Source organism: Micromonospora sp. NPDC000663, assembly GCF_042898105.1.
Lineage (GTDB): Bacteria > Actinomycetota > Actinomycetes > Mycobacteriales > Micromonosporaceae > Micromonospora.
This window is the reverse complement of record NZ_JBIAYR010000004.1, coordinates 547757-652922: the sequence shown is the minus strand read 5'-3', so window position 1 is coordinate 652922 and position 105166 is coordinate 547757. Positions and strand designations below refer to the sequence as shown.

The 105166-nt window shown below is 72.7% G+C and carries 114 protein-coding genes and 1 riboswitch; of the genes, 53 read left to right on the top strand and 61 right to left on the bottom strand.

Translation table 11 applies throughout. The features are described from left to right. Positions 1 to 107: 107 nt before the first annotated feature. On the bottom strand, positions 108 to 1514 hold the full coding sequence (locus ACFY1S_RS18530; RefSeq protein ID WP_387119297.1) for a KamA family radical SAM protein: 1407 nt from the start codon (positions 1512 to 1514) through the stop codon (positions 108 to 110). Positions 1515 to 1666: 152 nt separating this feature from the next. Here ACFY1S_RS18530 and ACFY1S_RS18525 point away from each other — a divergent pair, with 152 nt between their 5' ends. From ACFY1S_RS18525 to ACFY1S_RS18485, 9 genes are all read left to right on the top strand, one after another. Continuing rightward, on the top strand, positions 1667 to 2716 hold the full coding sequence (locus ACFY1S_RS18525) for a zinc-binding alcohol dehydrogenase (RefSeq protein WP_387119344.1): 1050 nt from the start codon (positions 1667 to 1669) through the stop codon (positions 2714 to 2716). Between the two features lie 4 nt (positions 2717 to 2720). After that, entirely contained in the window at positions 2721 to 4286 is a 1566-nt protein-coding gene (locus ACFY1S_RS18520) for an amidohydrolase (protein WP_387119294.1), read from the top strand. A 34-nt stretch (positions 4287 to 4320) separates the two neighbouring features. Next, a complete protein-coding gene (locus ACFY1S_RS18515) occupies positions 4321 to 5880 on the top strand; it encodes a lysine 5,6-aminomutase subunit alpha (protein ID WP_387119292.1) in 1560 nt (519 codons plus the stop codon). Continuing rightward, entirely contained in the window at positions 5877 to 6626 is a 750-nt protein-coding gene (locus ACFY1S_RS18510) for an OAM dimerization domain-containing protein (RefSeq protein ID WP_387119289.1), read from the top strand. The genes ACFY1S_RS18515 and ACFY1S_RS18510 overlap by 4 nt, the downstream gene beginning before the upstream one ends. Then, on the top strand, positions 6623 to 7015 hold the full coding sequence (locus tag ACFY1S_RS18505; RefSeq protein ID WP_387119286.1) for a hotdog domain-containing protein: 393 nt from the start codon (positions 6623 to 6625) through the stop codon (positions 7013 to 7015). Before ACFY1S_RS18510 ends, ACFY1S_RS18505 begins: the two co-directional genes overlap by 4 nt. A gap of 34 nt (positions 7016 to 7049) precedes the next feature. Continuing rightward, complete coding sequence (locus ACFY1S_RS18500) at positions 7050 to 8387, top strand: glutamate mutase L (protein WP_387119283.1); 1338 nt, start codon at positions 7050 to 7052, stop codon at positions 8385 to 8387. Positions 8388 to 8868: 481 nt separating this feature from the next. Next, entirely contained in the window at positions 8869 to 10488 is a 1620-nt protein-coding gene (gene lnt, locus ACFY1S_RS18495) for an apolipoprotein N-acyltransferase (protein WP_387119280.1), read from the top strand. 34 nt (positions 10489 to 10522) lie between these two features. Beyond that, positions 10523 to 11332 (top strand): polyprenol monophosphomannose synthase, encoded by an 810-nt coding sequence (locus tag ACFY1S_RS18490; RefSeq protein ID WP_387119276.1) that lies wholly within the window; start codon positions 10523 to 10525, stop codon positions 11330 to 11332. A 65-nt stretch (positions 11333 to 11397) separates the two neighbouring features. Beyond that, positions 11398 to 11916: an FxsA family protein gene (locus ACFY1S_RS18485; protein ID WP_387119273.1), complete on the top strand. Its 519-nt coding sequence runs from the start codon at positions 11398 to 11400 to the stop codon at positions 11914 to 11916. A 67-nt stretch (positions 11917 to 11983) separates the two neighbouring features. Here ACFY1S_RS18485 and ACFY1S_RS18480 read toward each other — a convergent pair whose 3' ends face one another. Continuing rightward, positions 11984 to 12325, bottom strand: coding sequence for an RNA polymerase-binding protein RbpA (locus ACFY1S_RS18480; protein ID WP_046564157.1), 342 nt, complete (start codon positions 12323 to 12325; stop codon positions 11984 to 11986). Between the two features lie 222 nt (positions 12326 to 12547). Here ACFY1S_RS18480 and ACFY1S_RS18475 point away from each other — a divergent pair, with 222 nt between their 5' ends. Beyond that, complete coding sequence (locus ACFY1S_RS18475; RefSeq protein ID WP_387119270.1) at positions 12548 to 14029, top strand: peptide MFS transporter; 1482 nt, start codon at positions 12548 to 12550, stop codon at positions 14027 to 14029. Positions 14030 to 14041: 12 nt separating this feature from the next. Here the strand turns inward: ACFY1S_RS18475 and ACFY1S_RS18470 are convergent, their stop codons facing one another. Together ACFY1S_RS18470 and ACFY1S_RS18465 are read right to left on the bottom strand one after the other, a co-directional pair. Then, positions 14042 to 15199, bottom strand: coding sequence for a hypothetical protein (locus ACFY1S_RS18470; RefSeq protein ID WP_387119267.1), 1158 nt, complete (start codon positions 15197 to 15199; stop codon positions 14042 to 14044). Positions 15200 to 15225: 26 nt separating this feature from the next. Then, on the bottom strand, positions 15226 to 16581 hold the full coding sequence (locus ACFY1S_RS18465; protein WP_387119264.1) for an MFS transporter: 1356 nt from the start codon (positions 16579 to 16581) through the stop codon (positions 15226 to 15228). Between the two features lie 56 nt (positions 16582 to 16637). Here ACFY1S_RS18465 and ACFY1S_RS18460 point away from each other — a divergent pair, with 56 nt between their 5' ends. Genes ACFY1S_RS18460 through ACFY1S_RS18450 form a run of 3 tightly spaced genes read left to right on the top strand, consistent with a single transcriptional unit; the run spans position 16638 to position 19492 of the window. Then, positions 16638 to 17285 carry a TetR/AcrR family transcriptional regulator gene (locus tag ACFY1S_RS18460; RefSeq protein ID WP_387119261.1) on the top strand — a complete coding sequence of 216 codons (648 nt, stop codon included), beginning with the start codon at positions 16638 to 16640 and terminating at the stop codon, positions 17283 to 17285. Between the two features lie 57 nt (positions 17286 to 17342). Beyond that, positions 17343 to 18677, top strand: coding sequence for a flavin-containing monooxygenase (locus ACFY1S_RS18455; RefSeq protein WP_387119258.1), 1335 nt, complete (start codon positions 17343 to 17345; stop codon positions 18675 to 18677). 20 nt (positions 18678 to 18697) lie between these two features. Then, positions 18698 to 19492 carry an SDR family NAD(P)-dependent oxidoreductase gene (locus tag ACFY1S_RS18450; protein WP_387119341.1) on the top strand — a complete coding sequence of 265 codons (795 nt, stop codon included), beginning with the start codon at positions 18698 to 18700 and terminating at the stop codon, positions 19490 to 19492. A 10-nt stretch (positions 19493 to 19502) separates the two neighbouring features. Here ACFY1S_RS18450 and ACFY1S_RS18445 read toward each other — a convergent pair whose 3' ends face one another. After that, a complete protein-coding gene (locus tag ACFY1S_RS18445; protein WP_364365173.1) occupies positions 19503 to 20153 on the bottom strand; it encodes a LysE family translocator in 651 nt (216 codons plus the stop codon). Positions 20154 to 20364: 211 nt separating this feature from the next. On the opposite strand from ACFY1S_RS18445, the gene ACFY1S_RS18440 reads away from it, so the two are divergent. Continuing rightward, positions 20365 to 20853, top strand: coding sequence for a DUF1992 domain-containing protein (locus ACFY1S_RS18440; protein ID WP_387119254.1), 489 nt, complete (start codon positions 20365 to 20367; stop codon positions 20851 to 20853). A 51-nt stretch (positions 20854 to 20904) separates the two neighbouring features. Then, positions 20905 to 21447, top strand: a complete 543-nt coding sequence (locus ACFY1S_RS18435; RefSeq protein WP_387119251.1) for a GNAT family N-acetyltransferase — start codon at positions 20905 to 20907, stop codon at positions 21445 to 21447. Here ACFY1S_RS18435 and ACFY1S_RS18430 read toward each other — a convergent pair. Genes ACFY1S_RS18430 through ACFY1S_RS18420 form a run of 3 tightly spaced genes read right to left on the bottom strand, consistent with a single transcriptional unit; the run spans position 21444 to position 23312 of the window. After that, positions 21444 to 22019: a maleylpyruvate isomerase N-terminal domain-containing protein gene (locus tag ACFY1S_RS18430; protein WP_387119248.1), complete on the bottom strand. Its 576-nt coding sequence runs from the start codon at positions 22017 to 22019 to the stop codon at positions 21444 to 21446. The genes ACFY1S_RS18435 and ACFY1S_RS18430 overlap by 4 nt on opposite strands. 44 nt (positions 22020 to 22063) lie before the next feature. Then, complete coding sequence (locus tag ACFY1S_RS18425) at positions 22064 to 22561, bottom strand: hypothetical protein (protein WP_387119245.1); 498 nt, start codon at positions 22559 to 22561, stop codon at positions 22064 to 22066. A 34-nt stretch (positions 22562 to 22595) separates the two neighbouring features. After that, complete coding sequence (locus tag ACFY1S_RS18420) at positions 22596 to 23312, bottom strand: TetR/AcrR family transcriptional regulator (protein ID WP_387119242.1); 717 nt, start codon at positions 23310 to 23312, stop codon at positions 22596 to 22598. 112 nt (positions 23313 to 23424) lie between these two features. On the opposite strand from ACFY1S_RS18420, the gene ACFY1S_RS18415 reads away from it, so the two are divergent. Continuing rightward, positions 23425 to 24429 (top strand): NAD(P)-dependent alcohol dehydrogenase, encoded by a 1005-nt coding sequence (locus ACFY1S_RS18415; protein WP_387119239.1) that lies wholly within the window; start codon positions 23425 to 23427, stop codon positions 24427 to 24429. 310 nt (positions 24430 to 24739) lie between these two features. Here the strand turns inward: ACFY1S_RS18415 and ACFY1S_RS18410 are convergent, their stop codons facing one another. Together ACFY1S_RS18410 and ACFY1S_RS18405 are read right to left on the bottom strand one after the other, a co-directional pair. Continuing rightward, on the bottom strand, positions 24740 to 26404 hold the full coding sequence (locus ACFY1S_RS18410; RefSeq protein WP_387119237.1) for a DUF885 domain-containing protein: 1665 nt from the start codon (positions 26402 to 26404) through the stop codon (positions 24740 to 24742). A gap of 41 nt (positions 26405 to 26445) precedes the next feature. Next, positions 26446 to 26907: an HNH endonuclease gene (locus tag ACFY1S_RS18405; protein WP_387119234.1), complete on the bottom strand. Its 462-nt coding sequence runs from the start codon at positions 26905 to 26907 to the stop codon at positions 26446 to 26448. A 66-nt stretch (positions 26908 to 26973) separates the two neighbouring features. On the opposite strand from ACFY1S_RS18405, the gene ACFY1S_RS18400 reads away from it, so the two are divergent. Continuing rightward, complete coding sequence (locus tag ACFY1S_RS18400; RefSeq protein ID WP_387119231.1) at positions 26974 to 27546, top strand: GNAT family N-acetyltransferase; 573 nt, start codon at positions 26974 to 26976, stop codon at positions 27544 to 27546. Between the two features lie 66 nt (positions 27547 to 27612). On the opposite strand, the gene ACFY1S_RS18395 is transcribed toward ACFY1S_RS18400, so the two are convergent. Next, positions 27613 to 28353 (bottom strand): SDR family oxidoreductase, encoded by a 741-nt coding sequence (locus ACFY1S_RS18395; protein WP_387119228.1) that lies wholly within the window; start codon positions 28351 to 28353, stop codon positions 27613 to 27615. Between the two features lie 125 nt (positions 28354 to 28478). Here ACFY1S_RS18395 and ACFY1S_RS18390 point away from each other — a divergent pair, with 125 nt between their 5' ends. Next, positions 28479 to 28964 (top strand): RrF2 family transcriptional regulator, encoded by a 486-nt coding sequence (locus ACFY1S_RS18390; RefSeq protein WP_387119225.1) that lies wholly within the window; start codon positions 28479 to 28481, stop codon positions 28962 to 28964. Positions 28965 to 28973: 9 nt separating this feature from the next. On the opposite strand, the gene ACFY1S_RS18385 is transcribed toward ACFY1S_RS18390, so the two are convergent. Then, positions 28974 to 30518: a glycosyltransferase family 39 protein gene (locus ACFY1S_RS18385; RefSeq protein WP_387119222.1), complete on the bottom strand. Its 1545-nt coding sequence runs from the start codon at positions 30516 to 30518 to the stop codon at positions 28974 to 28976. A gap of 160 nt (positions 30519 to 30678) precedes the next feature. On the opposite strand from ACFY1S_RS18385, the gene ACFY1S_RS18380 reads away from it, so the two are divergent. The 5 genes from ACFY1S_RS18380 to ACFY1S_RS18360 all read left to right on the top strand — a co-directional run bounded on the left by ACFY1S_RS18380 (position 30679) and on the right by ACFY1S_RS18360 (position 34197). Further along, complete coding sequence (locus ACFY1S_RS18380; protein WP_387119338.1) at positions 30679 to 31191, top strand: SigE family RNA polymerase sigma factor; 513 nt, start codon at positions 30679 to 30681, stop codon at positions 31189 to 31191. Then, the gene (locus ACFY1S_RS18375; RefSeq protein ID WP_387119219.1) at positions 31184 to 32002 is read left to right on the top strand and encodes a DUF4232 domain-containing protein; all 819 of its coding nucleotides are present in this window, start codon (positions 31184 to 31186) and stop codon (positions 32000 to 32002) included. Before ACFY1S_RS18380 ends, ACFY1S_RS18375 begins: the two co-directional genes overlap by 8 nt. 63 nt (positions 32003 to 32065) lie before the next feature. Next, positions 32066 to 33097: an aldo/keto reductase gene (locus tag ACFY1S_RS18370; protein ID WP_387119216.1), complete on the top strand. Its 1032-nt coding sequence runs from the start codon at positions 32066 to 32068 to the stop codon at positions 33095 to 33097. Further along, positions 33094 to 33600 (top strand): DUF664 domain-containing protein, encoded by a 507-nt coding sequence (locus ACFY1S_RS18365; RefSeq protein WP_387119213.1) that lies wholly within the window; start codon positions 33094 to 33096, stop codon positions 33598 to 33600. Before ACFY1S_RS18370 ends, ACFY1S_RS18365 begins: the two co-directional genes overlap by 4 nt. Positions 33601 to 33624: 24 nt before the next feature. Continuing rightward, positions 33625 to 34197 carry a GNAT family N-acetyltransferase gene (locus ACFY1S_RS18360; RefSeq protein WP_387119210.1) on the top strand — a complete coding sequence of 191 codons (573 nt, stop codon included), beginning with the start codon at positions 33625 to 33627 and terminating at the stop codon, positions 34195 to 34197. Here the strand turns inward: ACFY1S_RS18360 and ACFY1S_RS18355 are convergent. Then, entirely contained in the window at positions 34194 to 35426 is a 1233-nt protein-coding gene (locus ACFY1S_RS18355) for an MFS transporter (RefSeq protein WP_387119207.1), read from the bottom strand. The two genes, ACFY1S_RS18360 and ACFY1S_RS18355, sit on opposite strands and share 4 nt — an antisense overlap. Before the next feature lie 68 nt (positions 35427 to 35494). Here ACFY1S_RS18355 and ACFY1S_RS18350 point away from each other — a divergent pair, with 68 nt between their 5' ends. From ACFY1S_RS18350 to ACFY1S_RS18325, 6 genes are all read left to right on the top strand, one after another. After that, positions 35495 to 36007: a MarR family winged helix-turn-helix transcriptional regulator gene (locus tag ACFY1S_RS18350; RefSeq protein WP_387119204.1), complete on the top strand. Its 513-nt coding sequence runs from the start codon at positions 35495 to 35497 to the stop codon at positions 36005 to 36007. A 54-nt stretch (positions 36008 to 36061) separates the two neighbouring features. Further along, on the top strand, positions 36062 to 36577 hold the full coding sequence (locus ACFY1S_RS18345; protein ID WP_387119201.1) for a DUF2087 domain-containing protein: 516 nt from the start codon (positions 36062 to 36064) through the stop codon (positions 36575 to 36577). A gap of 52 nt (positions 36578 to 36629) precedes the next feature. After that, positions 36630 to 37106 (top strand): MarR family winged helix-turn-helix transcriptional regulator, encoded by a 477-nt coding sequence (locus ACFY1S_RS18340; protein ID WP_387119198.1) that lies wholly within the window; start codon positions 36630 to 36632, stop codon positions 37104 to 37106. A gap of 77 nt (positions 37107 to 37183) precedes the next feature. Further along, entirely contained in the window at positions 37184 to 37594 is a 411-nt protein-coding gene (locus tag ACFY1S_RS18335) for a DUF6069 family protein (protein WP_387119195.1), read from the top strand. Positions 37595 to 37639: 45 nt separating this feature from the next. After that, entirely contained in the window at positions 37640 to 38152 is a 513-nt protein-coding gene (locus tag ACFY1S_RS18330) for a GNAT family N-acetyltransferase (RefSeq protein WP_387119192.1), read from the top strand. Between the two features lie 68 nt (positions 38153 to 38220). Then, positions 38221 to 38646 carry an Hsp20/alpha crystallin family protein gene (locus tag ACFY1S_RS18325; protein ID WP_387119189.1) on the top strand — a complete coding sequence of 142 codons (426 nt, stop codon included), beginning with the start codon at positions 38221 to 38223 and terminating at the stop codon, positions 38644 to 38646. Positions 38647 to 38676: 30 nt separating this feature from the next. Here the strand turns inward: ACFY1S_RS18325 and ACFY1S_RS18320 are convergent, their stop codons facing one another. Further along, on the bottom strand, positions 38677 to 39690 hold the full coding sequence (locus ACFY1S_RS18320; RefSeq protein WP_387119186.1) for a helix-turn-helix transcriptional regulator: 1014 nt from the start codon (positions 39688 to 39690) through the stop codon (positions 38677 to 38679). 95 nt (positions 39691 to 39785) lie between these two features. On the opposite strand from ACFY1S_RS18320, the gene ACFY1S_RS18315 reads away from it, so the two are divergent. Both ACFY1S_RS18315 and ACFY1S_RS18310 read left to right on the top strand, forming a co-directional pair. Further along, positions 39786 to 40784, top strand: a complete 999-nt coding sequence (locus ACFY1S_RS18315; RefSeq protein ID WP_387119183.1) for a tyrosine-type recombinase/integrase — start codon at positions 39786 to 39788, stop codon at positions 40782 to 40784. 29 nt (positions 40785 to 40813) lie between these two features. Further along, positions 40814 to 41659 carry an LLM class flavin-dependent oxidoreductase gene (locus ACFY1S_RS18310; protein WP_387119180.1) on the top strand — a complete coding sequence of 282 codons (846 nt, stop codon included), beginning with the start codon at positions 40814 to 40816 and terminating at the stop codon, positions 41657 to 41659. A 17-nt stretch (positions 41660 to 41676) separates the two neighbouring features. On the opposite strand, the gene ACFY1S_RS18305 is transcribed toward ACFY1S_RS18310, so the two are convergent. Then, positions 41677 to 42048 carry a VOC family protein gene (locus ACFY1S_RS18305; RefSeq protein WP_364365077.1) on the bottom strand — a complete coding sequence of 124 codons (372 nt, stop codon included), beginning with the start codon at positions 42046 to 42048 and terminating at the stop codon, positions 41677 to 41679. Positions 42049 to 42117: 69 nt separating this feature from the next. Continuing rightward, entirely contained in the window at positions 42118 to 43821 is a 1704-nt protein-coding gene (locus tag ACFY1S_RS18300) for an acyl-CoA dehydrogenase family protein (protein ID WP_387119176.1), read from the bottom strand. 137 nt (positions 43822 to 43958) lie between these two features. Here ACFY1S_RS18300 and ACFY1S_RS18295 point away from each other — a divergent pair, with 137 nt between their 5' ends. Next, on the top strand, positions 43959 to 44417 hold the full coding sequence (locus tag ACFY1S_RS18295; protein ID WP_387119173.1) for a hypothetical protein: 459 nt from the start codon (positions 43959 to 43961) through the stop codon (positions 44415 to 44417). Positions 44418 to 44514: 97 nt separating this feature from the next. Here the strand turns inward: ACFY1S_RS18295 and ACFY1S_RS18290 are convergent, their stop codons facing one another. From ACFY1S_RS18290 to ACFY1S_RS18270, 5 genes are all read right to left on the bottom strand, one after another. Next, positions 44515 to 45231: a thymidine kinase gene (locus ACFY1S_RS18290; protein ID WP_387119170.1), complete on the bottom strand. Its 717-nt coding sequence runs from the start codon at positions 45229 to 45231 to the stop codon at positions 44515 to 44517. A 56-nt stretch (positions 45232 to 45287) separates the two neighbouring features. Further along, the gene (locus ACFY1S_RS18285; RefSeq protein WP_387119167.1) at positions 45288 to 46679 is read right to left on the bottom strand and encodes an MFS transporter; all 1392 of its coding nucleotides are present in this window, start codon (positions 46677 to 46679) and stop codon (positions 45288 to 45290) included. A gap of 17 nt (positions 46680 to 46696) precedes the next feature. Continuing rightward, positions 46697 to 47464, bottom strand: coding sequence for a glycerophosphodiester phosphodiesterase (locus ACFY1S_RS18280; protein WP_387119164.1), 768 nt, complete (start codon positions 47462 to 47464; stop codon positions 46697 to 46699). Positions 47465 to 47584: 120 nt separating this feature from the next. Next, positions 47585 to 48169, bottom strand: a complete 585-nt coding sequence (locus tag ACFY1S_RS18275) for a TetR/AcrR family transcriptional regulator (RefSeq protein WP_387119161.1) — start codon at positions 48167 to 48169, stop codon at positions 47585 to 47587. Between the two features lie 67 nt (positions 48170 to 48236). Further along, positions 48237 to 49010 (bottom strand): lysophospholipid acyltransferase family protein, encoded by a 774-nt coding sequence (locus ACFY1S_RS18270; protein ID WP_387119157.1) that lies wholly within the window; start codon positions 49008 to 49010, stop codon positions 48237 to 48239. A gap of 177 nt (positions 49011 to 49187) precedes the next feature. On the opposite strand from ACFY1S_RS18270, the gene ACFY1S_RS18265 reads away from it, so the two are divergent. The 3 genes from ACFY1S_RS18265 to eis all read left to right on the top strand — a co-directional run bounded on the left by ACFY1S_RS18265 (position 49188) and on the right by eis (position 52874). After that, the gene (locus ACFY1S_RS18265; protein ID WP_387119154.1) at positions 49188 to 50603 is read left to right on the top strand and encodes a cytochrome ubiquinol oxidase subunit I; all 1416 of its coding nucleotides are present in this window, start codon (positions 49188 to 49190) and stop codon (positions 50601 to 50603) included. 13 nt (positions 50604 to 50616) lie between these two features. Next, a complete protein-coding gene (gene cydB, locus ACFY1S_RS18260) occupies positions 50617 to 51615 on the top strand; it encodes a cytochrome d ubiquinol oxidase subunit II (protein WP_387119151.1) in 999 nt (332 codons plus the stop codon). Positions 51616 to 51695: 80 nt separating this feature from the next. Continuing rightward, the gene (gene eis, locus ACFY1S_RS18255; RefSeq protein WP_387119148.1) at positions 51696 to 52874 is read left to right on the top strand and encodes an enhanced intracellular survival protein Eis; all 1179 of its coding nucleotides are present in this window, start codon (positions 51696 to 51698) and stop codon (positions 52872 to 52874) included. A gap of 53 nt (positions 52875 to 52927) precedes the next feature. Here the strand turns inward: eis and ACFY1S_RS18250 are convergent, their stop codons facing one another. Beyond that, positions 52928 to 53356 carry a hypothetical protein gene (locus ACFY1S_RS18250; protein ID WP_387119145.1) on the bottom strand — a complete coding sequence of 143 codons (429 nt, stop codon included), beginning with the start codon at positions 53354 to 53356 and terminating at the stop codon, positions 52928 to 52930. A gap of 96 nt (positions 53357 to 53452) precedes the next feature. Between ACFY1S_RS18250 and ACFY1S_RS18245 the strand changes: the two genes are divergently transcribed. Further along, on the top strand, positions 53453 to 53905 hold the full coding sequence (locus tag ACFY1S_RS18245; RefSeq protein ID WP_387119142.1) for a MarR family winged helix-turn-helix transcriptional regulator: 453 nt from the start codon (positions 53453 to 53455) through the stop codon (positions 53903 to 53905). A 6-nt stretch (positions 53906 to 53911) separates the two neighbouring features. On the opposite strand, the gene ACFY1S_RS18240 is transcribed toward ACFY1S_RS18245, so the two are convergent. The 3 genes from ACFY1S_RS18240 to ACFY1S_RS18230 form a co-directional block, all read right to left on the bottom strand. After that, complete coding sequence (locus ACFY1S_RS18240) at positions 53912 to 54595, bottom strand: hypothetical protein (RefSeq protein WP_387119139.1); 684 nt, start codon at positions 54593 to 54595, stop codon at positions 53912 to 53914. Positions 54596 to 54668: 73 nt separating this feature from the next. Further along, positions 54669 to 55130: a peroxiredoxin gene (locus tag ACFY1S_RS18235; protein WP_387119135.1), complete on the bottom strand. Its 462-nt coding sequence runs from the start codon at positions 55128 to 55130 to the stop codon at positions 54669 to 54671. A 45-nt stretch (positions 55131 to 55175) separates the two neighbouring features. Then, entirely contained in the window at positions 55176 to 56009 is an 834-nt protein-coding gene (locus tag ACFY1S_RS18230; RefSeq protein ID WP_387119132.1) for a patatin-like phospholipase family protein, read from the bottom strand. Between the two features lie 78 nt (positions 56010 to 56087). On the opposite strand from ACFY1S_RS18230, the gene ACFY1S_RS18225 reads away from it, so the two are divergent. Beyond that, positions 56088 to 56816 carry an SDR family NAD(P)-dependent oxidoreductase gene (locus ACFY1S_RS18225; RefSeq protein ID WP_387119129.1) on the top strand — a complete coding sequence of 243 codons (729 nt, stop codon included), beginning with the start codon at positions 56088 to 56090 and terminating at the stop codon, positions 56814 to 56816. A gap of 33 nt (positions 56817 to 56849) precedes the next feature. Here ACFY1S_RS18225 and ACFY1S_RS18220 read toward each other — a convergent pair whose 3' ends face one another. The 4 genes from ACFY1S_RS18220 to zwf all read right to left on the bottom strand — a co-directional run bounded on the left by ACFY1S_RS18220 (position 56850) and on the right by zwf (position 60819). Next, positions 56850 to 56975, bottom strand: a complete 126-nt coding sequence (locus tag ACFY1S_RS18220) for a hypothetical protein (RefSeq protein ID WP_387119126.1) — start codon at positions 56973 to 56975, stop codon at positions 56850 to 56852. Further along, positions 56972 to 58384 carry an OFA family MFS transporter gene (locus ACFY1S_RS18215; RefSeq protein ID WP_387119123.1) on the bottom strand — a complete coding sequence of 471 codons (1413 nt, stop codon included), beginning with the start codon at positions 58382 to 58384 and terminating at the stop codon, positions 56972 to 56974. Before ACFY1S_RS18215 ends, ACFY1S_RS18220 begins: the two co-directional genes overlap by 4 nt. Before the next feature lie 160 nt (positions 58385 to 58544). Further along, positions 58545 to 59384, bottom strand: coding sequence for a hypothetical protein (locus ACFY1S_RS18210; RefSeq protein WP_387119120.1), 840 nt, complete (start codon positions 59382 to 59384; stop codon positions 58545 to 58547). A gap of 61 nt (positions 59385 to 59445) precedes the next feature. Continuing rightward, entirely contained in the window at positions 59446 to 60819 is a 1374-nt protein-coding gene (gene zwf, locus ACFY1S_RS18205; RefSeq protein ID WP_387119117.1) for a glucose-6-phosphate dehydrogenase, read from the bottom strand. Between the two features lie 177 nt (positions 60820 to 60996). On the opposite strand from zwf, the gene ACFY1S_RS18200 reads away from it, so the two are divergent. Beyond that, complete coding sequence (locus ACFY1S_RS18200) at positions 60997 to 62628, top strand: beta-N-acetylhexosaminidase (RefSeq protein ID WP_387119114.1); 1632 nt, start codon at positions 60997 to 60999, stop codon at positions 62626 to 62628. A gap of 46 nt (positions 62629 to 62674) precedes the next feature. Here the strand turns inward: ACFY1S_RS18200 and ACFY1S_RS18195 are convergent, their stop codons facing one another. Continuing rightward, entirely contained in the window at positions 62675 to 63124 is a 450-nt protein-coding gene (locus tag ACFY1S_RS18195; protein ID WP_387119111.1) for a hypothetical protein, read from the bottom strand. 124 nt (positions 63125 to 63248) lie between these two features. Here ACFY1S_RS18195 and ACFY1S_RS18190 point away from each other — a divergent pair, with 124 nt between their 5' ends. The 5 genes from ACFY1S_RS18190 (at position 63249) to ACFY1S_RS18170 (ending at position 70450) form a co-directional block, all read left to right on the top strand. Continuing rightward, the gene (locus tag ACFY1S_RS18190) at positions 63249 to 64028 is read left to right on the top strand and encodes an alpha/beta fold hydrolase (RefSeq protein WP_387119108.1); all 780 of its coding nucleotides are present in this window, start codon (positions 63249 to 63251) and stop codon (positions 64026 to 64028) included. Between the two features lie 150 nt (positions 64029 to 64178). Then, the gene (lanKC, locus tag ACFY1S_RS18185) at positions 64179 to 66776 is read left to right on the top strand and encodes a class III lanthionine synthetase LanKC (RefSeq protein ID WP_387119106.1); all 2598 of its coding nucleotides are present in this window, start codon (positions 64179 to 64181) and stop codon (positions 66774 to 66776) included. Positions 66777 to 66781: 5 nt separating this feature from the next. Continuing rightward, complete coding sequence (locus ACFY1S_RS18180; RefSeq protein WP_013734295.1) at positions 66782 to 66901, top strand: SapB/AmfS family lanthipeptide; 120 nt, start codon at positions 66782 to 66784, stop codon at positions 66899 to 66901. Positions 66902 to 66974: 73 nt separating this feature from the next. Continuing rightward, a complete protein-coding gene (locus ACFY1S_RS18175; RefSeq protein WP_387119101.1) occupies positions 66975 to 68702 on the top strand; it encodes an ABC transporter ATP-binding protein in 1728 nt (575 codons plus the stop codon). After that, positions 68699 to 70450: an ATP-binding cassette domain-containing protein gene (locus ACFY1S_RS18170; protein ID WP_387119097.1), complete on the top strand. Its 1752-nt coding sequence runs from the start codon at positions 68699 to 68701 to the stop codon at positions 70448 to 70450. Before ACFY1S_RS18175 ends, ACFY1S_RS18170 begins: the two co-directional genes overlap by 4 nt. A gap of 21 nt (positions 70451 to 70471) precedes the next feature. Here ACFY1S_RS18170 and ACFY1S_RS18165 read toward each other — a convergent pair whose 3' ends face one another. The 3 genes from ACFY1S_RS18165 to ACFY1S_RS18155 form a co-directional block, all read right to left on the bottom strand. Continuing rightward, positions 70472 to 71056 (bottom strand): response regulator transcription factor, encoded by a 585-nt coding sequence (locus tag ACFY1S_RS18165; RefSeq protein WP_387119094.1) that lies wholly within the window; start codon positions 71054 to 71056, stop codon positions 70472 to 70474. 123 nt (positions 71057 to 71179) lie between these two features. Next, on the bottom strand, positions 71180 to 71785 hold the full coding sequence (locus ACFY1S_RS18160; protein ID WP_364364987.1) for a response regulator transcription factor: 606 nt from the start codon (positions 71783 to 71785) through the stop codon (positions 71180 to 71182). A 195-nt stretch (positions 71786 to 71980) separates the two neighbouring features. Further along, complete coding sequence (locus tag ACFY1S_RS18155; RefSeq protein ID WP_387119091.1) at positions 71981 to 72631, bottom strand: hypothetical protein; 651 nt, start codon at positions 72629 to 72631, stop codon at positions 71981 to 71983. Between the two features lie 258 nt (positions 72632 to 72889). On the opposite strand from ACFY1S_RS18155, the gene ACFY1S_RS18150 reads away from it, so the two are divergent. Then, positions 72890 to 73207, top strand: a complete 318-nt coding sequence (locus ACFY1S_RS18150; RefSeq protein ID WP_387119088.1) for a hypothetical protein — start codon at positions 72890 to 72892, stop codon at positions 73205 to 73207. Between the two features lie 162 nt (positions 73208 to 73369). Here ACFY1S_RS18150 and ACFY1S_RS18145 read toward each other — a convergent pair whose 3' ends face one another. Next, a complete protein-coding gene (locus tag ACFY1S_RS18145) occupies positions 73370 to 73945 on the bottom strand; it encodes a hypothetical protein (RefSeq protein WP_387119085.1) in 576 nt (191 codons plus the stop codon). A 259-nt stretch (positions 73946 to 74204) separates the two neighbouring features. Here ACFY1S_RS18145 and ACFY1S_RS18140 point away from each other — a divergent pair, with 259 nt between their 5' ends. Beyond that, a complete protein-coding gene (locus ACFY1S_RS18140; RefSeq protein WP_387119083.1) occupies positions 74205 to 75206 on the top strand; it encodes a tyrosine-type recombinase/integrase in 1002 nt (333 codons plus the stop codon). 6 nt (positions 75207 to 75212) lie between these two features. Here the strand turns inward: ACFY1S_RS18140 and ACFY1S_RS18135 are convergent, their stop codons facing one another. The 3 genes from ACFY1S_RS18135 to ACFY1S_RS18125 all read right to left on the bottom strand — a co-directional run bounded on the left by ACFY1S_RS18135 (position 75213) and on the right by ACFY1S_RS18125 (position 78928). After that, positions 75213 to 75857 carry a fasciclin domain-containing protein gene (locus ACFY1S_RS18135; RefSeq protein ID WP_387119080.1) on the bottom strand — a complete coding sequence of 215 codons (645 nt, stop codon included), beginning with the start codon at positions 75855 to 75857 and terminating at the stop codon, positions 75213 to 75215. 73 nt (positions 75858 to 75930) lie between these two features. Continuing rightward, a complete protein-coding gene (locus ACFY1S_RS18130; protein WP_387119077.1) occupies positions 75931 to 78039 on the bottom strand; it encodes a M14 family zinc carboxypeptidase in 2109 nt (702 codons plus the stop codon). A 109-nt stretch (positions 78040 to 78148) separates the two neighbouring features. Then, positions 78149 to 78928: an endonuclease/exonuclease/phosphatase family protein gene (locus tag ACFY1S_RS18125; protein ID WP_387119074.1), complete on the bottom strand. Its 780-nt coding sequence runs from the start codon at positions 78926 to 78928 to the stop codon at positions 78149 to 78151. Between the two features lie 182 nt (positions 78929 to 79110). On the opposite strand from ACFY1S_RS18125, the gene ACFY1S_RS18120 reads away from it, so the two are divergent. After that, positions 79111 to 79884: a sulfite exporter TauE/SafE family protein gene (locus tag ACFY1S_RS18120; protein ID WP_387119071.1), complete on the top strand. Its 774-nt coding sequence runs from the start codon at positions 79111 to 79113 to the stop codon at positions 79882 to 79884. Then, positions 79884 to 80654, top strand: coding sequence for a GNAT family N-acetyltransferase (locus tag ACFY1S_RS18115; RefSeq protein WP_387119068.1), 771 nt, complete (start codon positions 79884 to 79886; stop codon positions 80652 to 80654). The genes ACFY1S_RS18120 and ACFY1S_RS18115 overlap by 1 nt, the downstream gene beginning before the upstream one ends. Positions 80655 to 80658: 4 nt before the next feature. Here ACFY1S_RS18115 and def read toward each other — a convergent pair whose 3' ends face one another. After that, positions 80659 to 81168, bottom strand: a complete 510-nt coding sequence (gene def, locus ACFY1S_RS18110; protein ID WP_364364959.1) for a peptide deformylase — start codon at positions 81166 to 81168, stop codon at positions 80659 to 80661. 31 nt (positions 81169 to 81199) lie between these two features. Next, positions 81200 to 82387 (bottom strand): chorismate-binding protein, encoded by a 1188-nt coding sequence (locus tag ACFY1S_RS18105; protein WP_387119064.1) that lies wholly within the window; start codon positions 82385 to 82387, stop codon positions 81200 to 81202. A 123-nt stretch (positions 82388 to 82510) separates the two neighbouring features. Here ACFY1S_RS18105 and ACFY1S_RS18100 point away from each other — a divergent pair, with 123 nt between their 5' ends. Continuing rightward, on the top strand, positions 82511 to 82711 hold the full coding sequence (locus ACFY1S_RS18100; protein ID WP_387119062.1) for a DUF5999 family protein: 201 nt from the start codon (positions 82511 to 82513) through the stop codon (positions 82709 to 82711). Between the two features lie 104 nt (positions 82712 to 82815). Here ACFY1S_RS18100 and gcvP read toward each other — a convergent pair whose 3' ends face one another. From gcvP to ACFY1S_RS18085, 3 genes are all read right to left on the bottom strand, one after another. Then, positions 82816 to 85638 carry an aminomethyl-transferring glycine dehydrogenase gene (gene gcvP, locus ACFY1S_RS18095; protein ID WP_387119059.1) on the bottom strand — a complete coding sequence of 941 codons (2823 nt, stop codon included), beginning with the start codon at positions 85636 to 85638 and terminating at the stop codon, positions 82816 to 82818. 72 nt (positions 85639 to 85710) lie between these two features. After that, positions 85711 to 85809: riboswitch (glycine riboswitch) on the bottom strand. Between the two features lie 63 nt (positions 85810 to 85872). Further along, positions 85873 to 86718, bottom strand: a complete 846-nt coding sequence (locus ACFY1S_RS18090; RefSeq protein WP_387119056.1) for an NAD-dependent protein deacetylase — start codon at positions 86716 to 86718, stop codon at positions 85873 to 85875. A 40-nt stretch (positions 86719 to 86758) separates the two neighbouring features. After that, on the bottom strand, positions 86759 to 87826 hold the full coding sequence (locus ACFY1S_RS18085; protein WP_387119053.1) for a MerR family transcriptional regulator: 1068 nt from the start codon (positions 87824 to 87826) through the stop codon (positions 86759 to 86761). 108 nt (positions 87827 to 87934) lie between these two features. On the opposite strand from ACFY1S_RS18085, the gene ACFY1S_RS18080 reads away from it, so the two are divergent. After that, positions 87935 to 88591: an SDR family oxidoreductase gene (locus ACFY1S_RS18080; protein ID WP_387119050.1), complete on the top strand. Its 657-nt coding sequence runs from the start codon at positions 87935 to 87937 to the stop codon at positions 88589 to 88591. Positions 88592 to 88756: 165 nt separating this feature from the next. Here the strand turns inward: ACFY1S_RS18080 and ACFY1S_RS18075 are convergent, their stop codons facing one another. The 15 genes from ACFY1S_RS18075 to ACFY1S_RS18005 all read right to left on the bottom strand — a co-directional run bounded on the left by ACFY1S_RS18075 (position 88757) and on the right by ACFY1S_RS18005 (position 100424). Continuing rightward, entirely contained in the window at positions 88757 to 89446 is a 690-nt protein-coding gene (locus ACFY1S_RS18075; protein ID WP_387119047.1) for a DivIVA domain-containing protein, read from the bottom strand. After that, the gene (locus ACFY1S_RS18070; protein ID WP_387119044.1) at positions 89443 to 90624 is read right to left on the bottom strand and encodes a globin domain-containing protein; all 1182 of its coding nucleotides are present in this window, start codon (positions 90622 to 90624) and stop codon (positions 89443 to 89445) included. The genes ACFY1S_RS18075 and ACFY1S_RS18070 overlap by 4 nt, the downstream gene beginning before the upstream one ends. 2 nt (positions 90625 to 90626) lie before the next feature. After that, complete coding sequence (locus tag ACFY1S_RS18065; RefSeq protein ID WP_387119041.1) at positions 90627 to 91025, bottom strand: group 1 truncated hemoglobin; 399 nt, start codon at positions 91023 to 91025, stop codon at positions 90627 to 90629. A 356-nt stretch (positions 91026 to 91381) separates the two neighbouring features. Next, positions 91382 to 91978, bottom strand: a complete 597-nt coding sequence (locus ACFY1S_RS18060; protein WP_387119038.1) for a MerR family transcriptional regulator — start codon at positions 91976 to 91978, stop codon at positions 91382 to 91384. A 180-nt stretch (positions 91979 to 92158) separates the two neighbouring features. Beyond that, positions 92159 to 92623: a bifunctional nuclease family protein gene (locus ACFY1S_RS18055; RefSeq protein ID WP_007460347.1), complete on the bottom strand. Its 465-nt coding sequence runs from the start codon at positions 92621 to 92623 to the stop codon at positions 92159 to 92161. Positions 92624 to 92807: 184 nt separating this feature from the next. Then, positions 92808 to 93506 (bottom strand): MerR family transcriptional regulator, encoded by a 699-nt coding sequence (locus ACFY1S_RS18050; RefSeq protein WP_364366137.1) that lies wholly within the window; start codon positions 93504 to 93506, stop codon positions 92808 to 92810. 50 nt (positions 93507 to 93556) lie between these two features. Next, on the bottom strand, positions 93557 to 94009 hold the full coding sequence (locus ACFY1S_RS18045; protein ID WP_007071101.1) for an FHA domain-containing protein: 453 nt from the start codon (positions 94007 to 94009) through the stop codon (positions 93557 to 93559). 214 nt (positions 94010 to 94223) lie between these two features. Continuing rightward, the gene (gene gcvH / locus ACFY1S_RS18040; protein WP_139582086.1) at positions 94224 to 94604 is read right to left on the bottom strand and encodes a glycine cleavage system protein GcvH; all 381 of its coding nucleotides are present in this window, start codon (positions 94602 to 94604) and stop codon (positions 94224 to 94226) included. Positions 94605 to 94663: 59 nt separating this feature from the next. Beyond that, a complete protein-coding gene (locus ACFY1S_RS18035) occupies positions 94664 to 95710 on the bottom strand; it encodes a DUF881 domain-containing protein (RefSeq protein ID WP_387119034.1) in 1047 nt (348 codons plus the stop codon). Positions 95711 to 95721: 11 nt separating this feature from the next. Next, the gene (locus ACFY1S_RS18030; RefSeq protein WP_007460356.1) at positions 95722 to 96054 is read right to left on the bottom strand and encodes a small basic family protein; all 333 of its coding nucleotides are present in this window, start codon (positions 96052 to 96054) and stop codon (positions 95722 to 95724) included. Beyond that, positions 96051 to 96995 (bottom strand): DUF881 domain-containing protein, encoded by a 945-nt coding sequence (locus tag ACFY1S_RS18025; protein ID WP_387119030.1) that lies wholly within the window; start codon positions 96993 to 96995, stop codon positions 96051 to 96053. Before ACFY1S_RS18025 ends, ACFY1S_RS18030 begins: the two co-directional genes overlap by 4 nt. Continuing rightward, a complete protein-coding gene (locus ACFY1S_RS18020; RefSeq protein ID WP_387119027.1) occupies positions 96992 to 97624 on the bottom strand; it encodes a CDP-alcohol phosphatidyltransferase family protein in 633 nt (210 codons plus the stop codon). The genes ACFY1S_RS18025 and ACFY1S_RS18020 overlap by 4 nt, the downstream gene beginning before the upstream one ends. Before the next feature lie 286 nt (positions 97625 to 97910). Beyond that, on the bottom strand, positions 97911 to 98375 hold the full coding sequence (locus ACFY1S_RS18015) for a MarR family winged helix-turn-helix transcriptional regulator (protein ID WP_387119024.1): 465 nt from the start codon (positions 98373 to 98375) through the stop codon (positions 97911 to 97913). A gap of 56 nt (positions 98376 to 98431) precedes the next feature. After that, a complete protein-coding gene (locus ACFY1S_RS18010) occupies positions 98432 to 99610 on the bottom strand; it encodes a PP2C family protein-serine/threonine phosphatase (protein WP_387119021.1) in 1179 nt (392 codons plus the stop codon). Between the two features lie 67 nt (positions 99611 to 99677). Next, positions 99678 to 100424, bottom strand: a complete 747-nt coding sequence (locus ACFY1S_RS18005) for an SAM-dependent methyltransferase (protein ID WP_387119017.1) — start codon at positions 100422 to 100424, stop codon at positions 99678 to 99680. 113 nt (positions 100425 to 100537) lie between these two features. Between ACFY1S_RS18005 and ACFY1S_RS18000 the strand changes: the two genes are divergently transcribed. From ACFY1S_RS18000 to ACFY1S_RS17990, 3 genes are all read left to right on the top strand, one after another. Continuing rightward, positions 100538 to 101419, top strand: coding sequence for a universal stress protein (locus ACFY1S_RS18000; RefSeq protein ID WP_387119014.1), 882 nt, complete (start codon positions 100538 to 100540; stop codon positions 101417 to 101419). Between the two features lie 71 nt (positions 101420 to 101490). Then, a complete protein-coding gene (locus tag ACFY1S_RS17995) occupies positions 101491 to 101703 on the top strand; it encodes a hypothetical protein (RefSeq protein ID WP_007460364.1) in 213 nt (70 codons plus the stop codon). Further along, positions 101700 to 102176, top strand: coding sequence for a hypothetical protein (locus ACFY1S_RS17990; RefSeq protein WP_387119011.1), 477 nt, complete (start codon positions 101700 to 101702; stop codon positions 102174 to 102176). Before ACFY1S_RS17995 ends, ACFY1S_RS17990 begins: the two co-directional genes overlap by 4 nt. On the opposite strand, the gene ACFY1S_RS17985 is transcribed toward ACFY1S_RS17990, so the two are convergent. Further along, positions 102173 to 102424 (bottom strand): hypothetical protein, encoded by a 252-nt coding sequence (locus tag ACFY1S_RS17985; RefSeq protein ID WP_387119008.1) that lies wholly within the window; start codon positions 102422 to 102424, stop codon positions 102173 to 102175. The two genes, ACFY1S_RS17990 and ACFY1S_RS17985, sit on opposite strands and share 4 nt — an antisense overlap. A gap of 86 nt (positions 102425 to 102510) precedes the next feature. Between ACFY1S_RS17985 and ACFY1S_RS17980 the strand changes: the two genes are divergently transcribed. Then, positions 102511 to 103161 (top strand): hypothetical protein, encoded by a 651-nt coding sequence (locus ACFY1S_RS17980; RefSeq protein WP_364364901.1) that lies wholly within the window; start codon positions 102511 to 102513, stop codon positions 103159 to 103161. 3 nt (positions 103162 to 103164) lie between these two features. Here ACFY1S_RS17980 and ACFY1S_RS17975 read toward each other — a convergent pair whose 3' ends face one another. The 3 genes from ACFY1S_RS17975 to ACFY1S_RS17965 all read right to left on the bottom strand — a co-directional run bounded on the left by ACFY1S_RS17975 (position 103165) and on the right by ACFY1S_RS17965 (position 104976). Continuing rightward, on the bottom strand, positions 103165 to 103350 hold the full coding sequence (locus tag ACFY1S_RS17975; RefSeq protein ID WP_387119005.1) for a hypothetical protein: 186 nt from the start codon (positions 103348 to 103350) through the stop codon (positions 103165 to 103167). Positions 103351 to 103422: 72 nt separating this feature from the next. Then, on the bottom strand, positions 103423 to 104700 hold the full coding sequence (locus ACFY1S_RS17970) for a hemolysin family protein (RefSeq protein ID WP_387119002.1): 1278 nt from the start codon (positions 104698 to 104700) through the stop codon (positions 103423 to 103425). 78 nt (positions 104701 to 104778) lie between these two features. Beyond that, positions 104779 to 104976 carry a hypothetical protein gene (locus ACFY1S_RS17965; RefSeq protein ID WP_364364895.1) on the bottom strand — a complete coding sequence of 66 codons (198 nt, stop codon included), beginning with the start codon at positions 104974 to 104976 and terminating at the stop codon, positions 104779 to 104781. Positions 104977 to 105166: the final 190 nt, after the last annotated feature.

Below are 105166 nucleotides of genomic sequence, written 5' to 3'. Positions count from 1 at the left end.
GGCGGGCCCGGCCCCCGCCCCCCCCCCCCCCCCCGCCCCCCGCCCCCCCGCCCCCCCCCCCCCGCCGCGCGCGCGGGGCGGGGGGGGGGGGGGGGGGGGGGGGGGGGTCAGTCGTCGCGGTGGTCGGCCCACCACTGCTGGCCGTCCTCGGGCAGGGTGTCGATCGGGTCGTAGTAGGCGTAGCGCTTGTTGAGCGCCTCCAGGTCGGTGGACTCGATGGAGGTGCGGTAGTTCTTGGTCCAGTAGGAGATGCCGCGTTCGCGGTCGTAGTCGGTGAGCATGTGCACCCAGCGCTTCCCGACGAACGGTACGTCGCACACGATGCGGGGGGTGGCGTACCCGGGCAGGTAGCCCATGATGTCGTGCTGGAGTTGCTGGGCGTGCCAGACCGGGACGCGCCAGTGTTCGGCGTTGGGGATCATGTCGCACATGTAGAAGTAGTACGGCAGGATTCCGGCTTCGCCCTGCAGCGCGAAGCAGAGGTCGAGCAGCTCGGGTGTGGTGGCGTTGACGCCCCGCATGAGGACGCCCTGGTTGCGGACGTCGCGGACGCCGACGTCGAGGGCGGTCTGGGCGGCCTTGGCGACCAGTGGGGTGAGCGACTGGGCGTGGTTGACGTGGGTGTGGATGGCGAGGTTGACGCCGCGGCGGGCGGCGGTGCGGGCGACGCGTTCCAGGCCTTCGACGACGTCGGGTTGCAGCCAGTGCTGGGGCAGGCCCATGAGGGCCTTGGTGGCGAGGCGGATGTCGCGGACCGTCTCCAGTTCCAGCAGGCGCATGAGGTACGACTCGAGGTTGCGCCAGGGGACGTTTGCCACGTCGCCACCGGAGACGACGACGTCGCGGACGCCGGGGTGGGCCTTGAGGTAGGCGATGTGGGCGTCGTAGCGGTCGACGGGCTTGAGGGTGAGTTTGAGTTTGTCGACGGCGGGGGTGGAGTTGCCGACGAGGTCCATGCGGGTGCAGTGCCCGCAGTACTGCGGGCAGGTGGAGAGCAGTTCGGCGAGGACCTTGGTGGGGTAGCGGTGGGTGAGGCCTTCGGCGACCCACATGTCGTGCTCGTGGAGGCTGTCGCGGCTGGCGTAGGGGTGTGACGGCCAGTCGGTGCGCCGGTCGGAGGCGACGGGGATCATGTAGCGGCGGATGGGGTCGGCGAGCAGCGCCTCGGTGGTGAGGGGCGCGAACGGCACCATCGTGTTGATCATCTGTGGTGGCACCAGCATGGACATGGTGGCCATGGCCTTCTGGTCGGCCTCGAGGTCGGCGTAGAAGCTCTCGTCGACGAGGTCGCCGAGGACGACGCGGAGCTGCTTGATGTTCTTGACGCAGTTGACGCGCTGCCACTGGGCGGATTCCCACTGCTCGCGGGTGACGTGGCGCCAGCCGGGGAAGCGGGTCCAGTCGGGTTCGACCAGGGGGCGGCGGTGGTATTCGTACGGTTGCCCGGCGGTCGGTGCGGCGACCGGGGCGTGACGGGGTTGAGGGATGGTCTCAACCGGTTGGGTCTGGGTCACGGCCCCTCCTCGGTGCTGCGGCTGATCAACGGGCCCGAAGGCTACTGGAAAATATTCGGTACAGAAACTAGTCTGCCGTAAGTTTTCCCGTTACGCGAGCCTTGACGGTGGCTTCGGACGGCTGGACAGGGGAGGTCGGCGTGACGTCACCGGTGGGACTGCACCGCGTCGTGGAACCGGCGGGGGTGCTGCCGCAGGCGGCCTGGCGGCTGGACGCGTCCGCCGCCATCGCGCCCAACGAGGTGCGGATCCGGGTGCAGCGGCTCAACCTCGACGCGGCGAGCTTCCGGCAGTTGTCCGAGAAGCACGGCGGCGACGGTGACGCGGTTCGTGCCGAGGTGCTGGAGATCATATCGACGCGGGGCAAGATGCAGAACCCGGTGACCGGCTCCGGCGGCATGCTGATCGGCACCGTCGAGGAGGCCGGTCGGCGTTCCCCGCTCGGGCTCAAGCCCGGTGAGCGGGTCGCCACGCTCGTGTCGTTGACGCTGACGCCGCTTGTCGTGACCGACGGGCTGGCCCGCTGGGACGGCCGCAGCGAGCAGGTGCCGTGCGACGGGTGGGCGATCCTGTTCGCGCGGTCCATCGCCGCGGTGCTGCCCGACGACGAGGACCCCCAGCTGTCCCTCGCCGTGCTGGACGTGTGCGGGGCGCCCGCGCTGACCGCCCGGGTGGTGTCGCGGTACGTCGAGGATCGTCAGCGTGCCGGTGACCCGACGCCGGTGCGGGTCGCGGTGATCGGTGGGGCGGGCAAGAGCGGCTCGCTGTCCCTCGCGGCGGCGCGGCGGGCGGGCGCCGCCCGTACCGTGGGAGTGGTTCCGGTGGCGGCGGAGCGCGACGCGCTGACGGCCGCCGGTCTGGCCTCGGCGGTGGCGTTGGCCGACGCGCGGGACCCGGTCGGGTTGTCCACGGCGGTGACCACGGCGCTGGGCACCCCGGCGGACGTGACTGTGGTGTGCGTGGACGTGCCGGGGTGTGAGCACGGGGCGGTGCTGGCCACCGCTGACGGCGGCACCGTGATCTTCTTCTCGATGGCGACGAGTTTCTCGGCGGCGGCGTTGGGCGCCGAAGGGCTGGCGGCGGACGTGACGATGCTTGTGGGCAACGGGTACGTGCCGGGGCACGCGGAGCTGGCGCTGGGGTTGTTGCGCGCCGAGCCGGGGGTGCGTCAGATGTTCACGGCGCGGATCGCGGCAGACTGAGGTCATGACGAACCCCTCGACGTTGTACCGCGCCGGCGTGCTGCACTGTCCCGCCGATCCGAGCGCCACGGCGCTGCTGGTGTCCGCTGGGCGGATCGCCTGGTTGGGGACCGACGGTGACGCGCCGCCGGCCGACCGGGTGGTGGACCTGGGTGGGGCGCTGGTGACGCCGGCGTTCGTGGACGCGCACGTGCACGCCACCGACACCGGGTTGGCGTTGTCCGGGCTGGAGTTGTCCGGGGTGCGCTCGGCGGGGCAGTTGCTGGACGCGGTGGCGGCGTTCGCGGCGGGTCTGCCGGCCGACGCGGTGGTGCTGGGGCACGGTTGGGACGAGTCGGGCTGGTCGGATCCGGCGTTGCCGGACGCGTCGGCGCTGGACCGGGCGGCCGGGGGCCGGCGGGTGTACCTGTCGCAGGCGTCGATCCATTCGGCGCTTGTGTCGTCGTCGTTGCTGGCGGCGTGCCCGCAGGCGGCGACCGAGGCCGGGTACGACGCGTCGGGCTGGTTGCGGCGCGACGCGCACCATGTGGTGCGGGCGGCGGCGCAGGGGTCGGTGAGTCGGGCGCAGCGGGTCGCCGCGCAGCGGGTGGCGTTGGCGCACGCGGCGTCGCTGGGTATCGCGGCGGTGCACGAGTGCGGTGGTCCGGGCATCTCCGACGAGGAGGACTTCACGGGCCTGCTGGGCATCTCCGGTGCGGCTCTGCCCGAGGTGTACGGGTACTGGGGCGAGTTGGGTGGCGCCGCGCGGGCCCGGGAGCTGGGCGCGGTGGGTGCCGGTGGTGACCTGTTCGCCGACGGGGCGTTGGGTTCGCGTACGGCGCACGTGTCGCAGCCGTACGGCGACGGTGACGGCTGCGGGCACGGGTACCTGTCGGCGCAGCAGGTGCGTGATCACCTGGTGGACTGCGCGGCGCACGGCATGCAGGGCGGGTTCCACGCGATCGGTGACGCGGCGATCGGCACGGTGCTTGAGGGCTTCGCGGCGGCGGCTTCGACGCTCGGCGTGGAGCGGCTGCGCGCGGCGCGGCACCGCGTCGAGCACGCGGAGATCATGAACAAGCGGATGATCGCCCAGTTCGTGGAGTACGGGGTCGTGGCGAGCATGCAGCCGGCGTTCGACAGGTTGTGGGGCGGCGCGGGTCGGATGTACGAGGCGCGGTTGGGGTTGGACCGGTCGTTGGAGTCGAACCCGATGGGTGCGATGCACTCGGTGGGTGTGGCGTTGGCGTTCGGGTCGGATTCGCCAGTGACGCCGCTGGACCCGTGGGGGTCGGTGCGGGCGGCGGCGGCGCACCACAACCCGGCGCAGCGGATGAGTGTGCGGTCGGCGTTCGCGGCGCACAGCCGGGGTGGGTGGCGGGCGGTGCACCTGGACGCCGAGGGCGTTCTCGCGCTCGGCGCGCCGGCGACGTTCGCGGTGTGGTCGACGCCGGCCGGGGTGGAGCGGGGCCTGCCGGTGCTGCTGGCCGAGGACCCGGAGCTGCGGGGTCCGGACGATCCGACGCCGCTGCCGGTCTGCCGGCGCCTGGTGCTGCGCGGTGAGGTCATCTACGAGGAAGGGTCGTCGTGAACGAGCGGACGAGCGGTGTGGCGGGGGCGGCGGCGTGACCGGCAAGCTTGATCTTGATCCGGTGCTTGTGGCGCGGGCGCGGGAGTTGGCGCGTCGGGCTGGGCAGCCGGTGGTCGACCTGGCCCGCAGCCACACCACGGTGTCGGTGGAGCGGGCCGTGCTGCGCCTGGCCGGGGTGAGTGGCGCAGACCCGGACGGAATCCCCTGGGTGAACCGGCTGGTCGACGCGGTCGTCGCGGACGTGGGGTTGGGCCACGGGGTGGCGCTGCCGGTGTTCGACGCCCTCGCCCGCGAGGGCATCACTGACGTGACGTTGCTGGCGCAGAAGGCCGCGGCCGGGTCGGTGCGCTTCGCACTGCCCACGGGGCGGGCCGCCACGGCGGCCCGGTCGGCGGCGCGCAGGGCCGTCGGGGCGGGCATCCGGCGCATCGACAGGCGCCGCGCCGAGCGGGACCGGCTCATCAAGCGCCACGGCGACCCGAAGCAGCGGCCGTGGATCTACCTGATCGTGGCGACCGGGGACATCTACGAGGACATCCCGCAGGCGCAGGCGGCGGCGCGGGCCGGCGCGGACGTGATCGCGGTGATCCGCTCCACGGGTCAGTCGCTGCTGGACTACGTGCCCGAGGGCGCGACCCGGGAGGGTTTCGCCGGCACGTACGCCACGCAGGAAAACTTCCGGCTGATGCGCGCGGCGCTGGACGAGTCGTCGAAGGAGTTGGGCCGCTACGTGCGGTTGACGAACTACGCGTCGGGCCTGTGCATGCCGGAGATGGCGACCCTGGCCGGGTTGGAACGCCTCGACATGATGCTCAACGACTCGATGTACGGGATCCTGTTCCGCGACATCAACCCGGTGCGCACGTTCGTCGACCAGCGGTTCTCCCGGCAGGTGCACGCCCGCGCCGGGATCATCATCAACACCGGTGAGGACAACTACCTGACCACCGCCGACGCGGTCGACGAGGCGCACACGGTGACGGTGTCGCAGCTGCTCAACGAGTTCTTCGCGCACGAGGCGGGCCTCGCGGACTGGCAGTTGGGGCTGGGGCACGCGTTCGAGATCAACCCGGAGGTGCCGGAGTCGTTCCGGTTGGAGTTGGCGCACGCGCTGCTGGCTCGGGAGTTGTTCCCGGACGCGCCGCTCAAGTGGATGCCGCCGACCAAGCACATGACCGGTGACGTGTTCCGGGGCAATCTGCTCGACGGGTTCTTCAACCTGGCCGGTGCGCTGACCGGTCAGGGCATCCTGCTGGTGGGGATGATGACCGAGGCCGTGGTGACGCCGTGGCTGTCCGACCGGGACATCGCCCTGCAGAACGTGCGGTACGTCCTGGGCGCGGCCGGCGGGCTGCACGAGGACTTCGTGCCGGCGCCCGGCGGGTTCATCCGCCGCCGCGCCAACCAGGTCCTCGGTGAGGCCCTGGACTTGCTGGAGCGCATCGGGGAGCAGACGCTGCTCACCGCCATCGCCGAGGGCACCTTCGGGATCATGAAACGGCCCGCGGACCGCGGTAAGGGCCTGGCCGGGGTCGCCGCCCACGAGGCGGACTACTGCAACCCGGCCACCGACATCCTGGAGGCGGCGGCGTGAGTAGGCAGATCGTGCGCCCGTACGGGGACACCACAGGTGACGGGATGGTGCAGGTGTCGTTCACCCTGCCGGTGGCCCACGACAAGCGGGCCGAGGGCGCGGCGGTGCAGCTGGCCAACAAGATGGGCATCGACCCGGCGATGCTGGTGCACGCCAAACCGATGGGTGACGGGTTCACCTTCTTCGTCGTCTACGGGCGGGTCAACCACCTCGTCGACGTCGACGCGGTGCAGGTGGTGGAACGGGACTTCCCGCTGCTGTCGGCCAAGGAGGTCAACACGGTGGTCAAGCAGCGGCTGCGCCGCAAGCTGTCGGTGGTCGGTGCGTGCATCGGCACCGACGCGCACACAGTGGGCATCGACGCGATCCTCAACGTCAAGGGCATCGCGGGGGAGAAGGGCCTGGAGTACTACCGGGAGCTGAAGGTCACCAACATGGGCGCGCAGGTAAGCGTGCCGGAGCTGGTGGAGGCGGCCCGGGCGGAGAAGGCCGACGCGGTGCTCGTGTCGCAGGTCGTCACGCAACGCGACGCGCACCTGCACAACACCCGGGAGATGTCCGCCGCGTTCCGCGAGGCCATGCCGGCGGGCAAGCGACCCCTGCTGATCGTCGGCGGTCCCCGGTTCGACGAGACGATGACCGCCGAGTTGGGCGTGGACCGGATCTTCGGCCGGGGCACCACGCCCGGCGAGGTGGCCAGCTACCTCGTGCACGCCCTGATCACGCAGCGGAAGGCGACCACATGACCGACGCAAGGCTCGGGTTGACGGTGACGCACCGGCGGTACGTGCCGTACTCGCACGCGCACTACGCCGGCAACCTCGTCGACGGGGCGTACGCCCTGGGACTGTTCGGGGACGTCGCCACGGAGGTGTGCATCCGCACCGACGGTGACGAGGGACTGTTCGCCGGGTACACCGACGTGCGGTTCACCGCTCCGATCCGCGCCGGTGACGTGGTGGAGGTGACCGCGCAGGTGTCCCGGGTGGGCTCGCGCAGCCGCACCCTGGAGCTGAGCTGCGCGGTGGTGTGCCGGGGCCGCCCGGACCGTTCCGAGTCCGCCGCCGAGGTCCTGGACCCGCCGATCGTGGCGGTCACCGCGACCGGCACCGTGGTCGTCCCCGCGGCACAGTGAGCCGCGAGCGCCGCAGTCGCGAACGGGGAGGCCTGTGACCCTGGCGGTCTGCGCGGACGTCGGTTCGACGTACACCAAGGCGGCGGTGGTGGACCTGGCCGCCGGTGTCCTCGTGGGCGCGGCGGCCGCGCCCACGACGGTCGGTAGCGACGTGCTGCACGGCCTGGATGCCGCGGTCGCGGCGGCCACCGCCGGGCTCGGGGCGCGCGACGTGCAGTGGTACGTGTGCTCGTCGGCCGGCGGTGGGCTGCGCCTGGCGGTGATCGGCTACGAGCCGTTGGTCACCGCGCAGGCCGGCCGGCGGGTCGGGTTGTCCGCAGGCGCGCACGTGGTGCACGTGGCGGCCGGGCGGCTCGGCGCGGCGGACCTGACGGCGCTGCGGGCGGCCCGCTGCGACGTGGTGCTGCTGGTCGGCGGCACCGACGGCGGTGACGCCGACACGATCGCCCACAACGCGACCCGGCTGGCCCGCGCCCGCTGGCGCAGACCTGTGGTGTACGCGGGCAACGCCGACGTGCGCGCGGAGCTGACCGGGCTGCTCCAGGCCGCCGGTGTGCCGGTGACAGGCGCGGACAACGTGCTGCCACGCATCGGGGTGCTCGCCCCGGAGTCGGCGCGCGCGGCGATCCGGGCGGTGTTCCTGCGTCACGTCATCGGCGGTAAGAGGCTGTCGCGGGGCAACCGGTTCGCGCGGCTGGTCCGCGCGGCCACCCCGGACGCGGTGCTCACCGGCGTGGAGGTGCTCGCCGACACCATCGGAGGCGACCTGGCCGTCGTCGACGTGGGAGGCGCCACCACCGACGTGTACTCGGTGCTCACGCCCGATGAGCGGGCCACCGGGCCCGGTCGGGAGGTCGCCGGCAGCCTGTGGCGGGCCCGCACCGTCGAGGGTGACCTGGGGATGCGGTGGAGCGCGCCGGGCGTGGTGCGGGCCGCCGCCGAGGAGCGGCTGCTCGCCGCCGACGAGGCCGACGCGTTGACGGCCGCCGCCGCCCGGCGTGCCGCCGACCCCGGGTTCCTGGCCGTCGACGACACCGAGCGGGCCGCGGACGCCCGCATCGCCGCCCTCGCGGCGACCGTGGCGCTGCGCCGGCACGCCCGCGGGGCGGCCACCGGGGAACGCGCCGGGCGGGACCTGCGCGACGTGCGGCTGATGGTGGGCTCGGGCGGGGTGCTGCGGCACGCCCCGGCGCCGGTGGCGGTGCAGGTGTTGTCGGCGGTCCTGGGCGACCACGCCGGCGGGTGGCCGCTGCCCCGCGCCGCGACCCCCGTGGTCGACGTCGACTACGTGCTGGCCGCCGGTGGGCTCCTCGCCGAGGAGCACCGGACGGCCGCGGGGGCACTGCTGCGTCACCACCTGCGGACGCAGTGAGACGCGCCGACCCGACACGCCGTGTCGCAACACACGACAGGCCCGGGTGGGTTGACAGGAGGCGGGGTGCAGCACGTACCGTCTTTGAGTCCTACCACGGGAAGCGGCTGTTGTTCGCTTCGTCCCTTCGTCCGCTGGCCGAGCGACATGTTTCAGCGTCATCGTCGCGGCGGCCAGGTCCAGCGGGCGGGGGTCGGCGGGGCGGCGCGAACCGGTCGCGGTTACCGGTGTACGGGCAGGGTGAGGTGCACGGCCAGTAGACAACGGCCCGGCGGGGGCAGCCAGTCCGCGTCCGGTCGGTCCGAAGGTCGGCGTGCCGCATCCTCGCCGCACCGGCCGGGGAGGGCCTGGGAGCATCGGGGCGCGGCGCGAGCCGCGCCCCGATTTCATGTCCGTCGGGTGGTCTGTCCCCGACAGCCCGATGCGGCCGTCACGACCGCTGGCCAGGTAGCCTTCGCCCCGTGATCGAGGGGACGCTGCGGTGACGACGCTGGACCGGGACGAGACTCACGCGCCGACATCGGCGCCCGGCCCGGCTGCCGCTGGGCTGCCGCTGCCGCTGCGGGTGGCCGCGCCGATGGCCGTGGCCGCCGGGCTGGCCCTGCTTGTGGCGTTCCCGCCGTACGGGGTGTGGCCGCTCGCGCCGGTGGGCGTGGCGTTGCTGGCCGCCGCCGCGCACCGGCGGCGGTTGCGCGCCGGCGCCGGACTGGGCTTCCTGACCGGTGTGGCGCTGTTCGCGCCGCTGCTGGAGTGGACGAACCTGCACACCGGCTACCTGCCGTGGGTGCTTCTGTCGCTGTTGCAGGCCGGCTACCTGGCGCTGCTGGGCATGGCCACGGCCTGGGTGTCGCCGCTGGCCGACCGCGGCCGGTGGGCGTGGCCGGCGCTGACCGGCCTGCTCTGGGTGGGGCAGGAGGCGCTGCGCGACCGCACCCCGTTCGGCGGGTTCCCGTGGGGGCGGCTGGCGTTCAGCCAGGACACGTCGCCGCTGCTGCGCCTCGCCTCGCTGGGCGGCGCCCCGCTTGTCACCTTCGCGGTGGCCCTGCTCGGTGGGCTGCTCGTCACGGCCGTCTGGCGGGGCGTGGTGGCCCGCCGCGACGCCCAGACCGAATGGTGGCTGGCGGCTGCCGCACCGGCCGCCGTGGCCGTGGGGGTGGGCGCGGCGAGCCTGCTGGTTCCCGTCGCCACCGCCGGGTCGGGCGACACGGTCACCGTGGCGATCGTGCAGGGCAACGTGCCGCGCCTCGGCCTGGACTTCAACGCCCAACGGCAGGCCGTGCTCAACAACCACGTCGACGCCACCATCGAGCTGGCCGCGCGGGTCACCGCCGGGCAGCAGCACCGCCCCGACCTGGTGGTGTGGCCGGAGAATTCCAGCGACATCGACCCGCTGCGCAACCCCACCGCCGGGGCGCGCATCTCGCAGGCCGCCGACGCCATCGCTGCGCCGATCCTCGTCGGCGCGGTCCTGCAGGGCCCCGGCGCCGGGGAGGTCCGCAACGTGGGCATCCTGTGGCGGCCCGGCGCCGGCCCCGACCTGGACCAGCTGTACGCCAAACGTCACCCGGTGCCGTTCGCCGAGTACGTGCCGCTGCGCGACGTGGCCCGCATGGTCAGCGACAAGGTCGACCTGGTCCGCTCGGACTTCGTGGCCGGCAGCACCCCGGGCGTGGTACGCGCCGGCCCGGCGGTGCTCGGCGACGTGATCTGCTTCGAGGTCGCCTACGACGGGGTGGTCCGCGACACCGTCACCGGCGGCGCGCAGCTGCTCGTCGTGCAGACCAACAACGCCACATTCGACGTGGCAGAGGCCCGCCAGCAGCTGGCCATGGTGCGGCTGCGGGCAGTGGAGCACGGCCGACCGGCGTTGATGGCCTCCACGGTCGGAGTGTCCGGGTTCGTCGCCCCGGACGGGCGGGTAAGCGATGCCACCGGGTTCAACACCCGGGAGGTCGTGGTGCGGCAGCTGCGGCTCGACGACGGCCGTACCCTCGCCACCCGCCTCGGCTGGTGGCCGGAGGTGGCGCTCGCCGGGCTGGCCGCGGCGGCCCTGGTCGGTGCGGCGGTGCTGCGCCGGCGGCAGCGGATCATGCCCGGATAGCAGCAGCCGGTACGCCGGCGGAAGCGGAGGAACCGTGATCCAGGCGACCGATACGATCAGGCGGCCGGACGAGGTGCCCGGCGTGGGTCGGGTGCTTGTGGTGATCCCCACCTACAACGAGGCCGACAACGTCGCCGCGATCGTGGGACGGGTCCGCCGGGCCGCCCCGGCCGTGCAGATCCTCATCGCCGACGACAACAGCCCCGACGGCACCGGCGCGATCGCCGACGACCTCGCCGCCGGTGACGCGCACGTGCAGGTGTTGCACCGCGAGGGCAAGCAGGGCCTCGGCGCGGCGTACCTGGCCGGGTTCGGGTGGGCGCGCGAGCGTGGCTACGACGCGGTCGTGGAGATGGACGCCGACGGCTCACACGCCCCGGAGGACCTGCCGGCGCTGCTGACGGCGGCCCGCGACGCCGACGTGGTGATCGGGTCGCGGTGGACCAGCGGCGCGCGGGTGGTGAACTGGCCGCTGCGGCGGCTGCTGCTGTCGCGCTGCGGCAACCTGTACGCGCGCCTCGCCCTGGGCATGCCGGTGTCCGACGCGACAGGCGGTTACCGGGTTTACCGGATCAGCGCGTTGGACGCCATCGACCTGGCGTCGGTGTGCTCGCAGGGCTACTCGTTCCAGGTGGAGCTGTCCCGGCTGGCGCACCGCGCCGGTGTGCGGATCGTGGAGGTGCCGATCACGTTCGCCGAACGCGAGCGGGGGGACAGCAAGATGAGCCCCCGCATCGTGGCCGAGGCACTGTGGCGGATCACCACCTGGGGGGTGCGGGACCGGCGTCAGGCGGTACGCCGTGGCCTCAACGGCACCCCCACCGGTCAGGTGCGGTGGCCGTGAGCGGGGCCGTGTCATGCTGGAAGGACGGTGCGTGTCGGCGTACCGGGGATTGGCGATGAGGTGAGATGCGCCGAGGACTGAGGTTCGTGCCGATTGCCCTGCTGCTGGCGGTGGCGGTGGAGTTGGCGGTGTTCGTCCTGGTGGGACGGGCCGTCGGGTTCGGCGCGGCGGTGCTGCTGGTGTTCGCGGCGTCGCTGCTGGGGCTGGTGCTGCTGCGCCGCGAGGGCATGCGCGCCTGGCGTGGGTTCCGCACCGCGGCGCAGGCGGGTCAGCCGCCGGGACGGCAGGTGACCGACGGGCTCGTCGGGCTGGCCGGCGCGCTGCTGCTGGCGGTGCCCGGTCTGGTCAGCGGGCTGGTCGGGCTGCTGCTGCTGGTGCCGCCACTGCGACGGCTGGCCCGTTCCGGGGTGCAACGCACCGCCGAGCGGCGGGTGTCGTCGATGGTCGCCGGTGACCTGTTCGGGCCGCGTACGGTGCGGGTGCGCCAGGGCGCGCCGCAGCCGACGCCGCAGCCGGAGCAGCCGGTGGTCGTCGACGGGGGCCGGGCCATCGAGGGGGAGATCATCGAGCCCGGGCGCCACTGAACCGCACCCACACACGACGGCGCCCCCGGGGAGAACCCCGGGGGCGCCGTGTCGTTCGGTGTGCGGCTCAGGCGCGGCCGCGGCGGGTACGAACCTCCTGGAGCCGTTCGGCGAGGATGTCCTCGAGCTCGGCGATCGAGCGCCGCTCCAGCAGCATGTCCCAGTGGGTACGCGGCGGCTTGGCCTTCTTCTGCTCCGGCTCGCTGCCGTCGACGAGTCGGGCGACGCTGCCGTCGAACTTGCATTCCCAGGTCGTCGGGACCTCGGCGTCGACGGCGAACGGCACCTCGAACTGGTGGCCCTTGGCACAGAGGTACTCGCGGGTCTGACGCGGCGCGAGCTCCGTGTTGCGGTCGGATTCGTAGCTGACCGCGCCCAGGCGGCTTCCGCGCAGCATACGCTCGCCCATGATCGACTTCCCCTCGTTCGTGGTGCTGGTCTTCTGGGTGTAACGGTGCGTTCCCGTCGCGCCATTCCCGCCGCAGGGCGTGAGGCGTCCACGGGTGGGCCGCGACCAAGGGTAGCCGGCCGGGGCGGCCACCCGGGCAGGTGATCCCCGGGCGGGTCGCGATGGTGGAGTGTTTCGGCTGCCACCGGGGATGTTAACCGCCCGAGCGCACAGGAGGTTGCGATGACCCAGGACGTCCCGGTCGAGCGGCGAGCGGCCAACGAGCGGACGTTCTTCGGGCATCCCCGGGCCCTGGCGACGCTCTTTCTCACCGAGATGTGGGAGCGGTTCAGCTTCTACGGGATGCGGGCCATCCTCGTGCTGTATCTCACCGCCGAGGTCGCCGACGACGGGTTGGGCCTGGGCGACGCCAGCGCCAACGCGGTCTACGGCACGTACAACGCGATGGTGTACCTGTTGGCGCTGCCCGGCGGGTGGGTCGCCGACCGGTTGATCGGCGCCCGGCGCAGCGTGCTGTGGGGTGGGGTGGTGATCGCCGCCGGGCACTACGTGATGGCGGTGCCGGTGCGCTGGAGCGTGTTCGCCGGGATGGCGCTCATCGTGTTGGGCACGGGCCTGCTGAAACCGAACATCTCCACCATGGTGGGCAGCCTGTACGACAGGGACTCCCCACGCCGCGACGCCGGCTTCTCGATCTTCTACATGGGCATCAACCTGGGCGCGTTCGTCGCCCCGCTGATCACCGGCTACCTCGGCGAGAAGATCAACTGGCACCTCGGGTTCGCGGTGGCGGCCGTCGGTATGACCTTCGGCGTGATCCAGTACGTGCTGGGCCGGCGCAACCTGGGCGACGCCGGCGACCGGCCGGCCGATCCGCTGCTGGGCGCCGACCGCCGCCGGGCGCTGATCCGCGCCGGCACGGCAGTGGTGGCGCTCGTCGTGCTCGTCGCCGTCCTCGCGCTTGTCGGGCTGTTCACCGTCAACACGGTGGTGAACCTGCTCACCGGGGTCACCGTGCTCGTCGCCGTCGGCTACTTCGCCCGGATCATGACCGACCGGGAACTGTCCGCCACCGAACGGTCCCGGATGAAGGCGTACCTGTGGCTGTTCGTCTTCGCCGCCGCGTTCTGGCTGATCTACGACCAGGCCGGGTCGGTGTTGAACATCTTCGCCGCCGAGCGCACCGACCGGAACGTCGGCGGCTTCACCTTCCCCGCGTCGTGGTTGCAGTCGGTCAACCCGATCCTGATCATCATCGGTGCGCCGCTGTTCGCGCTGCTGTGGCTGCGCGTCGGCAACCGGGTGTCCACACCTGTGAAGTTCTCCGTCGGCCTCGTGCTCAACGGCCTGTCGTTCGTGCTGATGGCCGCCGCGGCGCAGGCCGCCGTCGGCGGCGACCGGGTGTCACCGTGGTGGCTGGTCGCCGTGTACGCCATCCAGGTCGCCGGTGAGCTGTCACTGAGCCCGGTCGGGCTGTCCGCCACCACCAAGCTCGCGCCTGTGAAGTACGCCAGTCAGATGCTCGGGCTGTGGTTTCTGGCCACCGCCGTCGGCGACGCGATAGGTGGCCAGGTGGCCCGCCTCGCCGAGACCTGGTCCGAGCCGACCTACTTCCTCACCTTCGGGCTGGCGTCGGTGGCGTTCGGGGTGGGCGCGGTGATGTTCGCCCGACACATCCGCGCGCTGATGGCGGGCATCCACTGAACCCGCGCAGACTCAGCCTGCCGTGTCCCGGGGGGCGGCGGCGCCGAGGCGGGACAGCGCCAGCGCCAGGTCGCTGACCTGGTCGCCGAGCTGCGCCACCCGCCGCTGGGCCACGTCCCGGTCGGTCTCGGCGGCGTCCAGTCGTACCGTCAGGGTGGTGACCCGGCCCTCGGCGGTGGCCGCGGCGTCGCGGGCGGCGGTGAGGTCGGCGGCGAGCGCGTCGCGGTGCGCGGCGGTGGCGGCCAGTTCCGCGCGTAGCCGCACGGCCAGTTCGGTGGCCTCCTGCCTGGCGTGTTCGGCCTGCTCGGCGGCGACCAGCGCGCGGTCGCGGGCCCGGTCGGCCTGCTCGCGCGCCCGGGCCGCGTCGGCGGCCTCGGTGCGGGTCCGCGCGGCGTCGGCGCGGGCCTGGTCGATCTGGCGGCGCACGTCCTGCACCTCGGCCTGCCACCGCTCTGCCCGCTCGGTGGCCTCGGCGGCTTCCCGGGTTGCCCGCTCGGCGTCGGCGCGCGCCGCGTCGCGTTGCACTGTCAGGTCGGCGGCCCGCTGCCGCTCGGCGTCGTGTGCGGCGCGCATGTCGTCCCGGTCGCGGCGCGCCTGGTCACGGTCCTGTTCGGCCTGCGCGCGCAGCGCCTGGGCCGCGCTGGCGTCGCGGCGGGCGTCGTCCCGGGTCGCCTCGGCGCGGTGGGCCCGCTCGTCGGCGTCGGCGGCCCGCCGCGCGGCCTGCTCGGCGTCGCGGCGGGCGTCGTCGGCCTCGGCGCGGACGAGCCGGGCCTGCTCCCGCGCCCGGGCCGCGTCGGCGGCGGCGGTCTCGGCGTCGTCGCGGGCCTCGTCCCGTTCGGTCTGCGCCGCCGCGATCTCGGCGGCGGCCTCGGCGTGGGCCTGGGCGAGCTGGCGCTGCACCCCCACCGGGGACAGTTCGGCGTGCAGCGCCTCGGTGAGCGTCTCGACGATCTGGTCGAGCCGGTCCACCGCCTCCCACGTGCGGGCCACCTGCCCTGGCAGGCCGGGGGCGTTGCGGTGGCGCATGCGGCTGTTACGCGACGCGCGTTGGCAGGCGCCGTCGTTGTCCCGGCAGTAGCGAAACGGTCGACCCGCGCCGACACGCTGCGGCACCGGGCGTCCACAGTGGGCACACGGACGGGTCTCGGCGGGGGTGAGCTGCGCGTCCATCGAGGGCGAAGTCTAGTGCCGGCCGCTCAGCTCGTCGCCCGGGCCGTCGCGTCCAGGGTGTAGCGGCGTTGCAGCAGCACCGCGGCGAGCATCGCCACCGCCGGCAGCAGCCCGAAGCCGTAGCGGACCGCCGCGAGCGCCGCGTCGGGCTGCACCGGCGACTCACCTGCCGTCGAGGCCACGAAGCCACCGACGGTCAGGCACAGGGCGTACGCGTAGGGGCCCAGCGCCGCACCGGTGGCCTCGGTGGCCGTCCACACCCCGGTGTAGGTGCCCGCGCCCGTGCCGCCGGCGCTGGCAGCGCGGATCACGTCGGGCAGCATCGAGAACGGCAGCAGCTGCATGCCGGCGAACGCCACCCCGAGCACCGCCACCGCCCCGATGAGCAGCGGCAGTCCGGCCGGGCGGCCCACCGCCAGCACCAACGAGCCGAGCGCGAACGCCCCCTGCGCGCCCAGCAGCGCCCGCTGCTTGCCGACCCGGCGGGCCAGGACCAGCCAACCGGGTGTGACAAGCAGCGCCGGAGCGACGAACGCGGCCACCAGCACCGTGGTCAGTCCGGGCGCGCGCAGCTCGTACTCGGCGTAGTAGGGCACCCCGGCCAGCACCAGGTGGGTGGTGGTGGACATGGCCAGGTAGGCGGCGACGAGCCAGCGGAACTGCCGGTCACGCAGCGCCGTGCGCAGCGCCCGCCACCCGCCGTGCCCCGCCGGGGTCGGGTCGGCCGCCGAGCCGCGCAGCCGGGCGATGCCGGCGACGCCGACAAGCATGGCCACCAGCATGCCCACCGCGAGGACCAGCCCCATCCGCTGGTAGCCGGCGCGGGTCGCCGCGTCGCCGCCGGTGAGCAGCGGGGCCAGCAGCCCGGAGAGCAGGATGCCCAGGGTCAGCACGACCATCCGGAACGCCATCAGCCTGGTGCGTTCGTGGTAGCCGATCCGCAGGTCGGCCGGGGTCGACAGGTAGGGGACCTGGTAGGCGGCGAACAGCAGGTTGCCGGCCATGAAGACGACAGCCACCCACGCGGCGGCCGAGGCGCCGGTCAGGCCGCCGGGCACCGCGAACAGCGCGGCGAACGCGACAGGCAGCGCGCAGCCGAGCAGCAGCAGCCGCCGCCGGTCACCCCGGCGGGCCTGCTCGACGTCCGCGCGGTGCCCGACCCACGGGTGCAGCACCACGTCGGCGATCTTCGGCAGCAGCAGCGCGATGCCGGCCAGCCACGGCCCGACGGCGAGCACGTCGGTGAGGAAGTAGAGCAGCAGCAGGCCGGGCACCGTCACCCAGACGCCCATGCCGAGCGAGCCGGCCGCGAAACCCGCGAGAGGGCCACGGGGCAGCGTCGTGTCCGTGGCGGCCACGGGCCGCCTGTCGAGCCCGGTCATCGCCGCATCCTCTCCCAATCCAACAGTTGCTGGATTCTAGGGGCACAATGGCGGCCATGACCATGCCCCGCCGCCGGCCGGGTCGTCCCCGGCGCGACGAGACCCGACCGACGCGCGAGGTGGTGCTCAACGCGGCCACCACGCTGTTCGCCGAACGCGGCTTCGACGCCGTCGGGCTGCGGGAGGTCGCCGCCGCCGCCGGGGTCGACGTGGCCACTGTCGCCCACCACACGGGTACGAAGGCAGCGCTCTACGACGCCTGCTTCGCGCGCGTCTTCACCGCCGAGCAACAGGTGCTGACCGAGGCCGCCGAGCAGGCCCGTTCGGCGCTGCGGGCCGGCCCGGACGCGGCGCGGCGGGCGTTGCACGATCTGGTCGACGTGTTCGTCGACTTCCTGGAGGACCGGCCGGAGACCACAGCGCTGTGGCTGCGTCGCTGGCTGGAGCCACAGCGGCACGCCGAGCTGGACGAGCGTTACGCCGAACCCCTGTACCGGTTGGTGGCGGAGCTGCTCGCCGCCGCGGCGTCGGCCGGCGCGCTGGCCGAGCCGACCCCGCACGTCACCGTCCGCAGCCTGGTCTGGGCGACGCACGGGCACGTGGTGGCGCTTGCCGCCGGCGCGCCGGGCGCCCGGGAGCGGCGCGAGTTCCGTGCGTTCGTGCACCGGCTCCTGGACGGGCTGTACGGGCCGCCCACCCCTTGACGGGCCGTCCACGTCCGACGATTATCCATCGGACGTTGGATTAAGTGGGGGGCAGTGATGCAGGCACCACCCAGGGTGGCGGTGATCGGCGCCGGCGCGGCGGGCCTCGCCGCCGTCAAGGCGCTGCGCGACGCGGCCGTACCGACCGTGTGTTTCGAGGCCGCCGACCAGGTCGGTGGACTGTGGGTGTACGGGGCACCCGACTCGCCCGCGTACCGCACCCTGCACCTGAACACCAGCCGGGGCCGCACCGAGTTCGCCGACCACCCGATGCCCGCCGACTGGCCCGACTACCCCGACCACAGCCGCGTCGCCGGCTACCTGGCCGACTACGCCGACCGCTTCGGCCTGCGCGACAGCATCCGCCTACGGCACACGGTCGAGCGCGTCACACGCGATTCCGCCGGCCGGTGGACGGTGCGCGCGGGTGGACCCGACGGGCCGGTCGAGGTCACCGTCGACGCCGTCGTCGTCGCCAACGGCCACAACCGGGTGCCCCGGTTGCCCGAGCCGCCGTACGACGGCACGTGCACCGCCGAGCAGTTGCACAGCCACGACTACCGCGGCCCCGAACAGTTGGCCGGCAAGCGCGTCCTGGTCGTCGGCGGCGGCAACTCGGCGATGGACATCGCCGTCGACGCCTCGTACACCGCCGAGCGGACCCTGCTGTCGCTGCGCCGGGGTGTCTGGGTGGTGCCGAAGTACCTGCTGGGCCGCCCGTCGGACACCCTCAACGGGGCGCTGGCCCGCCGGCTGCCGTGGCGCCTGCGTCAGCGGATCACCCAGACGATGCTCACCGCCACCGTGGGCAGCCCTGCCCGGTACGGGCTGCCGGCGCCCACGCACGGCTTCCTGCAGGACCATCCGACGCTCTCGGACGGGCTGCTGTCCCGGCTCACCCACGGCGACGTCGAGCCGCGGCCCGGCGTCGCGGCCCTCGACGGCGACCGGGTCGAGTTCACCGACGGCCGCAGCGACACCGTCGACCTGATCGTGTGGTGCACCGGCTACCGGGTGGAGATCCCGTTTCTCGACCCGGAGCTGCTCGGCGGCGGCGCCGACACCCTGCCGCTGTACCGGCACGTGTTCCACCCCGACGCGCCCGGCCTGACGTTCGTCGGGTTGATGCAGTCCACCGGCTCCGCGTTTCCCCTGGTGGAGGCGCAGGCCAAGCTTGTCGCCGCGCAGCTCGCCGGCAGGTACGCGCTGCCCGAGCCGGACCGGCAACGCGCCGCCTGCCGGGCGGATCTGCGCGCCGCGACGGCCCGCTGGGGTCAGCGCCGACCGGCGATGCGCGTGGACTTCGACGCCTACCTGGCCGAACTGACCCGGGAACTGGCCGCCGGAGCCCGCCGCGCCCGCGCCGTCGTCCCGGCCGGGGCACAGCGGTGACCGGCCTGACCGGCCGGCGGATGCTTGTCACCGGGGCCAGCGGCACGTTCGGCCGGCACCTGGGCAGCGCGCTGCGCGCCGCCGGCGCCCGGGTGGTCGGGCTCGACCTGCACCCGCGCCCCGACGACCACCTGCCGGTGCTCGGCTGCGACCTCACCGACCCGGCCGCCGTACCGGAGGCGGTGCACGCTGCGGTCGACCGGCTCGGCGGGCTGGACCTGCTCGTCAACAACGCCGGGATCGGTGGCCCCGCCCCGGCCGAGCTGCCGCCCGACGAGGTGGTACGCCAGCAGTTGGAGGTCAACCTGCTCGCCGCGTGGCGGACCACCGCCGCCGCGCTGCCCCCGCTGCTCGACGCACGCGGTCGGGTGATCTTCGTGGCCAGCCGGATGGCGGTGCTGCCGCTGCCCCTGGCCGCCGCGTACGGAGTCAGCAAGCGGGCCCTTGTCGCGTACGCCGACGCGCTGCGCCACGAGGTGGGCACCCACGTCGGGGTGAGCGTCGTCTACCCGAGCATGGTGGCGTCACCGATCCACGACAGCACCGCCGAGGCCGGCCTGTCCCTGCGCGGGGTGTCCCGCCCGGAGTCCGTCGAGGGTGTCGTCGCGGCGATCCTGCGGGCGGCCGCCGCTCGCCGCGCGCCCCGGGACGTGGCGACCACCCGGCGGGGACGCCTGGAGATGGCAGTTGCCCGGCACGCGCCGGCGCTTGCCGACCGGATGGTGCGTCGTACGCTCGCCGCCCGGCTCGCCGCCGGTGACCTGGACGCCGCGCCGTTGGCCGCCGGGATGCTGCGCCGCCACCGGGAGCGGTGACCCGCCGGGGTCAGGGGGTGGCGACCGCGGCGCGGGAACGGTCGGCGGCGATGCGCACGGCCAGCGCCGCCAGCGCCGTCCCGGTGACCCACCGCTGCACGCGCAGCCACACCGGCCGGCGGGCGAAGAACCCGGCAAGGGTGCCGGCACTGAGCACGATGAGCGCGTTGACGCTCAGCGCGACGGTGATCTGGGTCAGGCCCAGCAGCAGGCTCTGCGCCGCCACGTGCCCGCGCGTCGGGTCGACGAACTGCGGCAGCAGCGACACGTACAGGATGGCGATCTTCGGGTTGAGCAGGTTGGTGACCAGGCCCATGGTGAACAGCCGCCGCGGCGGGTCTGGCGGCAGCGGCGCGGGCGTGAAGGGAGATCTGCCACCCGGGCGTACCGTGCGCCAGGCCAGCCACAGCAGGTAGCCGGCGCCGGCCAGCTTCACCACCGCGTACAGCGTCGGCACCAGGACGAACACGGCGGCCAGGCCGGCGACCGCCGTGGTCAGGTAGACGCCGAACCCGGCGGCCACCCCGAGCAGCGAGATCAGCCCGGCCCGGCGGCCCTGCGCCACCGACCGGGACACCAGGTAGACCATGTTCGGGCCCGGTGTGAGCACCAGCCCCAACGCCACCAACGCGATGCCCAGCAGCGCACCCGAACCGACCATGACGATTCCCCCGTTTCCACAGCCGTCCAGACCGACCGTAAGTCCGGGGTGGCCGCGTTGTCCCAGGCCACCTGCCAGGCGGTGGCCTCGGATCCGGTCAGCGGGGCGCAAACCGTCTCGGCGGGAATGCTCCGGCCCACGGCCGCGCTGATCAGATGCGTGTCGGCCGGTCGGCGGCTGCGCGTTACGGTGACCAGGGGAGGTGCGCAGGGTGACCGAGGCATGGGACGCGGCCGTCGAGGCGCAGATCCGGGGAGCCGTGCAACGCGGCGAGTTCGACAACCTGCCCGGCATGGGCAAGCCGATCCCCGGGCGCGGAATGCCGTACGACGAGTCGTGGTGGATCAAGAGCTTCCTGGAGCGCGAGAAGCTGCCGAGCGACCTGCTGCTGCCCACGCCGCTGCAACTGCGCCGGCGGGTCGAGCAGGTCCCCGACGAGGTCCGCGACCTGCCCACCGAACAGTCCGTCCGGGACTTCGTGGGCCAGCTCAACGCGCAGATCGTGGCGTGGCTGCGCAACCCCGAGGGTCCGCGCGTGGCGGTCCGGCCGGTGAACGTCGACGACGTGGTCCACCGCTGGCGCGCCGAGCGCGCCCGGCCCGAGATCACCACGCCCGCCGTCGAGCAGGTGACGACCGCCGTCGCTTCGCCGCGCCGGACGCGCCGGAGCTGGTGGCTGCGCTGGTGGCGTCGGGGCTGAGCCGCGATCGGCGGGTACCCGGATCGGGGCTCGCGGCGGCAGACTGTGCGGATGCTGATCGAGCTACGGGCGCCTGCGGTTTCCCCGGCGCGGGAACTCGCCCTGCGCCCCTGGTGCGCCGACGACCTGAACGCCCTCGTGGACGCGTACCGGGATCCGGTGTTGCGGCGGTGGACCCGCCTGCCCGTGAGCAACGCCGCCGAGGGGCGGCGGTGGTTGGACCGGGCGCGACGGGACTGGGACGACGGCCGCCGGTACGGCTTCGCCGTCCTCGAGGACGACCCGGACGGCCCACGGCTTGTCGGGAACGTGGTGCTCAAGTACCCCACGCCGCACGGCCCGACGGCCGAGGTGGGGTACTGGACGGCGGCGTGGGCCCGCGGTCGCGGAGTCGCCCCCCGGGCGGTCGTCGCGCTGAGCGGGTGGGCGTTCGACAGGTTTCCCAGGCTGACCCGCCTCGATCTGCTGCACCAGGTGGACAACGTGGCGTCCTGCCGGGTGGCGCAGAAGAGCGGTTACGCGTTCCGGGAGGTGCTGCCGGCCCAGCCGCCGTTTCCGCTTGACGGTCACCGGCACTCGCTCGACGCGCCCTAGTCCACGGCGGCCCGCCAGCTCCAGGAGGTGCGGCGCGCGCGTCCCGGCAGCTCACCGCGACCGGTCATCCACAGCAGCACGTCGGGGGCGGTGCCCGTCGGGGCGTCCGGGAAGAGTCGCCGCAACACAAGCGTGCTCAGCTCCGGGGGCGGCTGCCACGGCACACCGAGGCCGACTGTGATGTCGTACGTGTGCAGCAGCGTCTCGGCCACCCCCATGGCGGCGAAACCCGCCGGGTCGCACGGCCCGAAGTGCCAGGCCCGTGCGTCCGGCGGGGCCGCGTCGACGGCGGTGGCGAGCAGCCCGGCGCAGGCGCGCACCACGGTGAGCACCTGCGCCGGGCGCGCGGTGGGAGAGACCCGCAGGTCGTACGGGAGGTAGCCGTCGTCCGCACTCGCGGCGACCTGACCGGCGTACGCGAGCAGGTCGTGCGCGACGTGTGCGGCGGTGGTCCAGCAGCTCCACGTCAACGTCCCGGCCGGCACCGACCAGTCGCGTTCGTGGTGTAGGTGCAGCACCCGGATCATCTCGTCGGACGCCGCTCGTACGTCGGCACCGGTCACCGCTGGCATCCGTCGACCCTGGCAGGCATCTTTCGGGGGTGCAACCGCGATTGTCAGCCGGGATGCGAGTCGAGACGGTCGGTCGAACCCGCCGCCAGCGCCTCGTCGACGTGCTGGATGCCCGCGCGGATCAGCTCCCCGTACGGGTCGTCGGGCAGGTGCCCGACGAGACTCGACGCGGTGGCCAGGTGGACCCTCGCCCGGGTCGAATCGCCGAGGCGGCGGTGCACGTCGGCCAGGTTCAGGTGCAGCGACGGCAGGAAGCCGCGTACCTGGAGCGTGCCGTGGTGACGCTGGGCGCGGTCGTCGGTGAGGTCGGTGGCGGCGGCGAGCGCGCGTTCGTCCCACGCCAGTTCGGCGTCGGCGGTGTCCTGGAGGTCGGCCAGATAGTGGGCGAGGGTGCAGCGGTGCAGGGTGTCCCCGGTCGGGCCGATCTCGTTCCAGAGGGCGGTGAGCAGATCGCGGGCCTCGGCCGGTGCGCCGGACCGTCCGAGCTGCACCGCCTCGCCGATGCGTGTCATGGTCGGATCCGGTGTCGGTTGGTCGGACATGCGACCGATGCTCGGCCCTCGACCGGGTCGAGGGTCAAGCCGCCCGGCGGGTGTGGGCCGCTGACGTCCAGCCCTGCTGGCGCAGCCGCTCGATGCCGTCCAGCAGCAGGTCCAACGCGAACTCGAACTCGAACTGGTCGTCACAGCCGGACCCGACCACCGAGCCGTCGTCGTGTGCCGCCGCCGCCGCGATCTCCGCGAGGTGCGGGAAGCGGGCCGCGATCTCCGGTGGCATTGCCGCCGGCGGGTCGGCCTCGAGGGCCCCGGTCTGGCCGGCGCGGCGGGACGCGTCGAACAACTCCTGGCTGAAGCCGAGGATGCGGCTGCCCATCGCGTGCATCACGTGGTGGGCGAGGTCGGTGGAGAACCCTCCGGCCCGCAGTGTCGCGACCACCGAGTCGAGGTAGGACAGGACGGCGACCGTGGCCATGTTGCGCGACTCGATCGCCAGCGGCGTCCACGGGTGGCGGATCAGCATCTGCCGTGCCGAAAGGATCCGCAGGCGCACGGACTGCTTCCAGCCGAGGTCCTCGCGGGGCGGGTCGATCTCGCCGACGACCACGTCGATCATGCCGTCGAGTAACTCGTCCTTGTTGGCCACGTGCTTGTAGAGGGCCATCGGCACGACGCCCAGATCCTGGGCGAGGTTGCGCATGCTCAGCGCCTGGATGCCGGCCGCGTCGGCGAGCGCGACGGCGGCCAGCAGGATGCGCTCCCTGGTCAACGGCGTCCGGTGCAGCGTGTCAGCCATCGTGGTCCTCGTCTTCCGGTGGCGGTTGAAACCATAACCGCCTTGACAGGTGTACGGCGTACACCTACCGTTTTCCTCAAGGTGTACGCCGTACACCTTGAGGGGAGGGGTCATGAAGGCCATCGTCCAGGACCGGTACGGCCCACCGGAGACACTGACACTCGCCGACGTGGACGTACCGACGCCCGCCGACGACGAGGTGCTCGTGCGGGTGGAGGCTGCCGCGCTCAACGCGTACGACTGGCATGCCATGCGGGGCGACCCGCGACTGGCGCGACTGACAATGGGCCGCTCGGCGCCCCGCGCCCGGATCCGGGGCCGGGATTTCGCCGGCCGGGTCGAGGCCGTCGGCGCCCAGGTTCGCCGCCTGCGCCCGGGCGACGCGGTCTTCGGCGACCTGGGCGACGCGAACGGCGCGTTCGCCGAGTACGTCTGCGTGCCCGAGGAGTTGGCCGCGACCCGGCCGGCGACCCTGACCCCCCAGCAGGCGGCCGCCCTGCCGCTGGCCGGAGTCACCGCGCTCATGGGACTGCGCGACGTCGGGCGTGTCGAACCCGGGCACCACGTGCTCATCAACGGCGCCTCCGGTGGTGTCGGCACCCTCGCAGTCCAACTGGCCAAGCTGCTCGGCGCCACCGTGACCGCCGTGTGCAGCACCCGCAACGTCGACCTCGTCCGCTCGCTCGGCGCCGACCACGTGGTCGACTACACCAGGGACGACGTCACCCGTGGCACCGGCCGCCACGACGTCGTCCTCGACCTGGTCGGCAACCGCACGCTCACCGCCCTGCGGCGGGTGCTGACCCCCACCGGGGCGCTGGTCCTCTCCGGCGGAGGCACCTACCGCGGTGGCAGCCTCGTGGGGCCGGTCTGGCTCATCGCGCGCGGGCGGCTCGTGGCACCCTTCGTGCGGCAGCGGGTCGTGACGCTCACCGCCACGCCGAGCCGCGCGCACCTGGAGGTCCTTGCCGCGTACGCCGAGGCGGGGGACCTCACCCCCGTGATCGACCGGACCTATCCGCTGCACGAGGTCGCCGACGCCATCAGGTACCTCGAAGGCGAACACGCGCGCTCGAAGATCGTCATCACCATCGGCCCGGAGCAGAGCAGCCGGTGACCAGCGACGACACGCTGCTGCGCATCAACGAGGGTGTGCAACTGCACCACCAGCCGCGCAGAGTCCGGAACTGGCCACCCGCTACCGCACCGCCTGACCCAACCCGGGAGTCCGTCCACGAGCGGTCTTCGCTTGTTTATTGGATTACCGTTAACGAAAATCCAATAAACAGCCAGGCAAAAGGTACGTATCGTACGTGCACCATAATGACAGTTCTTGTGCGTAATGAATGAGGATGGTGTGCTGGCGGCCATCTCGAAGTGGCCGTCGAACGCCAGCGGCAGATCAGCCGGCCGCTGAGGACGTGCGACTACAGGTGCGGTCCCTCGCCTGTTTTATCGCGGTCCGCGAGTGGCGCGTGGCCATGCTGGAGGGCGGCCGTCAACTGATCCAGGCCCAGCGAACCCAGCTCCAGCGCCTGACGATGGAATGCGCGCCGGTCGCCGGGGAAGGACGAGCGGCCTGCCAGCCACACGCGCTCACCCGCCTTGTAGGCCAGCGCCTGCCCTGGCCGGCCCAGGTAACGCCCGAGCTCCGCGGGCGCGTACGGCCCCTGGTGGCAGCGGTCGCGCAGCAGCTTCAGCGCAGCGTCCGGGGTCCACGATGCTCCGCCGCCGGACGGCATCGGTAGGCCCAGGTGCAGGCCGATGTCGAGCACGACCCGCGCCGCCCGCAGGAGCTGCATGTACAGATACCCCAGTCGAGCACCCGGCTGTTCGTAGAGCCCAAGCTCGTCCATGAACCTCTCGGCGTACAGTGCCCAGCCCTCCTGGCTGCCGGAGAGGCCACCGAGCAGGTTCAGTCGCTGACCGAGGCCTCCCCGGCAGGCCTCGGAGCCGAGGTGGAGGTGGTGGCCGGGAACGCCCTCGTGATAGGCGGTGCTGTAGGCGTACCAGGTGGGGAAACTCGCCGCGTCCTCGGGGAGGGACCACCAGACCCGGCCCGGTCGCGTGAGGTCCCGCGACGGTCCGGTGTAGGCAATGCCGGACGATGTGGTCAACCGCGACTCGATGCGCCGCAACGGGGCGGGGATGTCGAAGTGGACGCCGTCCAGTCGCTCGGTGGCAGTCTCCAACAGCTCCTGCAGCCACGCGGCGAACGCCTCCCTGCTGTGCAGTGTGCCGGGCGCGTCGGGGCTGGCGAGCCAGGCGAGCACCTCTGGCACGCTCCCGCCCAGGGCCTTGGCTTCCGCGATCAGCTCCGCCTCTGTCGCTCGGAACTCGTCCCAGCCCCACTCGTACAGCTCGCGCAGGTCAGGCTGGGCCGCGAGGAAGGTGCGCACCCAGAGTGCGTACCGCTGCTGGCCGAACGCATCCTCCTCGACGGCCCGCGGTGCCAGGTCCGCGGTGAGCATCTCGGCCAGTTTCCGGTACGCCTGTCGCGCGCCCGTCGCCGCGGCCTGCAACGACGCCCGCTGAGGCCCCTCGCCGTAGCGATCCACCAGGGCGACACAGTCGTCGGTCCAGGTGCGGCAGCGTTGGGTGACGAGCTCCACCTGGCGCCGCGCCGGCACATTGCCGCGCTCCGCGGCGAGCAGAAGGCTGCGGGCATACCCGTCCAGCGCCGCGGGGATCGCGGCCAGGCGCGCGCCGACACGAGCCCAGCCCTCCTCGAAGGCCGCGGTCTCGGCGCCTCGGGCGGGAACCGCCGCCTCGACGGCCTGGCGGATGAGCTGGAGCGGACCGGTGGCCGTCGCGTGCAGTTCACGCAGGCCCTCCCCGGCGTCGTGGAAGGCGATACGCGCGCGCAGTCGCTCGGCGAGGTGGGCGTGCAGCGGGGTCACGGCCCGCGGTGCGTCACCCAGGATCTCAAGCTCACACAGGGCGCGCGCTGCGAGGTCGGCGCGGGCCTGATGGCCCTCGGGGCCGTAGTCGGTAAGCCCGTCGACATCCTGCTCGCCGGCCTCGACGACCGCCGTGCAGGGATCGAGGTCGGCCATGTCGCGCAGGAGCCGATCCGCGAAGTCCTCGATCACGGGGCAATGCTAGGGCGTTGGTGGTGCGAGCCGCATCGATGCTAGCCGCGCCCGTACGCCTGCCGAGCCTGGGCCACCTCGGCGGCCTGCCGCTGTCGCCACCGCCGCTGCGCGTCGCGGTTGCAGGCGCGGCAGACCCGACGGTACGTGCCGGTGGCGGGGTCCACCTCCCGGTCGTGGCCGTTGCGGCAGCGCGGGTTGCGCTCGCGGGCGCGGCAGCTCTGCGCGTGTGTCACCTGTCGCAGGTGGGTGGGTTCGATGCAGTCGGGCACCCCACAGAGGTGGTGCACGTCCAGGTCGGGGTCGAAATTGCCGACGAAGACCACGTAGGCCGTGATGTGCGCCCAGGCGCGTCCCGCCACCTTCTGGTAGACGCCGCGTTGGCTGCCGTAGCCGCGCACGATCAGGCAGCCGTCGTCCCGACGGACCGAACGGTCGACGAGGTACGCACGAAGGCTCTCCTCAGTGAAATGCCGGGACAAGCCCTTCACCTGCGACAGCATCTCAACAGGTTAGGCCAGCGGCCGACGAGCCCGACCAGGCAGTGAGAGGCGGATAGGATCGCCCAGGTGTTCCAGCCCACCTACCCGATCCGGACCGCGCGGCTGACGCTGCGTCCGGTCACTCTGGACGACCTCGACGACGTGTCCGCGTACCAGAGCCGGCCCGATGTGGTCCGCTGGATGCTCGGTGCCGAGCCGCGTACCCGTGAACAGTCCCGGGCGTCGGTGCGCGCGATGGCGGGTGAGGACGCGTGGCGGGCTGAGGGTGACTGCCTGACGCTGGCCGTGGTCTGCGACGACCGCGTGATCGGTGCCGTCGAGCTGGTGTGGCGCAGCGAGCGGGACCGCACGGCCGAACTCGGGTACGTGTTCCATCCGGATCACTGCGGTCGCGGGTTGGCCACGGAAGCCGTCGTGGCGCTGGTGAGCTGGGGCTTCGACGAGGTCGGGCTGCACCGGGTCTTCGGTCGTTGCCATGCCCGCAACGACGCGTCCGCCCGGCTGATGACGCGGATCGGGATGCGTCAGGAAGCCCGTCACGTGCAGAGCTACCTGTTCGACGGGGTGTGGGCCGACCAGCTCGTCTTCGCCGTCCTGGCCGGCGAGTGGAATGCCCGGTCCCGGGCCTCGCAGGGCTGACGGGAGCGACCCGCGCGTCGCGGCGGCGGTTGATCACCGCCGCGAGACGCGGGTGGGGGCGGGCGGTCAGGCCCGGCGGTCGAGCCAGTCTCGGTAGGAGGTGGGGGCGATGACGGCGTCGCCTGCGGAGACGAGGACGTCGCCGGGCACGGCGGCGAACATGCCGGCGCTGTCGTCGGTGGTGATGGTGCGCTCGTCGCCGCGGGCGGCGAGGGTGATCCGTCCCAGCTCGTCGAGGGCGAAGACGTCGGGGCCTGCGACATTGCGTACGCCCCGCAGGGGTGCGCCCAGGGCGACGTCGGCCACGGCCTGCGCCACGTCGGCGGCGGCCATCGGCTGCACGGGGGTGGCGGGCAGGCGGACGGTGTTCGCGTCGGCGGTCCAGGACAGGATCGCGTCCACGAACTCGAAGAACTGGGTGGCGCGGACGATCGAGTACGGGATGGGTCCGGCCGTGAGGATGTCCTCCTGGAGGACCTTGGCGCGGTAGTACGCCAGGTCGGGCACCTGGTCGACGCCGACGATGGACAGGATCACCGCGTGGCCGACGCCCGCGCGTCCGGAGGCGGCGAGCAGGTTGTCCATGGTCGTCTGGAAGAAGGCGGGGGAGGCGTCGTCGAAGGTCGGTGAGTTCGTCAGGTTGACCACGACGTCGGCGCCGGTGAGCGCGTCGGACAGGCCCTGCCCGGTGAGAAGGTCCACCCCGGTGGAGGGCGAGAGCGGCACCGCGTCGTGTCCGGCCGTCCGCAGGATCGTGACGACCTGCGACCCGATGAGACCGGTACCGCCCAGTACGGCGATCTTCATGTCCAGCACCTTTCCTCGGTGTGCGGCCCGTCGTACGGCACGCGCCGATACTCGGACCTTTCTTGTCCGGGAACTATACTCGGACAATGAAAGTCCGAGTAATGCGGTGTGGCTAGGGTGAGGTCATGAAGATGTCCGGCGGGGTCGAGTGGGCGCTGCACTGCTGCGTCGTCCTCACGGCCAGCAGCGCTCCCGTGCCGGCGGCCAGGCTCGCCGAGCTGCACGACGTCTCCGGTAGCTACCTCGCCAAGCAGTTGCAGTCCCTCGCCCGCGCCGGCCTGATCCACTCGGTGCAGGGCAAATCGGGCGGCTACGTGCTGACCCGGGCACCGGAGAGCATCACCCTGCTCGACGTCGTGCGAGCCGTCGACGGCCCCGGCCCGGCCTTCGTCTGCACCGAGATCCGTCAGCGGGGTCCGCTGGCCGCCCCCGCCAGCGCCTGCACCGGGGCGTGCCCGGTCGCCCGCGCCATGTGGGCGGCGGAGGACGCGTGGCGTCAGGCGCTCGCCTCCGTCACGATCGCCGACCTGGCCCGCGACGTCGACGTCGACTCCGGCCCCGAGGCACTGGTCAGCGTCAGCGCCTGGCTCACCGGCGACCGGGACGCCTGAGCGCGCGGGTCAGCCGGTGTGGCGTACCTCGGTGTCCCAGATCTGCGCCCACGGACGCCGCAGCCCCCGGCACACGAAGATGGGGCCGCCGTTCTCGTCGTTGTCCACCTCGACCCGCTGGTCCACCAGCCCGGCGGGCGCGCACGCGTCGAACCAGGCGGCCAGCGGCTCGGGACGGTCCCAGCCGACGGCGATGACGACGTCCGCCCCGGCCGGCGGTCGCCCGAAGTCGACAGTGCTGTTGTGCCCCGAGTAGGCGCGGGGGAGGCCACGGGCCGGACCGTAACGGGCCACCGCGCCGGCCTCGCCGTAGTTGCCGGTGAGGATGACCGCCCGAGAGCGTTCGTCGGCCGGTAGGCCGCGATGGACCGCGGCCAGCGAGTCCGCGAACGCCGGCCAGCCGATCGTCTCACCGGCGTCGTAGTTGACGTCGACCACGAAACCGGGCAGGCGGTCGGCCGGCAGCACCGGCAGCAGCAGCACGACTGTGGGTAGCAGGAACGGCACCGCACCCAGCACGAGCAGCCCGCGTCGCAGCCGCACGGACCCGCGCGCCGCCCACGCGGTGGTGACCACCGCGCCGGCTGCGGTGAGGACCAGCAGCAGCGGCGCGTCGTAGTAGCCCTTGCCGCCGGCGACCAGCACGACGCCGACCACGACCAACCAGGACCAGCCAATCGCCCGGTACGCCCGCCACTGCGGTCGCCGCAGCAGCGCGACGAGACCGGCGACCCAGATGGGTACGGCGTACGGGCTGATGATGACGAACTGGAGGGTGAAGGCGTCGAGGCGACCGCTGTAGGAGCTGTCGCCGCCGGAGATGGAGGCGGCCACGCCGAGCTGCGGGAAGCCGTGCGTGGCCTGCCAGGTCAGGTTGGGCGCGGCCAGCAGCAGGGCGATCCCGGCGGCGGCGAGCACCCACCTGTCACGCAGCAGCCGACGTGGGCCGGCGATGAGCACCCCGGCGATCAGGCCCACGGCCAGCAGCGCCGGCAGCAGTTTGCTGAGCATCCCCACGCCGAGCGCCAGCCCGATGCCGAGCGCCCAGCGGCTGTCGCCGGTACGCAGCAGTCGTATCGCGCACCACACGGCGACAAGCCAGACCAGCAGGTCGACTGTGGTGGTGCTGAGCAGGTGCCCGCCGGCGAGCACGATGCCGGACAGCGCGGCGAGCACCGCCGCGAAAGTCTGCGCGCCCCGGCCGGCGCCCAGCTCGCGGGCGATCGCGGCCACCACCAGGACCGCGCCGCCGGCCAGCACCGCCGACGGGGTACGCAGCACCACCAGGTTGCCGGGCGCGATCGTGTCGAGCAGCCGGGCCAGCGCCGGCACCAGTGGACCCTGGTCGACGTACCCCCAGGCCAGGTGCCGGCCGGCGAGCAGGAAGTACAGCTCGTCGCGGTGGTAGCCGTAACGGCCGGCGAGCAGCAGCAGTGTCACGCTGGTCGCGGCGGCCGCCAGCCACGGGCCGAGCGCGTACGGGTCGGGTGTCCCGGTCGCGGCCGTCATGACCGGCCGATGGGGACGGTCGACGTGGACGGCGGGCTCGCTCACCCGCTCATCATCGCCCGCCGGATCGCCCCCTGGCTGCCCCTGTGCGGTGGTGTCGCCGTCCGGACACAACGAGAATCCGGTTCGGCGGAACTTCGGCCGCGGTCGGGGCGTGAGTGCGGTGAACATCGACGGGGACGCCGGGAGGGCGGGGGCGAAGGGGATGTTGCATGCCGACGAATTCGATGAGTTCTACACCAGCACGTATCGACGACTGGTCGGTCAGCTGTACGCGATGCTGGGAGACCTGAGCGAGGCCGAGGACGCGGTGCAGGAGGCGTACTGCCGTGCGTGGCAGCGACGGTCGAAGTTGAACGAGTACGACAATCCCGAGGCGTGGGTCCGTACGGTCGCCTACCGCATCGCGGTGAGCAGTTGGCGCCGGACGAGGAACCGCCTCGCCGCCCACCGGCGGCATGGTCCGCATCAGCCGGTCGAGTCGGTCGACACCGGAGACCTGGACCTGGTCGGCGCCCTCGCGGGCCTGCCGTACGAGCAACGGCGGGTGCTGGTGCTGCACCACCTCGTCGGTCTGCCACTGGCCGACATCTGCCGGGAGACCGGATCGCCACTGGGGACTGTGAAGTCCCGGCTGGCCCGCGGCCGGCAGGCGCTGGCCCAGCACGTCGCCGAGTTCAGGGGCACCGCTCACGGAAGGATCTCGGAAGATGTCTGACCAGCATGGGACGCCCCGGGGAGCGCCCGCGTTCGACAGGCGGTTGGCAGAGCTGGCCCGATCGGCGGCGGCTGTGGCGCGACCGGAGTCTCCGGGGGATGTGCGACTACGGGCCGGACGCCGTACGGTGCGTCGTCGGGTCGGCACCGGGGCCCTGGCCGTGGCGGTGCTGGGCGCCGTCGTGGCGGGCGGGGTCCTCCGCGCGGCCCCCCGCGACGACGTACCGCCGGCGGTGACGCCCTCGCCTGTGGCCCCGCCGAGCAGCACACCGACGCCCACCGTGGAGTCGCCCTCGGCGGCCACCTCCCCACCGTCGTCGAAGTCGCCGGCCGGGACCGTCGGCGCCCGACCGCCGGGCACCTCCGACTCGACACCGGCCCGGTGCACGACGGCCAACCTGACGGTGACGCTCGGCTCGCCGGACAGCGCGAGCGGACACCGCAGCGTGGCAGTGGTGTTCCGCAACAGCGGCGGCACCACCTGCCGGCTGACCGGCTACCCGGGCATCGACGCCCTGGGCGGTGACGGCAGGACGCTTGCGCACGCCGAGCGCACACCGCGCGGGTACATGGGCGGTGCGGCGCGGGGGTCGCGGCCTCCGACCGTGACGCTCCGCCCGGGTGGGGTCGCATCGGCGCTGGTGGAGGCGCAGGGCTTCCGCGCCGACGGCGAACCGTGCACCGCGTACGCGCGCCTGCTGGTCACGCCGCCGGACGACGTCCGGTCGGTACGCCTGCGATGGGACACCGACAGTTGCAGTGACCTGGAGGTGCACCCAGTCGTGCCGGGGGCCACGGGCCGCTCGGGCTGAGCGGGTGCGGGTGGTCGGCCCAGGTGCGAAGATCAGCTCTGTCACTCGGACCGGAAGGACGACATGCGCTATCGCACTCTGGGCGCCACCGGCACTGTGGTGTCGACCCTGTGTCTGGGCACGATGACCTTCGGCGCGGAGACCGACGAGGCGGGCAGCTTCGCCCAGCTGGACCGCTTCGTCGACGCCGGCGGCACCTTCATCGACACCGCCGACGTCTACTCCGCCGGTGTCTCCGAGGAGATCGTCGGCCGGTGGCTGCGGTCGCGGCCGGAGCTGCGGGACCGCCTCGTCATCGCCACGAAGGGGCGGTTCCCGATGGGCTCCGGCGCGAACGACGCCGGTCTGTCCCGGGTGCACCTCACCCGCGCCCTGGACGCCAGCCTGCGACGGCTCGGCGTCGAGGCCGTCGACCTGTACCAGGCGCACGCCTGGGATCCACTGACCCCGCTGCCGGAGACGCTGCGGTTCTTCGACGACGCCGTACGCGCCGGCAAGATCCGCTACGCGGGGGTCAGCAACTTCACCGGTTGGCAGTTGCAGAAGGCGGCTCTGCTCACCCAGCACCTCAACCTCACGCCGATCGTGACCCTGCAACCGCAGTACAACCTGCTGGCCCGGGAGATCGAGTTCGAGCTGGTGCCGGTCTGCGAGAACGAGGGCATCGGCATCCTGCCGTGGTCGCCGCTTGGTGGCGGCTGGCTGACCGGCAAGTACCAGCGCGACAGCACGCCCACCGGCGCCACCCGGCTCGGTGAGAACCCGCAGCGCGGCGTCGAGGCGTACGCCGGTCGCAACGCCGACGAGCGCACCTGGCGGGTGCTCGACGCGGTCCGCCAGGTCGCCGGGGAACACGACGCGTCCATGTCGGCGGTGGCGCTGGCCTGGTTGGCGGCCCGACCGGCGGTCACCTCGGTGATCCTCGGCGCACGGACCACCGAGCAGCTCGACGACAACCTGACGGCCGCCGACCTGGTCCTCGACGCCGAGCAGATGCGACTGCTGGACGAGGCGAGCGCCCCACCGGTGGGCGACTACCCGTACGGCGGCGCGGGAGTGCGCCAGCGCGCCCGTGACCTGCCGGCCGCGCCGTGATCCCCTTCCCCGAGCCCACCGCTCCGGCCGGCAGCCGCACCGAGGTCTTCCTTCGCTACCTGGACTTCTTCCGCGAGTCGGTGGTGGAGAAGGTGTCGGCGCTGGACGAGGCCGAGCTGCGGCGCAGCCGGCTGCCGTCCGGGTGGACCCCGGTGGAGCTGCTCACGCACCTGCGCCACGTCGAGCTGCGCTGGATCGAGTGGGGCTTTCAGGGCCGGGACGTCGCCGAACCGTGGGGTGACCGCCGCGGGGACCGCTGGTACGTCGCCCCGGAGGTGACACGCGCGGAGTTGGTGGCGGCGCTGCGGGCGCAGGGCGCGCACACCACTGCGGTGGTGACGGCGCACGACCTGGCGGAGATCGGCGCGCCCGGCCCGCGGTGGAACGGCGCCGACCCGGCGTCGCTGGAGCGGGTGCTGTTCCACCTGGTCCAGGAGTACGCCCGCCACCTCGGTCACCTCGACGTCGTCGCCGAACTGGCCGGAGGCCCGACCGGCGAGTGACGCCGCGACGGCGACAATGGACCGATGCCGCTGCTCGTCGCACCCGCCCTGCCCGCCGGAAGCTTCGGCGGCCGGAAGCAGCCCCACCTTCCGGTACGCCCCGGGCTGGCGCTGCGGCCCTGGCGCACCGACGACGCCCCTGCCGTGCGGGCGGCCTTCGACTGTCCGGCGATCCAGCGGTGGCATGTCCGTCGCCTGGACAGTGACGACGAGGCACGGGCGTGGACGGCGCAGTGGGCGGCCCGCTGGCACGCCGAGACGGACGCCAGCTGGGCGATCGTCGACGCCGACGACGGGCCGGTCGGTCAGGTGGGCCTGCGCGGGGTGCTGCTGACCGAGGCGACGGCTGACGTGTCGTACTGGGTGGTGCCCGCCGCGCGTGGTCGGGGGATCGCCACCCGGGCGCTGGAGACGCTGAGCAGGTGGTGCTTCACGCGGGTCGGGCTGCACCGGCTGGCGCTGGAGCACTCCACCTCCAACGCGCCGTCCTGCCGGGTGGCCGCGCGGGCGGGTTTCCCGGTGGAGGGTGTGCGCCGCGAGTCGGTTCGGCACGCCGACGGGTGGCACGACATGCACCTGCACGCACGGCTGGCCTAGCGGACGCCGGCGGGCTCGGCGGGTTGCGGTGGCGGGGCCACCGGCCAGGTGAGCCGGCGTACCCCGGGCACGAGCGCGGTGCCGGCGCAGGAGGCGAGGACCAGCAGGCCGGCGACCGCCAGCGGGACGGGCGCGCCGAACGCGTCGGCGGCCAGCGGCGCCAGCGCGTAGCCCACAGGCATCGCGGCCAGTGACACCAGCCAGTCGTACGAGGTGACCCGGGCCAGGACCTCCGGCGGGAACTGGTGCTGCACGACTGTCTCCCAGACCGGGTTGAGGTAACCGAGGGCGGTCAGCGCCACGGCGTAGGAGACGATCACCGCGGCGGCGGGTGCGGCGACGGCGAGCAGGAACAGCGGCGCGGCGTAGCAGGCGAGCCCGAGGTTGGCCATCAGCACCGGCCGGCGCAGCCGGACGCGCCCCGCCAGGAGTGACCCGGCGAGCATGCCGATCGCGCCGGCCTGCAACAGCAGCACCCAGGTCGCCTCACCGCCGAGGCGGTTGATGGCGACGGCCGGTCCGAGGGTGGTCAGGACGGCGGCGGCGCCGTTCCAGACGCCGTGCCCGAGCAGGCTGGTCCAGAACCAGTCGCGGGCGCGTACCTCGCCGAAGCCGTGCCGCAGGTCGGCGAGGACCGAACGGCGGGGCACCGGCACGTGGCGTACCCGTACCAGGACGAGCAGGGCGGCGCTGAGCGCGAACGACGCGCCGTCGATGACGAACGCCCAGCCTGGTCCGGCGGCCCAGATCAGCGCACCTGCCAACGCCGGGCCGAGCAGCCGGCTGGAGTTGGCGGTCACACCCATCAGCGCGTTGGCCTGTTGCCGTTGGGCCGGTTCGACGGTGCCGGCGACAAGGGGGGACGCGGTCGGTATGGCGAATGCCGACGCGACGCCTCCGATCGCGGACGCCACCACGATCGTGCTCATCGACGGGTCGCCGCCGAGCAGTTGGGCGCCGACGGCGAGTTGGGTCGCGCAGCGGACCAGGTCGGCCAGGACCGCGACGCGACGGGCGTCGAACCGGTCGGCGACGACGCCTCCCAGCGGCAGCAGGAGCAGCCGGGGAACCATCGCCGCGGCGAGGACGAGAGCCAGCGCTCCGGTCGAGCCGGTGGCGCGCAGAACGGCCAGCGCCAGGGCGGCGGGTACCACGGCGTCGCCGAGCGCGGAGACGGTCCGGCCCAGGAACAGCAGCCGGAAGGATCGCGTACGCAGGGGATGAGCCATACCGGCAACATAGTTCGGCACCGAACCTTTTAGCAATGAATATTTTGGCACTGAGGTAAGCTCGGGTGGTGACCACCACTCCGGATGCCGTCGACAGGCACATCGAACGCTGGCTCCCCGTGGTGCCCGAGCTCGACGCGGACATCGAGGGCGCGGTCGTGCGGATGATCCACGTGACCCGGCACCTGCGGGCGGTCAAGGAACGCGTCCTGGCCGACCTCGACCTGCCCGCCCACGAGTACGACACCCTGCACGCGCTCGCCGGGCGGGGCGGCCGCGCGGCCCCCTCGGAACTCGCGGCCGATCTCGCGGTGGCGCCCGCCTCGATCACCGCGCGCGTCGACACCCTGCTCCGGCGGGAGTTCGTGCGCCGTACCCCGTCCACGACCGACCGTCGCCGGGTGGACGTGGCACTCACCGACGCCGGACGCGCGGCCTGGCGGGCGGCCATGGAGGTCCAGGGCGACGAGGAGCACCGGCTGCTCGGCGCGCTCACCCCGAGCGAACGGCGACACCTGTCCGACCTGCTGCGTCGGGTAATGCTCGTCGCCGCGCAACCGGCCGACGCCCCCACCGACTGAGCGGCGAGGGAAATCGCCTGGCGGGCCGCGTACCCCTTTGAGAGGGTGACCGGCGTGACTGCGGATGCTGTGGCCGGGGCGCTGGCCGACGACGGGCGGCGGCGGATCTTCGCGGCGATCGTGCTGGGCGCGACAAGCGCGACCCAGGTCGCGCAGCGGACCGGCCTGGCGGTGCGGGTGGTGCTCACCGGGGTCCGCCGGCTCACCGACGCGGGTCTCGTCACCGGCGCGGACGGCGCGTTCGCGGCCGACGAGGTGTCGTTGCGGGAGGCCGCGCGCGAGCGTCGCCCAGCCGGCGACGCCGAACCCGACGGCGACCCGGTGCTGCGGACGTTCCTGCGCGCCGGCACCCTCGTGGGTCTGCCCGCCCAGCGCGGCCGGCGGCGGGTGCTGCTGGCGCACATCGCCGAGCGGTCGTTCGAGGCGGGCACCCCCTACCCCGAGCGCGCCGTCGACGAGGCGCTCAAGCCGTGGTGCGCGGCGGGCGGATCAGACCACGTCACGCTACGCCGCTACCTGATCGACGAGCGGTTGCTGACCCGCGAACGGGGCATCTACCAGCGGCCCTGATCGTCCGCCGCGCGAACCGTCTCGTCGCGGAACATGTTGCTAGCCTCCGTGGATGACCTCGTGTACGCCCGCGGACGGCCCACCCGACCTGTTGTTCCTGCTCTCCTGGGCGAGTCACGCGTTGCAGACCGAACACGCGGCGGGTCTGACCGAGCTGGGCATCTCGCCCCGGGCGCACTACGTGCTGGCGCAGGCCAGCACGGGTGAGCTGACCCAACGGGAGATCGGTGAGCGGTGCGGGGTGGACAAGACCACGATGGTCGTCACGCTCGACCAGTTGGAGCGGGCCGGGCTCGCCGAGCGCCGTCCCGCGCCGACGGACCGACGGGCCCGCCTGGTGGCGGTGACACCGGCGGGGGAGCAGGTCCTGCGGCGGGCGCGGCAGGTGGTCCAGCGCATCCAGGAGGACCTGCTGGCGACCCTGCCCGAACAGGACCGGGAGGGCTTCCTGCGCGCCCTGCTGGCGCTGGTGAACGGACCGCTCGCAGGCACCTCCCCGTACGCCCCGGGCGCACGCTCCGGATGTTGATCCGAAAAAGATAGTCTCGTACGGGACTATCTGTTACGGTCTTACTCGTTCACGTCCCCCTGAACGAGGAGCCCGCCATGAGCGCGACCACCGTCCCGGCCACCGCCACCTCACCGCTGCGCCGCCGCGCCCTGGGCGTCGTCGTGGCCGTCGTGTCCTGCCTGGCCATCTGGTCCATCGGCGCGCTGGCCGGCGTCGACTACACGGTCGAGAGTCCGGGTCAGCCCGCCGTGGTCATCGGGGCGGGCGCGATCGTCACGGTCGCCCTGGGCGCCTCCCTGCTCGGCTGGGCGACGCTGGCCCTGCTGGAACGGTTCGCCAGGCGGCTCGCCCGTCCGCTGTGGATCTCGCTCGCCGTCGTGGTCACGGTGCTGTCCTTCCTTCCCCTGACGGGCGTCGAGGCCGACGGCGGCGCCAAGGTGGCGCTCGGCGCGACGCACATCGCCGTGGCTGTCGCGCTCGTCGCCCTGCTGCCCCGACGTCGGTGAGCGCGCCCAGCCGAAAGAGGTTGACCGGGCGGCGATGATCATTCGGTGACCACCGCTCGGCCCACCTGGGTGACCGCGACCGTCCGACCCGACCATGGCGACGCGGTACTGCTGCTGTGCGAGTACATGACAGAGATGGTGGAGCGCTATCACGATCGCCCGGCCCGTCCCGGTGAGGTCGACGCGGCGCTGGCCGAGATGCCGAGCGACGACCTGGCCCCGCCGGGCGGGCTACTCCTGATCGCCCGCCACGGGGGCGACCCGGCCGGCTGTGCCGGGCTGCGCTGGCATTGCGGCTGGGCCGAGCTGACGCGGGTGTTCGTCCGACCCGCGCACCGGGGCACTGGCGGGGGCGCGGCACTGCTGGCCGCCGTCGAGCAGCGCGCGCGGGCGGCCGGGGTGGACCGGATCCGCCTCGACACCCGCCACGACCTGGTCGAGGCCCGCGCCCTGTACGTCCGGCACGGCTACGTCGAGATCCCGGCGTACTCGCAGGGCCCGTACGCCGAGCACTGGTACGAGAAGCAGTTGACGAACGCGGCGCGAGGCGCTAAATAAGAAGAGGAGGTTGAGTCACCCCGACTCAACTCAACACCTTCGGCCAGGAGAACCGAGGAGGCATGACCATGTTGATGCGTACCGACCCGTTCCGCGAGATCGACCGGCTCGCCGAGCAGTTCTTCGGTACGGCAGCTCGTCCCGCGACGATGCACCTGGACGCCTACCGCGACGGTGACTACTTCTACGCCGCGTTCGACCTGCCCGGCGTCGACCCGGACACCATCGACTGCACCGTCGAGCGCAACGTGCTCACCGTCCGCGCCGAGCGCCGCCGGCCCTCCGGCGAGGGCGTCGAACTGGTCGCCGCCGAACGTCCGATGGGCACCTTCACCCGGCAGCTGTTCCTGGGCGACACCCTGGACACAGACAAGCTCGAGGCCGGCTACGAGCATGGGGTGCTGACGTTGCGCATCCCGGTGGCCGAGCGCGCCAAGCCGCGCCGCGTGACCATCACCGCCAACGGCGACGCACGCCGGCAGATCAACGCCTGATCCGCCGCACGGACCACGGCGGCCGGCGCACTACGCGTCGGCCGCCGGCCCCGCCGGGCGTATCAGGTCGGACCGCGCGTAGAGCGCGGCGAGCGCATGCGCGGTCTCGGCGACCCGGTCGCGCAGCTCGGCCGGGGCCAGCACCTCGACCTGCGCGCCAAGCTTGAGCATCTCGACGCAACCGTGCCGGACGGACTCGATCGGGACGGTCGTGGTGACCCAGCCCTCCGCGTCCGGCGTGCCAGCCTGCTCGTGCGCCGCGCGGCTCATCGCCGGCGGGAACAGGTACACCGTCTGCGCCAGCGCCGAGGCGGTCATCCGCACCCGGGCCTCGGCGCGGTACACGCCGCGCTCGTACCGCGCGGCGTGCTCCCGCCAGCAGTCCGACAGGTCGAAATCGGCGGGCCGGTCCGCGGGCTCGTCCAGCACGGCCAGCTCCAGGATCGCGCCCACCCGGTAGGTGCGGACCTGCCCGCCGGCGGCGGCAACCAGATACCAGCGGCCGGCCTTGAGCACCACACCCAACGGGTCGAGGGTCCGGGTCACCTCCCGGGGCGTCTTCCACCGGCGGTACCGGACCCGGACCCGACGGTCCTCCCACACGGCGGCGGCCAGCGCGGCCAGGTGCGGTGTGGGCTCGGGCTCACGGAACCAGGTCGGCGCGTCCAGGTGGAACCGCTGCCGGATCCGCGCGCCCCGGTCGGCGAGATCCGACGGCAGCGCCGCGCGCAACTTCAGCTCCGCCGTGGCCAGCACCGAACCCAGTCCCAGCTCGGCGGCCGGCCCGGGTACGCCGGACAGGAACAACGCCTCGGCCTCACCTGCCGTCAGCCCGGTCAGCCTGGTCCGGTAGCCGTCCAGCAGCCGGTACCCGCCGGCGGGGCCGCGCTCGGCGTACACCGGCACCCCGCTGGCGCCCAGCGACTCCACGTCGCGGTACACCGTGCGCACCGACACCTCGAGGGCCTCGGCCAGCTCGGCGGCGGTCATCCGCCCCCGCGTCTGCAGGAGCAGCAGCAGGGACACCAACCGGCTGGCTCGCACCGCCCGACGGTAGCCCCCGCACCCGCGCGGCCCCACCCGGCGGGTGTCGGCGCGCCTGCGCGGCAAACCCACCCGGTGCTGAGAACCTTTTTCACATGGTGTCCTCCGACGCTCCGGTGCTCACACGCCCCACCGGCCGGCCGGCCCTGCCCGACGGGCCGGTCGACGTCACCGAGGCGTGGCTACGCAACCGCCGCCTGTCCGAGCACACCCGCGACGCCTACCGGCGGGACGTCACCGGCTGGCTGCACTGGTGCGCCGACCGGGACCTCGACCCGTTGCGGGCCACCTTCCTGCACGTCAACGAGTACGCCCGCGCGCTGGAGTCCACAGTCGCCGCGCACAGCGGCCGGCCGCTGACCCCGGCCACCGTGGCGCGTCGGCTCTCCGCGCTGTCCAGCTGGTACGACTTCCTGGTCAAGCTCGGCGGGGTGCCGGCCAACCCGGTCTCCGGCGCGGACCGGCCCCGCGTCGACCGGGACCACTCGGCCACCGTCGGCCTGACCCCCGAGGAGGTCGACGCCCTGCTCGCCGCCGCCGACGCGGACACCGGCCCGACGGCAGCGCGCAACCGGGCGGCCCTCGCGCTCCTTGCCGACCTGGGCCTGCGGGTCGGGGAGCTGATCTCGCTGGACCTGACCGACCTCGGCACCGAACGCGGGCACCGCAGCGTGCGCTTCGTCGGCAAGGGTGGCAAGCAACGCCGACGCGCCCTCACCCCCGGCACGGGGTACGCGGTGGACGCGTACCTGGCGCAGCGGGCCGCCGCCGCCGGCGTACCTGTGACACAGCTGACCGGGCCTCTGCTGGTCACCGCCAGCGGTGCCCGGCTGGACCGGCACTCGGTGTTCCGGATGGTCAGGCGGCTCGCCAGGGTCGCAGGCATTCCGGCCTGGGCAAGGCTGTCCCCGCACTCGCTGCGGCACGCCTTCGCCACCACCGCCCGGTCCGAGGGCGTCCCCCTCGAGGACGTGCAGGACGCGATGGGTCACGCCGACCCGCGGACCACCCGCCGCTACGACCGCGACCGGCACAACCTCGACCGCGACCCGGCGTACGCGGTGTGGGCGGCGCGGTCCCGCCGACGCGGCTGACCGTCACACCCCCGCCCTAGGTTGGGGCGATGAGACACGGTCTGGAAATTCCGTGCGGCGGCGGGGCGGTCTCGGTGTCCACACTCGTCGAGTTGGGCGAGCTGGCCGAGCGCGCCGGCTGGGACGGGGTGTTCCTGGAGGACTACGTCGTGCACCACCACGGCGACGACCCGTACACCTACGACCCCTGGCTGGTGCTCGCCGTCGTCGCCGCCCGCACCGACCGGGTGCGCCTGGGCACCACAGTCACCGCCCTGCCCCGGCGCCGCCCGGCGAAGCTGGCCCGCGAGGTGCTCACCCTCGACCACCTCAGCGCCGGCCGGGCCACCGTCGCGGTCGGCGTCGGCGACCCCGGCGACAGGGGCCTGGCCGCGTTCGGCGAGCCGACCGAGGTGTCCGTGCGCGCCGCGAAGCTCGACGAGGGCCTCGACCTGCTGACCGGCCTGCTCAGCGGCGAGCCGGTGCACCACCGGGGCGTGCACTACCGCGCCGACGGCGTGGCGCTGCGACCACCGCCGGTGCAGTCGCCCCGGGTTCCCGTGTGGGTCGGTGGCAGCACCCAGGCCGGCGCGGTCCGACGGCGCGCGGCCCGCGCCGACGGCATCGTCCCGTACAAGCTCACCGACACCGACGGGTGGTCCGACTTCACCGCCGACGAGATCCACGACCTGGTGCGCGCCCTGCCCCCGACCCGCGCCGACGGCCAACCGTTCGACGTGGCGATCGGTGGGCGCCGGCGCAACCCGGATGAGCGCGCCGAACGGGCGTACCTGCGCCAGGTGGCCGACGCCGGGGCCACCTGGTGGCTGGAGTACGTGCCGGTCGGTGACCCGGCGGCGATGCGCGCCGCGGTGGCCCGGGGGCCGCTGCGCTGACCTCCGGGCCCGCCGGTTCAGCCCTGCGGGCGGGGGCAGATGCAGAACGGCTGGCCGATCGGGTCGACGAGCACCACCCAGCGCTCCCCGCCGGGCTGGAACTCCGGCTTCGACGCCCCGGCGGCCACGAACTCCTTCTCGGCCACGGCCAGGTCGTCGACGTAGAGGTCCAGGTGGTATCGCTGCTGCCCGGCCGGGTCCGGCCAGGACGGCGGCTGGTACCCCTGGACCAGGCCGAAGCCGATGGACGTCCCACCGCCGCTGATCATCGCGTACTCGGCTTCGCTGTGGGTGATCTCCCAGCCCAGCAGTCGGTGGTAGAAGGCGGCGTGCGCGGCGGGGTCGGAGCTGTCCAGGTTGACCATCGCGAGGTCGGCGGTTGTCGTCATGTCCGCAGTCTCACCCGCACTACCTGTCATCCACTGTCAGGTACGTCGGCGTTTCTCGCCCCGGTCTCCTCAGCAGAGCAGGTCCAGGTGGTGGTGGGCGTCCTCGGCGATCTCCTCGTGCCGCAGCCATCGCCGCGCCCACAGCCGGGCGGCCAGCTCCGCCTGCTCGTCCCCCCACGCGGCGTGCTCCACGAGCAGGGCGGCCGTGAGCGCGTACGCCAGGCGCAGCGCCAAGCCGCGGGCACCGGCGGTCACCGCGTCGGCGGTCGGGTCGCCGGTCACGGCGGTGATGGTGTCGCCGAGCTGCGCGGCGGTGGTGGCCAGGGTGTCGGCCAGTGCCGGCGAGAGCGGCCGGGCCAGGTCCACGGCGGCGGCGAGCCGGCTCAGCAGCGGCGCCCCGGCGTCCTCGCGGGTAAGCGCGCGCAGCACGTCCAGGGCCAGCACGTTCGTGGTGCCCTCCCAGATCGGCAGCACCTGCGCGTCGCGCAGCAGGCGGGGCACACCTGTGTCCTCCACGTAGCCGGCGCCGCCGAAGCTCTCCACGTACTCGCTGGCGGAGCTGACGGCGAGCCGGCCGGTGGCGAGCTTGGCCAGTGGCGCCACGATGCGCAGCTCCGCGGCTGCCTCCGGGTCGGCGCCGACCTCGACCCGCCCGAGCAGCGCGAACGCGTGCCCGGCGAGGGCGAACGCGCCCGCCGCGTCGACCGCGAGGGTGCCCAGGGTGGCCCGGTGCAGCGGCGACGACGCCAGTGGGCCGCCCGCGACGTGCCGCACGTCGGCGTACGCCCGGGCGTACGCCAGGCCGCGTCGCATCCCGCCGGCCGCCGCGGCGGCGTTGTGCACGCGGGTCACCACCACAAGGGTCATCGCCCGGACCAGCCCGGGCACGCCCGGGTCGCCCAGCGGCACGGCGTACGCGTCGTGCAGGCCGATCTCGGCGGTGGGCAGCGCGCGGGTGCCCAGCTTGTCCTTGAGACGGTGCACGGTGACGCCCGGCGCCGGCGCGTCGGCGGCGGCCCCGTCGGCGAGCGGCGAGTCGGCGGCGTAGCGGGGGACCAGGAACGGGGCGAGCACCCGGCTGCCCCGTCCCGCGCCCTCGGGTCGGGCCAGCGCCACCGCCATCGCCGCGTCGGCAGCCGAGCAGAACCACTTCTGGCCGGTCAGCCGCCACGAACCGTCGGCGGCGGGCCGGCCGATGGTGCTGGAGCGGCCCAGGTCCGAGCCGCCCTGCGACTCGGTCATCCACTGCCCGCTGGTGATCGCCGTGGCCGGGTCGGTGGAGATCAGCCGGGGCAGCCACGCGTCGCGGACCGACGCGTCGACGTCGGGCAGGCTGAGCAGCGCCGCCGCCCCGTCGGCCATCGCCACCGGGCAGGAGAACGTCGCCGACTCCGGCCCGTACAGGTGCAGCAGGGCGTGCTGCACGACACGCGCGGCGGCACCCCAGGTGCCGCGCGCGTCAGGCAGGTAGGGCAGCGCGACCACGGCGTGTCGGGCCGCGGCGGCCCGCTGCGCCTGCCAGCCGGCGGACGTCTCGATGCGGTCGATCCGGGCGCCCCACGGGTCGTAGCGGACCAGGGTCGGCGGGTGCGCCTCGGCGTCGGCGTGCGCCGCGCGCAGCGGCCCGGTGACGTCGGCCGCCAGGTCGGCCAGCCGGCCCTTCGCGGCGGCGTGCCCGGCCGGGCCGAGGTGGCGCTCCAGCCAGGACCGCAGCAGGGCGTCGTCGGCGTACGGGTCGGCGGGCTGTGGTACCGGCTGCACGAAGCGGTTCATCGGTCGGCTCCCTGGCACTGCTCGGGGGTGTGCGCCGACGGTAGACGATTCGTGGGTACCGCGAACAGGGCCTCGGGCGCACCCAGTTTCCCGCTTGTCCTGCCTCACCGCGACGGTGTTCTCTACGGTCGGTAGTCGTGGGTGCCGGTCAGACGTGGAGCCGACCGGCCCGGCGGAGCCGTCCGATGCGCACCGGGCTGGCGTTCGCCGGGTTCGGCGTGGCGCTGTGCTGCGTCGGGGTGGCAGGCCTGGCCGCCTGGAACCTGCAGACGGTCCGTGGGGCCGCCGGGCCGATCCGAGAGACCGCCGACGGCTTCCTCAACGAGGTGACGGTCGGGGACACCACCGGGGCGTACGACAGGCTGTGCGAGGACGCGCGCAGCAGGTGGAGCGCGATCGGCTTCACCAGTTGGGTGCGTACGCCGCCGATGGTCACCGACTACGAGATCACCGACGTGTCGGTGGCCACCAAGAGTGGGCGGGCGCACGGCACGGTGACCGTGAAGGTGACACGTGACGGCGGCATCACCGAGGAGCGCCGCCTGCCAGTGGTCCGCGAGGGCGGGGACTGGCGGGTGTGCGGTGACCCCTTCTGAGCCGCCGGTCACCCGATCTGGCGCACCCCCGGCTTCTGCGCGAGCGGCGGGGCGTCGAGCCGACCACCTCGACGGAACTCTTGCGGCGGCGGGCGCCTCAGTCGCGGGGGCCGAGGTCGCCGCTGCGGTAGTGCCGCCGGCAGAGCACCTGGTAGCGCACGTCGGCGGTGTCCACGGTGTCGCCGATGACGACCTGCGCCCCCTCGCGCACCACCCGCCCGTCGACGACGCGGGCGTTGAGCAGCCCTTCCCGGCCGCACCAGCAGAGCACCTCGACCTGGATGCGGGCCACCTCGTCGGCCAACTCGAACAGGCGTTGCGTGGCGGGGAACAGGCAGGACCGGAAGTCGGTGGCGAGGCCGAACGCGAACACGTCCACGTCGTAGCTGTCCACCAGTTCGGCCATCTGCTCGACGTGCTCCACGGTGTAGAAGCAGGCCTCGTCGCAGATGAGGTAGTCGACGCGTACCCCGTCGGCCCACCGGCCCCGCACGAGAGCCCGCAGGTCCAGGTCGTCGGTGACCTCGATGGCCTCGTGGGCCAGGCCGATGCGGGTGGTGACCTGCGGGCCCAGCGACCTGTCGATGCGGGTGGTGACCAGACCGCGGCGGCCCTGCCGGGCGTGGTTGTAGTTCATCTGCAACGCCATCGTGGACTTGCCGCAGTCCATCGGCCCCCAGAAGAACTTGAGCGCCGCCGCGTGCACCGGACGCCCGTCGAGCCCGCGCGCCGCCGCGCACCCCGCCGGAGCGTGCGGCTGGCCGGGGAACGGGTGGGCCAGGCAGGTGGGGGCGGCAGCGGCGTCGTCAGTCACGGTCGGGCAGCCTAGCTGATCGACGGTGCCTGATCTGTCGGGTGCGGGATGCGTGCTCAGAGCACCCGGGGCGGTGTGTTGCCGACCGCGACGATGGCCCGGCGGATCGGCACGGCGGCCAACAGCAGGAACCCGACGACGAAGAAGATCAACAGTGAGACCAGGCCCACCCGGTACGAGGCGGTGAGCTGGAACACCAGGCCGAAGGCGAGCGGGCCCAACCAGCTGGTGCCCTTGTCGCTGATCTCGTAGAAGCCGTAGTACTCGCCCTCCTTGCCGGCGGGGATGAGCTGGCTGAACAGCGACCGGCTCAGGGCCTGGCTGCCGCCCAAGACCAGCCCGATCGCCGCGCCGAGGATCATGAACGGCACCGGCGCCTCGGCGGGCAGCCGGAACGCGCCGAGGATCACGCCCGTCCAGAGCACCAGGCTGAGCAGCACCGTCTTCCAGGCGCCGATACGCCGGGCCAGCGCGCCGAGGCTCAACGCGCCACCGAAGGCGAGGAACTGCACCAGCAGGATGGTGACGATCAGGGTGCTCTGCTCCAGCCGCAGTTCCTCGGTGCCGTACTGGCTGGCCAGGGTGATGACGGTCTGGATGCCGTCGTTGTAGACCAGGAACGCGAGCAGGAAGAACAGGGTCAGCGGGTACGCCTTGATCTCCCGCAGCGTGCGACCCAGTTGCCGGAACCCGTCGGTGAGCACGTTCCCGCCGCCGGTCAGCGCCGCGGCGCTGGGGCGTTCGCGCAGCCACCGCAGCGGCACCAGCGTGAACGCCGCCCACCACACGCCCGCCGACACGATCGACCAGCGGGCCAGGTCCAGGGTGCGCTGCGGGTTGTCGTCCTCGCTGAGCAGGGTGACCGCCACCAGGTTGAGCGCGAGCAGCAGACCGCCGCCGAGGTAGCCCAGTGCCCAGCCGCGGCTGGAGATGCCGTCGCGTTCGTCGGGGCCGCCGAGCTGCGGCAGGAACGAGTTGTAGACGACGATGGCGGCGCCGAAGGAGATGTTGGCGATGAGGAACAGCGCGCCGCCGAGCAGGTACCGGTCACCGGTCACGAAGGCCATGGCGATCGTCGCTCCGGCACCGGTGAACGCTGCGCCACCGAGCAGGCGCTTCTTGTGCGCCGACCGGTCCGCGATCGCCCCGATGACCGGCAGCACGAATACGGTGAGGAAGACCGACAGCGAGATGAGGTACGGGTAGTAGGACCCGGCGGCGACCTTGATGCCCAACGGGTACACCGAGCCGTCGCAGGTGTCCGCGCCCAGTTCGCAGCCGGCGGCCAGTTCGGCGACGGTGGTCAGGAACGGACCCAGGAACACGGTGATGACCGTGGTTTGGAAGGCGGAGTTGGCCCAGTCGTAGATGTACCAGCCGCTGCGCTCGCGGCGGGTGCTCGCCGGATGCGGGGCGTCGTTGGCCGTGGGGGTCACGGTCTCGGCCATCGGGGGTCCTTCGGTCCTCAGGCGGCCCAGTGGCCGCGGCTGCGGTAGACGTCGCGCAGCACGCCGACGTGATCGGTCATGATGCCATCCACGCCACGATCAAGTAAGTCGTGCATCTGCGCGGGTTCGTCGATCGTCCAGACGTGCACCTGCAGGCCGAGCCGGTGGCAGTAGTCGAGGAAGCGACGGTCCACCACCGGAACCCGCCCGTAGGTCGGCGGCACCTGCGCGGCGACCACCGACGGGGGCAGTCGAAGCGGGCGTCCGTGCAGGGAGGCGAGGCGCAGCCGGGCCACCCCGCGCATGCCGAGGCTGGTGGCGACGCGTCCCTCGGTGAGGGCGCGCATCCGGGTCAGTCGGGCGTCGCTGAACGAGGCGAGCAGCACCCGGTCGGCGGCGCCCGCCCGGGTCACGGCGGCGACCGTCGGCTCGACGCCGCCGTCGGCCTTCACGTCGATGTTGAAGCGGACCCGCGGCCAAGCGCCCAGGACCTCGTCGAGCCTCGGTACGACGGCGGCGCCGCCGACGCGTACCGAGGCGAGGTCGGCCCAGGTCATGTCGGCGATGCGCCCCGGCTCGCCGGTGATCCGTCGCAGCGTCGGGTCGTGGAAGATCACCGCCACGCCGTCGGCTGTGGCGTGCACGTCGGTCTCCACGTACCGGAAGCCCAGCGCGATGGCCCGGGCGAACGCCTCGGTGGTGTTCTCGTCGCCCTCGGCCGCGCCGCCGCGGTGGGCGAACGCCAGCGGCGCGGGCGCGTCGAGGTAACCGGGTCGGGTCAGCACGCTGGGCAGTATGCCCGCGGTCGGTGGCCGGTGGGTGACCGGCGGGCGTCTGTCGCCCGCTCGGTCGAGCAGGTAGGCGCCGCTTCGTCGCCCGGCGGCGCCGTCGACGGGCGCAGTGGGTCAGCCGGCGGGGCGGTGGATCAGCCGGAGGCTCCGCCGGATCCGGTCACGGAACTCTTCCCTGGTGGTCGAGGTCGACTTCCAGGTCAGGGCGGCGGAGAAGAGCAGGTCCATCACGTCGTGGGCGGTCAGGTCGGCGGGCAGGAGGCCGGGTGGGGCGAGGGCGGCGATGTGGGCGCTCAGCGTCGCCCGGGCCCGCTGCTGGTAGTCGTGGAACATCGAGCCCAGCCGGGGTTCGCTGTTCTCCAGCAGTTCGTTGAGGTCGCGGGCCACCGGGGTGTCGATGTACGGGCCCATCAGCGCGTCGAGCCCCGCCACGATTCCCTCGTCGAAGCTCAGCGAGCGGTCGGCGAGGCAGACCTCCATGGCCCGCTGGGCACGCTCCAGGACGCCCTGCATGGTGGCGCGGTACAGCTGCTCCTTGTTGGGGAACATCAGGTACAGGCCCGGTCGGGACATGCCGGCCGCCCTGGCGACGGCCTCCATGGAGGTCTTCTGGAATCCGTAGCGCCCGAACACCCCGACCGCCGCCACGAGGGCGGCGGTGCGCTTCGGGTCTTCGACATCCATCTGCGCGTTGCTCACGCTGGACAGATTAGATGATCTTGCAGAAATTGCCCAACGTGTCAATCCGTGAGGGCGGCAGGGAGCATCATCCCGCGCTGCGGCGGTGGGCGCGACTCGGGTCGCTCGGGCGACCGGGGTCGACGTACCGGGGCCCGTCGGGTTCGTCGGGGCGCAGCGGGGCGAGGGTGTCGGTGAGCGCGTCGATGATCCGGTCAGTGGCCCGGCGGGCGGCGCCGGGGGCAGCGGACGTGGTCTCGCCCAGATCGACGGGGTCCCCGAAGTGCACCCGGATCACCGGGCGGCGCCACAGGGCGCGGGCGACGCCGCCCAGCATTCCCTTCGGCGCCCGGTACGGCAGCACCTCGTGCGCGCCCCACTGGGCGACCGGGATGACCGGCGCGTTGCAGGCCAGCGCGAGGCGGGCGGCGCCGGTCTTGCCGCGTTCGGGCCACATGCCGGGGTCCAGGCCGATGCGGCCCTCGGGGTAGATGAGGATCACCGATCCCGCCGCGACGGCGCTCGCGGCGGTCTCCAGGGCCTGGTGTACGGCGCTGGTGCCGCGATCCACGCGGATGTGCCCGGCCCGGCGCATCGCGGCGCCGAGCAGCGGGGCGCGGAACAGGCCGGCGGTCGCCATGATCCTCGGGGCGATCCCGCGGGTCTGGCAGGCGGCGGCCATCGCGAGCGGATCGAACGGGCTGATGTGGTTGGCGGCCAGCACCAGCGGTCCACGGCGCAGGTGCGCGGGGACGTCGCCGCTGACCTCAAGGCGGGCGAGCGGGGCCACCAGGGCCCGGGTGAGCAGCAGGGCCGCACGCCAGATCAGCGGTGGCTGCCAGGGGGAGTACGCGGTGTCCATCAGCGCGACATCGTCGCATGCGGCGGCGGGGTCGCGAGGGCGGGTCGTGCTGAATGGCCCGGGGTGATCAGGGTCATTGGTCCCGGGTCGGTTCGGGTCGCCCGGCCCTGCCCGATCCTCTACGACGAGAAGTAGTATTTACTACGTCTCGTAGTACGACTCGCTGGGGGTTTTCAGGTGGACGCGTTGGACGTCGCCCGTTGGCAGTTCGGTGTCACCACCGTCTACCACTTTCTCTTCGTTCCGCTGACCATCGGCCTGTCCGTGCTGGTGGCCATCCTCCAGACGATGTGGCACCGCACGGGCAACGAGCGCTACCTCAAGCTCACCAAGTTCTACGGCAAGCTCTTCCTGATCAACTTTGCCATGGGTGTGGTCACCGGCATCGTGCAGGAGTTCCAGTTCGGCATGAACTGGAGCGACTACTCCCGCTTCGTCGGCGACATCTTCGGCGCACCCCTGGCCATCGAGGCGCTCGTCGCGTTCTTCCTCGAATCCACGTTCATCGGCCTGTGGATCTTCGGCTGGGACCGGCTGCCCAAGCGGGCCCACCTGGCCAGCATCTGGGCCGCGGCCATCGGCACGAACCTGTCCGCGTACTTCATCCTCGCCGCGAACTCGTTCATGCAGAACCCCGTCGGCTACCGCATCAACCCGGACAGCGGACGCGCCGAGCTGACCGACTTCCCGGCGGTGCTCACCAACAAGGTCGCCCTGATCACGTTCCCGCACACCCTGGCCGGCTCGTTCCTGGTCGCCGGGTCGCTTGTCGTGGCCGTCGGCCTGTACCACGTGATCCGCAACCGCGACTCCGCCGACACCGGTGCATACCGCTTCGCCACCAAGTTCGGCTCCTGGGTGGTCCTGGTCTCCTCGGCCGCCGTGCTGTTCACCGGCGACATCCAGGGCAAGATCATGACTCAGGTGCAGCCGATGAAGATGGCCGCCGCCGAGGGCCTCTACACCACCGAGAGCCCCGCCTCCTTCTCCGTGCTCACCATCGGCAGCCTCGACGGCAGCCGCGAGGTGTTCGCCCTGAAGATCCCGTACCTGCTGTCGTACCTGGGCACCGGCGACCCGAACGGCACCGTGCACGGCATCAACGACCTGCAGGCCCAGTACGCCAGCCAGTACGGCGCCGGCAGCTACACCCCGATCATCCCGGTGACGTACTGGAGCTTCCGCTTCATGATCGCCTTCGGGATGGCCGCCGCCGCGATCGCCCTGCTGGTCCTGTGGAGCCAGCGCAAGGGCCGTACCCCGCGCAGCAAGTGGCTGCTGCGCGCCGGCCTGGCCATGCCGGTGCTGCCGCTGCTTGCCAACTCGTTCGGATGGATCTTCACCGAGATGGGTCGCCAGCCGTGGATCGTCTTCGGCGAGATGCTCACCCGCAACGGCGTGTCCCGCAGCGTCTCGCTGACCGAGGTGCTCACCTCGTTCACCGCCTTCACGCTGATCTACGCGACCCTCGCCGTGATCGAGGTCAGGTTGCTGCTGCGCTATGCCAAGGCTGGCGTGCCCGACGTCAGCGAGGAGCACCCCATCGACGACACCCATGACGACGCCGAGCGCCCGCTCGCCTTCGCCTACTGACCCGGAGCCCATCGTGGACCTGACCACCATCTGGTTTCTCCTCGTCGCCGTGCTGTTCACCGGCTACTTCATCCTGGAGGGCTTCGACTTCGGCGTCGGCATGCTGCTGCCCGTGCTCGGCCGCGACGACCGGGAACGCCGCGTCCTGATCAACACCATCGGCCCGGTGTGGGACGGCAACGAGGTGTGGCTGATCACCGCCGGTGGCGCCATGTTCGCCGCCTTCCCGGAGTGGTACGCCACCCTCTTCTCCGGGTTCTACCTGCCGCTGCTGCTGATCCTGCTGGCCCTGATCGCCCGGGGCGTCGCCTTCGAGTACCGGCACAAGCGCCCCGAGGCGTCCTGGAAGCGCCGCTGGGACACCGCCATCGTGGTCGGCTCGCTGCTGCCGGCGATCCTGTGGGGCGTCGCCTTCGCCAACATCCTGCGCGGTGTGCCGCTGGACGCCGACCACGAGTACGTCGGCGGCCTCGTGGACCTGCTCAACCCGTACGCCCTGCTGGGTGGCGCGACGACCCTCGCGCTGTTCCTCACCCACGGCGCGGTGTTCCTCGCCCTGAAGACCACAGGTGACATCCGGGAGCGCGCCGGCGCCCTCGCGGTGCGCCTGGGTGTCGGTGCCGCCGTGCTGGCGGTGGGGTTCCTGACCTGGACGTTGAGCATCCGCTCCAGCGCGGCCGCCGTCGTGCTCGCCGTCGGCGCGGCCCTCGCGCTGCTCGGTGGCCTGGCCGCCGCCCGGGTACGCCGGGAGGGCTGGGCGTTCACCGGGACCGCCGTGGCGATCGGTCTGGCCGTGGCGACCCTGTTCGCGGCGTTGTTCCCGAACGTCATGCCGTCCACCCTGGACGCGGCCGGCACGCTGACCACCACCAACGCGGCTTCCACCCCGTACACCCTGAAGATCATGACCTGGGTGGCGGTGATCTTCACGCCGGTGGTGCTTGCCTACCAGGGCTGGACGTACTGGGTGTTCCGCAAGCGCATCGGAGTGGCCAACATCCCGCAGCACTGACCGGGTGGGGGCCGGTTCGCCGGCCCCCACCCGGGCGTAATTGGGCGGCCTCGGAAGATCCGCCCCGCTAGGGTGTGCCGATGCTCGTACGTGAACTCACCACCGACGACCTCGATGCCGCCTGGGAGTTGGGCCGGTTCGCGTTCGGCGGGGGCCAGGAACGCCCCGCCAGCACGAGCGTCGACGTGCCCGGCATGACCCGCTACGGCGCGTTCGACGAGGCCGGCCGCCTTGTCGGTAAAGCCGTGGACCTGCACCACGACCAGTGGTGGTCCGGACGGACCGTACCGGCGGCCGACGTGGGCGGGGTGGCGGTCGCCCCCGAGGCCCGGGGCCGGGGCGTGGCCCGCGCCATGCTCACCGCCCTGCTGGCCGGCGCCCACGACCGCGGTGCGGCGGTCAGCGCGCTGTACCCGACGGTGGCCGCCCCCTACCGCGCCTTCGGCTGGGAGACCGCCGGGGTGCTGCGCACCGTCGACCTGGCCACCTCCAGGCTGCCCCGGCACCGGTCCGCCCCGCACCTGACCGTCCGGGCCGGAACCCCCGCCGACCTGCCCGCAGTCGCCGACCTCTACGAGCAGGTCACCCGGCACCTCAACGGCATGCTGACGCGGCGGGGGAAACTGTTCGACTTCTTCGCCGCCGACGGTGGCCTGCCCGGCGACGGGCTCACCCTCGTCGAGGAGGACGGCCACCTGGTCGGCTACGCCACCTGGCAGCGGGGCAGCGGGTACGGCGCCGACTCCGTGCTCACCGTCGACGAAGCCCTGGCCACCACCGCCGAGGCGGCCCGGGAACTCGTCGGGGTGCTCGCCCGGTGGGCGAGCGTCGCGCCGACCCTGCGGCTGTGCCCGCTCGACGGGGACGCGGTGAGCGTCCAGTTGCCGCTGGAGGCGGCCCGCGAGCACGAGCGGAACCTGTGGATGCACCGTCCGGTCGACGTGGCCCGGGCGGTGAGCGCACGCGGGTGGCCGGACCACGCCCGGGGTGTTGTCGACTTCGGCCTCACCGACCCGATCGCCGAGTGGAACACCGGCACCTGGCGGCTGGCCGTGGCCGACGGCGCCGCCGAGCTGACCCGGATCGGCGGCGAGGCGGACCTGCGGCTCGACGTACGCGGCTTCGCGCTGCTCTACGCCGGTGCCGCCCGAGCCCGGTCGGTCGCGCAGACGGGCCTGCTGCACACCACCGGGGTCGAGCCCGACGCCCTGGACCTGCTCGGCGTCGGCGGCCCGGCGCACCTGCTCGACTACTTCTGACGGCCCTTGTCGACAGGGACCAGCTCGACCGACTCGGCTGAGCCGCTGTCGGTTCAGGCGACGCCCGCCAGTTCGTCGTTGGCCCGCTCGGTGATGAGCGTGAGGACGCGCGCGGCGACGTCCGCCTCGGCGGGCGCGATGTCCCCGTACAGCCGGGCGGTGATGCCGGCGACGGCCTCGGCGACGCGGGCCTGCGTGGCGTGACCCGTGTCGGTGAGCCGCATGTGCGGCACGACACCGTCGACCCGGGCGAGGTCGGCGTCGACGAGGGCGTCGATCACCGTGCGCACGGCCGGTTCGTCGACCTTGAGGGTGCTGGTGATCCGGTGCACGAGCCGTGCGCGCTCGACGGGGCCGGCGGCGAGGGCGTTGAGGGCGATCACCTGGCCGAAGCTGAGCCCGAGCGGGCCGGTGGCACGTTCGAGCAGAGCCCGGGTGGCGTAGTGGGCCTGGCCGATTACCTGACCGTTGAGAGGGGACATGACGCCTCCTTCAGAACGTTGGCCTAACCAACGTTGGTGAAGCCAACGTAACACCTGATTGTGGGTAGCGCCAACGATTCCTGGTAGGCTTCGCTCATGGATCACGCGGCCCCGCAGTCACCCGCCGGGCTGCGTACCACCCCGAGTTGGCTGCTCAACCAGGCCGCCGCCCACGCCGGCCGGCTCATCAGCGCCGGCTTCGCCGCACACGACCTGCGCGGCTACCACTACCGGCTGCTCGCCGCGCTCGCCGAGGACGGCCCCGCGAGCCAGGCCGACCTGGGACGTCGCTGCGGCATCGACCGCAGCGACGTCGTGGCCGCCGTCAACGACCTGGCCGGTCAGGGGTACGTGGTACGCGCCCCCGACCCGGCCGACCGCCGCCGCAACGTCATCAGCCTCACCGACGCCGGCGCCGACGAGGCCCGCAGGATGGCCGACACCGTCGCCCGCGTGCAGGACGACCTGCTCGCGCCCCTGTCGAGCGCCGAACGCGACGAACTGACCCGCCTGCTCACCCGGCTACTCGAGCACCACAGCCGAGGCTGACCCGCCTCAGCGGGCCTCGCGCAGCTCCGCCAGTCGCGCCTCGATCTCAGCCAGCTCGGCGCGCAGCTTCTCCGCCTGCTGCTCGGCCTCGGCCCGCTCGGTGCCGAGGATCTGCTCCACCGCCTCCTGCACACCTGGCACGTCCACGAGCGCCACCATCTTCAACGCCTCGGCCGGCTTCACCACGTACGGCTTGGCCAGGGCCTTGCTGCCCTGCTGCGCGGCGACGGTCCACTCGCCGTCGGCGTACGCCAGGGTGACCGTGAGGCCGGCGGGGCTCTTGGGCTTGGCGGCCCTGACCGCCCGCCGCGCCGGCGGCTTCTCGGCCTGCTCCACCTTCGGCTCCTCCTGTCGCTGCGCGGGCACCCGCGGCGTGTCCAACACGAACTCCGGCGCGGCCGCCGCGGGCGGCTCCGGCTCGGGTTCCGGTTTCGGCTCCGCCACCCGGCGGCCCGCGCCCTTGGGCGCCACCGCCAGGTCGGCGGGGGAGAACGGCAACTCGTCGCGGCCGAACCGCACCACCACGAACTCGTCGGACACCTCCGGGTCGGTCAGCTCGACCACCTGGCCGACCTGACCGGCGATCTGCCCCGCCGACGCGGTGAACACCACCCGTGGCTTGCGCCCGGCCGCCAACGCCTCCCGGATGCTCTGCACCTCGATAGTGGACAAACCCTGGCCGGCATCCATCACAACCCTCTTCCGTACACCTGTTTGATTGCTGCCTTGATACCAGCCCGCTGCGACAGCCGCCGCAGGGGGCTCAGCCGCCCAGTGCCCGCAGCGCCCGGTCCGCGTGGTCGTTCATGCTGACCTCGCTGTGGATCACCTCGATGATCCGCCGGTCGGCGCCGATCACGAACGTCATCCGCTTCGTGCTCAACGGCCCCAACGGCAGTCGACGACGCACCCCGAAGGCCTGCGCCACAGTCCCGTCCACGTCCGACAGCAGCGGATAGTCGAAGCCGTGCAGCCGGGAGAACTCCGCCTGCTTCGCCACCGGGTCGCGGCTGATGCCCACCCGCGACGCGCCCAGCGTCGCAAACTCGGCGGCCAGATCCCGAAAGTGGCAGCTCTCCGCCGTGCAGCCCCGGGTCATCGCCCCCGGGTAGAAGAACAGCACCACCGGACCGGTCGCCAGGAACTCCGACAGCCGCCGCGGCGTGCCCGTCTCATCCGGCAGCTCGAAGTCCTCCACCACGTCGCCGACACCCACACCCGCCACCGCGCACCTCCGTTGTCCGACCGATCGCGCGGTGAGCGTAAGCGATCACGCCCAGAGCGCGGTCACCTCGTCCGCCACCACCTCGGCCTGCGCCCGTCCGGCCCGCGCCGCGCCGGCCCGCCGGGCCGGGTCCAGCACGTTACGGCCGATCGCGGTACGCGCCGCCGCGTCCGGCGTCACCACCACCACCTGCGCACCTGCCGTACGCAGCTCGTCCACCTGCGCCGACAGCCGTGGCATCGGCCCGAACGCCGCAGACGTCGGCGCGAGGACCAGTACCCGCTGCGCGCCCGCCGCCAGGTCCGCGTTCACCGTCGAGCGCATTCCACCGTCGACGAAGCGACGCGACCCGATCGTCACCGGCGGCCACACACCGGGCACCGCGCAGCTCGCCCCCACGGCGTCCACAAGCGACACCCCGTCCGCGCCGTCGAACACCACGAACTCGCCGGTGGCCGCGTCGACGGCCGTCACCAGCAGCGGCCGCTGCGGCCACTCCCGCGTCGGCAGGCGGGCCTCGATCACCGCGCGCCGCGACGCCTCCGACGGAGTACGCGCCGCCACGGCCATCGCCCCGATGCGCGCCCTGGACCGCGCCGCGTCCCGGGTACGGCCACCGGCCCACACCAGCCGCGCGAGCGCCACGAACCCCAGACGTGCCGCCACCTCACCTGTCGGCGGGGCCAGCTGCTCCTCGTACAACCGCTCCAGCGGCACTCCGGAGCGCACCTGCGCGCCCACCACCGAACCGGCCGACGTGCCCACCACCAGGTCCGCCTCGGTGACCGGCACACCCCGCTCGGCCAGCCCCGCCAGCAACCCCAGCTCCCACGCCACACCTGTCACGCCGCCACCGCCGAGCACCAACGCGCGCCGCATGTGACCCTCCTCTCGACGACTGGTCCGCGCCGGTCACGGTAGCGTCGGCGCATCCCACCCGACAGCCCTGGAGGCACCGTGGCACCCGTCACCGTCATTACCGGCGGGGGCCGGGGCATCGGCGCGGCCACCGCCCGCCGTCTCGCCCACGCCGGTCACCACATCGCCCTGTGCTACCGCCGCGACCACGCCGCCGCTGGCGCCGTCCTGGCCGACCTGCGCGCCGCCGGTCGACAGGCCGTCGCGGTACGCGCCGACACCACCGACCCCGACCAGGTCGCCGAACTGTTCGACGCCGCCGCCCAGCTGGGCCCGCTCACCGGTCTGGTCAACAACGCGGGCGTCACCAGCCTCATCGGGCCCTTCACCGAACTGCGTGTCGAGGACCTGCGCCGGGTCGTCGACGTCAACCTCGTCGGCTACGTCCTCTGCGCCCAGCAGGCCGCCCGCCGGCTCGGCCACGGCGGAGCCATCGTCAACGTCTCGTCGGCCGCTGCGACGCTCGGCAGCCCGGGGGAGTACGTGCACTACGCCGCCGTGAAGGCCGCCACCGACACGCTCACCGTCGGCCTGTCCAAGGAACTCGCCCCGCGGGGCATCCGGGTCAACGCCGTCGCGCCAGGCATCGTGCGCACCGACATCCACGCCGACTCCGGCGTACCGGACCGCGCCGACACTGCGGTCGGTCGCATCCCGCTGGGGCGCGCCGGCGAACCCGACGAGATCGCCGCCGCCATCGCCTGGCTGCTCAGCCCGGACGCCTCGTACGCCACAGGCACGGTGCTGCGCGTCTCCGGTGGCCTGTGAGCCGGGGCGCCGCGCGCGCCCCGGCTCACCTCGTCACTGGGTGAACAGCTTCGCCGCCGTGATCAGCGTCTGCACCACCCCGTAGCCCAGCAGCGCCGCCACCACCAACCAGGAGATCCACAACCGGGCCTGCTGCCCGTTCCGGCTGTCGTCGCTCATCGCGTGCCACTCCTCTCCGACGTCAGGTCCTCGTTCGCGTCCTGTTGTTCCGACGGTTCGTGGTAACGCTGCGGCACCGGGCGTACCAGCAGGTTCGCCACGAAGCCCACGGCCAGGACGCCCACCATGGTGAACAGCGCCGGCCGGTACGCCGCCGCCGTCAACGTGCCCGGCTGGCCCTGCGCGTCGAGGAACCCGTTGACGATCAGCGGCCCGGCGATCCCCGCCGCCGACCAGGCGGTCAGCAGCCGCCCGTGGATCGCACCCACCTGGTACGTGCCGAACAGGTCCCGCAGGTACGCCGGCACGGTGGCGAACCCGCCGCCGTAGAACGACAGGATCACGCAGGCCAGCAGCACGAACAGCGCCGTCGCGGTCTGCCCGACCAGCGCCAGCAACGCGTACAGCACCATGCCGACACCCAGGTACACCAGGTAGATCGGTTTGCGTCCGATCACGTCCGAGGTGGACGACCACACGAACCGGCCGGCCATGTTGAACAGCGACAGCAGTCCCACGAACCCGCCGGCCGCCGCCACCGACACCGCGGACGTGCCGTTGTCCCGGAAGAAGTCCTGGATCATCGGGCTGGCCTGTTCCAGGATGCCGATGCCCGCTGTCACGTTGCAGAACAGCACCACCCACAGCAGCCAGAACGAGCGGGTCTTGACCGCGTTCGCCGCCGACACGTTCGCCGTCGTGACCAGGGGCTTGGCCGCCACGCTCGCCGGGTCGAACCCCTGCGGACGCCAGCCCTCGGCCGGCACCCGCACGTTCGCCACCCCGAACATCATGATCACGAAGTAGCCGAGGCCGAGCGTCACGAACAACCACACAAGCGCGCTACCCGACGCCGTGGAACCCGCGTTGGACGGGTCGTACGCCGGGTCGTAGAACGACAGCAGCTGCCGGGACAGGGGAGAGGCCACCATCGCCCCACCGCCGAACCCCATGATCGCCAGCCCGGTGGCCAGGCCCGGCCGGTCCGGGAACCACTTGATCAGCGTCGAGACGGGCGAGATGTAGCCGATACCCAGGCCGATGCCGCCGAGCAGCCCGTACCCCAGGTACAGCAGCCACAACTGCTTCGTGGCGATGCCCAGCGAACCCACCAGGAAGCCCACCGCCCAGAAACAGGCCGAGACGAACATGGCCTTGCGCGGCCCGTTCGCCTCCACCCAGGTCCCGGCGACCGCGGCCGACAGGCCCAGCATCACGATCGCGATGCTGAAGATGACCCCGATGGCGGTCTGACTGGTGTCGAAGTGGGCGATGAGCGAGTTCTTGTAGACGCTCGTCGCATATACCTGACCGATGCAGAGGTGGATGGCCAACGCCGCCGGAGGGATCAGCCAACGGCTGTAGCCGGGCGGCGCGACGGTGTGCCGACGATCGAGTGCGGAAAGCATGGGCTGCTTCCTCTCCGAAGCGGACGAGATGTGCCCACAACGTGCCCACACCGCACGCAGGCGGCAAACCTCGCCGTCGCCGGACGGTCGAAACCGTGAGCTGAGCGGTCAGTCAGTCGCCCACCCCGCTGGACGCTCATCCGGGCTGGTCGACGGCGCGTCAGGCGTCCTGGCCGGCCGGCTCCGCCCGCCAGATCCAGTTGCGTCGCTCGTACAGCGGGGTGAGGCCCAGCCGGCGCATGTTGTCCAGTGACGGGTTGGACGTACCCGGCTCGGGTCGTCCCGTCTCGCCGGTGACCCACCGGCAGCCGGCGTGCGCGGCGGCCCGCACCCGGGCGGCCAGCAGGCCCGACTGCGCACCCCGACCCCGGTGCGTGGGCACTGTCGCGCCGGTGTTGAGCGAGGCCGCCGCGCCGTTCAGGAACAGGTTGGCGGCGGCCACCATCCGCGTACCGTCCCAGGCGGCGAAGGGGCGGAATCCGGGGTCCCGCACGCTCGCGGTGAGCATCGGTGCGAGGTGTTCCTCGGGCATCCCGAAGCAGAGCAGCACCAGCGACGCCCACTCAGGCACCAGGTCGTCCGGGACCGGACCGACCCGCAGGTCCGTGTGGCCGGGCGTCAGCGTGCTGACCTCGCCTGCCAGTTTCACCCAGGTGCTTGCGCCTGTGATGTTCTCCCGGGAGCAGATCTCGTCCCAGTCCGCCGGCAGCCGTTCGGGGGCGATCTGGATGACCGCGGACGGTGTGCCCTCCGCGCGGTAGACGTCGCACACCCGGGCGATCAGCTCAGCGGTGACGGGTTCGGCGATGCCGAACCCGAGCGCCTTGCTCCAGTAGCCGGTCGGGTCGTGCCGCATGGACAGCACCACCCCGCCACCCAGGCGGGTGGTGTGGATGCCGAGCGCGTCGCGGACGTGCGCCGGCGCTCCCGACTCGTACCGGAGCATGAACTCGGCCTCGGTCAGCTCGGCTAGCGCTCGTACCGTGTCATCAGCTGTCATTCGCCACAGCCTGCCACCGCGCCGCCCGGCGCCGGCGTTGCCGGCGCCGTGAGCGGCGTCACTACCGCAGGTCCGGGGTGTGCCAGCCGCCGGCGAGGGGGTCGGCGTCCGCCGGACCCCAGGTGCCCTTGTCGTACGGCTGCACCTCGGTCGCCAGGTCCAGGATCGGCCCGACGATCCGCCACTCCTGTTCGATCGTCTCCTCGCGCGCGAACCGCAGGTGCTGCCCGTCCATCGCGTCATCGAGGAGCCGCTCGTACGCCTCCTGACGGCGACCGAACGCGGCGCCGAAGTCGACCGACAGGTCCACCGGCCGGCTGGTCACCTCGGCGCCCGGGCTCTTGGCCTGGATGGACATGGTGATGCCGTCGCCGCGACCGAGCCGGAACCGCAGCAGGTTCGCGGGCGCGCCGGCCCCGCCCTCGGCGCGGATGAGCGAGCGTTGGGGCTGCTTGAACTCGACCAACACCTCGGTCGCCGTCCCCGGCAGGGACTTGCCGGTGCGCAGGTAGAACGGCACACCCGCCCAGCGGGGAGAGTCGACGGTCAGCCGGGTGGCCACGAACGTCTCGGTGTTCGAGTCCGGTGCGACACCCGGCTCGTCGCGGTACCCCACGTACTGGCCCCGTACGGTGCTCCGCGGTGACAGCGGCGCGATCTGTCGCAGGACCGCGACCTCCGCCTCGCGGAAGGCGTCGGTGTCGTCGGCGCTCGGGGCGTCCATCGCGATGAGGGCGACGACCTGAAGGATGTGGTTCTGCAACACGTCGCGGGTGGCGCCCACCGTGTCGTAGAAGCCGGCGCGGCCCTGGGTGCCGAACCCCTCGGCGAGGGTGACCTGGATGTTGTCGATGTGGTCGCTGTTCCACAGCGGCTCGAACAGCCGGTTGGCGAACCGGAAGGCGTAGAGGCCCTCGACGGCCTCCTTGCCGAGGTAGTGGTCGATGCGGAACACGCGCTGCGGGTCGAACGCGGCCCGCAGCGTGCGGTCCAGCTCGCGGGAGGACGCCAGGTCACGTCCGAAGGGCTTCTCCACGATGACCCGGCCCCGGTCGGCCAGGCCGGCCGCCGCCAGGCCCTCGACAACGGCGCCGAACACCGCAGGCGGGATCGCCAGGTAGAAGATCGGCCGCCGCGCGTCCTTCAGGCGCTGCGCGAGCCGCTGGTACGTGCCCGGGTCGGCGTAGTCACCGGAGATCATCGACAGCTGGCGCGCCAGGGCGTCGAACGCCTCGTCGTCGACCTCGTCGTTGGTTTCGGTGACGGACTTGCGGGCGGTGGTGACCAGTTGCTGGTCGTCCCAGGGGGAGCGGGCCACGCCGATCACCGGAACGTCGAGGCGACCGCGCCTGCTCAACTCGTACAGCGCCGGGAACAGCTTCTTCGAGACGAGGTCTCCCGTGACGCCGAACAGCACTACCGCGTCTGAGCGCATGGCACTTCCATCCGATCATGTAACTCTGATCTTCCAGTCGGTGAACCGTGCGACCACCTCACGAATTCCCCTTCGCCGGTCGTGGGTGAGGACGACGACAGCCGGGGCACCGGCCCGGCTAACGATTAGGAGTGTTTACAGTGCGTGCGCCCTCCGGGTAGCGTGCGAATCGGATCGATGACTACCGATCACGACGAACGCCTGGAGGTACCCGTGCGTCGCCGACACACCACCACGCGGCTGCTGGCCATCGCCGCGCTCGCGCTGCCCCTCACCCTCCCCGCAGGCCCCGCCGCCGCCACACAACACACCCCGGCCCGGCACCTCACCGACGTGATACCCGCGCCGGTCGACACCCGCCCCGACGCCCGCGCCGCGTTCCGGATCACCCCACGGACCGTCATCCGCACCGCACCCGGCTCCGCCGCCGTCCGCCAGGTCGGCAACCACCTCGCCGAGACCCTGCGCCCCGCCACCGGCTACCCGCTGCCCGTCCTGCCGGTCCGCTCCACCCCACTGCCCGAGATCGCCCTCGTCCTCGGCGGAGCGGACCACCGCGTCGGCCAGGAGGGCTACCAACTCGACGTCACCCGCCAGGGCGTCACGATCCGGGCCACCACCCCCGCCGGGCTGTTCGCCGGCACCCAGACACTGCGCCAGCTCCTGCCCGCCGACATCGAGGCGCCCGACCGGCGACACGCCACCTGGACCATCCCCGGCGGACGGATCGTCGACTACCCGCGCTTCGCCTACCGGGGCGCCATGCTCGACCTCGCCCGGCACTTCCACACCGTCGACGAGATCACCGCGTACGTGGACCTCATCAGCCAGTACAAAATCAACTACCTGCACCTGCACCTGACCGACGACCAGGGCTGGCGCATCCAGATCGACTCCTGGCCCCGCCTCACCACCGTCGGCGGCGGGCCCGGCACCGGAGTTGACGGCGTCGGCCCCGGATACCTCACCAAAGCCGACTACCAGGAAGTCGTCGCGTACGCCGCCGCCCGGCACGTCACCATCGTCCCCGAGATCGACATGCCCGGGCACACCAACGCCGCCCAGTCGACCTACCCCGAACTCAACTGCGACGGCGTCGCACCGCCCCCACGCACCGACATCGCCGTCGGCTACAGCTCCCTGTGCATCAACGACGAACTCACCTACCGCTTCGTCGAGGACGTCATCCGCGAACTCGCCGCCATCACACCGGGCCCGTACCTGCACATCGGCGGCGACGAAGCCCACGCCACCACCGACGAGGACTACCGCACCTTCATGAACCGCGTGCTGCCCCTGGTCAGCAAGTACGGCAAACGCGCCTCCGGCTGGAACGAGATCACGCGGGCCGACCTGCCCGCCGACGCCGTCGCCCAGTTCTGGGGAACCGGCACCACCAACGCCGACCTCGTCGACGCCGTCACCCGCGGCACCAAAGTCGTCATGTCCCCGGCCAACAAGTCCTACCTGGACATGAAGTACGACGCCAACACACCCCTGGGCCTGCGCTGGGCCGGCCTCATCGAGGTGTCCGACGCGTACGGCTGGGACCCGGCGACCCGCGTCACAGGCGTCGGCGAGAGCGCCGTCCTCGGCGTCGAGGCGCCCCTGTGGTCCGAGACCCTGCGAACCCTCGACGACATCGAGTACATGGCCTTTCCCCGCCTGCCGGCGATCGCCGAACTCGGCTGGTCGACCACCACCAGCCACGACTGGGAGTCGTTCCGGACCCGGCTGGGGGAGCAGGCGCCCCGCTGGCGCCTGCAACAGGTCAACTTCTACCCGTCCCCCCAGGTGCCCTGGATCTGAACCGTTCCCCGGGGCGCCGGTCGAACCGGCCGGCGCCCCGGCGGCGTCAACGACCGCAGGTGCTGTCCAGCGCCTTGAGGGTCGGGTCCAGATCCGGCGCCTCCACCTCGGTGGCCTTCGGGCCGGTGAGCCGCTTCTCGACAGCGGTGGCGAGATTCTCCAACGCCGTACGCAGCTGCGGATCCACCGCCGTCGGCGCCTCCTTGCGCAGGTCCTGCGCCAGCGCCGTGTAGTGGCCGCGCACCTTCTCGCCCTGCTCCTTGGCGCTTACCGGCTTGTCGATGGCGGCGATCGCGTCGTCCGCCATCGCCACGAAGTGCTTCTTCACCACCGCAAGGGTCGTTTCACAGACCTGCTTGCTGTTCGCCGCGACGTCCACCGTCGGGCTGGCCGCCGCAGTCGCCGACGCATCGGCGCTGCCCGCGTCCTCCTTCGGCGCCGGGTCGCAACCCGCGACCAGACCCGCGAGCGCGACACCGGCCAGAACGGTACGCACAGACTTACCCATCATGGTGTTTCCCCCGTTGTGACAAGCGGTCCCCGCTGGAACCGGAACGCACCACTGTAGAGATCACGCGGCGACGACGCAGTCCCGTGCCGCCGCCCACTAGGATTCGCGGATGGACCTGGCAGCCGAGACCACAGGCACCGGACCGGCGATCGTCTGCCTGCCCATGATCAGCACCACCCGCGCCGCCACGGCGGCCGCCTTCGCCCCCGCCCTCGCCGGGGCGGGACTGCGCGAGACGTACCTGGACCTGCCCGGGTACGGCGACTCACCCGCGCACTGCCGACCCACCTCCCAGGCCGTGCTCGACACAGTCGTCGCCTGGCTCGACCGGCACCTCGACGCGCCGGCCCTGCTGGCCGGCGCGTCCTACGGCGCGTACCTCGCCGCCGGCATCGCACGCCAACGCCCCGACCTGGTCCGCGGCCTGCTCCTCGTGTGCCCCGGCGTCACCATCGCGCCGGCCAGCCGCACCCTGCCCGGGCATCGCCCACCGGCAGGGCCCGCCGGCTGGCTGGACGCCGCCCCCACCGACCTGCGCGCGCACCTCGACACCGCGTTGGGTCACCGCACCCCCGCCGTCGTCGCGACCGTCCTCGCCGCCCTCACCGCCGGTGGCCCCGGCGACGAGGCCTTCCAGCAGGCGCTGCGCACCGGCACCGGGTACGCGCTCGCCGACGAGAACGCCGACACCGTCTTCGACGGACCGGTAAGCGTGCTCACCGGCCGGCAGGACCGCATCGTCGGCTACGCCGACCAGTTCCACGCCATGCGCCGCTACCCGCGCGGCACCTTCAGCGTGATCGACGAGGCCGGCCACTACCTGCCCTACGAGCAGCCCGCCCTGCTGCGCTCCCACACCCGCCACTGGCTGCGCCGCACCCGCGACTGACCGCGCGGCCCTGACTTTTGTCATGAGTACCCGTGCGCCCCACATCGAAGGTGATGACTAAGCGCACTGTGGCGCACCCCGCCCTGTCCACGAGACTCGACACAACGCCGGAACAACAGCCGGTACGGGTTCGGGACGGGAGGCGGGACGGTGGACGAGCGCTACGACAGTTACTGCGCCGCGGATCGACTGTTCTACGACTCGCTCGGCAGCGCCGTCGCCCAACCCGTCTTCCCGGCCGCCGACCGTCCGGTCCCGACCGGCTGGCGGCGAGAGCCGCTCGACGACTGGTTGATCTACGGCCCGGACGGCGGCTCACTGCCGCAGCAGGGCTGGAAGATCCACGTGTCGGCGGGCCTGGCGAACGCCGAGCGGGTGCTCGACGCGGTCTGGGACTACTGCGTCCCCCGAGGCCTGTCCTTCAAGTTCCTGCGCGGGCCCCGCACGCTGCTGCTGCGCAACTCCAAGTACGCCGCGCGGGCCGCCAGCGGCAAGTTCATCACCGTCTACCCCCGCGACGACGCCGAGCTGGAGCTGACCTGCAAGGAGCTCGACGAGCTGCTCGCCGGCGAGCCCGGCCCGTACATCCTCAGCGACCTGCGCTACGGCGCCGGCCCGGTGCACGTGCGCTACGGCGGATTCGCCGCCCGCTACTGCCACTCCCCGGACGGCCAGGTGGTCCCCGCGATCGAGGACGACACAGGTGCGCTGGTGCCCGACCGCCGCGATCCGGTCTTTCACGTGCCGTCCTGGATCACCCTGCCGGACTTCCTCGGCCCGCACCTGGCCGCCCGCAACGACACCAGCACCAACCAGGTGCCGTACCGCATCGAGCGGGTGATCCACTTCTCCAACGGCGGCGGGCTGTACGTGGGTCGTGACCTGCGAAGCGACACCGAGGTGGTCCTCAAGGAAGCGCGCCCGCACGCCGGTCTGGACGCCGACGGCGTCGACGCCGTCGCCCGACTGGCCCGCGAGGCGGCCGCGCTGCGGCAACTCGCCGACCTGCCGCAGGTGCCACGCGTGCACGACGAGTTCACCCTCGGCGAGCACCGGTTCCTCGCCCTCGAGTTCATCCAGGGCCGGCCCCTGAACAAGGTGCTCGTCGACAGGTACCCGCTCATCGACGCCGACGCGACGCCCGACGACCGGGCGGCGTACGCCCGCTGGGCCCGGCATGTCCACGAGCAGGTCGAGTCCCTCATCGCGGCCATCCACGAGCGCGGACTCGTCTACGGCGACCTGCACCTGTTCAACATCATGATCCGCCCGGACGACCAGGTCGCCCTCGTCGACTTCGAGGTAGCCGCCCCGATCACCGGACACCGCCGACCCGGACTGCGCAACCAGGGCTTCGCGGCCCCCCGCGACCGGAGCGGACCGGCGGTCGACCGGTACGCCCTGGCGTGCCTGCGGCTGGCGCTGTTCCTACCCCTGACCCAGCTGGTCCGGCTCGCCCCGACGAAGGCGGCGGACCTGGCCGACATCATCGCCGCGAACTTCCCGGTCCCGCGATCCTTCCTGGACCCGGCGGTCCAGGAGATCACCGGCGCCCCGCCAGACGCCACCGACCCCCACACCGACCTCGGCGCGCACGACTGGCCCGCCCAGCGCGACCGCCTCGCCAGGGCGATCCTCGCCAGCGCCACAGCCGAACGCGACGACCGGCTCTTCCCCGGCGACATCGAACAGTTCCGCAGCGGCGGCCTCAACCTCGCCCACGGAGCCGCCGGCGTGCTGTACGCCCTCGCCACCAGCGGCGCGGGCCGCTGGCCCGAGCACGAACAGTGGCTCGCACGGCGGGCGACCACACCACCGTCCGGCACCCGCTGCGGCTTCTACGACGGACTGCACGGCGTGGCGTACACCCTGGAACACCTCGGACGCCGACAGGACGCGCTGGACGTGCTCGACATCTGCCTCCGCGAACCGGTGGACGGACTCGACCACAGCCTGGCCAGCGGGCTGTCCGGAATCGCCCTGAACCTCGCCGAGCTGGCCGCCCGCACCGGGGAGCAATCGCTGCGCGACGCCGCCTGGCGCGCCGCCGAACGGGTCATCGACCGGCTGGCCGACGACCCCGGCCCCGACATCAGCGGCGGACGCCACCCGTACGCCGGGCTGCTGCGCGGCCGGACCGGCCCGGCGCTGATGCTGCTGCGCCTCTACGAACTCACAGGCGACGACGACCTGCTGGGGCACGCCGCCACAGCCCTGCGCCAGGACCTGCGCCGCTGCGTGCTGCGCCCCGACGGCGCGCTGGAGGTCAACGAGGGCTGGCGGACGATGCCCTACCTGGCCCACGGCAGCACCGGCATCGGACTGGTCCTCGACCAGTACCTGCGCCACCGCGCCGACGACCGGTTCGCCGAGGCGAGCGCGCAGATCCGCCGCGCCGCACGCTCACCGTTCTACGCGCAGTCCGGACTCTTCACCGGCCGGGCCGGCATCATCGCCTACCTCGCCGCCTCGACACACGACGCCGACCGCCGGGAACTCGACGCACAACTGCGACGGCTGTCCTGGCACGCGCTGCCCTACCGCGACGGCACCGCCTTCCCGGGTGAGCAGCTGCTGCGCCTGTCCATGGACCTCGGCACCGGCACCGCCGGCGTGCTGTACGCGCTGGCCTGCGCCCGGCCCGACGAACCACGGACGCTGCCGTTCCTCGCGCCCCTGGCGGACGCACAGAGACTCCCTCGCGACAGCGAGGGCGACGCACTCCACGAACGAAAGGAAGGGAGGTGAACGACATGGCGCTTCTGGACCTCCAGGGCCTGGAGATGGCTCCGGCCGACCGCACGGGTGGCGGTAGCCGGGCGAGCCTGCTGCTCTGCGGCGACAGCTCGCTCTCCGTCACGACCTGCAACTGATCCATTCGCACGTGGAGCCCTGGGCGGGTAGACGTACCCGCCCAGGGCCACCCGCGCAGCACCGGGAGGACCCATGCCGACGTTCGCCGCGGGGGACCGGCTGCTGCGGCGGACGGTCCTGGCGGGCGGCGGCTGGACCGCGACGCTCGCCGTGGTCGCGCTCCTCGGAGCGACCGCCGAACTCCTGCTACCCGCAGCCCTCGGCCGCGCCGTCGACGCCGCCCTCGCCACCGGCCCCAGCTGGTGGATGGTGTCCGCCTGCGCCCTGGTCGTCGTCCTCGTCTGCGTCGACACCATCACCGACCTGGCCACCGGATTCGGCGCCGCACGCGCCACCGCCGGACTGCGCCGGCACCTGCTGCGCCACCTGTTCGCGCTGGACGTGCGCGCCACCCGCCGCCACCCGGTGGGTGACCTCGTGGGCCGGCTGGTGAGCCAGACGGCCGACGCGGGACAGGCCGGCAACGCCGTCGTGCTGGCGACGGTCGCCGCAATCCCGCCACTGGGCAGCGTCGTCGCCCTCACCATCATCGAACCGGTCCTCGGCCTCACCCTGCTCGCCGGCCTCACCCTGCTCGCCGTCCTCATGCGGGCCTTCGTCTCCGACGCCTCGACCGTCACCGCCAGCTACCAGCGGGCGCTGGGCACCATCGCCGGCCGACTGCTGGAGTCACTGACCGGCGCGAAGACCATCGCCGCCGCCGCCACCACCCACCGCGAGCAGGAACGGGTGCTGGCCGCCCTGCCCGAACTCGCGGCGCACGGCCGACGCGGTTGGGACCTGCTGGCCCGGGCCAACGCACGCACCTCCGCCGTGGCGCCGCTGCTGCACCTGAGCGTCGTCGCCGTCGGCGGGTACGCCCTGACCACCGGCTGGCTGACGCCGGGACAACTCATCGCCGCGGTCCGCTACGCGGCGATGGGCGCCGGACTCGGCGGCGTACTCGCCACACTGAACCACCTGGTCCGCAGCCGCGCCGGCGCGACCCGCGTCGCCGAACTGCTGGCCCAGCCCACCGCTCCCGCCGGCCACCGACCCCTGCCACCCGGCGGCGGCGCGCTGCGACTGCGCGGGGTGAGCGTGCACACCGACGACGGCCGACCCATCCTCGACCGGATCGACCTGGACGTACCGGCCGGCGCCACAGTGGCCGTCGTCGGGACGTCCGGCTCCGGCAAGTCGACCCTGGCCGCCGTGGCGGGACGGCTGCACGATCCCGACGCCGGCGACGTACGACTCGACGGCGTACCCCTGCGGCACCTCGACCGCACGGCGCTGCGCCGGGCCGTCGGCTACGCCTTCGACCGGCCCGTGCTGATCGGCGCGACCATCCACGACGCGATCGGCATGGCCATGCCGGCCGGATCGGCGGCGCCACCTACCCACCCCACACCGGCGACACCGGCGGTCCTCGACGCCGCCCGCACGGCAGCCGTCGCCGACGTCGTCGAACGGCTACCCCACGGCTACCGCACCCCGCTGGCGAGCACACCCCTGTCCGGAGGCGAAACCCAACGCCTCGGCCTGGCCCGCGCCTTCGCCGCCGAACGACTGCTCATCCTGGACGACGCCACCTCCAACCTGGACACCGCCACCGAACACCGCATCACCCGGGCGGTGACCGCACGGGCCGGCGAACGCACCCGCCTGGTGATCACCCACCGGGCCGCTACCGCCGCCGTGGCCGACCTCGTCGCCTGGCTCGACGGCGGTCGACTGCGCGCCCTCGCACCACACGAACGCCTCTGGACCGACCCCGACTACCGGGCGGTCTTCCAACCCGCCAACGGTGAACCATGACCCGTCCCGGCGTACGCCGAGTCACCTGGCGGGCGGCGCGGGCCCGCCGCCGCGAGCTGACCCGGCTCTGCGGCTGGTCGCTCGTCGAGTCACTGCCCGCGCTGCTCTCCGGCTACCTGATCGCCCGCGCCGTCGACGACGGATTCCTGGTCGGACACCCCCTCACCGGCCTGACCTGGCTGGGCGCCCTCGCCGTAGCCGTGCTGCTCGGCGCCACGGCCACAGGCCGGACGTACCGGAGCCTCGGCGCCGTGGTCGAGCCGTTCCGCGACGACCTGGCGACACGCGTCGTGCGGGGCGCGCTGCACGACGCCACCCGCACCGGAGGCCACCCCGACAGCGCCACCGTGACCCGGCTGACCCACCAGGTGGAGATCGTCCGCGACACCTTCGCCGGCCTGCTGATGGTGACCCGCGGCTTCCTCTTCTCCGCCGGCGCGGCCCTGCTCGGCCTCCTCGCCCTGGCCCCGACGGTGGCGGCGCTCGCCGCCGCGCCGATGCTCGTCGGCCTGGCCGTCTTCATCGCCGCCCTGCCGGCGATGGTCGCCCACCAGCGCGCGTACGTCCGGGCCGGCGAACACCTCGGCCAGGCGGCAGCGACCGCGTTGGCAGGGCACCGCGACGTGCTGGCCTGCGGCGCCCAGGCACGCGTCACCGCCGACGTGCAACGCCGGGTGTCCGCGCAGGCAGCCACCGAACGCACCCTCGCCCGGATGGCCGCGATCCGCAGCCTCAGCCTCGGCATCGGCGGCTGGCTGCCACTCGTGGTACTGCTGGCCGCCACACCCTGGCTGGTCGAGCGCGGCCTGACCGCCGGCGCGGTGCTCGGCGCGCTGATCTACGTCTCCACCGGCCTGCAACCGGCCCTGCACACCCTCGTGCAGGGCATCGGCGGCGGGGGACTGCGCTACGTCGTGACCCTGGAGAACATCCTGCGCACCTACCCGGACACCGCCCCCGCACCCGCCCCTCACACGCCCCGCCCACCGACCCACCAGACCGGCCCCGCACCGGCCATCGAGGCCCGAGGACTGACCTTCCGCTACGGACCACGCTCCCGACCCGTCCTGGAGAACTTCTCCCTCACCCTCGCCGACGGGGAACACCTCGCCGTCGTCGGCCCGAGCGGCGCGGGCAAATCCACACTGGCCGCCCTGATCGCCGGCCTCACACCACCCGAGGCCGGCACCGTCCACCTCGCCGGCGAGCCCGTCGCCCACGCCACACCCGCCGCCCTGGCCCGGATGCGGGTCCTCGTGCCCCAGGAGGCCTACATCTTCACCGGACGCCTCGCCGACAACCTCCGCTACCTCCGACCCGACGCCGACGACAGCACCCTGGAAACCGCAGTCGACGCGCTCGGCGCCCGCCCCCTGGCCACCCGCCTGGGCGGCCTCGCCGCCCCGATCACCCCGACCCAGCTCTCCAGCGGCGAACGGCAACTCATCGCCGCCGTCCGGGCCTGGCTCGCCCCCGCCCCACTGGTGATCCTCGACGAGGCCACCTGCCACCTGGACCCGGCACTGGAAGCAACAGTCGAGGACGCCTTCGCCCACCGACCCGGCAGCCTCGTCGTGATCGCCCACCGCATCAGCTCCGCGATCCGCGCCCAACGCCTGCTGGTCCTCGACGGCGACGAACCCGCCACGGGGACCCACGAGCAACTGCTGAGCCGCTCGACCACCTACCGACTGCTCGTCGGCTGCTGGGACGAACCCGCGATGGCACCCCCCGCGCCGCGAGCCTGAACCACCCCACCGGCGTGGGGCTCAGATCCAGCCCGCCTCACGCGCGACCCGCACCGCCTCGACCCGGGTACGCGCCCCGACCTTGCGGGCGATCCGACCGAGATGGTTGCGGACGGTGCCGCAGCTCAGCCCCAGCGACACCGCGACCTCCGCCACCGGCGCCCCCGCCGCGGTCAGCGACAACACCTGTGTCTCACGATCGGTCAACGGACCATCCGAGTGCAGCGCCGCCACCACGAGATCCGCGTCGAGCACCGGCTCGCGCCGGGCGAGCCGACGAACCCCGTCGATGACCCGCTGCGGAGCGACATCACAGCGCAGGACACCCACCATCCGGGTCGCGCAGAACATCCCCCGCAGCCGCCCCGCCCGACGCGGGTGAGCCAGCACCAGGACCGGACACGAACCCAGACGACTCGCCTCGACGCCCTCGACGAAGTCCAGGTCGGCCACCACCACATCGGGCCGGTGGGCGCGCACGGCGGCGGGAACCGCGGCGACGTGGTCCACCCTGCCCACCACACGGATGTCGTCCTCGGCAGCCAGGACGAACGACAACGCACCCAGCACCAGGGTGCCGTCCAACGCGAGCAGCGTACGGATCACCTTGAATCCTTCCCTGCACCCCGATGACGATCACGCAACGTACGCATTCAAACACGCGAATCGCGCAACCGCACGTCGGGGGAGCGGGCCCGAACACACCCCGGACCCGCCCCCCGGGGACGCCTACAACCAGCCGTCCCGCCGCGCCCGCCACACCGCTTCCAACCGGTTACGGGCACCGGTCTTGCGCAGAATCGCCGACAGATGGTTGCGCACAGTCCCATGCGCCAGGTGCAGCCGCACAGCGATCTCCTTCAGCGGAAGACCCTCGGCGGCCATCCGCAGCACATCCAACTCCCGAGGCGTCAACGGACTCTCCGTCGGCCACAGCACCGCCGCCGCCGCGACCGGATCGATCGCACGCTCCCCGTCGGCGAGCGTGCGGATCGCCCGTACCAACTCCTCCAGCGAGCCGTCCTTCCCGACCAGGCCCCGAGCGCCGGCCGCCAGCGCCGCCTCCACAAGAGCCGGACTCCACCGGGGGCTCATCGCCAGCACGGCACTCGTCGGCGCCCCCGCCCGGACCGCGGCGACCACCTCCACCGGATCGGGGAGATCCGGCGACAGCGCGAGCACCACCACCTGCGGCCGGCACCGCCGGACCACCGTCAACAACTCGCCGACACCCTCGACGTCGGCGACCACCTCCATGTCCTCCTCACGCGACAGCGCGGCGCAGAGCGCCCCGCGCAACAAACCCATGTCCTCGGCGATGACAACGTGGATCACCACGTCTCTCCGATCTCAGGTACGCGCCGAACGGCCACCACCCCGGATCACCCACAGGGCCCAGCAGACCGCCCACGCATGACAGACGGGCAGGCGTCGGCCCAGGCACCGTCTCGTGAACGGGCCCGGGCACCGGTCGACCCAGCAGCGGAACCTGCCGAACACAGGACAGCCACCGCAGGCCGACCGGCCGCCTCAGCCGGGTCGGGCGACCACCGACGGGGATCGGGTCCCGAGGACGAAAAGCCCGAGATCGTAGGTCTGCGCGGCGGCGGCGACCACCTGCCGGACAACCGGCCACACCAGCCCGGGCGCGGGCGTCGACCCCTCGTCGACGCCGGCCGCGTCCTGGTCGGCGGGTGCGACGGGCAGCCCGGGAAGACCAACCGCGGTGACCGTCGGACCTGGCCGCTTGACACGATGCCCGGTTGCAGACGTGATGCGCTGCCCCTGGACGGCAGACGCCGGCCACGGCGCAGCCACCGCCGTCAGCACCTCGACGGGGCGTACCGGAGCCAGCGCCGGATCGACAGGTGGGGCCGGTGCGGGCCGGCTCGCCGCGTCGGTCACCGGGACAGGGCCGAGCCCGGGCCCCGGCGGCGCGGGCAGTCGCGCTGACACCGGAACGACCACCGCGTCGAGAACCGGCGACAGGACGACACCGGTGATGCGACCGAGGGCGACGACGACAGGGCGGATCGGCACCCGGTCCACGATGCCCACGACCTGCGCGACCACGGCGCTGACCAGGCCTGTCGTGGACGACAGGACGGGCCGGAGCGCCGGCGGCGCGGCGAGGCGCGGGTGGGCCCGGGTCGAGGGATCCGCCGCGATTACCTCTGTCACTATCGGTGCCGGGGGAGTCACGAGCCGTTGCGACGGGCCGGCGTCGCGAGGCGGACGACTACCGACCCGGACTGCCGACTCCGAGCGAGCTCCAGGTCGGACCGCTTTTCGCTCGACCGGACGATGCGTCACGGACGCGCCGACGCGGGGGAGCGCGACCGGTTTGGCTGAGCCTCGGCTCGACCCCTCGGGCGACGTCGGTGGCGTCGCAGGGGCGACCCGGACAGTCCCTGTCGGCGAGTTGGGGGGCGCATTCCGGTGGCTGTCGTCGGCTCTCGCGTCCCGCTGGCGGTGCCGGTCGATGCCTTCTCCCACAGTGAGCCGGACGACGCGCTCGATCACGCCGGTCCGTTGATGATGGCCGCCGCCGACGCCGTCGTCCGCGGCGGCCGGCCCCTGGAACAGAACGGCCACCACGACGCCGGCGCCGACGGCGGCCAGGATCAGCAGCATCCGCCGGGCGAGCCCGCGCATCCGGTCGGCCGCGAACGGGACGGATCGGGTCGGCGCAGGAGTGGGCGCGGTGCCATCGACGGAACTTCGCACGCGGGCCCCCCCTCCGCTCGAGTTTGCTGACTCATCGTAGCGATGTGGACACGTCAACGCATCCGGTGGCGTGTCGCGTACCGTCCGCTCGTCAGATGGGCGGTCACTCTCGTCGCTCGGCGAGGCCAGGTCCTGATTCGATAATGCACATTATGTAAAGTGAGCAAATCCGAGGGGTCCCCTCGAGGGAGGTCAGTCGCGCGTCAGCCCGGGAGGACAAGCGTCCTCGTCGGGACCGACGAGGCGGGCGTTGACCAGCGGATGACGCCGCAGTCCCGCGAGCACGTGCGTGCTGGCGCCGATGCCGGTCCAGGCGTCGTCCCACAGCGCGGAGACGAGCCAGGAACGATCCGCCGGGAAGAACAGGTCGGGCAACGCGCCGTCGCCCCGCAGGTTTCCGGTACGCCAGGTGAGAGCCTGGTCGGGTCCCGCCTCGACCAGCAGGTAGGACCACCCCCAGTAGAGGGACACCGTCGAAGCGCCCGGGAAGACGATGTCGTGCGCCCCGGTGTCGAGGTAGCCCAGCCACCACCGCCGCTCCGGCGTACGTGCTGCCAGCTCGTCGACGACCGCACGTTCGTGGGCGTCGGCAGGCACGCCGTCCGGCGGGTGGAAGGTGGCGTACGCCTCGAACACCTGCGGGATGGCGGCGGTGACCGACAGGCCCTGCATGGTGCGGCCCGCGATCCAGGCGACGTCGTCGGCCGTCCCGATCCGCCAACTCCGCCCGTCCCTGCTGACACGCGTGGGACGCGTCCCCGTCGACACCGCACCCGCGTCCTGGCGTCCGGGAACCGCAGCAGGTGACGCGTACGGCGTCCGGTCGGGTCCGCCGGCACTCGACCACCGATGCCCCATCGGGCACATCCAAGCGGTCGGCTCGGCGGAATCCGCGTACCAGCTCGGGTTGCCCCGTCGACCACACTGCGGGCAGGGGGCGGCCGGTCTCATGGAGGGCACGATACGTGCCAGCTGTCCCCCTCTCCCCTGCTTCCCGGGAACGCGAAAATGCTGCATAATATCCCTTATGCATGACAAAAAGGACGAATCGCTCGCAGTGCTGATCGAGGAGTTCCTGACCGCCCGCGCGACACGCAAGCCCTCCCCCCACACCCTGGCGGCCTACCGGCGGGACCTGTACGCGGTGGCCACCCTGGTGGCCGACGGTGACGCCACTCCCCTCCCCCTCGACGAGCTGTCGATCACCGACCTCTCCCCCCGCGTCATGCGGGCGGCCTTCGCCCGGTTCGCCGCGCCCCGGGCGCCCGCGTCGGTGCACCGGGCCTGGTCCACCTGGAACAGTTTCTTCACGTTCCTGGTCGCCGACGGGGTGGTGGCGGGCAACCCGATGCCTGCGGTCGGGCGTCCCCGGGCGCTCCTCCCCCAGCCGAAGCCGCTGCGCGGCGCGGACACCCCCGAGGTGCTGCTCGCGTCGGTCGCCCGGGACGACGGCCGGCAGCGTGACCCGTGGCCGGAGCGGGACGTGGCAGTGCTGGCGGTGGCGCTGTGTGCGGGGTTGCGCCTGTCGGAGCTGCTGGCGTTGCGGGTGGGCTCGCTGGCGGGCCGGCCCGGCGAACGGCGTATCGAGGTGGTCGGCAAGGGTGGGCGGCCCCGTGTGGTGCCGATCGAGGCGGACCTGGACCGGGTGCTGCGGGACTACCTGGACAGTCGGGCCCGCCGCTTCGGTTCGCGGTCCGTGCGGCCGGACTCGGCGTTGCTCGTGGACCGGCGCGGTGAGCCGCTGCGCCGGGGTGGGCTCCAGTATCTGGTGGAGTCCTGCTACCGGCGGGCGGGCATCGGTGACCGGGTGCCTCGGGGGGCGCGGTTGCACGCGCTGCGGCACACGTTCGCCACCCGTCTGGCGGAGGACGGGGCGAGCGCGGCGGAGATCATGCGGTTGTTGGGGCACGCGTCGTTGGCGTCGTCGCAGACGTACATCGAGGTGACGGCCGGGCAGCAGCGTGACGCGGTGCGGGCCAACCGGACCAACCGTGCGTTGGCGGCTCTGGTCGCGGCGGACCAGGAGTGAACGGGTTCAGTGTGCGCGGTGGCCCGTGCCGTCGGCCGTGACGGGAAGGGGGCCGAGGACGGCGTTGATGATGTGGATGCGGGCGTTGGTGGCCTGGTAGTCGGCGCAGACGGTGTCGGCGCGGTCGGCGAGGCGGGTGGTGGTTCCGGCACGGGTGACGGTGATCGTGGTGCCGTCGAGGGTGGTGGTGGAGCCGGCGGCGGTGAGGTCGCCGATCGGGTGGGCTCCGGTGCTGAGGTGGGCCTTGAGCAGGGTGCGGAGCTCATCGGGGTGGTGGGTCATGAGGTCGTCCCAGTTGTCCTCGGAGAACGTGGCGGCGAACGCGTCGTCGGTGGGTGCGAGGACGGTGACGGCGGTGCCGGCAGGCAGGTCGCCCAGGACGCCGCTGGTGCGCAGGGCCGCTTCGAACGTGGTGAGGGTGGGGATCCAGCGCAGTGCCGCTTCGACGGGTTGGCTGGCGAGGAAGGTCGGGTTGCCGGGGTCGGTGCCGGTGGGCAGGGCGGCGCAGAGGGGTCCGGTGACCTGGGGTGTGGTGGCTGACGCGTCGGGCGTGTGGGGAGTGCCGGTGCAGGCGGCGAGCAGCAGTGTCGACGCGAGCAGGGCGAGGGTCCGTAGTCGGGGGTGTCGCGCTGCGGTGGCGGGTTGCGGCACGGCGGCCTCCACGGGTCGGGGTGGGCCGGCGGCGCGGGCGTGTGGCCCGCGCCGCCGGTGCGGTGTCAGGAGGTCACAGTGCCGCGCACTGGGTGGTGCGGGGGCCGTGCACGGTGTTGGCGATGCCGAGGTTGGTCGGGGTGGGGTTGTTGCCGGTGCAGGTGAGGGGGCCGCGGATGGTGGAGCCGGCCAGCAGCGGGATGTCGGTGCCTGTGGTGTTGCCTGTGAGGCTCACCGGGCCGACGATGGTGACGTCGATGAGGGAGACCGCGTCGGTGGTGTTGGCGATGTGGACGGGGCCGTTGACGGTGCTGTCGGCGAGTAGGACGCCGGCGGCGGCGTTGGCGGTGACCGGGCCGCTGATGGTGGTGCCGGTGGTGACGAGTGCCGCGCCGGCGCGGACGGTGACGGGGCCGTTGATTGTGGCGTCGGCGGCGCAGGTGAAGCCGGTGACGGTGAGTGGTCCGTTGCGTCGGCCGGTGAGGGTCGGGTAGACGCGTTCGCCGTCGGTCAGCTTCTCCACGCCCATCGGGTCGAGCAGCAGCGGGATGAGGCCGCGTTCGGGCTGGTTGAGGGGGACGTAGTAGCCGTCCGTGGTCGTGATGACCTTCCAGCCGTGGGCGGCGATGCGCTGGGCGACGGAGGTGCCGACGCCTCCGGGTCCGTCGGTGCGCGGGCCGTTGTACTGGGCTTCGGTGAGCTTGTAGGCGCACGGCGCGTTGTCGAGGATCAGGTTGGCCGGGGGCGCGTCCAGGGGCGGCGGGCTGTCGCCCGGGTGGGGTGCGGGGTGGGCGGGGATGGGTCGGGAGCCGCGGAAGACGAGGCGGCCGGTGTTGGCGGCCTGGATCTCGATGGCTTCGGCGCGGGAGGTGAGGATGTCGGCGCGGTCGGCGCGGTGGTAGTCGAGGAACTGCTGGAAGGTCCAGAGGGCGGAGTAGGTCTTGCGGCGCCGGTTGTTGGCGGTGTTGCCCTCGTCGGGTCGGGTCTGGCCGCCGGAGCTGCGCAGTTCCAGCAGGGAGTTGGTGACGTTCTTGAGGCCGAGGGTGTTGCGCAGGATGGTTTCCTCGCTGAGGCCGATGTTGCCGCCGCCTTCGCAGCCGTAGGGGCAGGGCCACCAGCCGGCTTCGGCGCCCTTGGCGTACATGTGGCCTTCGATCATGTCCTGGGACTGGTCGAAGATGGGTTGGGCGACGTTCTGGTGCCGGGGCGGCAGCATGGGCAGGTCGCCGGCTCGGGAGTTGCCGAACTCGTGGCCGTCGTAGCCGGCGACGGGTCGGTAGTCGCGGACCATCTTGATGTACGCGGCGGTCTCGGGTTGGCGGATCAGGGAGTAGTCGCGGTTGAGGTCCTGGCCTGTGGAGTTGCCGCGGGTGTTGTTGGCGCGGCCGTCTCCGTTGATGGTGGGGACGATCAGGACTGTGGTGTGGCTGAGCAGGTCGGTGATGCGGGGGTCGGTGCTGAAGGCGAGTTGGCGGGCCATGATGAGGCAGGCTTCGCGGTCGCCGGGTTCGTTGCCGTGCACGTTGCAGTTGATGGCCACGGGTGCGGTGGCGGCCACGGCCTCGGGGGTGGTGGCCGGGGTGGGGTGTCCGATGACCAGCATGTTGATGGGTCGGTTCTGGACGGTGCGGCCGAGTTCGACGACGCGTACGCGGTCGCTGAGGGCGTCCATGGCGGCGGTGTAGGCGTACTCGTCGGTGTCGCTCGTGTATTGCGCGGCGTGGGTGGTCTCCCACTGGGTGCGCAGCTGTTGGCCGGGGGTGTCGGGGTTGCCCCAGGGTGCGGTGGTGGTGCCGGTGACGGGGTCGGAGTAGGGCTGTTCGGTGGTGCCGGTGCGGGCGCGTACGCGCCACTGGAAGCTGTCGCCGGGGTTGAAGCCGGCGTCGGCGAAGGTGGGTGCGTTCTGGTTGATCTGGCGGTTGGGTCGCCAGATGCCGACGATTGTCGGCTCGCCGGTGGGGGTGTTGGTGGCGTCGACGGCTGTGCGTTCGATCTGGTAGTCGGTGGCGTCGGGTACGGGCTGCCAGGCGAGGGTGGCGTAGCCGTCGGCCTGGCGGACGGTGAGGTTGGTGACCTGGTTCGGTGCTGCGGCGCTCTGGGCGCTGGCGGGGGTTGGTGCGGCGGTGAGGGTGACGGCGAGGAGTGTGGACACGGCGAGCAGGGTGGTTCGCTGGCGTCTCATGTGGCCTCCGACGGGGTCGATCGTGGGGCGTGTCGACCAGCATGATCGTCGGAGTTCGTCGATGCAATGATCTTGAGGGAATCTTGCGGCTTGGCGCGGGAGGCGGCGGTCAGCCGAGGTCGACCAGCAGGGGGCGGTGGTCGGAGATGGTCGACAGCGGCGCGGTGACGGCCCGTACGGGTGGGAGCTGCGTGAGGGCGTGCCGGTCGGCCAGGACGTGGTCGAGTTGGACGCGGGGTTGCCCGGCGGGGTAGGTGGGGCGGCGACCCAGTGGGTGCCAGCCGGAGATGAGTCGGGCCGGGCCGGCGGGCAGGTTGAGGTCGCCGAGCAGGACGCGGGGTGCGGGGAGCGCGCGCAGGGCGCGGATGGTCTGGCGGAGTTGGCGGGCGTTCCAGCCGGGGACGAACGACAGGTGCGTCGCGGCGACGGTCAGCGGGCCGTGGGGGGTGTCCAGGACGGCGGCGAGGACGACGCGGGGTTCGTCGTGCAGGAGGATGAGGCCGCCACGGGGGCCGGGGACGTAGACCGGGGAGCGTACGGGCGCCGGTTTGAGTCGGGTGACCTGCCAGCTGCGCACCGGGTAGCGGCTGATCAGGCCGATGCCGTAGCAGGGTTCGCCGTGGCCGTCGTCGTCGTGGCGTAGAGGGCGGAACTGTTCGCCGGGGGTGCCGACGACTGCGGCGGCGAAGCGGTGGTGGGGTGCGTCGAGGGCTGCAGCGGCGATGGTGGTGAGGTCGAGTTTGCCGCTGCGGTGCTGGTCGCGGTCGACCTCCTGAAGGGCGAGCACGTCGGCGTCGAGTGCGCCGATGGCGGCGGCGAGGCGATCGGAGTCGACGAGCCCGTCGGTGAGGGATCGTCCGTGCAGCATGTTGAAGGTGGCCAGGCGCACTCCTGCACCCTACGTCCCCGTGGCAGTGTTGCTGGATGGTCAAGGTGCTGCTGTGTTCCGTGCTGGTGTTCGTGGCGGTTGGCGCGTTGGGGGTGTGGTTGCGGCGTACGCGGGGTCGCTGAGGGGTGAGGCTTGCCACTGTCGGGCTGCTCGGGCGGGTCGGGTGGGGAGAATTGCCGCCCGTGGACGCCGTTTCGCTTAGTACTCTGCTGGCCGCCGCCGCGATGGCGGGTTGGGTCGATGCCGTGGTCGGCGGTGGTGGTCTGCTGTTGTTGCCGGCGTTGCTGGTGGCTGCGCCGGGGTTGCCGGTGGCCACGGCGTTGGGCACGAACAAGTTGGCGGCGATCTTCGGGACGTCGACGGCGGCGGTGACGTACGCGCGGCGCACGAAGGTCGACTGGCGGGTGGCCGGGCCGGCGGCGGGGTTGGCGGTCCTGAGCGCGGGGGTGGGTGCGGCGCTGGCCGGGGCGGTGCCGGCGTCGGCGTACCGGCCGGTGGTGCTTGTGGTCCTGGTGGCGGTGGCGGTGTTCGTGCTGCTGCGTCCCCGGCTGGGTGTGGTGGCGGTGCCGGCGAAGCGGACTCCGGTGCGGGTGGCGGCGGTGGTCGCGGTGGCCGGGGTGGGTATCGCCCTGTACGACGGGCTGATCGGTCCGGGTACCGGCACGTTCCTGGTGTTGGCGTTCACCGCGCTTGTGGGTGCGGACTTCGTGCACGGCTCGGCGATGGCGAAGGTCGTCAACGCGGGCACGAACCTGGGTGCGCTCGTGGTGTTCGGGGTGACCGGGCACGTGTGGTGGTTGCTGGGCGCGGGCATGGCGGTGTGCAACGTCGCGGGCGCGGTGCTGGGGGCGCGGATGGCGTTGCGGCGCGGGTCGGGGTTCGTGCGGGTGGTGCTGCTGGTGGTGGTCGTGGCGTTGGTGGCGAAGCTCGGCCACGACCAGTGGGTGGCCCGCTGATGGCGGTGCGCGCGGAGCACGACCGGGCGGTCCTGGCGGGGTTGCTGGGGCGTGATCCGGTGCTGCACGCCTACCAGTTGGGTGACCTGGACGATTTCTTCTGGCCGTACACCTCGTGGTTCCGTCGGGGTGAGCAGGTGGTGTTGCTGTACCACGGGGTGGATCCGCCGACGCTGCTGGCGTTCGCCGCGCCGGCGGACACAGCGGCGTTGGGGGCGTTGCTGGCCGACCTTGCGCCGGTGCTGCCGGCCCGGTTGTACGCGCACCTCTCCCCCGGGCTGTCCGGCGTCCTCGGCGGGTCGTTCCGGTTGGAGTCCAGTGGCCGGCACCACCGGATGGCGTTGACCGATCCGGCCCGCCTGGCGGCGGTGCGTCCGCAGGGTGTGGTGCTCAAGGCGGCGGACCTGCCGGGGCTGCGGCGCCTGTACGCGCGGGCGTACCCGGGGAACTGGTTCGACGAGCGGATGCTGGAGACCGGGCAGTACGTGGGGGTCCGCGAGGGCGGTGAGCTGGTCGCGGTGGCCGGGGTGCACGTGTTCTCGCCGGCGTACCGGGTGGCGGCTCTGGGCAATGTGACGACCGACCCGCGCTGGCGGGGTCGGGGTCTGGGCGCGGGGGTGGTGGCGGCGTTGTGCGCGCGGCTGCGGGAGAGCGTCACGCACGTGACGTTGAACGTGAAGGCGGACAACGCGGCGGCGGTGCGGCTGTACGAGCGGGTGGGGTTCACCCGGTTCGCCGACTACGACGAGTGGACGTTGACGGCGCGGTAGCGGGTCAGCGGCGGCGGCTGGGTGAGTCGAAGCGGCCGGCGCGGATCTCGCGCAGGGCCCGGCGGCGGGTGTCGCCGCGCAGGGTGTCGACGTAGAGGGTGCCGCGCAGGTGGTCGGTCTCGTGTTGCAGGGCGCGGGCGAGAAAGCCGCTGCCGCTGATGGTGAGTGGTTCGCCGTTCTGGTCGACGCCGTGGGCGGTGGCGTGCAGGGCGCGGGTGGTCGGGAAGTACAGCCCGGGGATGGACAGGCAGCCCTCCTCGTCGTCCTGGAGGTCGTCGGAGAGCTCCAGGGTGGGGTTGATGAGGTGGCCGCGGTGCCCGTCGGCGTCGTAGACGAACACCTGGGCGCTGACGCCGATCTGCGGTGCGGCGACGCCGGCGCGGCCGGGCTCGCCGAGCAGGGTGTCCATCAGGTCGGTGACCAGGGCGCGCAGCTCGGCGTCGAAGGTGGTGACCGGCTCGCATTCGGTGCGTAGGACGGGGTCGCCGATGATCCGGATGGGCCGCATGGTCATGGGGGTCAGCGTATCGCCGGGGGCGCCGGGGTCAGCGTCCGGCCAGGGTGGCGCGGACGGGGGCGGTTTTCGCGGCGGCTTCGGCGACCTCGGCGTGCGCGTCGCTGTCCCAGGTGATGCCGCCGCCTGCCCAGGTGTGCAGTTTCTCGCCGTCGGCGGCGGCGGTGCGGATGGTCAGGCCGAGGTCGACGTGGTCGGGGGCGACCCAGCCGAGCGCGCCCATGCTGGCGCCGCGGCCGACGGGTTCGAGGGCGGCGATCTGGCGCAGTGCGGCGAGTTTCGGCGCGCCGGTCACGGATCCGCCGGGGCAGGTGGCGCGCAGCAGGTCGGCCAGGCCGAGGCCGTCGGCGACGGCGGCGCGGACCGTCGATTCGGCCTGCCACAGGTCGCACCAGCGGCGTACGGCGAACAGGTCGTCGACGGTGACGGTGCCGGTGCGGGCGATGCGGGCCAGGTCGTTGCGTTCCAGGTCGACGATCATGATGTGTTCGGCGCGTTCCTTGGCGCTGTCGAGCAGTTCGGTGCGGCCGGCGGCGGTGGCGGGGCGGGTGCCCTTGATGGGTCGGGTGGTCAGGGTGCCGTCGCGGACCTCGATGAGGGTTTCCGGGGAGGCGCAGCCGATGGCCCAGTCGTCGCCGGTGAGCACGCCGCCGTAGCGGGCGCCGGGCAGCGCGCCGAGGCGGCGCAGGGCGGGCAGCGGGTCGCCGGTGTAGCGGGCGGCGGCGTGCCCGACGAGGTTGGTCTGGTAGACGTCGCCGCGGCCGATGGCGGCGCGTACGGCGTCGACGGCGGCGGCGTGCTGCCCGGGGGTCCAGCTCTCGGTCCACGGGCCGAGCCACCAGGGCGTCGCCGCGGGGGCGGGGGTCCTGCGGGTGGGGCCGTGGTGGTAGACGACGACGGCGAGGTCGGGCAGGGTCGGCGCGGGTTCGGTCGTCGTGGTGGGTGCGCCGGCCAGGTGCGCCCCGGCGGCGGCGGAGAGGTACAGGGCAGCGCCGCAGACACGTACGCCGTGCGGCGCGGGTCGGGCCAGGTCGTGCAGGTCCAGGCCGTGCGCGGCGAGGAACTCCTCGGCGAGCGCGGCGGGGTCACCGCCGTCGGCGCGGCGCCAGTGCAGGCGCGCCGACTCGACGAGCGAGTCGCGGCAGCCGGCTGGTGCTGCGGGGACATCGACCAGCACCTGTGGGAGCGTTTCCACGCCGTATGGCCCGACCTTCCTCATCCGTTCAGTGGATTTCCCGTACGCCAACCCGACACCTGCTCGATGCTGGACACTTTCGCTTGGTACTGTGCGTCACTGGTCATGTGAACCATGACACAGTGCCCCCACAGTCCGGAGAACCCGATGTGCCAGCACCAACCGACCTGCCCCTCCGCCGCAGCGACCGACCGCGAAGCCGCCCGCGTCCTCGCCTGCTTTCCTGAACAGGGCTGGAGCCTGCTCTGCAACGGTGTCATCGTCTTCGAGGACACAGGTGAGCTTCTGCCCGACGGCCGCAGCATCGCCCCGCACCGCGGTCCCGCCCGTCACGCCCTCGTGGCCTGATCCACCACTGAGCGTCACCGTCTAGCCGCCGTCGACAGGGCTCGTCCAGGTCGCAGCGGCTGCCGGGGCGGCCCATCCCGCCCGCCCCGCCACGCCCGCCCTTCTCAGTCCTCGAACGCCTCCGGCGACGGGCACGAGCAGACCAGGTTCCGGTCGCCGTACGCGCCGTCGATGCGCCGCACCGGCGGCCAGTACTTCCCCGCCCGATCGGTCCCGCCCGGGTACGCGCCCACCGACCGCGGGTACGGGTGCGGCCACTCGTCACCGCTGACCATCGCCGCGGTGTGTGGCGCGTTCGCCAGGGGGTTGTCCCCCGCCGGCCACTCCCCGGTTCCCACCTTGTCGATCTCCGCCCGGATGGCGATCATCGCGTCGCAGAACCGGTCCAGCTCGGCCAGGTCCTCACTCTCGGTCGGCTCCACCATCAGCGTCCCCGCCACCGGGAACGACATCGTCGGCGCGTGGAAGCCGTAGTCGACGAGCCGCTTGGCCACGTCGTCGACACTCACGCCGGTCGCCTTCGTCAACGGCCGCAGGTCGAGGATGCACTCGTGCGCCACCAGGCCCTTGTTGCCGGCGTACAGCACCGGGAAGTGCCCCCGCAGTCGCGCCGCCACGTAGTTCGCCGCGAGCACGGCCACCCCTGTCGCCCGGGTCAGCCCTTCGGCGCCCATCATCCGCAGGTACGCCCACGGGATCGGCAGGATGCCCGCCGACCCGTACTTCGCCGCCGAGATCGCCGGGGTGGCATCGGCGTGCGCACCCAGCGGGTCACCGGGCAGGAACGGCGCCAGGTGCGCGCGGACCGCCACCGGCCCCACGCCGGGGCCACCGCCGCCGTGCGGGATGCAGAACGTCTTGTGCAGGTTCAGGTGGGACACGTCCGCGCCGAACTTGCCGGGCTTGGCGAACCCGACCAGGGCGTTGAGGTTCGCCCCGTCGACGTACACCTGCCCGCCGGCGTCGTGGACCTTCGCGCACAGCGACGCGATGCCCGTCTCGTACACGCCGTGCGTCGACGGGTACGTCACCATGATCGCGGCGAGCGCGTCCCGGTGCTTGTCGATCTTCGCGTCCAGGTCGACGAGGTCGACGTTGCCGTCGTCGTCGCAGGCCACCACGACGACCCGCATGCCGGCCATCACCGCCGACGCCGCGTTCGTGCCGTGCGCCGACGACGGGATCAGGCACACGTCGCGGTGCGACTCACCCCGCGACGCGTGGTACGAGTGGATGGCCAGCAGCCCGGCCAGCTCACCCTGCGACCCGGCGTTGGGCTGCACGCTCACCGCGTCGTAGCCGGTCACCTCGGCCAGCCACGACTCCAGCTGACCGATCATCTCCCGGTACCCGACGGTCTGGGCGTCCGGCGCGAACGGGTGGATGTGCGCGAACTCCGCCCAGCTGATCGGCTCCATCTCGGTGGTGGCGTTGAGCTTCATCGTGCACGACCCGAGCGGGATCATGCCCCGGTCCAGGGCGTAGTCGAAGTCCGACAGCCGCCGCAGGTAGCGCAGCATCGCCGTCTCGGAGTGGTGGCTGCGGAACACCGGGTGGGTCAGGAAGTCGGTCGTGCGGGCCAGGTCGGCCGGCAGGGCGGCGTCCACGGCGCCGTCGAACACGGGCACACCGAACGCCGCCCACACCTCGCGCAGGTGCGCGTCGGTGGTCGTCTCGTCGCAGGACATCCCGACCCGGTCGGCGTCGACCAGCCGCAGGTTCACGCCCCGCTGCGCGGCCGCCGCGACCACCTCGGCGGCCCGGCCCGGCACGGTCGCGGTGACGGTGTCGAAGAACGCGACGTCCGCGACGTCCACGCCGCCGGCGCGCAGCCCGGCCGCGAGCCGCGCCGCCATGTCATGGGTACGCGAGGCGATGTCCCGCAGCCCGTCCGGGCCGTGGTAGACGGCGTACATGCCGGCCATGACGGCGAGCAGCACCTGCGCGGTGCAGATGTTGCTCGTCGCCTTCTCCCGCCGGATGTGCTGCTCGCGGGTCTGCAACGCCAGCCGGTACGCCGGGTTGCCGTCCGCGTCGCGGGACACCCCGACCAGGCGCCCGGGCAGCATCCGCTCCAGGCCCGAGCGCACCGCCAGGTAACCGGCGTGCGGCCCACCGAAGCCCATGGGTACGCCGAACCGCTGGGTGGTGCCGGCGGCGATGTCCGCGCCGATCTCCCCCGGTGCGCGCAGCAGCGTCAACGCCAGCAGGTCCGCCGCGACGGTGACCAGCGCGCCGACGGCGTGCGCCGCCTCGACCAGGCGCGCGTGGTCACGGACCGCCCCGGACGCGCCCGGGTACTGCAGGTGCAGGCCGAAGAACTCCGCCGGCAGCTCGTCACGCTCGACGTCGACGACCCGCACGTCGATGCCGAGCGGCTCGGCCCGGCTGGTGATCACCGCGATGGTCTGCGGCAGGGCGTCGGCGTCGACGACGTACACGCCGCTCTTGCTCTTGGAGGCCCGCCGCGCCAGGGTCATGGCCTCGGCAGCGGCGGTGCCCTCGTCGAGCATCGAGGCGTTCGCGGTGGCCAGGCCCGTCAGGTCGGTGACCATGGTCTGGAAGTTCAGCAGCGCCTCCAGTCGGCCCTGGCTGATCTCCGGCTGGTACGGCGTGTACGCCGTGTACCAGGCCGGGTCCTCCAGGACGTTGCGGCGGATCACCGCCGGTGTGTGCGTGCCGTGGTAGCCCAGGCCGATCATGGAGACGGCGACGGTGTTGCGGGCCGCCAGGGCCCGCAACTCGGCGATCGCCTCGGCCTCGGTGGCCGGATCGGGCAGGTCCAGGGTGCCGTGCCAGCGGATCACTTCGGGGATCGCGGCGTCCATCAGCTCGTCGATCGAGTCGTGCCCGACGACCTCCAGCATGCGGCGCTCGTCGTCCGGTCCGGGACCGATGTGACGGGTGGCGAACTGCTCTACGCTCATTGGCGGCACTCCCGGGCGAGGTCGACGTGTCGGCCTCCCCCTCTGTCGCACCGCACAGGGTGCTCCACAGTGCCTGCCCACGAGGTCCTTTTGCCTGAGAGGTTCCGGGGAGGATTTGCCCCTTCGGCGCCGCCCCGGGTGCTGTCGGGCGGTCTCTCCCACGTGGGTGCTACCGGCACGGTCAACGCTACCAGCGCCGGTGTTTCCGGCAGATGTCCTACCCCCGGGTGGCTGTCACACGGGCGCGGGCGCGCCGCCGGTGACCCGCTCGGCCAGAGCCGGCAGCAGTGACCCCAGCGGCGCGTCGAGGCATACCGTGGCGTACCCGTCACCGCGGGTCGGCCCCTGGTTGACGATCGCCACCGGAATGTCGCGTTTCGCCGCGTGGATCACGAACCGGCGGCCCGACATCACCGTCAACGACGAGCCGAGGACCAGCACCGTGCGGGCCTGCTCCACGAGTGCGAAGCACCGCGCCACCCGCGGCGGCGGCACCGTCTCGCCGAAGAACACCACGTCGGGTTTCAACATGCCGGTGCCGCAGATCCCGCAGTCCACCGGCCGGAACGCCGCCACCTGCTCATCGGGGAGATCAACATCACCGTCCGGGTTGACCGCCGCGACACGGGCCACGAAGTCCGGGTTGGCCTCGCGCAGCCGCCGGTCCACCTCCTCCCGGGAGGTCAGGTTGCCGCAGTCCAGGCAGGTCACCTCGTCCAGGCGGCCGTGCAACTCGACGACCGACCCGCTGCCGGCCGCGCCGTGCAACCCGTCGACGTTCTGGGTGATCACCGCGTCGACCAGGCCGGCCTGTTGCAGCCGCGCCACCGCCCGGTGCCCGGCGTTCGGCGCCGCCCGCGCGATCAACCGCCACCCCAGGTGGCTGCGCGCCCAGTACCGCCGCCGGGCGAGAGGATCACGGGTGAACGCCTGGAACGTCATGGGGGTGTGGCGGCGGGCCACTCCACTGGGCCCCCGGTAGTCAGGGATGCCCGACTCGGTGGACAGGCCCGCCCCGCTGAGCACCACCACCCGACCGCCGGCCACCAGCGAGATCAACGCGTCCAGACTCTCCGTCACCCTTTCATGCTGCCTCAACGCGCCCGGCGGCGGCGAACTGCTACACCGCGGCGACGTCGGCGACGACGCAGGCGATGTTGTCGGGCGCCCCCACCTGCGTCGCCAGAGCGATCAGCTCCCGTACCGCGTGCGCCGGGTCGGTCGCCGCGCCCAGCGTCCCGGCGAGGGCGGCCCGGTCGACGACCGCGGACAACCCGTCGGAGCACAGCAGGTACCGGTCACCGGGCAGGGCCGTGCGCAGCGCGAGATCCGCCTCGACGCGCGGGCCCCCGCCCAGAGCGCGTACCAGCACCGCGCGCCGCGGATGCGCCTGCGCCTCGTCCCGGCCGAGCCTGCCCTGATCGACCTGGGTCTGCACCCAGGTGTGGTCCTGGGTGAGCAGCGACAGCTCACCGCCGCGCAGCAGGTACGCCCGGGTGTCACCGATGTGCACGAGCGCCAACTGCGAGCCGCTGAGCAGCAGCGCGGTCAGCGTGGTGGCCGGCTGATGCTCGTCGGTGGCCAGGGCGCGCACGGTGGCGTCGGCGTCGGTCACCGCACCGGCCAGCATCGCCAGCAGCTCGGCCGCCGGCACGTCGGTCAGCTCCAACGCCCGCAGCGCCTCGATGGCGGCGGCGCTGGCGGCAGCGCCACCAGGTCCCCGCACGCCGTCGGCGACCGCGAGCAACCGCTCACCGGCGTACGCGGCGTCCTCGTTGCTGTCGCGCACCACGCCGACGTCGCAGCCAGCGGCGCAGCGCACCACAAGAGTGTGATTCGAACCAGACACGGTGGTACCCCTTTGGGACAGGTGATCCACGAGGATGGCGGCGACCCGCGCCCGGGCCGCGGTGTCGACGGTGACCTGCCGCCAGTACGCGGTGATCACCTCCGCGGCCGCCGCGGGCTCCAGCGCGCACACGGTGCGGACCGTCGCCAGCGGCATCCCGATACGACGCAGCCGCGCCACCAGACGGGCAAGCGGCACCTGCTTTCGGTCGTAGAGCCGATATCCGGACTCCGGATCGACAGCGGCCGGCCGCAGCACCCCCACCTGGTCGTACAGGCGCAACGCCTTGGGTGTCAGCCCCGCCGCCCGGGCGAACGCCCCGATGGTCAACAACCCCATGTCGGCATCCTCCTCGTGCCGGTCACGGCGACCGGCACGACCCAGACTGGGGGTTACCCAAAGGTCAAGGTCAAGCCCGCGACCCCGACCACCGGTACGTTGGGACGTATGCGCACCGTCATCGCCGGAGGCCACGGCAAGATCGCCCTGCTGCTGGAACGCCACCTCGCCGAGCGCGGTGACACCGCCGTCGGCCTGATCCGCAACCCCGCCCAGGCCGACGCGCTGCGCGCCGCCGGCGCCACACCTGTCGTCTGCGACCTGGAACACAGCGACGTCACCGACCTCGCCGCGCACCTCGCCGGCGCCGACGCGGTGATCTTCGCCGCCGGCGCGGGCCCCGGCAGCGGCGCCGCCCGCAAGGACACCGTCGACCGGGGTGCCGCCGCGCTGCTCGCCGACGCCGCCACCCACGCCGGTGTCCGCCGCTACCTGCTGGTCTCCTCGATGGGTGTGGACGACCCGCCGGCCGCCGGCACCGACGAGGTGTGGGCGGCGTACCTGCTCGCCAAGCGGGCCGCCGAGGACGACCTGCGCGCCCGCGACCTGGACTGGACGGTCCTGCGACCCGGGCGGCTCACCGACGACGCCCCCACCGGGCTCGTCACCCTCACCCGCCACGCCGGGCGTGGTGCGGTCACCCGCGCCGACGTCGCCCACGTCCTCGCCGCGCTGCTCGACGAGCCACGCACCGCCGGCGCGACACTGGAACTCGTCAACGGGCCCACGCCGATCGCCGACGCCGTACGCGCCGCCGCCGGCTGACCCTTCTCACCTCGACGGCGTTGAACCTGATGCGCTCCGCCGTGCTGCCCACCTCAGACACCAAGGACCAGGAGGCCGCCCGGACGCCCCGCCGGTGACCAGGCCGACCTCCCGCCGACCGGCAGCGGGGTGGGACCCGCCCGACGGCGGACCCCACCCCGACAGTCACCGCTGGTGGTGCCGCGGCAACGCCGCCTGCCCCGCGGCGAACGGCGCACCGGGCGTCTCCTTCGCGATCCGATCCATCGTGCGCGCCAACTGCTCACTGCCGTCGTCGAGATACCGCGCCGCCGCCTGCATGTGCGACACCATCATCTCCCCGAAGATCCGCAACGCCTCCCGGGTCGCCACCGTGTCGTCGAAGCTCGCACCCGCCGAACTGCGGTAATCAGCCACCGCCCGCTCGGCCTCCTGCTTCGCCTCCTCCGCCGCGGCGCGCATGTAACTCTCGTACTGCATCCGCGCGTACTCGGCGACCCGCCGCGCGTAATCGTGCGCCTGCGCGATGATCTGCTCCGCCTCCCGCTGCGCCGCGGAGAGCAGATTCACCTCCTTCGCCGCCGGCACCTTCGCCGCGGCGTTGCCCGCGCTCGGAATCACCCCGTGCCGGTGCAACTCCACCCGGTCGGTGAGCCGCTCGTTCTCCGCCCGCAGAGTGGCGATCTGCGTCGCCAGCAGATCCAACTCGTCGGCCACCTGCACCCGGAACCGGTCCACGTCGGCGTTGTCGTAACCGCGCCGCGCGAACGGCGCCGTACCGAACTCCCACCGCCGCACCCGGTCCGCGGTCATCCGGACGTGCACCCCACCGGACACCTGCACACCGTCGTACCGACTGATCGGCGTCGCGCTCACCTGAGCCCACCTCCGGAAGTGTCACCGACGGTCGACTGACCCACCGCCGTCCGCCAAGCCGGGCCGTACCACTGCTTGCCCAACCCCTCGTGATGCACCTGCCCCGGGTGGTAACCCGCCCGAGCCAACGCCTGCGCCGCGTGCGAAACCATCTCGTCCGACCCGCACACGTACACATGCCGGGACCGCCAGTCACCGTCGGCCAACGCCCGGTCCACCGCGTGCACGAACTCCCCCGGCCGGGCCCCGTCGGCGCCCACCACGTAGGTCACCGTCAACCACGGGTACGACGACGCCAACTTGTCGATCGCGTCGCTGTCGTAGAACTCGCTGCGCGACCGCGCACCCACGTACAGATCCACCCGGCGGCGTGAACCCTCCGCGGCGACCTGCTCCACCAACGCCTTCACCGGCGCCCAACCCGTACCGGAGGCCACCAGCAGCAGATCGCTCGAACCCGCCGCCCACAACCCCAGCCGGTCCCCCACCGGCGCCGCCAGGTGGATCCGGTCCCCCACCGACGACCCGTACACCAGCCGTGAGGACACCGCGCCACCCGGCGCGGCCCGTACATGCAACTCCAACGTGCCGTCCGAACGCGGCGCGTTCGCCGGCGAGTAGTACCGCCACGACCGCACCGACGGATGCGACACACCGATCGACTGCCCGGCCGTGAACGGCAACAGGTACTGCGGACGCACCGTCAACACCGCCACGTCGAACGCCCGCCGCTCGTGCGCCACGATCTCCGCCACCCACCACGGCGGGTTCACCGCCTCGGCGGCCTGCGCGGCCTCGGTCATCACCTGCGCGACCAGCCCGTACGCGGCCGCCCAGTCCTGCGCCAACTCGTCGGTCCACTGCTCGGCCAGGAAATGCTGCAACGTCGCCAGCAACGCCTCACCGACGGCCGGGTAATGCTCGGCGCGCACCGCGAACTTGCGGTGATCCGCGCCGAGGTCCTGCAGGAAACCCACAAGCCGATCCACCTGGTCCACGTTGGACACGATGTGCCCCAACGCGGTCACGAGACGGTCCCGCTGCCCCGCCATGTTCGTGGGGAACATCTGCCGCGTCTCGGGATGGGCCAGGAACAACGTCGAATAGAAATAGAGCGGCACCTGATCACCGTGCTCGGCGACCAGGGACCAACTCTGCTTGAGTCGGGCCGCGTCCACGCTCAGACGCCCGGACGGTTCCCGGAGGCCACGACCTGGTCCTGCACCTCACCCAGCACCGTCTGCACGTGCGCCAGAATGTCGGCCGGCACACCCAGCTCGGTGAGCGTCGCGGTCAGGTGCTCACCCACCTTCACGTAGTGCTCCACCGGAATGTTCAGCGGCTGGTGAGCCTCGGCCAAACCACGACCGGCGTACTCGTTGGGCCCACCCAGCACCACCGTCAACATCAACGTCAGGTGTCGCCGCTGACCCGCCATGTCCACAGTGGTGAAGTAACCAGCCAACTCCGGATCGGCGAGCACCCGCCCGTAGAACAGATCGACGGCCGCCTTGACCGAACTGGCACCGCCGATGCGGTCGTAGTGCGAAGCGGGAGCGGCTTCTTCGGTAACCGTCACGGTCTTTCCTTCCGAGGTGAGGGGCGCGCGGCGTCGGCGCGGAGGGGCAACGGCCCACCCGGGCGACACCGTCGTGCCACGGCGACACACCGGGGACCGTGACGGACCATAGCGTGCCGACGGCCGTCGGTCAGCGCCCCCCTATCGGGTTCCCGACAGGACGCCAGCACACACCGTCACCGCAACCGACACACCATCCACAGTCGGCCACCAACACGGCACCCAGAGTCATCCACATAGGACACACCACCCCGCGGAATCGCGCCACGGCGGCTATGCTGACCTACAGTCACCAACCAGCGCCACAGAAGCAGGCCGCAAAAAAACCGGGCGAGTCCACAACCCGGAACCGGCGATCAGCCCGCCCGCCGCCGCGCCCGCCGCGCCGCCAACTCGTCACCCACCGGATCCGACTCCGGCACCACCACGGGCTCCGCCGGACCACTCGCCGCCGGCTCCGCCGGCAGATGCGACAACGACCCCTGGATCTCCTTGAAAGCCCCACCGATCGCGATACCGAAGACACCCTGGCCACCCTGCAACAGGTCGACCACCTCCTCCGGGGACCGGCACTCGTACACAGTCGTCCCGTCGGAGATCAGCGTGATGCCGGCCAGATCCTCCACACCACGCGACCGCAGCGCCTCGATCGCCTTACGGATGTTCTGCAGGGACACCCCCGCGTCCAACAACCGCTTCACGACCTTCAACACCACAAGGTCCCGGAACGAGTACAACCGCTGCGTCCCCGAACCCGACGCGTCCCGCACGCTCGGCACCACAAGCGTCGTACGCGCCCAGTAATCCAGCTGCCGGTAACTGATGCCCACCGCGTGGCACGCCGTCACACCCCGGTAGCCCACCGAACCGTCACCCTCAGCCGCCGAAGCCGGCGACGAGGCACCCGGCCCGCCCAACTGTGTACCCGGATCAGGATCCTGCGGCTCGTGCATCCGGACAACCTCCCCGTCTGTGCGGCGACGCGTCGTTTCCGGGACGCGCACCCCTCGACACGGCAACCCTATCGCCACCCTCAGGGGTTACCACGGAGGAACCGACGCGACACGCCGCGCAGCCACCGAGAAAGATCACCAACCACACGCCGGGCGTCACCGGCGCACGAGCAGAACCGGTCAGCCCGCGAAATCCTCCGGACGCACCTGCTCCAGGAACTCGCGGAACTTCTCCACCTCGTCCTCCTGCTCGTCCGGGATCACGATCCCCGCCTCGCTGAGGACCTGCTCCGCACAACGAATCGGCGCCCCGACACGCAACGCCAACGCGATCGAATCGCTCGGACGCGCCGACACCCGCACCCCATCGCCGATCAACAGATCCGCGTAGAAGACATTTTCCTTGAGCTCAGTGATCTCCACCGCCTGCAACGGCGCCTGCAGCGCCGCCAACACGTCACGCAAAAGATCATGCGTCAACGGCCGGGCAGGCTTGACCCCCTGCTGCTCATAGGCGATAGCCGTGGCCTCGACCGCGCCGATCCAGATCGGCAGATAGCGGTCGCCCTCGACCTCCCTGAGCAGGACGATCGGCTGGTTGCTGGGCAGCTCCACCCGAACTCCGACCACGCTCAGCTCGCGCACCGCCGCCTCCGTGTCGTCGTCAACCTACGTACCGCGCCCTTCCCTGCACCGTACACGGACCGCGACACGGTCGTCCCATGCGCAACAGCACCACGCCCGCGCAGGAAGGGGTTACCCCGGCAAGCCTACGGCACGCTTCCGGAAAGAGATCTTTCCGCTCCGCCGCCGCCCACCGAGGCCCCCGTCACCGACCCAACGTCGACCGCAGACCCACCCGCACCAACGCCGCGTGCAACTGCTCCGACAACGCCGCCAACTCCCGCGCCGTCTCCGCAGCCCGCGCCCGCGCCGCCGGATCACTCTGCCGCACCAACGGCGCCACCAACTGCGCGAACAAACCAACCTCCCGGTCCGCCGCCGTCCGATAACCCCGCAGATGCCGCGGCTCCAACCCGTACGCCGCCAACCCCGCAACCGCCGACGCGATGATCAACGCATCCGCGTCGTACCACCCAGGCGGATCCGGCACCAACACGCCGAGCCGCTCCAGCTCCACCAACGTCGACTCGTCGATCCCGCTGCGCGCCACCAGATCCGCCCGGCCGAGCCGCACCTGCGACTCGGCCGGCTCCGGCGACTCACGACCCGGCACCTCACCATCGGGACCCACCGCGACCAACGCCGGCCGCGTACGCCCCGGCTGCTCACCGGACGAATCCCACTCCGCCAACTGCTCACGGATCACCCGCAACGGCAGATACCTGTCGCGCTGCGCGGACAGCACAAACCGCAACCGCGCCACGTCGTCCCAGCTGTACTTCCGGTAACCCGCCGCCGTCCGCTGCGGCTCCACCAGACCCTCGGCCTCAAGGAACCGCAACTTCGAAATCGTCGTGTCCGGGAAATCCACCCGCAACTGACCCAGCACCTCGCCGATGCTCATCAGTGGCTGGGACCGGGCCGCCCCGGGTGGCGTGGAGGCCGCAGGCTCGTTCACCCCCGGCCGGCCTCCTCCTCCGGGCGCGGACCGGCGATGAACACCACCCGGAACTTACCGATCTGGACCTCGTCACCATTGCTCAACGTGGCCGCCTCGACCCGCTCACGATTCACGTACGTGCCGTTCAGGCTGCCCACGTCCCGCACCGTGAACGTCCCACCATCACGGTGGAACTCCGCGTGCCGACGCGACACCGTCACATCGTCGAGGAAGATGTCACTGTCCGGATGCCGGCCACTCGTCGTCACATCGTGGTCCAACAGGAACCGGGCACCCGCATTCGGGCCGCGACGAACCACCAGCAGCGCCATACCCGGCGGCAACGAACCGGACATCCGGCTCGGCACCACATCGGTGTCCGGCCCCTCCAGCACTTCGTCGAGCGAACCGAGATTGAGCGTCGAAGTGACGTCGAGCGGGGGGAACTCGTCGTCTGGGCGCGTCATGGGACCACCTCACGGATCTGTTCGGTCGGCGTCGGGTAATGGCGGGTCTGGCCGCCGGGCACATGCACACCCGGCGGCTGGCTCCCCGTGCCCGGGAAGGCAATTCCGCAACGCTCAACTATTGGGTTCTCGGTCGACTGGGCGAGCCTAGCCAGCGCCGAAATGCAGGGCAACCGGACGCGCGCAGACATCACACGCACCGGATCAAGCACACTCAGCCTTCGGTGATCTTCTGGTACGCAGCCGCCGTCAGCAACCCGTCCGTCGCCGTCGGATCGTTCGGAGTGATCTCCACCAACCAACCCGCACCGTACGGATCCGTGTTGATCAGCTCCGGCGTGTCACCCAACGCCTCATTACGCGCCGCCACCGTACCGGCAACAGGCGCGTAGATCTCCGACACGCTCTTGGTCGACTCGATCTCACCCAACGAGTCACCAGCCGCGACCACCGCACCCGCCTCGGGCAACTGCACGTACACGATGTCGCCCAACGCGTCCTGCGCGAAGTGCGTGATGCCGACCCGAACCGAACCGGTGCCGTCACCCGCCACCCACTCATGCTCGGCGGTGTATCGCAGATCCTCGGGAATCACCAGACGCGTCCTTCATCCATCGTGCCCCGGACCACCCGGGTCCGGCGCGGCCGCGCCGGTCAGGAGACCGGACGGGCGTGTTCCAACTTGATCGGCGCGTGCAGCGCCGAAACCTCGGCAACCTCACGCTCCCCAAACGTCACGTTACCGCCGTCACCCCGGACCGACGCCACCACCCCACCAGGAATGTTCAACGCCGTACGCATCGTCGCCGGATCACCGATCACCGTGATCGTGAACGGAGCCACCAACCGGCGCCCCTCCACCACGAGCGACCCGTTCTCCCCATCCAGGAAGAACGTCGACGCGATGATCCGCACCGTCGCCCGGTCACCACCGGAGATCTGCATCGCCTCCGCGCCCGCACCGCGCAGCTCCTGCACCGCGTCCAGCACCTGGTCGGCCGAGATCCGCTTACCACCGCTGGTGAACTGCACGGTCAACCCGGGCCCCACGGCCGGCAACGTCCCCGCCAGGATGCCCAGCTCGTCCGCCCGCCGCGTCGCCTCGTCCAAGGCCGCCTGACGACCCTGCTCACCCGAGGCCAACTGCCGCTGACTGTCCTCCAACGCCCGGATGTCCTGCTGCAGGCGACTCTCCCGCGCGTCCAGGTCCGACAGGATCCGCACCAGGTCCTCCTGACGCGTCGCCCCCAACGTCGGATCCGTCGACGTCGTCTTCAACTGCACCACGAGCGTGAAACCCAGCAACGCGAGCAACGCCACGATCATCACACCGGCCGTACTCAACCGGGACCGACCCGCCGACGCCGCCGGCTCCACGACCGGCGCCGCATCCTTCACCGACCCCGCGTCCTGCACTGGCGGCGCGTCCCGCACCGGCCGCGCCTCCGAAGGGCCCGACCCGGCCGACCGCGACACCCCGCCCAGGTCCACCGTCGCACCGTCGTCGACAGGCGCCACCACCGGCTCGTCCACCGACGGCACCGGCTCCTGCGGCACCGGCCCCTGCGGAGCCAGCGGACTCAACTCGTCCGGATCCGGCGCATCCGGCCGTGGATCCGGCTCACCCGCCGGGCCACCCGGACGCACCGGCCCCGCCGGCTGCGGCCAGCCCGTCCCCGTCTCGGTCTGCTCGTCGCTCATCGCATCCAAACCTACGCCCGGAACAGGTGCCGACGGATCGCCGCCACGTTGCCGAAGATACGCACACCGAGCACGACCACCACACCGGTGGACAACTGCCCGCCCACACCCAACTGATCACCCAGATAAACGATCAGACCGGCCACCAGCACGTTCGAGATGAACGACACCACGAACTGCTTGTCATCGAAGATCCGGTCCAGCTTGGCCCGAACGCCACCGAACACCGCGTCCAACGCGGCCACCACCGCGATCGGCAGGTACGGCTGCAACGCCGCCGGCACTGTGGGATCAAGCCACACACCGAGCACCACACCGGCGAGCAACGCCAGCACCGCGATCATCGACCACCTCCGGAGGGGCTGACGGTCGCCGGCGAACCAGACGACCCGGGACTGCCGGACCGGTCACCCGACACGGAAGGGCTCGGACTGACCGACGGCTTGGCGTAGCGTAGCTGCGGCTCCGGCGCCGCCGGCAGGGTGAGGTCATCCGCCTTGCGCACCCCGAACGACAGGCCCGTCTTCTGCGCCACCTCGCGCATCAGCGCCGCGTTACGACTGTCGTCGAACTTGCGCCGCATCGACGACGGGCCGATCGCCGACACCTCGTACGGCCCCGTCACCGGCCGGAAGTCCACAAGCATCGCCTCACCCGCCGACCGGATCGTCGACGTCGCCGTCAACCGCTGCCCGTTGATGGCGATCGCCTCCGCGCCGGCACTCCACAACGCGTTGGCCACCCCCTGCAGGTCGCTGTACAGCACCCGCGGCGGCCCGGCGCCGGCACCGGTGACCGCGTCCGCCTTGTCCGGCGCGTCCGCCAGACGCACCACCACACCGTCTCCGCGCACCCGACCCAGCCCGGTGCCCGCCTCCAGGTCCCGCAGCCGAGCCGCCGCCGTCCCACTCAACGCCGCGTCCCGCTGCCGGCTGACCTCCTCGCGCAGCTCGTCCGCCCGCGTGGACAACCGGTCGGTCTGACTCTCCCGCTCCTTGATCTGCGCCACCAGACCGGAGCGGGCCTGGCTCCGCCCCGGCTCGTCCGCCATCGTCTGCCGGTACGCCACCGCGAACAGGAAACCCAGCATCACCACCACGACCAGGCTGACCGAGCGCGTCGACCAGGCCCGCCAACCCCGGGCCGGTGGCGGCGACACCGCGCCACGACGGGCGGCCGCCGCGTCGGCGTACCCGGGATCCAGCGGGTTGCGGAACAACTCGGTGAGGAAGTCCGGCGCGTACACCCGGTCCTGCCGACCGCCCCCGGGCCGCGGCGCGCTCATGCCGCCGCTCCCGGGCCGCGCGCCGTGCGCACCAGCCGGTACGCCTGCACCACGTACATGCCGCCGGCCACCCAGTAGAGCACCAGACCCCACCAGGCCAGCCCCCAGCCGATCGCGGCCGTCGCCGTCGCCCCCGCGCTCCACTCGGTGGCCAACAACAGCACCGGGAACGCCGCGAGCAGCAGGAACGTGGCGGTCTTGCCGACGTAGTGCACGGGCGGCGGGCCGTAGCCGTAGCGGCGCAGCACCCCCAGCGAGCCGAGCAGCAGCAGCTCCCGGGCCAGCAGCGCCGCGGTGAACTGCCACGGCACCACCTCCCGGGCGGTGAACGCGACGAGCGTGGCGAGGATGTAGAGCCGGTCGGCGAGAGGGTCGAGCAGTTCCCCGAGGCGGCTCACCTGACGCAGCCGGCGGGCGATCCAACCGTCGACCCAGTCCGTGGTGCCGCCGACGGCCAGGACGACCACCGCCGCCACGTCCGCGCGGGACACCAGGAACAGGTAGAGGAAGAGAGGTACGCCCAGCAGCCGCCCGAAGCTGATCAGGTTGGGCAGGGTGAGCACCTGGTCGCCGGGAGTCTGCTCGCCGGTGTCTCGCGGATGCTCTGCCCGAGCCGGCCGAGGCGACACCGAACCTCCTTCGCGGCACGCTTCGATCCACCCGGGCGGGTGCCGAGGTCGTACGCGCTGTCGGGCCGGCCACCGCCGGCTCCCCCTACGGCCCCGGACGGGGCCTCTCCCCTGACGCGGCCCGCGATCTCGATGATCACGGGCCGGCTCAGTGCGCTGCCACTATATCGGGCTCCCGCTGACCTGCCTGGCCCTGCCGCTTAGCCGTTGGCGCGGCTCTGCCGCGTTGTGGCGTGGATCACCACGCGTAGAGCGTCCTAGGATACTCGTGGAAGAGGCCGACCGGTCAGGCCGTCTGGACCGCCGGGTCGGACTGCTGCTCCGGCACCGTCTGGGTCGCCGCCCGACCGAACGCCAGCAACGCCGCCAGGACGTCGTGCTGGGTACGGGGGGGCATCCGGTCCAGGACCACCTGCACCGCCCGTTGCCGCCGCTCGGCCAACTCCCCCAGGAGGGTCTGCGCCGCCGCCGTCAGCACCAGGCGCACCTCGCGTCGGTCCCGCGGGTCAGCGACCCGACGCAGAAGACCCGTCGCCTCCAGGCGGTCACAGAGCCGACTGGCCGAGGACGGCCCCACATCCAGCAGCTCGGCCAGGCGGTTGACGTTCGTCTCCGACCGGCCGCTGATCAGCATCAGCACCCGCAACTGGGTCGGTGGCACCTGATGACGCGCGGCCGCCGACTCGAGCACGGCGATCATCGTCTCGGCGGCCGCGGCGATCGCCGCGGCGAGATCCCCAGGTCGCTCCACCCGATGTCCCCTGCCGTCGTCGCGCTGGTGCCCACCCGACGGAGCGGCGGCGATCCTCACCCGCCGTTCCGCTCGCGCGGACCGTGCCAGTCCAGGCAGACCACGACCGCGTCGTCGCGCAGGTCGGAATCCGCGTGGTAGGCATGCAGTTCGCGCATCACCGTACCAACCGCCTCGGTCGGCGGCTGCAAGCGTGTGGCGCGCAGGGAACGCGCCATCGCCCGCTGCCCGTACGGCTCCTGCCCCGGCGGCTCGGCCGCCCACACCCCGTCGCTGACCACGAAGACGCGATCCCCCGGCTCGAGCTGGAACTCCTGAAGCTCGTAGCGGGTCTCCGCGAACATGCCCAGCGGCATCTGCTGCTCCACTTTCACCGGTTCGACCACCGCCCCGCGCAGGCGCAGCAGGTGCGGCGAACCGGCGTCGACCACCCGCACCCGCCCGGTGCGGGTGTCCACCTCCAGCAGCAGCGTGGCCACGTACCGGTGCCCCCGGTGCTGGTAGAAGACGGTGTCCGACGCGAGCTCCGCCTGCTCCACCAGGCCGCCCCCGGAACGGCGCGCGTTGCGCATCGCGTTCACCGTGACCGCCGTCAGCATCGACGCGGCCAGACCGCTGCCCTCGCCGTTGAGGACCGTCAGGGTGAGCCGGTCACCGTCGAGCGACCAGTCGAAGTGGTCACCGCCCACCGTGTACGCCGGCTCCAGTTGGCCGGCCAGGTGGAACGCGTGGTGCGACACGCTGCGCCCGGGCAGCAGGTCCCACTGCATCTCGGCGGCCATGCTCAGCCGCTCACGGCGGCGGGCCCGGCGGTAGCGGTCGGTCACCCGGTCCGCCGCCCGCATCGCCAGGGCGAGGGCCCCGGCGATCTCGGTGGCCCGGCCGGTGACGGCCGGACCCGGTGCCGAGGGCAGCTCGATGAGCAGCACGCCCAGCCGCTCCCCCCACGCCGTCAGGGGCAGGTACAGCCGGCACGGCCCCTCGTCGGTGATGTCGTGCACCGGTTGCTGGCTGCTGAAACAGCGCTGCGCCACGGTGTGACAGGCGAGGAACCCGGCCGCCGGCAGATCCGGATCCAGCACCGGCCACAGCCCGCTGATCCGGTAGTCGGCCACGAACACGTCCGTGCGTACGGCGCCCAGCGCCGAACGGATCGCGCGGTCCGCCGCCTCCGCCAGCTGGTCGGGCGGAGCCTCGCGCAACGCGCGCGACACCGCATCCGCCCCGTCCACCATGCGTCCTCCAGAAACTTGCTACAGGGCAAGCATCATACGGACGCCCCCGGACAGCCCGTCGCCGCGGTCACTCGTCGCCGCGCACCGCCAGCGCGCCGTAGAACGCGTCGGGCACCTCGGCCGGTACGCCGTCCGGGCGCCACCGGCCGACCGGCACGATCCCGTCCTCCGTCGGCGCCCACCGACCCAGCAGCGGCGCGAACGCGCTCGGCGGACGCATCCGGAACGTCGGCCCCATCATCGCCAGCGCCTGCGGATGGGCGGCCAACTCCTCGGTGTCGAAGTCCACGGCGAGCAGGCTGCCCGGCGCGGCGGCCTCGTACAACTCGTCGAAGGTGCGGGTCACCGTGTCGTCGTCGAGGAACGCGGCGAGCCCGAGGAACACCACCCCGACCGGCCGACGCCCCCACCCCGGGACGAACCGGTGCAGCTGCGCAGGGTCGATCGTGCCGATGTCGGTGGCGTCCCCGAAACCGTAGCCGGCCCGGTCACTGCCGGCGAGGATGCGCTGCCCGAGCCGGATGGTGACCGGGTCGACGTCGGTGTAGAGCACCGTCGCCTCGGCGGCGACCTCGTGCACGTTACCCATCGTGGGCACGCCCGCGCCGAAGACGAGGAAACCGTCCACGCCCTGCGCGGCGATCGCCCGCACCGCCCGCCCGAGGAACGCCCGCAGCTCCCGGAAGACCGGCGCGCACGGCCCGTACGCCTGCTCGAAGGCGGTCGCGGCGGCCACGTCCACAGGGAAGTGGTCGGCCCCACCGAGCCAGTAGTCGATCATGCGCGAGGTGCTCGGCTGATCCGGTTCGCCCATCGACGACGCTCCCTCTCGTCAGGTGGTCGCCAGCGTACCGACCCGGGCGCGCGGCGGTATGGCTGCGCCGCGCCCGGGTCGGGCGCGATAGTGGAACCGGCGGGAGGTGGCAGGTGAACTCGGCGAACAGCGCGGCGGTGGTGGTCGGCGTGGACGGCTCGGAGCCGTCCCTGCGCGCCGTGCGCCTCGCCGCCGCCGAGGCCGTGCGCAGGCGTCGGCCGCTGCGCGTGGTGCACGGGTTCATCTGGCCGCTGCTGCGGGTGCCGGACTCCCCCGCGCCGGGCGCCCCACCCGGCGGCGGGCTGCGCCACCAGGCCACGGAACTGGTCAGGGCCGCCGTGGACGAGGCCGAGGCGACCGCCCCCGGGCTGACGGTCACGCCCGAGATCATCGACGGCGAGGCGTCGGCCGTGCTGGTCGGCGAATCCCCCACCGCCGCCCTCATCGTGCTGGGCGACCGGGGGCTGGGCGGCTTCGCCGCGCTGGTGCTCGGCTCGGTGGCGGTCCAGGTCGCCGCGTACGCCGACTGCCCGGTGCTTGTGGCCCGCGGCGAGCAACGGCCCGACGAGCCGGTGGTGGTCGGGGTCGACGGCTCGGCGGCGTCCCGCCTCGCTGCGGAGTTCGCCGCCGAGACCGCCGAGGCGCGCGGCGTCGCGCTGCGGGCCGTGCGCGCCTACCGGCATCCGGGCAGCAGCGGCCCTGGCGACATGCAACCCCTGGTGTACGACGAGACGCGGCTGCACGACGAGCGGGAACGCGAACTGGCCGACTCCCTGGACGGGCTGGCCGAGCGCCACCCCGGCCTGCGGATGACCGGGCATGCGGTGCACGGCCGCGCCGGCGCCGTGCTCGCCGAGGCCTCAGGCGCCGCCCAACTGGTGGTGGTCGGCGGGCAGGGGCGCGGCGAGGTGAGCGGGTTGCTGCTGGGGTCGGTGAGCCAGTCCGTGCTGCACCACGCGCGGTGCCCGGTCGCTGTGGTGCGTGGCCCTGGCTGAGCCCCGGGGTTGGCCCGCCGCCAGACGGGTAGACGGCCGCGGTACGCCAACGGCGAGCAAGGAGGCGGCACATGCCAGGACCACGGCCGGGCAGTAACGCGTACGACAAGCAGCGGGCGCGGATGCGCAACGCGATCGACGACTCCGGACGGCGGGTACCCGACGGCAAGGCCAACCAGGTCGCCAACCGGATCCTGCAGGAGGATCGCGGCCAGCGGGGCGTGGTGCGCGGTGAGCGCACGTACGGCCCCAAGAGCGAGCGCGAACCGGGCGATCCGAAGTGAGGCGGGTGGATCTGGCCGACGGCGCCATCGCGGGCGCCGTCGGCAGCACCGCGCTGAACGTGGTCAGCTACCTCGACGTGGCGCTGCGGGCCCGCCCCGAGAGCGACGTCCCGGGTGAGACGGTGGACCGGCTGGCCGGCATCGCGCACGTGAGCCTGGGGTCCGGGGACCGGGCGGCCAACCGCCGCTCGGGCCTCGGCCCGTTGATCGGCTACGGGCTGGGCATCGCCGCGGGCGTCGCGTTCGCCCTCTACGCCGGTGGCCGTCGGCAGCCCCTGCCGCTGGCCACCGGGCTTCTCGGCGCCGGCGTGATGACCATGACCGACGGGTCCATCACGGCGCTGGGCATCAGTGATCCCCGCACCTGGCGGCGCTCCGACTGGATCTCCGACATCATTCCGCACCTGGCGTACGGGCTGACGGCCGCCGCCACCTGGAACAGGTTGCGGCGGCCGTCAGCCCGGCGTCGTTAGGCCCGGGTGTCGCTGTCGTCCTCGGCCACCGGCTCGCCGGCCGGGCCGTACGGCGACACCTGCCCCTTGGGCACCGGCCGGCCGGCGTCCCCGCGCGACGAGCCACGGTTGAGCGGGTGCCCGGTCGGCTTGGGCCCCTTGCTGTCCTGACTGGTGGCGCCCTTGGCGTTACGCCGGAGCTCCTCCTGCTGCGGGTTGACCACTGGTGTCTCCCTCCGGGTACGGCAGCCGGCGTCGACCGCCTCCACGGCGGCATACCCGCCCGGTCCGGCGGCATTCCGGGGCGCCGTCCGCCGGGAGGGCTAGTCGACTGCTGGGCGGGTACCCGTCGGGTGTGGGCGACGATCGGAACGTGGTGCGGGTCCTGCTGGACCGCCGTGGCGACACCTACGCGGAGGAGGCCGGCATCCGGCTCTCCGACCGACCCGGGCCGCTGTACCAGCTGCTGGTGCTCGCCACCCTGCTGAGCACCAGGATCCGGGCGTGCGTGGCGGTGGACGCCGCGCGGGAGCTGTTCGCCGCGGGCTACCGCACGCCGCAGGCGATGGAGGCGGCGAGCTGGCAGCAGCGGGTCGACGCGCTGGGTCGCGGGCACTACCGCCGCTACGACGAGCGCACAGCGACGATGCTCGGCACCGGCGCCCGGTTGTGCCTGGACCGCTGGCACGGTGACCTGCGGCGGCTGCACCGCGAGGCCCAGGGTGACCCGGCCGGGCTGCGCCGACGGCTCACCGAGTTCCCCGGGATCGGCCCCACAGGCGCCGACATCTACCTGCGCGAGGCGCAGACGGTCTGGCCCGACCTACGCCCGTACGCCGACCGCCGGGCCCTGGCCGGGGCGAAGCGGTTGGGCCTGCCGGGGTCGCCGGGCGGTCTGGCCGGGCTTGTCGACGAGCCGGACTTCGGCCGGCTGGCCTCGGCGCTGGTGCGGGTGGCGCTCGGCGAGGAGTCCGCAGGCGAGGTCACCCGCGTGGCGGCCCGCTGAGGCTCACTTGACCGTCTTGTCGCCCGGGCGGGTCAGGTGCCACACCAGCAGCGCGGCGAGCAGCGCCAGCACCACCACCCCGCCGGAGATGCCGCCGCCCTCCTCGGGGCTGCGGCCGGTGCTGCCGAAGTAGATCACCGCGAGGCCGGCCAGCACCGTGACGAACGTACGAAACCCTCGGTCCTTCACGTACCGCACGGTAGGCGAAGTGCAATCCGATTTGTGCCGTTTCAAGACTCGTGTCAGTCGTTCGGGTGGCCGTCAGCCCTCGGCGACGAACCCGCGCAGCCGCACCCGGCGTACCGCCCGGTCGGCGACCTCGACCACCTCGAGGGTCAGCCCGGGCAGGCGTACGACCTCCCCCGGCCCGGCGGGCAGGTGCCGCAGCCGCGCCAGCACCAGACCGGCCACGGTCGTGTACTCCCGCGACAGCGGGAAACTCAGCCGCACCCCCAGGTCGGGCAGGTCGTGCAGCGGGAAGTCCCCGGGCACCAGCAACGAACCGTCCGGTTCCCGGATCACGTCGTGCACGTCGCGGTCCGTCTCGTCGTACAGCTCGCCGACCACCTCGGCCAGCAGATCCTCAAGCGTCACCATGCCGTCGATGCCCCCGTGCTCGTCGACGACCAGGGCCAGCTGCTGGTGCTCCTGACGAAGCTGACGCAACGCGTCGGCGACCGGCAGGGTGACAGGTAGTAGCAGGGGCGCCCGCCCCCACTGCCCCACCGTGCCGCCACCGGCGCGCACCAGGTCCCGGATGTGCACGACACCTGTCACCTCGTCCAGGCCACCCGGCCCGGTGACCGGCGCGCGGGACCGCCCGGCCGAGGCCAGCCGACGGATTCCCTCGTCGGCGCGCAGACCGGCCGGCAGGGCGGTCACCTCCCGCCGGGGCACCAGGATCTCCCGCAGCGTCCGGCCGGCGATGTCGAACGCGCCGGTCAGGATCTCCCGCTGCTGCGCCGACAGGCCGCGCTGGCTGACCAGCATCTCGCGCAACTCGTCCTCGGTCATCTCCTCCCGGTTGGCGCGCGGGTCGCCGCCGGCCAGGCGCACCACGACGTCGGTGGCGCGGCTGAGCAGCCACACCGCCGGTCGGGACAGCCGGGCGAGCAGATCCAGCGGGCCGGCGCTGAGCAGGGCCCACCGTTCCGCCCGCTGCATCGCCAACCGCTTCGGCGCCAACTCCCCGAACACCAGCGTGACGAACGTCAGCAGCACCGTCACCACGAGCACCGCGGCCGGACGCGCCGCCGCGCCCAGGAAACCCAGCGGGCCGACCAACGGCTCGGCAAGTGACACCGCGGCCGCCGCCGACGCGAGGAAACCGGCAAGGGTGATGCCGAGCTGGATGGTGGCCAGGTAGCGGTTCGGGTCACGGGACAGCCGTACCAGCCGGTCACCCGAACGGGACCGCCTACCCAACCGACGCAACTGCCCCTCGCGCAGCGTCACCAACGCCATCTCGCTCCCGGACAGCGCGGCGTTGACCAGCACCAGGACGGCCACGAGGGCCACCTGTCCGAGCTGACCACCCATCGCGCACCCCCTCCAGCCGCCTGAGGTCACTCAACCGCAGCCGAGCCGGCCGTGGCCCGGTTTCCGGCGCTCCGGCGGTCAGTCGACCTCCAGGTCGTCGAGCGAGATGGAGTGGGTCATCAGCCAGCGGGCCAGCGCCGTCATGCCGAACAGCCACAGCGGCGCCGACTCGGTGGTGCCGTTCGTGGCGTAGATGGCGAACCGCAGATCCGGCGCTCGGTACGCCTCGATCCGCCACTGGTGCTGGCGGTCCCGCCAGACAGCGGAAGGGTCCATGGCGTCACCGTAGGTGACCGACGTCGGCCCAGGGGCCGGTTAGCCCGGCACCACCGTCGTCCCGCACAGCAGACGAGCGACGGACAGCAGCAGGGCGATCCCGGCCCCGCCCAGGATCAGCCAGCCGAAGCCACGCCAACCCGAGCCCCGGTCGGGGACCAGCGCCGACGGTGGCCGCCCAACGTCGGCG

Coding starts and splice junctions, on each gene's coding strand:
- ACFY1S_RS18520 (WP_387119294.1), top strand. CDS start 2,721: ATGACGAACCCCTCGACGTTGTACCGCGCCGGCGTGCTGCACTGTCCC.
- ACFY1S_RS18505 (WP_387119286.1), top strand. CDS start 6,623: ATGACCGACGCAAGGCTCGGGTTGACGGTGACGCACCGGCGGTACGTG.
- ACFY1S_RS18485 (WP_387119273.1), top strand. CDS start 11,398: ATGCGCCGAGGACTGAGGTTCGTGCCGATTGCCCTGCTGCTGGCGGTG.
- ACFY1S_RS18480 (WP_046564157.1), bottom strand. CDS start 12,325: ATGGGCGAGCGTATGCTGCGCGGAAGCCGCCTGGGCGCGGTCAGCTAC.
- ACFY1S_RS18475 (WP_387119270.1), top strand. CDS start 12,548: ATGACCCAGGACGTCCCGGTCGAGCGGCGAGCGGCCAACGAGCGGACG.
- ACFY1S_RS18470 (WP_387119267.1), bottom strand. CDS start 15,199: ATGGACGCGCAGCTCACCCCCGCCGAGACCCGTCCGTGTGCCCACTGT.
- ACFY1S_RS18465 (WP_387119264.1), bottom strand. CDS start 16,581: ATGACCGGGCTCGACAGGCGGCCCGTGGCCGCCACGGACACGACGCTG.
- ACFY1S_RS18460 (WP_387119261.1), top strand. CDS start 16,638: ATGACCATGCCCCGCCGCCGGCCGGGTCGTCCCCGGCGCGACGAGACC.
- ACFY1S_RS18455 (WP_387119258.1), top strand. CDS start 17,343: ATGCAGGCACCACCCAGGGTGGCGGTGATCGGCGCCGGCGCGGCGGGC.
- ACFY1S_RS18450 (WP_387119341.1), top strand. CDS start 18,698: ATGCTTGTCACCGGGGCCAGCGGCACGTTCGGCCGGCACCTGGGCAGC.
- ACFY1S_RS18445 (WP_364365173.1), bottom strand. CDS start 20,153: ATGGTCGGTTCGGGTGCGCTGCTGGGCATCGCGTTGGTGGCGTTGGGG.
- ACFY1S_RS18435 (WP_387119251.1), top strand. CDS start 20,905: ATGCTGATCGAGCTACGGGCGCCTGCGGTTTCCCCGGCGCGGGAACTC.
- ACFY1S_RS18430 (WP_387119248.1), bottom strand. CDS start 22,019: ATGCCAGCGGTGACCGGTGCCGACGTACGAGCGGCGTCCGACGAGATG.
- ACFY1S_RS18425 (WP_387119245.1), bottom strand. CDS start 22,561: ATGTCCGACCAACCGACACCGGATCCGACCATGACACGCATCGGCGAG.
- ACFY1S_RS18420 (WP_387119242.1), bottom strand. CDS start 23,312: ATGGCTGACACGCTGCACCGGACGCCGTTGACCAGGGAGCGCATCCTG.
- ACFY1S_RS18415 (WP_387119239.1), top strand. CDS start 23,425: ATGAAGGCCATCGTCCAGGACCGGTACGGCCCACCGGAGACACTGACA.
- ACFY1S_RS18405 (WP_387119234.1), bottom strand. CDS start 26,907: ATGCTGTCGCAGGTGAAGGGCTTGTCCCGGCATTTCACTGAGGAGAGC.
- ACFY1S_RS18395 (WP_387119228.1), bottom strand. CDS start 28,353: ATGAAGATCGCCGTACTGGGCGGTACCGGTCTCATCGGGTCGCAGGTC.
- ACFY1S_RS18390 (WP_387119225.1), top strand. CDS start 28,479: ATGAAGATGTCCGGCGGGGTCGAGTGGGCGCTGCACTGCTGCGTCGTC.
- ACFY1S_RS18380 (WP_387119338.1), top strand. CDS start 30,679: ATGTTGCATGCCGACGAATTCGATGAGTTCTACACCAGCACGTATCGA.
- ACFY1S_RS18375 (WP_387119219.1), top strand. CDS start 31,184: ATGTCTGACCAGCATGGGACGCCCCGGGGAGCGCCCGCGTTCGACAGG.
- ACFY1S_RS18370 (WP_387119216.1), top strand. CDS start 32,066: ATGCGCTATCGCACTCTGGGCGCCACCGGCACTGTGGTGTCGACCCTG.
- ACFY1S_RS18360 (WP_387119210.1), top strand. CDS start 33,625: ATGCCGCTGCTCGTCGCACCCGCCCTGCCCGCCGGAAGCTTCGGCGGC.
- ACFY1S_RS18355 (WP_387119207.1), bottom strand. CDS start 35,426: ATGGCTCATCCCCTGCGTACGCGATCCTTCCGGCTGCTGTTCCTGGGC.
- ACFY1S_RS18340 (WP_387119198.1), top strand. CDS start 36,630: ATGACCTCGTGTACGCCCGCGGACGGCCCACCCGACCTGTTGTTCCTG.
- ACFY1S_RS18335 (WP_387119195.1), top strand. CDS start 37,184: ATGAGCGCGACCACCGTCCCGGCCACCGCCACCTCACCGCTGCGCCGC.
- ACFY1S_RS18325 (WP_387119189.1), top strand. CDS start 38,221: ATGTTGATGCGTACCGACCCGTTCCGCGAGATCGACCGGCTCGCCGAG.
- ACFY1S_RS18315 (WP_387119183.1), top strand. CDS start 39,786: ATGGTGTCCTCCGACGCTCCGGTGCTCACACGCCCCACCGGCCGGCCG.
- ACFY1S_RS18310 (WP_387119180.1), top strand. CDS start 40,814: ATGAGACACGGTCTGGAAATTCCGTGCGGCGGCGGGGCGGTCTCGGTG.
- ACFY1S_RS18305 (WP_364365077.1), bottom strand. CDS start 42,048: ATGACGACAACCGCCGACCTCGCGATGGTCAACCTGGACAGCTCCGAC.
- ACFY1S_RS18300 (WP_387119176.1), bottom strand. CDS start 43,821: ATGAACCGCTTCGTGCAGCCGGTACCACAGCCCGCCGACCCGTACGCC.
- ACFY1S_RS18285 (WP_387119167.1), bottom strand. CDS start 46,679: ATGGCCGAGACCGTGACCCCCACGGCCAACGACGCCCCGCATCCGGCG.
- ACFY1S_RS18270 (WP_387119157.1), bottom strand. CDS start 49,010: ATGGACACCGCGTACTCCCCCTGGCAGCCACCGCTGATCTGGCGTGCG.
- eis (WP_387119148.1), top strand. CDS start 51,696: ATGCTCGTACGTGAACTCACCACCGACGACCTCGATGCCGCCTGGGAG.
- ACFY1S_RS18250 (WP_387119145.1), bottom strand. CDS start 53,356: ATGTCCCCTCTCAACGGTCAGGTAATCGGCCAGGCCCACTACGCCACC.
- ACFY1S_RS18245 (WP_387119142.1), top strand. CDS start 53,453: ATGGATCACGCGGCCCCGCAGTCACCCGCCGGGCTGCGTACCACCCCG.
- ACFY1S_RS18240 (WP_387119139.1), bottom strand. CDS start 54,595: ATGGATGCCGGCCAGGGTTTGTCCACTATCGAGGTGCAGAGCATCCGG.
- ACFY1S_RS18230 (WP_387119132.1), bottom strand. CDS start 56,009: ATGCGGCGCGCGTTGGTGCTCGGCGGTGGCGGCGTGACAGGTGTGGCG.
- ACFY1S_RS18220 (WP_387119126.1), bottom strand. CDS start 56,975: ATGAGCGACGACAGCCGGAACGGGCAGCAGGCCCGGTTGTGGATCTCC.
- ACFY1S_RS18215 (WP_387119123.1), bottom strand. CDS start 58,384: ATGCTTTCCGCACTCGATCGTCGGCACACCGTCGCGCCGCCCGGCTAC.
- ACFY1S_RS18210 (WP_387119120.1), bottom strand. CDS start 59,384: ATGACAGCTGATGACACGGTACGAGCGCTAGCCGAGCTGACCGAGGCC.
- zwf (WP_387119117.1), bottom strand. CDS start 60,819: ATGCGCTCAGACGCGGTAGTGCTGTTCGGCGTCACGGGAGACCTCGTC.
- ACFY1S_RS18200 (WP_387119114.1), top strand. CDS start 60,997: ATGACTACCGATCACGACGAACGCCTGGAGGTACCCGTGCGTCGCCGA.
- ACFY1S_RS18190 (WP_387119108.1), top strand. CDS start 63,249: ATGGACCTGGCAGCCGAGACCACAGGCACCGGACCGGCGATCGTCTGC.
- ACFY1S_RS18180 (WP_013734295.1), top strand. CDS start 66,782: ATGGCGCTTCTGGACCTCCAGGGCCTGGAGATGGCTCCGGCCGACCGC.
- ACFY1S_RS18175 (WP_387119101.1), top strand. CDS start 66,975: ATGCCGACGTTCGCCGCGGGGGACCGGCTGCTGCGGCGGACGGTCCTG.
- ACFY1S_RS18170 (WP_387119097.1), top strand. CDS start 68,699: ATGACCCGTCCCGGCGTACGCCGAGTCACCTGGCGGGCGGCGCGGGCC.
- ACFY1S_RS18140 (WP_387119083.1), top strand. CDS start 74,205: ATGCATGACAAAAAGGACGAATCGCTCGCAGTGCTGATCGAGGAGTTC.
- ACFY1S_RS18130 (WP_387119077.1), bottom strand. CDS start 78,039: ATGAGACGCCAGCGAACCACCCTGCTCGCCGTGTCCACACTCCTCGCC.
- ACFY1S_RS18115 (WP_387119068.1), top strand. CDS start 79,884: ATGGCGGTGCGCGCGGAGCACGACCGGGCGGTCCTGGCGGGGTTGCTG.
- def (WP_364364959.1), bottom strand. CDS start 81,168: ATGACCATGCGGCCCATCCGGATCATCGGCGACCCCGTCCTACGCACC.
- ACFY1S_RS18105 (WP_387119064.1), bottom strand. CDS start 82,387: ATGAGGAAGGTCGGGCCATACGGCGTGGAAACGCTCCCACAGGTGCTG.
- ACFY1S_RS18100 (WP_387119062.1), top strand. CDS start 82,511: ATGTGCCAGCACCAACCGACCTGCCCCTCCGCCGCAGCGACCGACCGC.
- gcvP (WP_387119059.1), bottom strand. CDS start 85,638: ATGAGCGTAGAGCAGTTCGCCACCCGTCACATCGGTCCCGGACCGGAC.
- ACFY1S_RS18085 (WP_387119053.1), bottom strand. CDS start 87,826: ATGGGGTTGTTGACCATCGGGGCGTTCGCCCGGGCGGCGGGGCTGACA.
- ACFY1S_RS18080 (WP_387119050.1), top strand. CDS start 87,935: ATGCGCACCGTCATCGCCGGAGGCCACGGCAAGATCGCCCTGCTGCTG.
- ACFY1S_RS18060 (WP_387119038.1), bottom strand. CDS start 91,978: ATGCACGAGCCGCAGGATCCTGATCCGGGTACACAGTTGGGCGGGCCG.
- ACFY1S_RS18050 (WP_364366137.1), bottom strand. CDS start 93,506: ATGAGCATCGGCGAGGTGCTGGGTCAGTTGCGGGTGGATTTCCCGGAC.
- ACFY1S_RS18045 (WP_007071101.1), bottom strand. CDS start 94,009: ATGACGCGCCCAGACGACGAGTTCCCCCCGCTCGACGTCACTTCGACG.
- ACFY1S_RS18035 (WP_387119034.1), bottom strand. CDS start 95,710: ATGAGCGACGAGCAGACCGAGACGGGGACGGGCTGGCCGCAGCCGGCG.
- ACFY1S_RS18030 (WP_007460356.1), bottom strand. CDS start 96,054: ATGATCGCGGTGCTGGCGTTGCTCGCCGGTGTGGTGCTCGGTGTGTGG.
- ACFY1S_RS18025 (WP_387119030.1), bottom strand. CDS start 96,995: ATGAGCGCGCCGCGGCCCGGGGGCGGTCGGCAGGACCGGGTGTACGCG.
- ACFY1S_RS18010 (WP_387119021.1), bottom strand. CDS start 99,610: ATGGTGGACGGGGCGGATGCGGTGTCGCGCGCGTTGCGCGAGGCTCCG.
- ACFY1S_RS18005 (WP_387119017.1), bottom strand. CDS start 100,424: ATGGGCGAACCGGATCAGCCGAGCACCTCGCGCATGATCGACTACTGG.
- ACFY1S_RS17995 (WP_007460364.1), top strand. CDS start 101,491: ATGCCAGGACCACGGCCGGGCAGTAACGCGTACGACAAGCAGCGGGCG.
- ACFY1S_RS17970 (WP_387119002.1), bottom strand. CDS start 104,700: ATGGGTGGTCAGCTCGGACAGGTGGCCCTCGTGGCCGTCCTGGTGCTG.
- ACFY1S_RS17965 (WP_364364895.1), bottom strand. CDS start 104,976: ATGGACCCTTCCGCTGTCTGGCGGGACCGCCAGCACCAGTGGCGGATC.